At 64.0% G+C, this 109,555-nt stretch carries 112 protein-coding genes and 1 tRNA gene; 70 read left to right on the top strand and 43 right to left on the bottom strand.

Features of this window, described 5'->3' with window-relative positions:
* Window positions 1–191: 191 nt before the first annotated feature.
* From asd to AC1DDG_RS11015, 11 genes are all read right to left on the bottom strand, one after another.
* The gene (asd, locus tag AC1DDG_RS11065) at window positions 192–1,322 is read right to left on the bottom strand and encodes an aspartate-semialdehyde dehydrogenase (protein WP_230117527.1); all 1,131 of its coding nucleotides are present in this window, start codon (window positions 1,320–1,322) and stop codon (window positions 192–194) included.
* 76 nt (window positions 1,323–1,398) lie between these two features.
* A complete protein-coding gene (locus AC1DDG_RS11060; protein ID WP_476876097.1) occupies window positions 1,399–1,758 on the bottom strand; it encodes a hypothetical protein in 360 nt (119 codons plus the stop codon).
* 34 nt (window positions 1,759–1,792) lie between these two features.
* Window positions 1,793–2,440, bottom strand: coding sequence for a hypothetical protein (locus tag AC1DDG_RS11055; RefSeq protein WP_476876096.1), 648 nt, complete (start codon window positions 2,438–2,440; stop codon window positions 1,793–1,795).
* A 9-nt stretch (window positions 2,441–2,449) separates the two neighbouring features.
* Window positions 2,450–3,535 carry a WXG100 family type VII secretion target gene (locus AC1DDG_RS11050; RefSeq protein ID WP_476876095.1) on the bottom strand — a complete coding sequence of 362 codons (1,086 nt, stop codon included), beginning with the start codon at window positions 3,533–3,535 and terminating at the stop codon, window positions 2,450–2,452.
* Window positions 3,536–3,690: 155 nt separating this feature from the next.
* A complete protein-coding gene (locus tag AC1DDG_RS11045) occupies window positions 3,691–3,909 on the bottom strand; it encodes an NF038396 family protein (RefSeq protein WP_476876100.1) in 219 nt (72 codons plus the stop codon).
* Between the two features lie 10 nt (window positions 3,910–3,919).
* A complete protein-coding gene (locus AC1DDG_RS11040) occupies window positions 3,920–4,504 on the bottom strand; it encodes a dihydrofolate reductase (protein WP_476876094.1) in 585 nt (194 codons plus the stop codon).
* Window positions 4,501–5,304 (bottom strand): thymidylate synthase, encoded by an 804-nt coding sequence (locus AC1DDG_RS11035; RefSeq protein ID WP_476876093.1) that lies wholly within the window; start codon window positions 5,302–5,304, stop codon window positions 4,501–4,503. The genes AC1DDG_RS11040 and AC1DDG_RS11035 overlap by 4 nt, the downstream gene beginning before the upstream one ends.
* A gap of 66 nt (window positions 5,305–5,370) precedes the next feature.
* Window positions 5,371–6,339, bottom strand: coding sequence for an NUDIX hydrolase (locus tag AC1DDG_RS11030; protein WP_476876092.1), 969 nt, complete (start codon window positions 6,337–6,339; stop codon window positions 5,371–5,373).
* Window positions 6,340–6,348: 9 nt separating this feature from the next.
* Window positions 6,349–8,598: an RNA degradosome polyphosphate kinase gene (locus AC1DDG_RS11025; protein WP_476876091.1), complete on the bottom strand. Its 2,250-nt coding sequence runs from the start codon at window positions 8,596–8,598 to the stop codon at window positions 6,349–6,351.
* Between the two features lie 105 nt (window positions 8,599–8,703).
* Complete coding sequence (mshD, locus tag AC1DDG_RS11020) at window positions 8,704–9,675, bottom strand: mycothiol synthase (protein WP_476876090.1); 972 nt, start codon at window positions 9,673–9,675, stop codon at window positions 8,704–8,706.
* Between the two features lie 241 nt (window positions 9,676–9,916).
* The gene (locus AC1DDG_RS11015; protein ID WP_230117535.1) at window positions 9,917–10,615 is read right to left on the bottom strand and encodes a winged helix-turn-helix transcriptional regulator; all 699 of its coding nucleotides are present in this window, start codon (window positions 10,613–10,615) and stop codon (window positions 9,917–9,919) included.
* A gap of 321 nt (window positions 10,616–10,936) precedes the next feature.
* Here AC1DDG_RS11015 and AC1DDG_RS11010 point away from each other — a divergent pair, with 321 nt between their 5' ends.
* The 6 genes from AC1DDG_RS11010 (at window position 10,937) to AC1DDG_RS10985 (ending at window position 16,525) form a co-directional block, all read left to right on the top strand.
* Window positions 10,937–11,716 (top strand): permease, encoded by a 780-nt coding sequence (locus tag AC1DDG_RS11010; RefSeq protein WP_476876089.1) that lies wholly within the window; start codon window positions 10,937–10,939, stop codon window positions 11,714–11,716.
* A 170-nt stretch (window positions 11,717–11,886) separates the two neighbouring features.
* Window positions 11,887–12,519: a nitrobindin family protein gene (locus tag AC1DDG_RS11005; RefSeq protein WP_230117536.1), complete on the top strand. Its 633-nt coding sequence runs from the start codon at window positions 11,887–11,889 to the stop codon at window positions 12,517–12,519.
* Between the two features lie 121 nt (window positions 12,520–12,640).
* Window positions 12,641–13,363, top strand: a complete 723-nt coding sequence (locus AC1DDG_RS11000) for a flavodoxin family protein (RefSeq protein ID WP_476876088.1) — start codon at window positions 12,641–12,643, stop codon at window positions 13,361–13,363.
* Between the two features lie 73 nt (window positions 13,364–13,436).
* Window positions 13,437–14,522, top strand: a complete 1,086-nt coding sequence (gene ygfZ, locus AC1DDG_RS10995) for a CAF17-like 4Fe-4S cluster assembly/insertion protein YgfZ (RefSeq protein ID WP_476876087.1) — start codon at window positions 13,437–13,439, stop codon at window positions 14,520–14,522.
* Window positions 14,519–14,944, top strand: a complete 426-nt coding sequence (locus AC1DDG_RS10990) for an ankyrin repeat domain-containing protein (protein WP_476876086.1) — start codon at window positions 14,519–14,521, stop codon at window positions 14,942–14,944. The genes ygfZ and AC1DDG_RS10990 overlap by 4 nt, the downstream gene beginning before the upstream one ends.
* A 66-nt stretch (window positions 14,945–15,010) precedes the next feature.
* Window positions 15,011–16,525, top strand: a complete 1,515-nt coding sequence (locus AC1DDG_RS10985; RefSeq protein WP_230117540.1) for a DHA2 family efflux MFS transporter permease subunit — start codon at window positions 15,011–15,013, stop codon at window positions 16,523–16,525.
* Between the two features lie 107 nt (window positions 16,526–16,632).
* Here the strand turns inward: AC1DDG_RS10985 and AC1DDG_RS10980 are convergent, their stop codons facing one another.
* The 5 genes from AC1DDG_RS10980 to AC1DDG_RS10960 form a co-directional block, all read right to left on the bottom strand.
* The gene (locus AC1DDG_RS10980; RefSeq protein ID WP_230117541.1) at window positions 16,633–17,349 is read right to left on the bottom strand and encodes a GNAT family N-acetyltransferase; all 717 of its coding nucleotides are present in this window, start codon (window positions 17,347–17,349) and stop codon (window positions 16,633–16,635) included.
* Window positions 17,350–17,520: 171 nt separating this feature from the next.
* The gene (locus AC1DDG_RS10975) at window positions 17,521–18,546 is read right to left on the bottom strand and encodes an ATP-dependent 6-phosphofructokinase (protein WP_476876085.1); all 1,026 of its coding nucleotides are present in this window, start codon (window positions 18,544–18,546) and stop codon (window positions 17,521–17,523) included.
* 248 nt (window positions 18,547–18,794) lie between these two features.
* Window positions 18,795–19,049 (bottom strand): PspC domain-containing protein, encoded by a 255-nt coding sequence (locus AC1DDG_RS10970; RefSeq protein ID WP_230118087.1) that lies wholly within the window; start codon window positions 19,047–19,049, stop codon window positions 18,795–18,797.
* 3 nt (window positions 19,050–19,052) lie between these two features.
* Window positions 19,053–19,391 carry a hypothetical protein gene (locus AC1DDG_RS10965; protein WP_476876084.1) on the bottom strand — a complete coding sequence of 113 codons (339 nt, stop codon included), beginning with the start codon at window positions 19,389–19,391 and terminating at the stop codon, window positions 19,053–19,055.
* Between the two features lies 1 nt (window position 19,392).
* The gene (locus tag AC1DDG_RS10960; RefSeq protein ID WP_476876083.1) at window positions 19,393–20,982 is read right to left on the bottom strand and encodes a PspC domain-containing protein; all 1,590 of its coding nucleotides are present in this window, start codon (window positions 20,980–20,982) and stop codon (window positions 19,393–19,395) included.
* A 125-nt stretch (window positions 20,983–21,107) separates the two neighbouring features.
* On the opposite strand from AC1DDG_RS10960, the gene AC1DDG_RS10955 reads away from it, so the two are divergent.
* The gene (locus tag AC1DDG_RS10955) at window positions 21,108–22,619 is read left to right on the top strand and encodes a PspC domain-containing protein (RefSeq protein ID WP_476876082.1); all 1,512 of its coding nucleotides are present in this window, start codon (window positions 21,108–21,110) and stop codon (window positions 22,617–22,619) included.
* The gene (locus tag AC1DDG_RS10950; RefSeq protein ID WP_230118091.1) at window positions 22,616–23,305 is read left to right on the top strand and encodes a LuxR C-terminal-related transcriptional regulator; all 690 of its coding nucleotides are present in this window, start codon (window positions 22,616–22,618) and stop codon (window positions 23,303–23,305) included. Before AC1DDG_RS10955 ends, AC1DDG_RS10950 begins: the two co-directional genes overlap by 4 nt.
* A gap of 230 nt (window positions 23,306–23,535) precedes the next feature.
* Here AC1DDG_RS10950 and AC1DDG_RS10945 read toward each other — a convergent pair whose 3' ends face one another.
* Window positions 23,536–24,753, bottom strand: a complete 1,218-nt coding sequence (locus AC1DDG_RS10945) for a pyridoxal phosphate-dependent aminotransferase (RefSeq protein WP_476876081.1) — start codon at window positions 24,751–24,753, stop codon at window positions 23,536–23,538.
* 294 nt (window positions 24,754–25,047) lie between these two features.
* On the opposite strand from AC1DDG_RS10945, the gene AC1DDG_RS10940 reads away from it, so the two are divergent.
* The 9 genes from AC1DDG_RS10940 (at window position 25,048) to rplL (ending at window position 31,723) form a co-directional block, all read left to right on the top strand.
* Window positions 25,048–25,120 (top strand) — tRNA-Trp (locus AC1DDG_RS10940).
* Window positions 25,121–25,201: 81 nt separating this feature from the next.
* Window positions 25,202–25,486 (top strand): preprotein translocase subunit SecE, encoded by a 285-nt coding sequence (gene secE, locus AC1DDG_RS10935; protein WP_230118093.1) that lies wholly within the window; start codon window positions 25,202–25,204, stop codon window positions 25,484–25,486.
* A gap of 114 nt (window positions 25,487–25,600) precedes the next feature.
* Entirely contained in the window at window positions 25,601–26,467 is an 867-nt protein-coding gene (nusG, locus tag AC1DDG_RS10930) for a transcription termination/antitermination protein NusG (RefSeq protein ID WP_476876080.1), read from the top strand.
* Window positions 26,468–26,598: 131 nt separating this feature from the next.
* Window positions 26,599–27,030 carry a 50S ribosomal protein L11 gene (rplK, locus tag AC1DDG_RS10925; RefSeq protein WP_003803853.1) on the top strand — a complete coding sequence of 144 codons (432 nt, stop codon included), beginning with the start codon at window positions 26,599–26,601 and terminating at the stop codon, window positions 27,028–27,030.
* Window positions 27,031–27,206: 176 nt separating this feature from the next.
* The gene (rplA, locus tag AC1DDG_RS10920; protein ID WP_230118095.1) at window positions 27,207–27,914 is read left to right on the top strand and encodes a 50S ribosomal protein L1; all 708 of its coding nucleotides are present in this window, start codon (window positions 27,207–27,209) and stop codon (window positions 27,912–27,914) included.
* Window positions 27,915–28,058: 144 nt separating this feature from the next.
* Window positions 28,059–29,150, top strand: a complete 1,092-nt coding sequence (locus AC1DDG_RS10915; protein ID WP_476876079.1) for a GNAT family N-acetyltransferase — start codon at window positions 28,059–28,061, stop codon at window positions 29,148–29,150.
* An 89-nt stretch (window positions 29,151–29,239) separates the two neighbouring features.
* The gene (locus AC1DDG_RS10910) at window positions 29,240–30,355 is read left to right on the top strand and encodes a GNAT family N-acetyltransferase (RefSeq protein WP_476876078.1); all 1,116 of its coding nucleotides are present in this window, start codon (window positions 29,240–29,242) and stop codon (window positions 30,353–30,355) included.
* A 324-nt stretch (window positions 30,356–30,679) separates the two neighbouring features.
* Window positions 30,680–31,270, top strand: coding sequence for a 50S ribosomal protein L10 (gene rplJ / locus AC1DDG_RS10905; RefSeq protein ID WP_476876077.1), 591 nt, complete (start codon window positions 30,680–30,682; stop codon window positions 31,268–31,270).
* Window positions 31,271–31,348: 78 nt separating this feature from the next.
* Window positions 31,349–31,723 (top strand): 50S ribosomal protein L7/L12, encoded by a 375-nt coding sequence (rplL, locus tag AC1DDG_RS10900; RefSeq protein ID WP_230118099.1) that lies wholly within the window; start codon window positions 31,349–31,351, stop codon window positions 31,721–31,723.
* 73 nt (window positions 31,724–31,796) lie between these two features.
* On the opposite strand, the gene AC1DDG_RS10895 is transcribed toward rplL, so the two are convergent.
* Window positions 31,797–32,294, bottom strand: coding sequence for an aminoacyl-tRNA deacylase (locus AC1DDG_RS10895; RefSeq protein WP_476876076.1), 498 nt, complete (start codon window positions 32,292–32,294; stop codon window positions 31,797–31,799).
* Window positions 32,294–33,493, bottom strand: coding sequence for an acetyl-CoA C-acetyltransferase (locus AC1DDG_RS10890; RefSeq protein ID WP_476876075.1), 1,200 nt, complete (start codon window positions 33,491–33,493; stop codon window positions 32,294–32,296). Before AC1DDG_RS10890 ends, AC1DDG_RS10895 begins: the two co-directional genes overlap by 1 nt.
* A 408-nt stretch (window positions 33,494–33,901) precedes the next feature.
* Here AC1DDG_RS10890 and rpoB point away from each other — a divergent pair, with 408 nt between their 5' ends.
* From rpoB to AC1DDG_RS10850, 8 genes are all read left to right on the top strand, one after another.
* The gene (gene rpoB / locus AC1DDG_RS10885) at window positions 33,902–37,408 is read left to right on the top strand and encodes a DNA-directed RNA polymerase subunit beta (RefSeq protein ID WP_230118102.1); all 3,507 of its coding nucleotides are present in this window, start codon (window positions 33,902–33,904) and stop codon (window positions 37,406–37,408) included.
* A 102-nt stretch (window positions 37,409–37,510) separates the two neighbouring features.
* A complete protein-coding gene (locus AC1DDG_RS10880) occupies window positions 37,511–41,410 on the top strand; it encodes a DNA-directed RNA polymerase subunit beta' (protein WP_230118103.1) in 3,900 nt (1,299 codons plus the stop codon).
* A gap of 417 nt (window positions 41,411–41,827) precedes the next feature.
* On the top strand, window positions 41,828–42,202 hold the full coding sequence (gene rpsL, locus AC1DDG_RS10875; RefSeq protein ID WP_018773658.1) for a 30S ribosomal protein S12: 375 nt from the start codon (window positions 41,828–41,830) through the stop codon (window positions 42,200–42,202).
* A 1-nt stretch (window position 42,203) separates the two neighbouring features.
* On the top strand, window positions 42,204–42,674 hold the full coding sequence (gene rpsG, locus AC1DDG_RS10870; protein WP_026531948.1) for a 30S ribosomal protein S7: 471 nt from the start codon (window positions 42,204–42,206) through the stop codon (window positions 42,672–42,674).
* A 69-nt stretch (window positions 42,675–42,743) separates the two neighbouring features.
* Window positions 42,744–44,858 carry an elongation factor G gene (gene fusA / locus AC1DDG_RS10865; RefSeq protein ID WP_230118104.1) on the top strand — a complete coding sequence of 705 codons (2,115 nt, stop codon included), beginning with the start codon at window positions 42,744–42,746 and terminating at the stop codon, window positions 44,856–44,858.
* A 246-nt stretch (window positions 44,859–45,104) separates the two neighbouring features.
* The gene (gene tuf / locus AC1DDG_RS10860) at window positions 45,105–46,295 is read left to right on the top strand and encodes an elongation factor Tu (RefSeq protein WP_108600234.1); all 1,191 of its coding nucleotides are present in this window, start codon (window positions 45,105–45,107) and stop codon (window positions 46,293–46,295) included.
* Window positions 46,296–46,806: 511 nt separating this feature from the next.
* The gene (locus AC1DDG_RS10855) at window positions 46,807–50,691 is read left to right on the top strand and encodes a hypothetical protein (RefSeq protein ID WP_476876074.1); all 3,885 of its coding nucleotides are present in this window, start codon (window positions 46,807–46,809) and stop codon (window positions 50,689–50,691) included.
* Between the two features lie 64 nt (window positions 50,692–50,755).
* A complete protein-coding gene (locus tag AC1DDG_RS10850; RefSeq protein ID WP_476876073.1) occupies window positions 50,756–50,881 on the top strand; it encodes a hypothetical protein in 126 nt (41 codons plus the stop codon).
* Window positions 50,882–50,895: 14 nt separating this feature from the next.
* Here the strand turns inward: AC1DDG_RS10850 and AC1DDG_RS10845 are convergent, their stop codons facing one another.
* Complete coding sequence (locus AC1DDG_RS10845) at window positions 50,896–52,344, bottom strand: GH1 family beta-glucosidase (protein WP_476876072.1); 1,449 nt, start codon at window positions 52,342–52,344, stop codon at window positions 50,896–50,898.
* A 418-nt stretch (window positions 52,345–52,762) separates the two neighbouring features.
* Here AC1DDG_RS10845 and rpsJ point away from each other — a divergent pair, with 418 nt between their 5' ends.
* The 33 genes from rpsJ (at window position 52,763) to AC1DDG_RS10680 (ending at window position 72,739) form a co-directional block, all read left to right on the top strand.
* Window positions 52,763–53,071, top strand: coding sequence for a 30S ribosomal protein S10 (gene rpsJ, locus AC1DDG_RS10840; RefSeq protein WP_038464699.1), 309 nt, complete (start codon window positions 52,763–52,765; stop codon window positions 53,069–53,071).
* A gap of 17 nt (window positions 53,072–53,088) precedes the next feature.
* Window positions 53,089–53,739, top strand: coding sequence for a 50S ribosomal protein L3 (rplC, locus tag AC1DDG_RS10835; protein ID WP_056626643.1), 651 nt, complete (start codon window positions 53,089–53,091; stop codon window positions 53,737–53,739).
* A 4-nt stretch (window positions 53,740–53,743) separates the two neighbouring features.
* On the top strand, window positions 53,744–54,364 hold the full coding sequence (gene rplD / locus AC1DDG_RS10830) for a 50S ribosomal protein L4 (RefSeq protein WP_230118107.1): 621 nt from the start codon (window positions 53,744–53,746) through the stop codon (window positions 54,362–54,364).
* The gene (gene rplW / locus AC1DDG_RS10825; protein WP_230118108.1) at window positions 54,361–54,666 is read left to right on the top strand and encodes a 50S ribosomal protein L23; all 306 of its coding nucleotides are present in this window, start codon (window positions 54,361–54,363) and stop codon (window positions 54,664–54,666) included. The genes rplD and rplW overlap by 4 nt, the downstream gene beginning before the upstream one ends.
* A gap of 29 nt (window positions 54,667–54,695) precedes the next feature.
* Complete coding sequence (gene rplB, locus AC1DDG_RS10820; RefSeq protein WP_078027238.1) at window positions 54,696–55,535, top strand: 50S ribosomal protein L2; 840 nt, start codon at window positions 54,696–54,698, stop codon at window positions 55,533–55,535.
* A gap of 12 nt (window positions 55,536–55,547) precedes the next feature.
* On the top strand, window positions 55,548–55,829 hold the full coding sequence (rpsS, locus tag AC1DDG_RS10815; RefSeq protein WP_011692805.1) for a 30S ribosomal protein S19: 282 nt from the start codon (window positions 55,548–55,550) through the stop codon (window positions 55,827–55,829).
* Window positions 55,830–55,867: 38 nt separating this feature from the next.
* Entirely contained in the window at window positions 55,868–56,233 is a 366-nt protein-coding gene (rplV, locus tag AC1DDG_RS10810) for a 50S ribosomal protein L22 (RefSeq protein WP_003803798.1), read from the top strand.
* Window positions 56,234–57,079: a 30S ribosomal protein S3 gene (gene rpsC, locus AC1DDG_RS10805; RefSeq protein ID WP_230118109.1), complete on the top strand. Its 846-nt coding sequence runs from the start codon at window positions 56,234–56,236 to the stop codon at window positions 57,077–57,079.
* Entirely contained in the window at window positions 57,080–57,496 is a 417-nt protein-coding gene (gene rplP, locus AC1DDG_RS10800) for a 50S ribosomal protein L16 (RefSeq protein WP_013601829.1), read from the top strand.
* A gap of 2 nt (window positions 57,497–57,498) precedes the next feature.
* Window positions 57,499–57,828 (top strand): 50S ribosomal protein L29, encoded by a 330-nt coding sequence (rpmC, locus tag AC1DDG_RS10795; RefSeq protein ID WP_290369733.1) that lies wholly within the window; start codon window positions 57,499–57,501, stop codon window positions 57,826–57,828.
* Window positions 57,825–58,133 (top strand): 30S ribosomal protein S17, encoded by a 309-nt coding sequence (gene rpsQ, locus AC1DDG_RS10790; protein WP_230118110.1) that lies wholly within the window; start codon window positions 57,825–57,827, stop codon window positions 58,131–58,133. The genes rpmC and rpsQ overlap by 4 nt, the downstream gene beginning before the upstream one ends.
* A 434-nt stretch (window positions 58,134–58,567) precedes the next feature.
* Window positions 58,568–58,936, top strand: coding sequence for a 50S ribosomal protein L14 (rplN, locus tag AC1DDG_RS10785; protein WP_024366126.1), 369 nt, complete (start codon window positions 58,568–58,570; stop codon window positions 58,934–58,936).
* A 3-nt stretch (window positions 58,937–58,939) separates the two neighbouring features.
* Complete coding sequence (rplX, locus tag AC1DDG_RS10780; RefSeq protein ID WP_476876071.1) at window positions 58,940–59,299, top strand: 50S ribosomal protein L24; 360 nt, start codon at window positions 58,940–58,942, stop codon at window positions 59,297–59,299.
* On the top strand, window positions 59,299–59,880 hold the full coding sequence (gene rplE, locus AC1DDG_RS10775; protein ID WP_230118112.1) for a 50S ribosomal protein L5: 582 nt from the start codon (window positions 59,299–59,301) through the stop codon (window positions 59,878–59,880). The genes rplX and rplE overlap by 1 nt, the downstream gene beginning before the upstream one ends.
* An 82-nt stretch (window positions 59,881–59,962) precedes the next feature.
* A complete protein-coding gene (gene rpsH / locus AC1DDG_RS10770) occupies window positions 59,963–60,361 on the top strand; it encodes a 30S ribosomal protein S8 (RefSeq protein WP_230118113.1) in 399 nt (132 codons plus the stop codon).
* 18 nt (window positions 60,362–60,379) lie between these two features.
* Entirely contained in the window at window positions 60,380–60,916 is a 537-nt protein-coding gene (gene rplF / locus AC1DDG_RS10765) for a 50S ribosomal protein L6 (protein ID WP_230118114.1), read from the top strand.
* A gap of 2 nt (window positions 60,917–60,918) precedes the next feature.
* Window positions 60,919–61,302, top strand: coding sequence for a 50S ribosomal protein L18 (gene rplR, locus AC1DDG_RS10760; protein ID WP_011692796.1), 384 nt, complete (start codon window positions 60,919–60,921; stop codon window positions 61,300–61,302).
* Window positions 61,299–62,027, top strand: coding sequence for a 30S ribosomal protein S5 (rpsE, locus tag AC1DDG_RS10755; RefSeq protein WP_214968822.1), 729 nt, complete (start codon window positions 61,299–61,301; stop codon window positions 62,025–62,027). The genes rplR and rpsE overlap by 4 nt, the downstream gene beginning before the upstream one ends.
* Before the next feature lie 3 nt (window positions 62,028–62,030).
* Entirely contained in the window at window positions 62,031–62,237 is a 207-nt protein-coding gene (gene rpmD / locus AC1DDG_RS10750) for a 50S ribosomal protein L30 (RefSeq protein ID WP_056626615.1), read from the top strand.
* Complete coding sequence (rplO, locus tag AC1DDG_RS10745) at window positions 62,238–62,735, top strand: 50S ribosomal protein L15 (protein WP_230118115.1); 498 nt, start codon at window positions 62,238–62,240, stop codon at window positions 62,733–62,735.
* Between the two features lie 196 nt (window positions 62,736–62,931).
* Complete coding sequence (secY, locus tag AC1DDG_RS10740; protein WP_476876070.1) at window positions 62,932–64,242, top strand: preprotein translocase subunit SecY; 1,311 nt, start codon at window positions 62,932–62,934, stop codon at window positions 64,240–64,242.
* Window positions 64,243–64,247: 5 nt separating this feature from the next.
* Window positions 64,248–64,817, top strand: a complete 570-nt coding sequence (locus AC1DDG_RS10735) for an adenylate kinase (RefSeq protein ID WP_230118152.1) — start codon at window positions 64,248–64,250, stop codon at window positions 64,815–64,817.
* A gap of 124 nt (window positions 64,818–64,941) precedes the next feature.
* Window positions 64,942–65,769 (top strand): type I methionyl aminopeptidase, encoded by an 828-nt coding sequence (gene map / locus AC1DDG_RS10730; protein WP_476876069.1) that lies wholly within the window; start codon window positions 64,942–64,944, stop codon window positions 65,767–65,769.
* 140 nt (window positions 65,770–65,909) lie between these two features.
* A complete protein-coding gene (locus AC1DDG_RS10725; RefSeq protein WP_476876068.1) occupies window positions 65,910–66,887 on the top strand; it encodes a P1 family peptidase in 978 nt (325 codons plus the stop codon).
* Window positions 66,888–67,057: 170 nt separating this feature from the next.
* Window positions 67,058–67,279 (top strand): translation initiation factor IF-1, encoded by a 222-nt coding sequence (gene infA / locus AC1DDG_RS10720; protein WP_011775571.1) that lies wholly within the window; start codon window positions 67,058–67,060, stop codon window positions 67,277–67,279.
* A gap of 70 nt (window positions 67,280–67,349) precedes the next feature.
* Window positions 67,350–67,463: a 50S ribosomal protein L36 gene (rpmJ, locus tag AC1DDG_RS10715; protein ID WP_009358722.1), complete on the top strand. Its 114-nt coding sequence runs from the start codon at window positions 67,350–67,352 to the stop codon at window positions 67,461–67,463.
* A 183-nt stretch (window positions 67,464–67,646) separates the two neighbouring features.
* Window positions 67,647–68,021: a 30S ribosomal protein S13 gene (rpsM, locus tag AC1DDG_RS10710; RefSeq protein WP_230118119.1), complete on the top strand. Its 375-nt coding sequence runs from the start codon at window positions 67,647–67,649 to the stop codon at window positions 68,019–68,021.
* Between the two features lie 52 nt (window positions 68,022–68,073).
* Complete coding sequence (gene rpsK, locus AC1DDG_RS10705; RefSeq protein ID WP_011692779.1) at window positions 68,074–68,475, top strand: 30S ribosomal protein S11; 402 nt, start codon at window positions 68,074–68,076, stop codon at window positions 68,473–68,475.
* Window positions 68,476–68,606: 131 nt separating this feature from the next.
* Entirely contained in the window at window positions 68,607–69,617 is a 1,011-nt protein-coding gene (locus AC1DDG_RS10700; protein WP_230118120.1) for a DNA-directed RNA polymerase subunit alpha, read from the top strand.
* A gap of 77 nt (window positions 69,618–69,694) precedes the next feature.
* Window positions 69,695–70,300, top strand: coding sequence for a 50S ribosomal protein L17 (gene rplQ / locus AC1DDG_RS10695; protein WP_230118121.1), 606 nt, complete (start codon window positions 69,695–69,697; stop codon window positions 70,298–70,300).
* 31 nt (window positions 70,301–70,331) lie between these two features.
* Window positions 70,332–71,222: a tRNA pseudouridine(38-40) synthase TruA gene (gene truA / locus AC1DDG_RS10690; RefSeq protein WP_230118122.1), complete on the top strand. Its 891-nt coding sequence runs from the start codon at window positions 70,332–70,334 to the stop codon at window positions 71,220–71,222.
* Between the two features lie 105 nt (window positions 71,223–71,327).
* On the top strand, window positions 71,328–72,158 hold the full coding sequence (locus AC1DDG_RS10685) for a response regulator transcription factor (protein WP_476876067.1): 831 nt from the start codon (window positions 71,328–71,330) through the stop codon (window positions 72,156–72,158).
* Window positions 72,159–72,256: 98 nt separating this feature from the next.
* Window positions 72,257–72,739 (top strand): sensor histidine kinase, encoded by a 483-nt coding sequence (locus AC1DDG_RS10680; protein WP_230118124.1) that lies wholly within the window; start codon window positions 72,257–72,259, stop codon window positions 72,737–72,739.
* A 22-nt stretch (window positions 72,740–72,761) separates the two neighbouring features.
* Here AC1DDG_RS10680 and AC1DDG_RS10675 read toward each other — a convergent pair whose 3' ends face one another.
* On the bottom strand, window positions 72,762–74,417 hold the full coding sequence (locus AC1DDG_RS10675; protein WP_476876099.1) for a sensor histidine kinase: 1,656 nt from the start codon (window positions 74,415–74,417) through the stop codon (window positions 72,762–72,764).
* Between the two features lie 262 nt (window positions 74,418–74,679).
* Between AC1DDG_RS10675 and AC1DDG_RS10670 the strand changes: the two genes are divergently transcribed.
* Window positions 74,680–75,483, top strand: coding sequence for a response regulator transcription factor (locus AC1DDG_RS10670; protein WP_476876066.1), 804 nt, complete (start codon window positions 74,680–74,682; stop codon window positions 75,481–75,483).
* 54 nt (window positions 75,484–75,537) lie between these two features.
* Here the strand turns inward: AC1DDG_RS10670 and AC1DDG_RS10665 are convergent, their stop codons facing one another.
* The 19 genes from AC1DDG_RS10665 to AC1DDG_RS10575 all read right to left on the bottom strand — a co-directional run bounded on the left by AC1DDG_RS10665 (window position 75,538) and on the right by AC1DDG_RS10575 (window position 91,696).
* Window positions 75,538–75,993, bottom strand: a complete 456-nt coding sequence (locus AC1DDG_RS10665) for an Hpt domain-containing protein (RefSeq protein WP_476876065.1) — start codon at window positions 75,991–75,993, stop codon at window positions 75,538–75,540.
* 106 nt (window positions 75,994–76,099) lie between these two features.
* Complete coding sequence (locus AC1DDG_RS10660; RefSeq protein ID WP_476876064.1) at window positions 76,100–76,984, bottom strand: type II secretion system F family protein; 885 nt, start codon at window positions 76,982–76,984, stop codon at window positions 76,100–76,102.
* A gap of 7 nt (window positions 76,985–76,991) precedes the next feature.
* Window positions 76,992–77,924, bottom strand: a complete 933-nt coding sequence (locus AC1DDG_RS10655; RefSeq protein WP_476876063.1) for a type II secretion system F family protein — start codon at window positions 77,922–77,924, stop codon at window positions 76,992–76,994.
* A 5-nt stretch (window positions 77,925–77,929) separates the two neighbouring features.
* Window positions 77,930–79,525: a CpaF family protein gene (locus AC1DDG_RS10650; protein WP_476876062.1), complete on the bottom strand. Its 1,596-nt coding sequence runs from the start codon at window positions 79,523–79,525 to the stop codon at window positions 77,930–77,932.
* The gene (locus AC1DDG_RS10645) at window positions 79,526–80,719 is read right to left on the bottom strand and encodes a CpaE/TadZ family protein (protein WP_476876061.1); all 1,194 of its coding nucleotides are present in this window, start codon (window positions 80,717–80,719) and stop codon (window positions 79,526–79,528) included.
* Window positions 80,716–81,441: a Flp pilus assembly protein CpaB gene (cpaB, locus tag AC1DDG_RS10640; protein WP_476876060.1), complete on the bottom strand. Its 726-nt coding sequence runs from the start codon at window positions 81,439–81,441 to the stop codon at window positions 80,716–80,718. Before cpaB (AC1DDG_RS10640) ends, AC1DDG_RS10645 begins: the two co-directional genes overlap by 4 nt.
* Window positions 81,442–81,499: 58 nt before the next feature.
* Entirely contained in the window at window positions 81,500–82,474 is a 975-nt protein-coding gene (locus tag AC1DDG_RS10635) for a pilus assembly protein TadG-related protein (protein ID WP_476876059.1), read from the bottom strand.
* Window positions 82,462–82,836 carry a TadE/TadG family type IV pilus assembly protein gene (locus AC1DDG_RS10630; RefSeq protein WP_476876058.1) on the bottom strand — a complete coding sequence of 125 codons (375 nt, stop codon included), beginning with the start codon at window positions 82,834–82,836 and terminating at the stop codon, window positions 82,462–82,464. The genes AC1DDG_RS10635 and AC1DDG_RS10630 overlap by 13 nt, the downstream gene beginning before the upstream one ends.
* 79 nt (window positions 82,837–82,915) lie before the next feature.
* Entirely contained in the window at window positions 82,916–83,167 is a 252-nt protein-coding gene (locus AC1DDG_RS10625; protein WP_476876057.1) for a Flp family type IVb pilin, read from the bottom strand.
* Between the two features lie 67 nt (window positions 83,168–83,234).
* Window positions 83,235–83,453 carry a Flp family type IVb pilin gene (locus AC1DDG_RS10620; protein WP_476876056.1) on the bottom strand — a complete coding sequence of 73 codons (219 nt, stop codon included), beginning with the start codon at window positions 83,451–83,453 and terminating at the stop codon, window positions 83,235–83,237.
* A 314-nt stretch (window positions 83,454–83,767) separates the two neighbouring features.
* A complete protein-coding gene (locus AC1DDG_RS10615; protein ID WP_476876055.1) occupies window positions 83,768–84,646 on the bottom strand; it encodes a type II secretion system F family protein in 879 nt (292 codons plus the stop codon).
* A gap of 16 nt (window positions 84,647–84,662) precedes the next feature.
* Window positions 84,663–85,607, bottom strand: a complete 945-nt coding sequence (locus AC1DDG_RS10610; RefSeq protein ID WP_476876054.1) for a type II secretion system F family protein — start codon at window positions 85,605–85,607, stop codon at window positions 84,663–84,665.
* Window positions 85,608–85,609: 2 nt separating this feature from the next.
* Window positions 85,610–87,106: a CpaF family protein gene (locus tag AC1DDG_RS10605; protein ID WP_476876053.1), complete on the bottom strand. Its 1,497-nt coding sequence runs from the start codon at window positions 87,104–87,106 to the stop codon at window positions 85,610–85,612.
* Window positions 87,103–88,308, bottom strand: coding sequence for a CpaE/TadZ family protein (locus AC1DDG_RS10600; RefSeq protein ID WP_476876052.1), 1,206 nt, complete (start codon window positions 88,306–88,308; stop codon window positions 87,103–87,105). The genes AC1DDG_RS10605 and AC1DDG_RS10600 overlap by 4 nt, the downstream gene beginning before the upstream one ends.
* Window positions 88,305–89,069: a Flp pilus assembly protein CpaB gene (cpaB, locus tag AC1DDG_RS10595; RefSeq protein ID WP_476876051.1), complete on the bottom strand. Its 765-nt coding sequence runs from the start codon at window positions 89,067–89,069 to the stop codon at window positions 88,305–88,307. Before cpaB (AC1DDG_RS10595) ends, AC1DDG_RS10600 begins: the two co-directional genes overlap by 4 nt.
* 19 nt (window positions 89,070–89,088) lie before the next feature.
* Window positions 89,089–90,090, bottom strand: coding sequence for a pilus assembly protein TadG-related protein (locus AC1DDG_RS10590; RefSeq protein WP_476876050.1), 1,002 nt, complete (start codon window positions 90,088–90,090; stop codon window positions 89,089–89,091).
* Window positions 90,078–90,467 carry a TadE/TadG family type IV pilus assembly protein gene (locus tag AC1DDG_RS10585; RefSeq protein WP_476876049.1) on the bottom strand — a complete coding sequence of 130 codons (390 nt, stop codon included), beginning with the start codon at window positions 90,465–90,467 and terminating at the stop codon, window positions 90,078–90,080. The genes AC1DDG_RS10590 and AC1DDG_RS10585 overlap by 13 nt, the downstream gene beginning before the upstream one ends.
* A gap of 93 nt (window positions 90,468–90,560) precedes the next feature.
* Window positions 90,561–90,767: a Flp family type IVb pilin gene (locus tag AC1DDG_RS10580; protein ID WP_476876048.1), complete on the bottom strand. Its 207-nt coding sequence runs from the start codon at window positions 90,765–90,767 to the stop codon at window positions 90,561–90,563.
* 272 nt (window positions 90,768–91,039) lie between these two features.
* A complete protein-coding gene (locus tag AC1DDG_RS10575; protein WP_476876098.1) occupies window positions 91,040–91,696 on the bottom strand; it encodes a prepilin peptidase in 657 nt (218 codons plus the stop codon).
* 315 nt (window positions 91,697–92,011) lie between these two features.
* On the opposite strand from AC1DDG_RS10575, the gene rplM reads away from it, so the two are divergent.
* The 3 genes from rplM to glmM all read left to right on the top strand — a co-directional run bounded on the left by rplM (window position 92,012) and on the right by glmM (window position 94,568).
* On the top strand, window positions 92,012–92,455 hold the full coding sequence (gene rplM, locus AC1DDG_RS10570) for a 50S ribosomal protein L13 (RefSeq protein ID WP_015937805.1): 444 nt from the start codon (window positions 92,012–92,014) through the stop codon (window positions 92,453–92,455).
* A 38-nt stretch (window positions 92,456–92,493) separates the two neighbouring features.
* Complete coding sequence (gene rpsI, locus AC1DDG_RS10565) at window positions 92,494–93,000, top strand: 30S ribosomal protein S9 (protein ID WP_230118142.1); 507 nt, start codon at window positions 92,494–92,496, stop codon at window positions 92,998–93,000.
* A gap of 194 nt (window positions 93,001–93,194) precedes the next feature.
* Window positions 93,195–94,568 carry a phosphoglucosamine mutase gene (glmM, locus tag AC1DDG_RS10560; RefSeq protein WP_476876047.1) on the top strand — a complete coding sequence of 458 codons (1,374 nt, stop codon included), beginning with the start codon at window positions 93,195–93,197 and terminating at the stop codon, window positions 94,566–94,568.
* Window positions 94,569–94,662: 94 nt separating this feature from the next.
* On the opposite strand, the gene mscL is transcribed toward glmM, so the two are convergent.
* The 3 genes from mscL to coaA form a co-directional block, all read right to left on the bottom strand.
* Window positions 94,663–95,058, bottom strand: coding sequence for a large conductance mechanosensitive channel protein MscL (gene mscL, locus AC1DDG_RS10555; protein ID WP_230118144.1), 396 nt, complete (start codon window positions 95,056–95,058; stop codon window positions 94,663–94,665).
* Between the two features lie 63 nt (window positions 95,059–95,121).
* Window positions 95,122–96,120, bottom strand: a complete 999-nt coding sequence (locus AC1DDG_RS10550; RefSeq protein ID WP_476876046.1) for a M15 family metallopeptidase — start codon at window positions 96,118–96,120, stop codon at window positions 95,122–95,124.
* Window positions 96,121–96,125: 5 nt separating this feature from the next.
* Entirely contained in the window at window positions 96,126–97,091 is a 966-nt protein-coding gene (coaA, locus tag AC1DDG_RS10545) for a type I pantothenate kinase (protein WP_230118145.1), read from the bottom strand.
* Window positions 97,092–97,271: 180 nt separating this feature from the next.
* Between coaA and glmS the strand changes: the two genes are divergently transcribed.
* The 8 genes from glmS to AC1DDG_RS10505 all read left to right on the top strand — a co-directional run.
* Entirely contained in the window at window positions 97,272–99,164 is a 1,893-nt protein-coding gene (gene glmS, locus AC1DDG_RS10540) for a glutamine--fructose-6-phosphate transaminase (isomerizing) (RefSeq protein ID WP_476876045.1), read from the top strand.
* 4 nt (window positions 99,165–99,168) lie between these two features.
* Window positions 99,169–99,516, top strand: a complete 348-nt coding sequence (locus AC1DDG_RS10535; protein ID WP_018776647.1) for a holo-ACP synthase — start codon at window positions 99,169–99,171, stop codon at window positions 99,514–99,516.
* Between the two features lie 20 nt (window positions 99,517–99,536).
* Complete coding sequence (locus tag AC1DDG_RS10530) at window positions 99,537–101,108, top strand: NAD(P)H-hydrate epimerase (RefSeq protein WP_476876044.1); 1,572 nt, start codon at window positions 99,537–99,539, stop codon at window positions 101,106–101,108.
* Window positions 101,109–101,180: 72 nt separating this feature from the next.
* On the top strand, window positions 101,181–103,703 hold the full coding sequence (glgX, locus tag AC1DDG_RS10525) for a glycogen debranching protein GlgX (protein ID WP_476876043.1): 2,523 nt from the start codon (window positions 101,181–101,183) through the stop codon (window positions 103,701–103,703).
* Window positions 103,700–106,033 carry a malto-oligosyltrehalose synthase gene (gene treY / locus AC1DDG_RS10520; protein WP_476876042.1) on the top strand — a complete coding sequence of 778 codons (2,334 nt, stop codon included), beginning with the start codon at window positions 103,700–103,702 and terminating at the stop codon, window positions 106,031–106,033. Before glgX ends, treY begins: the two co-directional genes overlap by 4 nt.
* Window positions 106,030–107,838: a malto-oligosyltrehalose trehalohydrolase gene (treZ, locus tag AC1DDG_RS10515; protein WP_476876041.1), complete on the top strand. Its 1,809-nt coding sequence runs from the start codon at window positions 106,030–106,032 to the stop codon at window positions 107,836–107,838. The genes treY and treZ overlap by 4 nt, the downstream gene beginning before the upstream one ends.
* Before the next feature lie 103 nt (window positions 107,839–107,941).
* Entirely contained in the window at window positions 107,942–108,982 is a 1,041-nt protein-coding gene (mgrA, locus tag AC1DDG_RS10510; protein ID WP_476876040.1) for an L-glyceraldehyde 3-phosphate reductase, read from the top strand.
* Window positions 108,983–109,148: 166 nt separating this feature from the next.
* On the top strand, window positions 109,149–109,555 hold a 407-nt coding region (locus tag AC1DDG_RS10505; protein WP_476876039.1), incomplete at its 3' end, for an inositol-3-phosphate synthase.

Here is a 109,555-nt window from a genome sequence, read left to right as displayed (position 1 = left end):
CCAGCAGCGCCAAGAAACACTCGATGCCTGCTACGCCCGCAACCCAAACAGATACCGACACAAGCCCACCGCCCCGGGATCACCACTCACTGCCGGCATCAACAACAAAGAAACCACCCCGCTGTCACAAACAGCTTGATAAATACCGGAGCGGGGCCGTTCGTGCGGGGCAGGGCCGCCTGCGGGGGTGGCTAAAGAGTCCCGGTGGCGATGTTCAGCATGCGCCGCAGGGGCTCAGCCGCACCCCAGAGAAGCTGGTCGCCCACGGTGAAGGCGCTGATGTACTGCGGCCCCATCTCGAGCTTGCGGATGCGGCCCACGGGAATGTCCAGCGTGCCCGAGGCTGCCACCGGAGTGAGCTCAGCCATCGAGGCTTCCTTGCTGTTGGGCACAACCTTCGCCCACTCGTTGTCCTCGTCAAGCAGCTTCTCGATCTCGGCGACGGACAGGTCTTCGCGCAGCTTGAGCGTGAGCGCCTGCGAGTGGGAGCGCATGGCGCCGATCCGGATGCACAGTCCGTCCATAATGACGTGGTTCTCGTCGGAAGTACCGAGGATCTTGTTGGTCTCCACCCCGGCCTTCCACTCTTCCTTCGACTGGCCGTTGCCCAGGTCCGCGTCAATCCAGGGGATCAGGGACCCAGCCAGCGGCACCCCGAACTGTGTGGCGTCTACGCCGGTGCGCTGGTGGGCCAGCACCTTGCGGTCGATGTCCAGAATGGCCGACGCCGGGTCGTTAAGTTCCGTGCTGACCTCGGCATTGAGCGTGCCGAACTGGCTGAGCAGCTCGCGCATGTGCCGGGCGCCACCACCGGACGCCGCCTGGTAGGTCATGGACGTGCCCCACTCGACGAGGCCGTTCTTGAACAGTCCGCCAAGGCCCATAAGCATGCAGGACACGGTGCAGTTGCCGCCGATGAAGTCCTTGGTGCCGTTGACGAGGCCCTTGTCGATGACGTCGCGGTTGATGGGGTCCAGCACGATGATCGAGTCGTCGTTCATGCGCAGGGTGGACGCGGCGTCGATCCACAGGCCATCCCAGCCGCGGCTGCGCAGCTCGCCGTGGACCTGCTTGGTGTAGTCCCCGCCCTGGGCGGTGACGATAATCGGCAGCTTGGCCAGCGTCTCGACGTCGAACGCGTCCTCGAGCTTGCCTGCCCCTTCAGCGAAGGAGGGGGCGGCACCTCCCGCGTTCGAGGTGGAAAAAAACACCGGGTTGATGGTGGCGAAGTCGCCCTCATCCTGCATGCGCTGCATCAGGACGGAACCGACCATGCCACGCCAACCGACAAGTCCAACGGACGGAGTAGCTGCTGTAGTCATTCGTTCAGTTTAGACTTCGGAACCGGCACGGCGCAGTCGGTTACGTCACTCCCTGCCCGCGATCGGAATGGCGACGTTACGCAACCGGCCGGGCAAGATTGCGGGCCTTGCGAAGTTTCTCTGCCCGTCGCTCCTTGAAATAGCTGGCCCAAGCGAAAGTGAAGGGAAAGAGGCAGGCGGGAAAGACCCACCATATTTCGCCAAGAATGTGCCACGAACCCTGGATGGCGATCTGGACGACGCCGTAAATGAGGCCTCCCAGGCAGGCAGTGAGGAGGATGGCGAGGAAGAGCAGGCCGCCGGAGCTGTTCACGGGCTTGACCAAGCCGCCGCCGTCGTCTTTGCGAACACCGTATTCGGCTGGCGTGTAGCCCACCATCTCGCCATTCTCCGCCCTGCGGTAGATCAGCTGGCCGTCTGATGGGCTGGACGGCACGTAGCCCGGTTCCTGGGGTACTCCCTCACTTCGCCTAGCCACGGGCATCTTCAATCGCTGCCAGAAGCCCGGCGTCGTCCAGGCCCGGGGATTCGGCGACCTCGTCCTTGTCGAAGTCCGGGATGCCGGTAGTCCAGGTCTCACCTTCACGCCGGATCAGCAGGTGCCGTTCGGCGTCGAGCGTCTTGAAAACGAGGTAGGCGGAACCGCCGTCGTTCTGCTCGACATGCCGGCGGACGACACGAAGCGTCGCCTCTGCGGAGGTAATGGCGGGATCCTGGGCGAAAACGAACCAGGTCCCCAGCAGCCGGGGTTGAAGCATCAGCGCCACCCCGGGTGCCTCCAGCAGCACCACGTTGTCCATGGCATCGCCGGTCAGAAGCGAGATCTCGGTCCACGTGGTCGCCTTGCCGAGGGCGGTAGCCACAGCCGCCGCGACGCCGGTCACTCCCAGGTCACCGTCCTCATCCACGGTGGCCAGATCCCGCGCCATCAGCGAGGATGCCCCGGCCGTGGACAGCGTCACATCGTCCACCACCTCCTCGGCGCGGAAAACGCTGACGGAACGGTCCCTGGCCGGCCCCTCAAACACGTTGAGCAGGTAGGCAAACTCGCCCACGCCGAACCCGATGACGTCGATGCCGAGCCTGGGCTCCTGCTGGGTTTCGTCCTGAACACTCATATTCGTCTCCTAGTCGCCGATTCCGAAGAACTTGCCTACGGACTTGCCCGCGTCCACAACCGAATCCTTCGTGTCGCTGACGAACTTTCCGGGATCCTTCACCGCGTTGACGATCCCCTCGCCAACATTCTTGCCCACGCTGCTGATGGTGTCCCAATTCTCGTAGACGGCGATTCCGACGCTGGCGACCTGGCAGACGGTTCCTGCCGGAGGTGGCAAAAAGCAGCCGACGCCGAGGGCAGTCTTTCCGGCCCCCACAAGGCCTCCCTTGATGTCGCCGTCCGAAAAGCTCTTGACGGAGTCGTAGGCACTGAAGCCGACGCCCGCCCAGCCCAGCGTGCGCGCGACGCCGGACTTGCCGAGCCACTCGAGCTTGGTGCCCGCGCCGAGCCAGGGCTTTTCCGCGAACACCCCTTCGAACCTGCCCAGCGGGCCGACGTACTTGTTCAGGTTCTTCAGAGAAGCAATGTCGGTGGCCTTATCGATCAGGCCGATGCCGCGGTTGGCAGCCGAAGATCCCTTAAGCAGATCATCCAGGGCTGGATTGCCAAGCAGTCTGTGAGCGGCAAAGCCGGGGCCGCCGATCCGGTGGTTGCCTTGGAGGAAGGATTTGATGAACTCTGCGCGCTGATTCTTCAAAACCCAGCCGTACTGTCCGGCGTGCTTGGCCAGGGTGAGCGGGGCCTTGATGAACTTTTGGATGGTCATGCCCGCCTTCAGCATCCCAAATCCGCCGAGCAGCACCCCGCCAACGGAGAACCGGCCCCCACCGCCTGCCGGGCCACCCAGAGGGCCCGGACCGCCCAAGGTACCGGGGCCGCCGGCGTTGCTGGCCTTCTCCTGCTCGTTGGCGTTTTCGAGCAGTTTCTTGGATTCTTCCTTCAGTGCGCGGGCTGTCTTCTGGATGAGGGCCCGGTGGCTGCCGTTCCAGTCCGAGCGGAACTGCGTCGCGTCGTTGCCCTTCCACGAAGGGTTGTTGTTGATCTGGTTGGTCAGCTGCGAAGACTGCTGCAACAGGTTGTCGGACACCGTTCCGAACTGCTGTGCGAGCGTGCGCAGCTGCGCAACGTCCGAGCCCCACAAGTTGCCTGCCACTGTGGCATCATCCCCCAAAATCTGAACGTTCTGCGTCTGAATGGTTGCTGCCGAGTCCTGCCAACACTGTAATGGCGGTGTGCCGTCGCCGCGATGGGCAGCGCTCCCCATCGCCGGTCGCCGTCGGCGGCCCAGAGCCGACGGTGGTCCCGGAGCTACTGGGGGTCGGTCTCCTCGAGGAGGGCACTCTTGCGGGCGCGCAGGGCAAAGAAGGCGCCGAAGGCAAATACCTGGGTCACGACAACCAGGACGATGATGCCCGCGATCTTGTTGCCGCCAAGGATCATGGTCAGCCCAACGATCGCGGACAGCAGGGCGAGCAGCGGCAGCAGCATGTAGCCGAGCACGAACAGGGTTTCGGGTTTTCTGAGCATCTGCATTTGCCTAACCTTCCGTCCGGTTCCACTGAGTGAACCGGTAGCGGGTGCCGTTGGCCGCGGTCAGCCAGCCTTCGCTGGGTACTGAGTCTTCCGGAACCCACGCCGCGTTGAGTTCGGGGGCGTGCGTGTCGCCGTCGGCCTCCACATCAATGGTGGTGACTACGGCAATATTGGCGATCTCCGTGGACTGCTCGAAGATCTCGCCGCCGCCCACAATCCAGACCGCCTCGAAGCCGGGTGCAAACTGCGACTCGAGGAGGGCATCGTCAAGGGACTTGACGACGACGGCGCCCTCCGCCTCGGGCGTGCGGGCCCAGTCTTCCTGCCGGGTAATGACGATATTGGTCCGGTTGGGGAGGGGGCGGTACTTCTCCGGGAAGGACAGCCAGGTCTTGCGGCCCATAATGACGGGATGTCCGCTGGTCACCTTGGTGAAGTGCTTCAGGTCTTCGGGCAGGTGCCACGGCATATCGCCGGCGTTGCCGATCACACCGGCTGTAGTTTGTGCCCAAACCAGCCCGATCCCGGTCATGTTTGCCGCGATGTTCTCGCTGAAGGTCTGGGGATTTATGGTCTCTTCGGCACTCATACTGCGATCGGCGCCTTGATTGTGGGGTGGTGGCGGTAACCCACCACTTCAAAGTCGTCCAGCGTGTAATCGAAGATCGAGGCCGGCTTGCGCGTGATTTTCAGCTGCGGATACTCGTAGGGCTCCCGCTCCAGCTGTTTCAGGACTTGGTCCATGTGGTTTTCGTAGATGTGGACGTCGCCGCCGGTCCAGACGAATTCGCCGGGCTCCAGGCCGGTCTGCTGGGCCAGCATGCAGGTCAACAGCGCATAGGAGGCGATGTTGAACGGGACACCCAGGAACATGTCCGCCGACCGCTGGTACAGCTGGCACGACAGCTTGCCGTCGGCAACGTAGAACTGGAAGAACGCGTGGCAGGGCGGCAGCGCCATGTCCTTCAGCTCGGCCACGTTCCAGGCCGACACGATGTGCCGGCGGGAATCCGGGTTGACCTTCAGGTTTTCGACGAGCTCCGTGATCTGGTCGATGTGGCCGCCGTCGGGAGTGGGCCAGCTGCGCCACTGGACGCCGTAGACCGGGCCGAGTTCGCCGTCGGCGTCAGCCCATTCGTTCCAGATGGTCACGCCCTGGTCCTGCATCCACTTCACGTTGGTGTCGCCGCGCAGGAACCACAGCAGCTCAACGGCGACGGACTTGAAGTGCACGCGCTTTGTGGTGATGAGCGGGAAGCCCTCGCCCAGGTCAAAGCGGATTTGGCGTCCGAAGACGCTGCTGGTGCCGGTACCCGTGCGGTCGGATTTATGCGTGCCGTTGGCCATGACATCGCGCAGAAGGTCTTCATAGGGCGTTGGGATGTTCACGCGTCCAGTCTAGTGGGAACGGCTTGGGGTTGCGGGGAGACCCCCGGGGGGCACGGCCAGCAGCTTTCAGTCGTCGAACGGCTTGAACTGCTCCACGGCCACGATCTTGCTCTTGCTGCTGTGCGCCACGTGGCAGATGATCATTTCCCCCGGGGCGAGGTACGGGTCGGCCACCGGAAGCACGCCCTTCAGCCTGGTGTTCATGTAGACACCCAGCTGGCTCAGGACGGTAGGCAGTGCGGGCCGGTGGGTGCACAGCACTACGGCGCGCTGCTTGTCGAACAGCGACTCAATCGTGGCGGCCGTCTTCTTGGGATTGCGCGCGTGCCGGTGCTCTGTCAGCGCATCCACCAGCTTCACTTTTGCGTCCGTGGCCTTGGCGTACGGGGCGATCGTGGCGACGCAGCGCTGCCAGGGGCTGCTGACCACCCGAAGGGGCTTCCAGGCGTGGAGCAGCCTCCGCACGGCCTGGGCCTGGCGCACGCCGGTGGCTGCCAGCGGCCGCTCGCCTTCGGCCTTCGTCCACGACGACCTAGGCTTCGCCTTGGCATGGCGCACGATCACCAGGGGCCAGGTGTGCAGTTCCATCCGGGCATGGGCCGCCGCCAGGTACTCGAGCGGCCCGATGTCGGAGGGGTTGGACAGCAGTGAAGCAGCCTTCTCCGGGGTGCACCACATCACGCTGTCCACCTCCTTGCCGTCAGGACGCAGCGGAGCGCCATTCACTTCCACGGCCCAGTAGTGCACAACCTTAAGCCCGCTGGCCACGTGGTAGTGGATGGGCGGCAGCGGAATCCCCAGCGGTGCCTGGAGCCCGATCTCTTCCTCCACCTCGCGGACGGCGCACTCGGGGACCGTTTCGCCGGCGTCGAGCTTGCCTTTCGGCCAGGACCAGTCGTCGTACCGGGGCCGGTGGATCAGCAGGACTTCCAGCTGGTCCTTCCTGACGCGCCACGGCAAGGCGCCAGCCGCCGTGACGGCAACCGGCTCGCCCGGGTGATCGGTCTGGTCGGCTATCGGTGAATCGCTCTTCAAACCCGTTTCCTACCGCCGGGCAGTTGCGCGCTGGCGGGAGCGGGAAGCCAGGAGCCAGGACTGGACGTCGTCAAGTTCCCTGCCGTCCTCGTCAAGGTGATGGCGGTTCCAGATTCCCTGATTGTCGAGGTGCCAGCTTGCTGTTTCAGGGTCCATGTACCGGCGGAGCATGTCCAGGACGTACGTGGTGTCCTCGCCTCCGGACAGCTGGACCAGGGCCTCAACCCGGCGGTCCAGGTTGCGGTGCATCATGTCGGCCGATCCGATGTACACCACGGGGTCGCCGCCGTTGGCGAAGGCGAACACCCGTGAATGCTCCAGGAAGCGGCCCAGGACGGAACGGACTGTGATGTTCTCGCTGAGGCCCGGAACTCCCGGCCGGAGCGAGCAGATGCCGCGCACGATGACGTCTACCGGAACACCCGCCTGGGAAGCCCGGTAGAGGGAATCGATGATGGACTCGTCCACGATGGAGTTCACCTTGATCTGCACACGCGCCGGAATGCCGGCACGGGCGTTGCGGATTTCGGTCTCGATCCTGTCGATCAGTCCGGAGCGCACCGAGCGCGGTGCGACCAGGAGCCGCTTGAAAGTGGATTTCGGGGCGTAGCCGGAGAGCTGGTTGAAGAGCTTGGAGAGGTCCTCGCCCACCTGCTCGTTGGCGGTGAGAAGACCAAGGTCCTCGTAGTAACGGGCTGTGCGGGGGTGGTAGTTGCCTGTTCCGATGTGGCAGTAACGGCGCAGTCCGTCGACTTCCTGGCGCACCACGAGGGACAGCTTGCAGTGCGTCTTTAGCCCGACGATCCCGTACACCACATGGACTCCGGCCTGCTCAAGCTTGCGCGCCCAGGAGATGTTGGCCTGCTCGTCAAAACGGGCCTTGATTTCCACGAGCGCGAGTACCTGCTTGCCGGCCTCGGCAGCGTCGATGAGCGCGTCAACGATGGGGGAGTCGCCCGACGTGCGGTACAGGGTCTGCTTGATGGCCTGGACCTTCGGATCGGCGGCCGCCTGTTCGAGGAACGCCTGGACCGACGTGGAGAAGGAATCGTAGGGGTGGTGCAGCAGGATGTCCCGGCGGCGCATCGCGGCGAAGACGTTGGCGGCCTTGGACGTTTCGGATTCGTTCAGGTACCGGGACGTGTGGGGCACGTGCTTGGGATAGTGCAGGTCGGCGCGGTCAATGCCGGCAATGACCGAGAGCCCGCGGAGGTCCAGCGGGGCAGGAACCGAGTAGACCTCGGATTCCTCCACGCCCAGCTCCCGGATCAGGAGCGCGCGGATGTTGGGGTTGATGTCGTTGGTGACCTCGAGGCGGACAGGAGGGCCGAACCGGCGGCGCAGGAGTTCCTTCTCGAGCGCCTGCAGGAGGTTCTCGGCGTCGTCTTCCTCCACCTCCACGTCTTCGTTGCGTGTCACGCGGAAGGTGTGGTGTTCCAGGACTTCCATGCCGGCGAAGAGCCGGTCCAGGTGGACCGCAATGACTTCTTCGAGGGCGATGAACCGGGCAACCCGTCCCGGCACGGACCCTGCGCGCGGACCGTCGATGGAAATCAGGCGCGGCAGCTGGTCCGGCACCTTGACACGCGCAAAGAGCTCCTTGTCGCTGACGGGGTTCCGGACCACCACGGCCAGGTTCAGCGAGAGCCCGGAAATATAGGGGAAGGGGTGGGCCGGGTCCACAGCAAGCGGGGTGAGAATGGGGAAGACCTTTTCCGCGAACATGACGCTGAGGCGGTTCTTGGCCTCGTCGTCGAGTTCTTCCCAGTGCATGAGGTGGATTTGTTCATATGCCAGTGCGGGGCGGATCTGTTCGGCGTAGACCTGCGCGTGCCGCTGCTGGAGAGTGTGGGCCGCCTCGCCGATCTGCTCAAGGACCTGGACCGGGCTCAGTCCCGCGGGGGAGGGGACCGCCAGGCCGGTGGCGATCCGGCGCTTCAGGCCGGCCACGCGGACCATGAAGAACTCATCGAGGTTGGAAGCGAAGATCGACAGGAAGCTGACGCGCTCAAGGAGGTGGAGGTTGGGGTCTTCGGCGAGCTCAAGGACCCGGGCGTTGAAGGCCAGCCAGCTCAGCTCACGGTCCAGGAACCGGTCCGGGCTGATTTCGCCCTCGGGCTCCAGGATGGCGGCAAACTCCGGAATGTCGATCCGGTCCTGGGTGGCGCGGGACGCAGGCACCTCGGAGGAGCCGAAACGGGCGCGCACCGGGGCCGCCTTGATTTCGGTAGTCGCTGATCCGGCGGATTCCGGTTGCATGCTCTCTCCTTGATGCTGGCGGGATTTAGCTTCAACCTTACAAGCATTCGCCCGTGCGGGACCCGCAGATTTCAGCGGGACCGGACAGTGCGTCGAATGACTGGACTAACGTCCGTCCAGCGGCCCGTACATCACATCGACGTCCCACCGGGTGAAGCCCAGCCCGCGGTACAGCGAGACTGCCGGGGAGTTGTCCGCATCCGTGTACAACATGACCGCGTGCAGTCCCTGCTGCTGGAGGTGCCTGATGCCGGCGACTGTCAGGGCCTTGCCCAGGCCCATGCCCTGGGCGGCCGGCGTCACGCCCACGACGTACACCTCGCCGATGGCCGGATGGTCGCCATGCCGCGGATGGACCTTGGTCCAGTGGAAGCCAAGCAGCTGCCCGTCCCCGTCTTCGGCCAGCAGGAAGCCGGCGGGGTCGAACCACGGCTCCGCCATCCGGGCCTCAAGGTCCGCCCGTGTCATGGAGCCCTGTTCCGGGTGGTGCGCGAAGGCCTCGCGGTTGGCCGCCAGCCAGGCGTCCTCATCCCTGCCCGGCACAAAGGCGCGGAGCACCACGCCGTCCGGAAGACCGACGTCGGGCAGTTCAGCCGCGGCGGTCATGAGCCGCATCTTCCACAGTTCCCGGACGCGGCCGTAGCCGTAGCGGGCCGCCAGGTCCGCGGCAGCCTCGTGGTTGCCGTGGGACCAGGCCTTCAGCCCGCCGAATCCGCGTTCAGACTTCAGCGTGCCAACCAGCCGGTCAGCCACGCCCTGGTTCCGGTAGCTGGGGTGGACGGCGATCTCCAGGACTCCCGTGCCGTCCGCTTCTTCGACCACCACAGCGAAACCCGCCAGGTCCTGGGCGGTGGCAGGATCGGAGTCCTCGTCCGGGGAGTACAGCGCCAGCGTCAGCAGCGAGTGGGGCCCGGTGTCCGCGGCGCGCAGCGTCACCAGGGTCTGTTCCGAAATGGAGGGGTTGCCGTCCGATTCCTCGGCGGCTGACAGCAGGGGCTTGATGTCCCGCAGCAGCTGTGCGTCCACGCCGCCTCTGATGACGGTGACAGGCCAGATCTCCGGATGCGCAGGACTCATGCTGTAAGGCTATACGCAGCGGCCGCCGGGCTGCCCGATTTGTGGCCGGCCGGGGTGGCCCCGTATAGTCGTTATCTCATTCAGCTTCCTGAAGCAGAATGTGAGGGGGATCCACCACTGGGGTGGCCTCGATACGTTCGACCCGTATGTCCTCCACTAAAGCAAATAAGCAACGCAAACGGCCCGGACTCGAAAGAGTCCGGGCCGTTTGCGTTGCATGGTTTCTTGACGCCGGAGCCCGTCAGGCCTCGGTGAGCTCGTCCTCCTGCTGGCGCACCAGGGTGAGCCGGTACCCCACGTTGCGGACGGTGCTGATCAGGTTTTCGTGGTCGGCGCCCAGTTTGGCGCGCAGGCGCCTGACGTGCACGTCCACGGTCCGGGTGCCGCCGTAGTAGTCGTAGCCCCATACCTCGGTGAGCAGCTGCTGGCGGGTGAACACCCGGCCGGGGTGTTGCGCCAGGTACTTCAGGAGCTCGAATTCCTTGAAGGTCAGGTTTAGTGCCGCGCCGTTGACCCGCGCGGTATAGCTGGCTTCATCGATGACGACGCCGGCGGCCCGGATCTCGGAGGGCAGGTCTTCCTTCTCCGGGACGGCCCGCGCCACGGAGAGCCGGATCCTGGCTTCCACCTCGGCAGGGCCGGCGGAGTCAAGAACGATGTCATCGACTGCCCACGCCGAGGATACGGCGGCCATGCCGCCTTCTGTCAGGATCAGCACCAGCGGTGCGCTGAGGCCTGTTGCCTTCAGGAGCTGGGTCAGCGACCGGGCCCCCACGAGGTCCTTGCGCGCATCCAGCAGCACAATGTCGCAGGGATCCGTTTCGAGCAGGGCAGTGGGCTCTGCGGGCAGGATGTGCACCCGGTGGTTCAACAGCTCCAAGGCAGGCAGAATGTCCACCGATGATCCGGTGCTGTTGGTCAGTAACAGGATGTGCGACATTGTTCCTCCAAGGGGCCGTCCGCGCATCATTGGGCGACTGAACCGGGCTTTCACCGGCCGGTACTGTGCTGGCTGCAACGGGCGGAGCCTCCGGCGAGCCGGCGTCTCCGGTTCCCGCAGCGGGAAGCGTAGCTGAGCTTTGAGTATACCTAACGGCCCCCAGACAGGCACTGATCCTGGCCTGCAGCGTGCCTCATTTGCGACATATGGCAGTCACATAGGGCAGGATTGAAACCGTCAGGGCGTCAGCCCTGCCCTTCAACGGCACAGCCAGGATGAGGACGCAGCGAAGTTGAGTTCAGAGTCAGAGATGAGTACGCCATGGCCACGCCGGAAGTGAGCGCTGCGGCGCACACCGGGTCCGCCGTGAAGTCGTGGAGCATCGGAGTCATTGGCCTGGCCGGCCTGGCCACCATCATCGCCAGCGTCTACCGGACACCGGATGTCCTCCTCGCCGTCGGGGTCGTGGTTGCGCTGGCCGTGGGCGTCGGCTGGCCGCACTACCTGGGGATACCGGCCAAAAAGACCCTCGCGGCGGTGATCGGCCTGCCAGGTGCCGGCTCCGCGGTGGCGGCGGCCACCGTTTCCGCCCCGGGCTACCTCAACTGGACGCCGGGTTTCATCGCACTGGGGGTCACCTCCGTGTTCGTGGTCCAGCTGATTCGCGGAACGGGGCAGGCGCAGCGGCTCGAGTCGATCCTGGGCTGCTGCGTGGGCGTCATTCTGTCCTGCATGGGCGCAGGCTGGATCGCCGGAGCGAGGTTCAACGGGGTCAGGGAAATGCTGCTCGTCGCCGGCGTCAGCGCCGCCGTCGCGCTGCTGGCGGGCCTCCTCCGCTGGCCGGACAGGATCGTCGCGCCGCTGGGAATCGTTCTGGCCGGTCTCGCGGGCCCGCTGGCCGGACTGGTGTTCTCCGACATCGCTGTCCTGCCCGCCGCGGTGTTCGGGGTTGTGGTCGGTGCGGTGCTCGTCAGCTTCCGGCGGCTCGTGACACTGCGGGGGACGCCGCTGAACTTCCCGGCGGCCCTGGGCATGGGCCTGGCGCCCGTCACGGCGGTCGGATCCCTTGCCTACTTCATAGACAAACTACTCATCTTCTAACGCGTTAGGATGGCACCATGTCCGTACTTGCATATGAAATTTTCTTCCTTGTCCTGCTCGGCGTAGCGAGCCTGTCCATGGCCTGGTTTGCCGGTTTTGTGGTCTACCGCCTGTTCAAGGGCCAGAAGTAGAACCGCTTCCCCTGTTAGCAGCTTCCAGAGGTAACAACCGTGCCTATTGAGATTCCAACAGACCTGACACCCGAACTGGTTCCGCTGTCCTGGCTCATTGGTGAGTGGGAGGGCCATGGACGGCTTGGTTCCGGCGACGAAGGCTCTGAGCACTTTGTGCAACGCGTTTCGTTCACCCACAACGGCCTGCCGTACCTGCAGTACCGTGCGGAGAGCTGGCTGACCGATGAAGACGGCACCAAGCTCCGGCCCCTCACGGTCGAGACCGGATTTTGGGCCCTTGAGCGCAAACAACTGGACGCCGACGGCGGTCCCGGCCTTGTCCCTGCGGACATCGTGCCGGCGCTTAAGAGTGCCGACGAAGTCGAGGCACTGCGGAACAAGGACGGCGGATTCGACATTTCCGTCTCCATCGCTCATCCGGGCGGGATTTCCGAGCTGTACTACGGGCAGATCAAGGGCCCGCAGATCCAGTTGAGCACCGACATGGTGATGCGGGGCAGCCACTCCAAGGACTACAGCGCGGCCACGCGGATCTTCGGTCTTGTTGACGGGAACCTCCTGTGGCGCTGGGATGTCGCCACCGGCGGCGCTTCCCCGGCAGCCGGCACTTCGGAGCCGGGCAACGGACTGGAAGCCCACGCCTCGGCGTTCCTGAAAAAGGTTTCCTGACGGCTCCCCGGCCGGGCGCCTGACAGCCCGGCGATCCGCTCTGTTCCGCCGCCCGCTCCCGTGGGCTACGTTGGTCTGAGGTCCCGAGTTCCTCTGCCCGACGCAACCAAGGGAGCACCACATGGCTGAAGCTGAAGTCCCGACGATCTACAGCGACCTCAAGGCGGTTTTCTTCAACGGCACCCTCAAACGCTCGCCCCAAACGAGCAACACGGAGGGCCTGATCCGGATCAGCCGGCTGATCATGGAAAAGCTGGGGGTGTCGACGCGGCTCATCCGTACCGTGGACCACGACATTGCGAGCGGTGTATACCCGGATATGCGCGAGTATGGCTGGGAGACCGATGAATGGCCGGAGCTGTATCCGGCTGTCCAGGAGGCCGATATCGTGGTAGTCGCCGGGCCCATCTGGCTGGGGGACAACTCCTCCCAGACCAAGAAACTCATCGAGCGGCTCTATGCGCATTCGGGGCAGCTCAATGAAAAGGGCCAGTGGGCCTTCTACCCCAAGGTGGGCGGGTGCCTGATCACGGGCAACGAAGACGGCATCAAACACTGCTCCATGAACGTCCTTTACAGCCTCCAGCACATCGGGTTCACCATTCCTCCGCAGGCCGACGCCGGCTGGATCGGCCCCGTGGGCCCCGGGCCCAGCTACCTCGACGAAGGGTCCGGGGGGCCGGAGAGTGATTTTACTAACAGAAACACCACCTTCATGACGTGGAACCTCCTTCATCTGGCCAGGATGCTCAAGGATTCCGGCGGAATTCCCGCCTACGGCAACCTTCCGGAAGAATGGAAGGCCGGATCGAAGTACGGTTTCGAAAATCCGGAGTACCGCTGACGGCGGGTGCCGGACCCGCAGCCCGGTCCTGCAAGACCGGAATACCCGCCGAGCCAAGGACGTTCCCTTTCATATGACTATCAAGAGCCCTCTGTTGTCGCGCCCTGGAGCCGTCGAAGCGGGCGGTGCCGATTCCGGCGTCGCGTCCCACTACGGTGAGCCGCTGCGTGAGCAGCGCGCCCTCGCAACCGGCACCGCCGTCGTCGATCTTTCCCACCGCGGCGTGGTGACCGTTACCGGCCCCGACCGCCTGAGCTGGCTCAACACGCTTTCCTCCCAGCAGGTCACCAATCTCCAGCCCGGTGAATCAAGCGAGCTGCTGCTCCTGAGCGTCCAGGGGCGCATCGAATTCGATGCCCGGGTGGTGGACGACGGCGGCAGCACCTGGCTGATCGTCGAGGCAGCCGAAGCCGTCCCGCTGGCGGAGTGGCTGAACAAGATGAAGTTCATGCTGCGGGTCGAAATTGCGGACGTCTCGGACGACTGGGCCGTGCTGGGATCCACCCGGGCCGTGCCGGAGTGGTCCGCCCTGAAGGTGTGGCAGGACCCTTGGCCGCACGTCAGTGCCGGCGGATACGCCTATTCCGTGGTGGGCGAGGATGCCCATCCCGGCGCCGAGCGCCCGTGGTTCGAATACCTGGTTCCGGCGGCGGAGCTCGAGGCAACGCTGGGGGACCGGCCCCTGGCAGGGGTGTCGGCGGCCGAGGCCCTGCGGATCGCCGCCTGGCGCCCCCGGCTGGGCGCCGAAACCGACGACAAGACGATTCCGCACGAGCTGGATCTGCTCCGGACCGCCGTCCATCTGGCGAAGGGCTGCTACAAGGGCCAGGAGACCATTGCCCGCGTGCACAACCTGGGCCACCCGCCGCGCCGGCTCGTGTTCCTCCAGCTCGACGGCTCCCAGCACACCATGCCGGCGGCCGGAAGTCCCGTGCTGCTGGGGGAGCGCAAGGTGGGAACCGCCACGTCCGTGGCGCAGCACTACGAGATGGGCCCCATTGCGCTGGCGGTCATCAAGCGTTCGGTCGCTCCGGATGAAATACTGACTGTCATGGACGGTGAAGAGCCGTACACAGCCGCGCAGGAAGTGATCGTGGCTCCCGACGCCGGGCAGGTCATTGGCCGGCAGACCGGATTCCTGAGGGGGACCCACAAATGACAGACCCGACCGCCCCGGGGGCACCGGGGACCGCGCCGTCGCCGGAGCCGGATGAGGAGACGCTCGCGTTGGCGCACTCGCTCTTCGACGCCGCACGCAACGGGGAGACCGACACGCTCCGGTGCTACCTCAACGCCGGCGCTCCGGCCACCCTGACCAACGCCGCAGGGGATTCGCTGCTGATGCTCGCGGCTTACCACGGCCACGCCGAGACAGTTCAGCTGATCCTCTACCATGGCGGCGATGCCAACGGTGCCAACGACCGCGGGCAGACCCCGCTCGCCGGCGCCGTCTTCAAGGGCTACACCGATGTGGCCAGGGTCCTGCTTGACGCGGGAGCCGACCCCGATGCCGGAACCCCCTCGGCCCGTGCGGCCGCCGAGATGTTCGCCCGGAAAGACATTCAGGCGTTGCTGGCATAGGGCCGGCACCGACTCAAATACACCGCCGGCACACCCACCAGCCGTCTGCAACTGAAGGAATCTTTTTTGGAAAACGTAAGCAGGCCGTGGCCGGCCCTCTGGTCGCTCGTCATCGGGTTCTTCATGATCCTGATCGACACCACGATCGTCTCCGTGGCGAACCCGAGCATCATGGCCGGGCTGGACACGGACATCAATGCCGTCATCTGGGTCACGAGCGCCTACCTCTTGGCGTATGCGGTCCCGCTCCTGATCACCGGGAGGCTCGGTGACAGGTTCGGCCCCAAGCGGCTCTACCTGTCGGGCCTGGTCGTCTTCACCCTGGCCTCGCTCTGGTGCGGGCTCTCCGGCAACGTCCAGATGCTGATCGCGGCGCGCGTTCTCCAGGGCCTGGGCGCAGCGCTGATGACGCCGCAGACCATGGCCGTGATCACGCGCATTTTCCCGCCGGACCGGCGCGGCGCGGCCATGGGGCTGTGGGGCGCCACTGCCGGCGTGGCCACGCTGGTGGGCCCGATCCTCGGCGGCGTGCTGGTGGACTGGCTTGGCTGGGAGTGGATCTTCTTCATCAATGTCCCCATCGGGATCGTTGGCTTCATCCTCGCCTGGCGCCTGGTGCCGTCGCTCACCACCCACCCGCACAAGTTCGACATCCCCGGCGTGGTGCTGAGCGCCGTCGGGCTTTTCCTCCTCGTCTTCGGTCTTCAGGAAGGCGAGACCTACGACTGGGGCACCATCACCGGTCCCGTAACGGTGTGGGGCCTGATCATCAGCGGCATCGTGGTGCTGGTGCTGTTCGTCGTCTGGCAGGCCGTTAATAAGGGCGAGCCGCTGCTGCCGCTGGGTCTCTTCAAAGACCGCAATTTCTCGCTTGCCAACATCGGGATCACCACAGTGGGCTTCACCGTCACCGCCTTCGGCCTGCCGCTGATCTTCTACTACCAGATGGTGCGCGGCATGACGCCGACGCAGTCCGCCCTCATGATGGTTCCGATGGCGCTGATTTCCGGCGGGCTGGCCCCCGTGGTGGGCAGGATCATCGACCGCGTAAACCCGAAATACATCACCTCCGCCGGGCTGGTGCTCATGGCCGTGGCCCTGTTCTGGAACTCGGCGCTGATGCATCCCGACACCCCGGTGTGGCTGTTCCTGCTGCCGAGCGCCGTGCTCGGCTTCGCGAACGCCGGCATCTGGGCTCCGCTGAGTTCAACGGCCACCCGCAACCTGCCGCCGCGGCAGGCGGGCGCCGGCGCCGGCGTGTACAACACCACGCGTCAGATCGGCGCCGTCCTCGGCAGCGCCGCCATTGCCGTGCTGATGCAGGCCAGGCTTGCGGCGGAACTTCCTGCCGCCGGCGCGCCCGGCGGGTCCGGCGGCGAGTCGGCGAGCTTCGGCGGCAAGTTGCCGGAAGCCCTCCATGAGGGATTTTCGACGGCGATGGGCCAGTCCATCATGCTGCCCGCGGCCGTGATCGTGCTCGGCGCAGCGGTGGCTCTCTTCTTCGCCCGGCCGAAGCCGGTGCAGGGCTGGGCGGGTCAGCAGGCCGCGACGCCTGAGAGCGCGGACGCGAAGACGCTGTAAGCCTGCCGTGCCGCCGGGGCCCTTTGTGCCCGCCGGGACCTTTTGGTCCGGCGGTGCCGTTGTGCCCGGTGGCGCGGCTTGTGCGGGCGTGTGTAGTGCGGGCGTGCTCAGCCCAGCAGCACGCTGGTCTGGATGCCGCCGGTGGAGAAGCCCAGGCTGCGTGCTGTGGCCAGGGAGCCCTTGTTGCTGACGTCCGAGCGCCACTGCAGCGTCAGCCCGGAGGCGAGGGCCTCGTGCGCGGCGATCGAAGCCGCCAGCGACCCCAGGCCTCGGCGCCGCCATTCGGGAGCCACGAGAACGCCCATGTGGGCCAGGATTCCTTCCCATTCCGAGTACGCACCGCAGGCCACAGGCACCTTGCGGCCGTCCTCGTCGTGGATGATGGTGTAGCGGTTTTCCAGGTCCGAGAGCCCTACCTCGTTGACGTCGTCCGGGGGGCAGAGGCCCTCCAGCTCGATCGCCTCCGGGTTGCCGTGTGAGACGGTCAGTTCCTCGGAGGGCTGCAGCAGCGGCAGGTCATCGGCGAAGAACAGCGCTGCGGAGCCCTGTCCGTGCCCGCCGTGGTGGCGCGTGATGGTCAGCAGGGTGACGTGCTGTGCCATTTCCTCATCGGAGATTCCGACGGCGGCATCCAGCGCCCACTGCGGCCCCACCAGCACGGAGCTGCCGAAAAGTCGGACGAACTCCACCGACCGGGCAGAATCCTCAACCCTTGTGATGCGTTCGCCGGTTTCAAGGGCCGTGGCAAAAGCGCCGTCGTCGAGCCCCAAACGGCGCGCCCAGGCCAGCTGGATGATGGCGGCGGAGTGGGGCTCAAGACTCATGCCTCCAGCCTACCGACCCCGGCCCGCCCCCAAGCCCGGCGCGAACGGACAGTTAAGCCCCCGCCGAAAAGCGCGAACGGACAGAGGAGGCCCTGAATCGCCAAGGATCCAGGGCCTCAAGTGTTCGTTCGCGCCCGGCTTCGGCAGCGTGAGGGCCGGGCGTCGGGGCGGTTAGCCGAAGAGGACCGCGGCTTCGTCGTAGCGGTGCTGGGGGACGGTCTTGAGCTTGCCGAGGGCCGCTTCGAAGCCCACGTGGTCAATGTCCGTGCCGTTCAGCGAGACCATGGTGCCCCAGCGGCCTTCGACCACCGAGTCGATGGCGGCCATACCCAGGCGGGTGGCCAGCACACGGTCGAAGGCCGAGGGCACGCCGCCGCGCTGGATGTGGCCGAGGATGGTGGCGCGGGTCTCGATGCCGGTCCGGGCTTCGATCTCGGGCGCGAGCTGGTCGGCGATGCCGCCGAGCCGGGGCCGGCCGAAGGTGTCCAGGCCGCGTTCGGAGTGCGGGGATTCCATGTGGCCCGGAACGAAGCCTTCGGCGACGACCACGAGCGGTGCGCGGCCGCGGTCGTGGGCCTCGTTCACCCATTCGACGATCTGCTCGATGCTGACCTTTTGTTCCGGAATGAGGATGGCGTGTGCACCGGCGGCCATGCCGGCGTGAAGTGCGATCCAGCCGACATGGCGGCCCATGACTTCGGCGATCATGCAGCGGTGGTGCGACTCGCCGGTGGTGCGCAGTCGGTCGATGGCCTCGGTGGCGATCTGGACGGCGGTGTCGAAGCCGAAGGTGTAGTCCGTGGCGTCGAGGTCGTTGTCCACCGTCTTGGGGACGCCGACGATTTTGAGTCCGGCGTCCGTGAGGCGCTTGGCGGCCGCGAGAGTGCCTTCGCCGCCGATGGCGATGATGGCGTCAATGCCGAGCCGGTCCATGTGGGCTTTGATGACGTCCGGACCGCCGCCGTTCTCGAACGGGTTGGTGCGGGACGTGCCCAGGATGGTGCCGCCCTGCTTGGCAATGCCTCGGACCAGTGTGCGGGGAATGGGAATGATGTCTCCCTCGACCACTCCGCGCCAGCCATCCAGGAACCCCACGAATTCGTGGCCGTGGATGGCAATGCCCTTCAGGACAGCGCCGCGGATCACGGCATTCAGTCCGGGGCAGTCTCCGCCGCTGGTGAGGATTCCAATTTTCATTATCTAGGCTCAAATCCTGGTTCGAAGGGTATACAGGCAGAGCGCCACGCTGAGCTCACAAGAGAGTCTAGTGGCCAGTGTGGGGAAGGACACAAACGGTTACATGGGGCCCCGGTCCGGCACCGTGCCGGCGTGGGAAAGGCGGCAACCGGCCGGCCCGAATGAGCGTCTTGCGCAGGTGTGCCCCTGCTCCGGAGAGCAGGGGCACATGAACCCGTTAGTGCTGCTGGCGGTTATCCGCCGCCCGGTCAGTAGCGGTTGCCGCGCTTCGCGAGGAAGGACTCAAGGGCAATGCCGTTGTTCTGGTCCGGAAGGACCAGCCACGCGGCGAGGTAGAAGACTACGGCCGGCCCCGGCAGGAGGCAGAAGAGGAGGAAACCGATCCGGACGAACGCGACATCCACGTTCAGCTTTTCGGCAATCCCACCGCAGACTCCGCCGAGCCAGCGCTGCGGACCACGCTTCAGGCCGAGGCCCCTGACAATGCTGTAGAACTTTTCCATGGTTCAAGACTTCCCGGTTGTGGGGCTGTTGTCACGTCGGCGGGCCGAGAGCAGTCCGCCGATCACCAATGCGGCGCCGGCGCCGATCATGAGGCCGATCAGTACGTAAGTCCCGTTCAGGGCCACGATCCCCAGTTGGGAGATGATGATGAGGACGGCCAGTGCGAGGACCACGAGACCCCAGACGATGGTACCGACGCGGGACGATGCAGGAGCAGGCTCGCCATTGTCCGTTACGGGCCGCCGCGGAAAACCGGAGGCTTCCGGCGCCCGGGACGTTTCAGGCCCCGGGGAGATTTCCGGCCGCCGCGGCGTTTCCGGTGATGGGTCAAAGTTGCTCATGTCAGTTTCCTTCCTGGATGGTGACGTTGCTGACGGTTCCGTCGATCTGCAGGATCAGCCGGGCGCCGGGCTTGTCCGTGTTGTAGCTGCTCTGGCGGGACGTGATGCCGCTGCGGCTGGCGGAGCCCTCGTTCAGGTTGCCCAGCGTCATGTCAGCCCTGACGTCCACCGGCACGGTGCTGGGGATGACGACCGTGACGTTGCTGGCAGTCACATCCATGGGGATGAGGACGTCGGCGGGCAGCGGTGCGGTCAGGCTCAGCCCGGTCAGGTCAACAGTTCCCTTGCCCCCGGTGATCTGGAAGCCCTCGCGGGCCTGTTGGATGCTGGTGGGGTTCCAGTCCGCGTCCTGGAAGCGGAAGCGGTCACCGTTCGGCACCGCGTTGAAGATGCCGCCAATGATCAGTGCGACCACCGCGAAGAAGCCGAGGATGCCCGAGGTCCTGCCGCGGAGGCCCGCCAGCAGGATGCCTAGGCCCAGGACGGCGGCGCCGCTTGCCCAGACCACAGCGTTGGCGGAATTGCCCAGCTCAATCACGTTGCCGGCATCGAGCGCCTTGAGGGTGCCGCCCACCAGCAGGGCCAGGCCCGCGGTGATGGCGACCGCAGGGGCGCCGGGTCCGCCCGGCTTCGATTTCGGTGCCGGAACGGGGGCAGGCACCGGAGCCGCTCCGCGGGGCGGAACGCTGCCGTAGCCGCCGCCGTACGGGGCGGGAATGCGCGCCGGCCCGGCCCCGCCGTACGGCGGGTTGGGTGAGTACGGCAGGTTGGGGTCCGACGTCGGACCGGTCCCGTACGGCGTTGGGTCCGCCGGCGTGCCGGCTGCGAAGGTGGCCGTGGCGCCAGATGCCGGGCCGCCGGTCGGGGCGGCGTATCTGTAAGCGGGCTGGCTGCCCGCCGGAGTGGTGTTCATGGCTGTTCCGATGCGATTTTTGTTGCGCTGGGTGAGGAAGTAAACAAGGTAGATGAGGCCGCCAATCCAGAACAGTGTCCAGAAGAAGCCGAAGCCGTCGTGCCCCCAGCCCCAGAAGCCGCCGCCCATTCCCGTGAGGCCGAGGACGGTGGTGATCAGCGCGCCTGTCATGCCGCTGGTCCAGCGGCCGGCACCGGCCTCCTGGGTATGGATCCGTCCGTCCGGCTCCGGGAGGAGTGCCCAGCCGACGCCGTAGAGCAAGACGCCGATGCCGGCGAACAGGGTGAGGACGATGAAGATGCCGCGGACGATAAGCGGATCGATGCCCATCCGCTCGGCGATGCCGCTCGAAACGCCGCCGATCCAGCGGTCGCGTCCGCGATGGATGCCGTGGCTGCGGATCCAGTCGAAGAAGTTCTGTTGCTGCGGCGGCCGGCCGTAGCCGGTTCCGAAGGCAGGGGCGCCTGGCGCGCCGTGGCCGCCCGGCAGATCATGGGAGTTGTGGAGCGGCGGAGGGAGCAGCGGCTCGGTCTGTGGCTCGGGAGTGGCCGCGGTCGGCGGCTCCTCCGGACGGTCTGCCTGGGGCTCGGGCTGCTGTTCTTCCCGCGAGCTGGGCTGGTCGTCGGACGTGTTGGCGGGCTGTTGCCCTTCAGAGGGATTGGGGTTCTGCGAGTTCATACTTCGATACTGCCGTCCGGAGGGTCTCCGGCTCTATTGGGGAGTACCCTGAGTGGCCCCTGACTTACCCCTGGTCCAGGCCTGAAAGCGGTCTCCGAAACCCTGATCCGTGTTTGGATTGATGCATGACCACCGCTCCTGTCCGCCCGCCACTGGTCCGCAGCAGCGACCGTATGATCGCCGGAGTCTGTGCGGGCCTCGCCGCGCACCTGGGCTGGCCGGTGCGCATGGTGCGGATCGGCATGGCAGTGGCCGCCCTTGCCGGCGGTGCGGGCTTCGCGTTCTATGCCTGGCTCTGGATCATGGTTCCCACCGCGGACGAAGCCGCCCGGCGGAACGCCAGGCGGCCGGCGTCGCCCATCGCCCCCGCGGTGAGCACCCCGCCGGCGGGCTCCCCGCACGAGCCGGGGTCCGCCGTCGACCCGCCGTTTTCCGCTGGAACGTACCCGCCCGCCTACCCGCTCAGGGGCTACGGGCCGGGCTCCCTTTCGCCGGGCGTTTACGCCCCTGCTGCCGGTCCCGCTCCGTCCGCAATGTACGACGCCGGGACCCCCTTCCAGCCTCCGGCAGCTGGCGCCGTTCCCGGCACCGTCGGCGCGGGCACCGCTGGTCCGGTCAGCGGTGTCCCGGGGACCGGAGCCTGGTTCCGCGTCCGCAGCATGCGCTATGGCAAGGAGATCCTGCTCGGTTCCGGGCTGCTGCTCGTGGCCGGGATCCTGGTCGCCCGGCTGCTCGGTGCGGAGGTCCCGCTGGGTACCCTGATCCCGGCCGCTGCCATCCTGGGCGGTGCCGCCATTGCCTGGATGCAGCTCGATGAAACGCGCCGCGCCGGCCTGGTGGACAAAACCAAGGCGGACCAGGCCGGCGGGTGGGCACGACTCGCCGCCGGGCTGGCGCTCGTGGTGGCCGGGGTGCTCGTGATGGTGTCCGGTTCCGGCTCCTGGGAGCAGACCTGGCTGGCGCTGCTGGCGTCGGTGGCGGTGCTCGGCGGCGTGGCGCTGGTGCTCCTTCCCTGGGGCCTGAAGTTCTGGCGCGACCTCGAGACCGAACGGGCCGGCCGCGTACGCGAGACCGAGAGGGCGGAGATCGCCGCCCATCTCCATGACTCGGTGCTGCAGACCCTTGCCCTGATCCAGCGGCGCGCAGCCAACGAGAACGATGTGGTGCGGCTGGCCCGGGCGCAGGAGCGCGAACTGCGCGGCTGGCTCTTCAAGGACCCGGCCAAGGACGCTGGCCAGCTCTCGGACCGGATCAAGGCGGCCGCCGCCGAGGTCGAGGACGGACTCGGCAACGCGGTCGACGTCGTGAGCGTGGGAGACACGGCCATGACCGACCGGCACGAGGCGCTCGTCCAGGCCAGCCGCGAGGCCATGCTGAACGCTTCCCGCCACGGCGGCGGGCCCGTCTCCGTGTACCTTGAGGTGTCCGGCGGCGGAGTGGACGTTTTCATCAAGGACCGCGGCTCCGGATTCGATCTTCGCGGCGTTCCGGAAGACAGGCTCGGCGTCCGGGAATCCATCATCGGCCGCATGAAGCGCCACGGAGGAACCGCCGAGATTATCAGCAGTCCGGACGGCACGGAGGTGCGGCTCAAGCTGCCTGCCGCCGTCGCGGAGAACGGGGAAGGGAAGCCATGAGCACTCCGGCATTGGACGGAACAGCAGCAGGAAACCAGCGGGAAACGGTCAGGGTGGTGATCGTTGACGACCACGCCATCTTCCGTTCGGGCCTCAAGGCTGACCTCGATCCGAGGGTAACGGTCGTGGGGGAGGCCGGCACGGTGGAGCAGGCCATCGAGGTGATTGCCCGGACCAGGCCCGGGGTGGTGCTGCTCGATGTGCACCTGCCCGGCGGTCTGGGCGGAGGAGGGCGGGAGGTCATCGCCGGCTCGGCTGCGTTGCTGGGCACAACCAAGTTCCTGGCACTCAGCGTGTCGGACGCCGCCGAAGATGTGGTGGCCGTGATCCGCGCCGGGGCCCGAGGCTACGTGACCAAGACGATTTCCGGCGCCGAGATCACTGACGCGGTCTTCCGTGTTGCGGGCGGCGACGCCGTGTTTTCGCCGCGGCTCGCAGGGTTCGTTCTGGACGCGTTCGGCACTGCCCCTGCCGACATCGCCGACGACGAACTGGACAGGCTCTCAGCCCGGGAACTCGAAGTCATGAGGCTTATTGCGCGCGGCTACAGCTACAAGGAAGTGGCCAAGGAGCTGTTCATCTCCATCAAGACCGTGGAAACGCACGTGTCGGCGGTCCTGCGGAAGCTGCAGCTCTCCAGCCGCCACGAGCTGACCAAATGGGCCGCGGAACGCCGGCTCCTCTAGCCAACCCCAACGCTCTCTCACTTCCTGTCGCTTGAACCCGGACGCTCTCTCACTTCCTGTCGCTTGAACCGGGACGCCCTCTCACCAGGTGAGAGAGCGTCCGGGGTTTTCCTGCAGGAGGTGAGAGAGCGTCCGGGTTTTTCCTGCGGAAGGTGAGAGAGCGTCCGGGGTTTTCCCGCAGGAGGTGAGAGAGCGTCCGGGTTTTTCCTGCGGGAGGTGAGAGAGCGTGCCTACTTGGCCTTGCCCAGGAAATCCTGCAGCCGGCCCACGCCGGTGGCGAGGTCGTCGTCGCCCAGGGCGTAGGACAGCCGCAGGTAGCCCGACGGGCCGAAAGCCTCGCCCGGAACCACGGCAACTTCCACCTCGTCCAGAATCATCGCCGCCAGTTCGGCGGACGTTCCGGGACGAATCGGACCGTTCGCCGTCGGGAATTCCTTCCCGAGCAGACCGCGGACGTCGGCGTAGACGTAAAAGGCGCCCTTCGGCGTCGGGCATTCAACGCCCTCAATGGCATTGAGCCCGGCGACGATAGCCTTGCGGCGGCGGTCGAAGGCCACCTTCATCTCGTCGACGGCGGTCAGCGGGCCGGAAACCGCGGCAAGGGCTGCCACCTGCGGGATGTTGGACACGTTGGACGTGGCATGGGACTGGAGGTTCGTGGCGGCCTTGATGACATCGGCCGGCCCGATCATCCAGCCCACACGCCAGCCGGTCATCGCGTAAGTCTTGGCCACGCCGTTGAGGATCACCACTTTGTCGCCGAGCTCCGGAACGGCCGTGGCGATCGAGGTGAACGGGACGCCGTCGTACGTCAGGTGCTCGTAGATCTCATCGGTGACTACCCACAGGCCCTTGGCCGCGGCCCACTGCCCGATTTCCGCGACCTGTTCGGGGGAGTAGACGGAGCCTGTCGGGTTGGACGGCGACACGAAGAGCAGGATCTTGGTGCGGTCGGTGACGGCCGCCTCCAGCTGCTCCACAGTCACCAGGTAGTCCTGCTCGGGTCCGGCGAAGACCTCGACGGGCACGCCGCCGGCCAGCCGGATCGCTTCCGGGTAGGTGGTCCAGAACGGGGTGGGCACAATCACTTCGTCGCCCGGGTCAACCAGTGTGGCGAACGTGTTGTAGACGGCCTGCTTGCCGCCGTTGGTAACCAGCACCTGGGAAGGGTCCACTTTGTAGCCGGAGTCGCGGAACGTCTTCTCGGCGATGGCTTTCTTCAGCTCCGGCAGGCCCCCGGCGGGGGAGTAGCGGTGGTACTTCGGCTGGCTGGCGGCCTCGATGGCTGCCTTGACGATGTAGTCCGGGGTGGGGAAGTCCGGCTCGCCCGCACCGAAACCGATCACTGGCCGGCCGGCTGCTTTCAGCGCCTTGGCCTTGGCGTCGACAGCCAGGGTGGCAGATTCGGCAATGGCGGAAATGCGTTTGGAAACGCGGGCGGCAGACATGGCGGGTCCGTTCTTCGCTTGCAGCTGGGTAGCTGAATGGTGGAATTCGACGGAATCTACTCTATGCTGTTCACCGGATCGTTCGAGGTGGGACGCGGCAATGTGACTGCAGCCTGGTCAGGTTTTGCACAGCTACCAAGACGGTCCGAAATGAGGCTGGTTCGACGTACGCGAAGTTGTTGCGTAGACTAGTTCTCCGGTGTTGAAAACACGATGATGACGTGCGCCTCAGGGAAGTCTGGGTCAAGCATGGCCTCGATCAGTTTTCAACCCACAGGATCAGTTTTGATCCATAGGGTAGTGGCGCAATTGGTAGCGCAGCGGTCTCCAAAACCGCAGGTTGCAGGTTCGAGTCCTGTCTGCCCTGCGCAAGCTGTCCCGGTGAAAACCCGGGGCAAGCGCAGCAACCATGGTTCAGTTCAGAGCCGGGTAATCCGACATTGCGAGGATGAGTGAGGACCAGGTGACCGAAACAGCTGCAAGCAGCTCCAAGGGCCGCCCCGCCAAGAAAGCCGCCAAGGCAGGCTTCTTCGCTCGAATTGCACTCTTCGTCCGCCAGGTCATCGGCGAGCTGAAGAAGGTCGTCGCACCCACCCGCAAGGAACTGATCAACTACACGCTCGTGGTGCTGGTATTCGTGGTCATCATGATGGTCATCGTCACCGTGCTGGACCTGGGCTTCGGGACCGCGGTGGGCTGGGTCTTCGGCGGTACAGGCGCCAAGGACCGCTAAGGCGATAGGTCCGCAGACTGCGCGGGCTCCTCCGATTATCGGAGGGAGCTGCGGAGTGTGCGGAATTGAGCCATTTAAATAGGCATGTTAAGCAATGAGGAAGCAGGAGACCAAGTGTCTGAGCAGGAGCTCGAGGTAACTGAGGCTGAGTTGGATGGCCCCGCGGACAGCACGGCTGACGCCGCGGCTGAAGCCGTTGAAGGGTCTGAGGCTGATTCTGCTGCACCCGATTCCGAAGGCGACGCCGATGAGGCAGAGGCCGAAACTGACGTAGTCGACGAAGCAGACGCTGAAGACGACGCATCCGAAGACGACGCCGACGCATCCGAAGGCGATGACGAAGACGCAGACGCCCTGGCAGCTGCCGCAGCCAAGGCCGACGTCGACCCCGCAGAAGAGTTCAAGGGCAAACTGCGCCGCCAGGAGGGTGACTGGTATGTCATCCACTCCTACGCAGGTTACGAAAACCGCGTCAAGGCCAACCTTGAGACCCGCATCCAGACCCTGGACATGGAAGATTACATCTTCGAAATCCAGGTTCCCATGGAAGAAGTCGTTGAGATCAAGAACGCTCAGCGCAAGGTCATCAACCGCGTCCGGATCCCCGGCTACGTTCTCGTCCGCATGGACCTGACGGATGCCTCGTGGGGCGCCGTCCGCCACACCCCGGGCGTCACCGGCTTCGTGGGCAACGCCCACAACCCAGTGCCGCTGCGCCTCGACGAGGTCTTCTCCATGCTCGCTCCGGTCTTCGAGGAAGAGCAAGCCGAGAAGGGCAAGCCCGTCAAGCACGCCGCCGCCCCGGTGGACGTCGACTTCGAGGTTGGCGAATCGGTCATCGTCAAGGAAGGTCCCTTCGAGACCCTCCCCGCCACGATCTCCGAGATCAAGATTGATTCCCAGACCCTCGTGGTGCTGGTTTCCATCTTCGAGCGCGAAACACCGGTCACTCTGGCGTTCAACCAGGTCACCAAGATCTAGCAATACCCACAGAATTCGCTCCGGGGCTGCCCGCTTAGCAGCCACGAAGCGGCCGACCGCCTCGCCATGGCGGTCAACCACCTGAGGCACGCTCCTGTGTCCCAGGACGCATTTGAGAGAAGGACCCTACATTGGCTCCCAAGAAGAAGGTCACCGGCCTCATCAAGCTGCAGATCCAGGCAGGTGCCGCTAACCCGGCTCCGCCGATCGGTCCTGCGCTTGGCCAGCACGGTGTCAACATCATGGAATTCTGCAAGGCGTACAACGCTGCGACGGAAGCCCAGCGCGGCAACGTTATTCCTGTTGAAATCACGGTCTACGAGGACCGCTCGTTCACGTTCATCACCAAGACCCCGCCGGCTGCAGAGCTCATCAAAAAGGCTGCAGGCGTCGCCAAGGGTTCCGCTACCCCGCACACCGTCAAGGTTGCCAAGCTGACCCAGGCCCAGGTCAACGAGATCGCTTCCACCAAGATGGAAGACCTCAACGCCACGAGCCTCGAAGGCGCAGCGAAGATCATCGCCGGCACCGCCCGCTCCATGGGTATCACCGTCGAGGGTTAATTCCCTCACCGCTGAAGCGGCGCGGCTTCGGGAAACCGACGACGACGCCGGACAGCACCGCCGGGAAACCGGCACCACTGAAACATTGAAATGTTGGAGATCCACGCCGGATCAGCCAACTGTGGCAGGGCCCAGCGCGGTCCGCAGACCACAACTGCACAAGGAGAATAAGCAGCATGGCAAAGCGCAGCAAAGCATATGAGGCAGCCGCCGCCAAGATCGACGCGGAGAAGTTCTACGCGCCGTTCGAGGCAGTGACGCTCGCCAAGGACACCAACCCGTCCAAGTTCGACGCCACCGTTGAGGTCGCCTTCCGTCTGGGCGTTGACCCCCGTAAGGCTGACCAGATGGTCCGCGGCACCGTCAACCTGCCCCACGGCACCGGCAAGACTGCCCGCGTTCTCGTCTTCGCCACGGGCGACAAGGCCGAAGCAGCCATCGCTGCAGGCGCCGACTTCGTTGGTTCCGATGACCTGATCGAAAAGATCGCCGGCGGCTGGACCGACTTCGACGCAGCCGTTGCCACCCCTGACCTCATGGGCAAGGTTGGCCGCCTCGGTAAGGTCCTGGGTCCGCGTAACCTGATGCCGAACCCGAAGACCGGCACCGTGACCGCTGACGTCACCAAGGCTGTCAACGACATCAAGGGCGGCAAGATCGACTTCCGCGTCGACAAGCACTCCAACCTGCACTTCATCATCGGCAAGGTTTCGTTCGACGTCATCAAGCTGGCCGAGAACTACGCAGCCGCTCTCGAAGAGGTGCTTCGTCTGAAGCCGTCCGCTTCAAAGGGCCGCTACATCCAGAAGGCTACGGTTGCCACGACCTTCGGTCCCGGCATCTCCGTAGACCCGAACGTCACCAAGGTGCTGACCGAGGTCTAATCCTCGCGAACCACCCGCCGGTCATCCGGCAGGCAACAAAGGACCGCCCGGCATTGCGCCGGGCGGTCCTTTGTTTTGCGGCCGCCATCTGCCGGCCCTTGCCGGCCTCTGGAGCGCACAAGGCTGTGCGGCTAGGCTGATGCCGTGACGACGCCGGCTTACCGCATAGAACCTCTGGTCCTGCCTTCCTTCATCGATTCCCCGGATGCCTCCGACTTTCTGGAGTTCAGCGATCTCAGTGACGCGCTGGTGCTGGAAACCTGGGGGAACCTTGACCGTGCCACCCCGCGGGAGGCCCGCCTCGAGGCGTGGCGCGACGATGACTATAAGCAGCTCCGGATCTTCTTCGTCCGTCTGGACGGGCGCATGGTCGCCAAATCCTGGATCAGATTGCCGCTGCAGGAGAACCTCCAGGACGCGATGGTGAGGGTGGACGTCCTGAACGAATTCACCGGAAGGGGAATCGGGCAGGCGCTGCTGCGGCATGGCGAGGAGCTGGCCGCCAGCCACGGCCGTAGCACCCTGCAGAGTTTTACGGAACACGCGGCGGGCTTTGATCCGAACGGGCCCGGCGTCCTGAAGCCGGGAACAGGCACGGGAGGGGTCCCCGCTGACTCGCGAGCGGCCAGGTTCGCCGCGGCCGGCGGCTACACGCTGGAGCAGGTCACCCGGTTCAGCGCACTGGACATGCCGGTAGCGGATGGCACTCTCGACGCCCTGGACAGGGAGGCAAGCTCCATTGCCGGGGGCAGCTACGAACTCCTTAGTTGGACCGACCGCTGCCCTGACGAATATGTTGACCAGCTAGCAGTGCTCATGTCCCGGATGAGCACTGACAGCCCGGCCGGCGCCCTCCACTACGATGCCGAAGTGTGGGACGCCAAACGCGTCCGGCACGTTGAGGATGAGTGGCAGCAGACCGGCCAGGAGGCCCTGTTTGCCGTGGCGCGGCACAAGTCGAGCGGTGAGCTGGCCGCTTACTCGGTCCTGCAGTATTCCGGGTCAAAACCCTGGGTCGCGGAGCAGGATGACACCCTGGTCATCAAGGCACACCGTGGAAACCGGCTGGGCATGCTCGTGAAAATACTGAATCTTCGGCGGATGGTGGCGGAGCATCCCTCGGTTGAACGGATCCTCACGTTCAACGCCGCGGAGAACGACCACATGCTCGCGATCAACGTCGCCCTGGGCTTCCGCCCGGCGGGGTACGACGGCGAGTGGCAGCGCCGCCGCTAACCGTCATATGCTGGCGACGGATACTCCGCGTGGACTCAAGCCCGTAGCCTGACAGGGTGAGTGGCAGAACGGCTGGGAAGATGCCCCCTATGGCAAGTGAAGTGCAGATCGAGCAGTTGTTCATTCCGGAGTCCATCGACGCGCCCGACGCGGTGGACTTTCTGGCCGCAGTGGAAGTGGGCCGCAAGGTCCGGATGCAGACGTGGGGGAGCGATGACCTCGCATACGCCCCGCTTGAGAAGCTCCTCGAACTGGACGATCCCTATGAGCGCCAGGTCATCCTGGTGGCCAAGGTGGACGGCAGGATCGTGGGTACCGTGGACATCGCACTGCCCCTCACCGACAATCTTGACCTGGCGGAGTTCACGCTGGACATCCTGCCCGAATACCAGCGTCAGGGCGTAGGCCGGCAGCTGTTGGATGCCGCGGAACGGTTCGCCCGCGACGAGGGTAGGTCCATGATCCTGATCGACACCAACCATCCCGGGTCTTCGCTCCATGAGTTCGAATCCGAGCAGCTGGTGCCCGGATCCGGGCAGGGCTTCGTGCCGCTGGGCAGCCGGGAAGTGGAGTTCGCCCGGCGCACCGGCTACACGCTGCAGCACATCGAACAGTTCAGCTCCTGCGCCCTGCCGCTCGACACCAAGCTCGTGGCGGAACTCGAAGCCGAGGCGGAAGAAGCAAACAACGGCCGCTACCGGCTGCACCACTGGACCGACCGGTGCCCGGAGCGGTGGCTGGAATCCGTGGCTGCCCTTGAGAACCAGGCTGGCGGGGATGCCCTGCCCGCCGGCGGAAGCGAGGAGGACGGCATGGTGTTCGATGCCCGCATCCTGCGGGAAGCGGAGGACGTGACCATAGCGCAGGGGCGGCGCACGGTGGTGACCGCCGTCGAGCACGTTGCCTCTGAAACCCTGGTGGGGCTGACCACCATCAGCGTCCTGGCGCAGCGCCAGGATGTCGTCTTCCAGGACGACACGGTGGTGCTGCAGGAGCACCGCGGCAACAAGCTGGGGCTGCTGATCAAGGTGGCCAACATGGAGCGGCTGACGGAGCAGTTCCCCGATGCACGCGTGATCTACACCTGGAACGCCCCGGAAAACCGGTACCTCCTGACCGTAAACCGCCAGTTGGGATTTACGACGGCGGGTGTCACCGGAATCTGGCAGAAGGAACTGCCGGATATGGGGCCCAGTACCAGTTGACCTGTGCCGGCTGGATGCCATCAGCTGGACGCCGATTTGGCGGTCCGGCACGGCGTCCCGTAAGCTTGAAGGACCAAAGACCGTCGGTTGTTGGAAATCCACTCTTTCGAGCTCAGCTCAACTCTGTAGTTGTGTGCGGAGGAGCCAGTGGGTTTCCGGACGAAGGACCCTGAACATAGGGCGGCCAGCGCAGGTGAACGAAGCAAAGCTCCGCGGTTCTGAACTGCGTTGAGCCAAGCCCCGTGCATCTGCGCGGGGCGTTTTTAGTTTTAGCTCACCTGAGCGGGGACCCGGAATACCGGCACTATCCCCGGAAGGAGGGTTATGGCAACGCCTACCAAGGTTTCAGCAGTAGCTGAGATCACTAACGATTTCAAGGAATCGAACGCCGCTGTCCTGACCGAATACCGTGGGCTCACCGTTGCACAGCTCAAGCAGCTGCGTGTTTCTCTCGGCCAGGACACCAAGTTCTCGGTCGTCAAGAACACCCTGACCGCCATTGCAGCCAAGGAAGCTGGTGTCGAAGCATTCGACGGCCAGCTCGCCGGCCCCACTGCAATCGCGTTCATCAAGGGTGACGCAGTTGCAGCTGCCAAGAGCCTGACGGATTTTGCCAAGACCAACAAGCAGCTGGTTATCAAGACCGGTTACTTCGAGGGCAAGGCACTGAACGCCAGCGAAGTTGCTGCCCTGGCAGCACTCGAGTCCCGCGAGCTGCAGCTCGCCAAGGTTGCAGGCATCCTCAAGGCTCCTGCTGCCGCTGCTGCACGCATCATTGACGCCCTGCGCCTCAAGCTTGAAGAAGAGAACGGTACTCCGGCTGAAGCCGAAGCGCCCGCCGCTGAAGAAGCCCCGGCCGCAGAAGCAGCAGAGACCGAAGCTCCGGCCGAAGCCGCAGCCCCCGAAGAGAACTAACTCTCTTTCAAACCAGACTCCGGTGTGAAGGCAAAGGCCCAGGCCGCCAAGCACCACCTATAGGAAGGACGCCACACCATGGCGAAGCTCAGCAACGAAGAGCTCATTGAAGCTTTCAAGGAACTGACCATCATCGAGCTCTCCGAGTTCGTCAAGCTCTTCGAAGAGACCTTCGAAGTTACGGCTGCTGCTGTCGCCGTTGCTGGCCCCGCTGCCGGCGCTGCTGAAGAAGCCGAAGAGAAGACCGAATTCGACGTCGTTCTCGAAGCTGCTGGCGACAAGAAGATCGCAGTGATCAAGGAAGTCCGCGCCATCACCTCCCTCGGCCTCAAGGAAGCCAAGGACCTGGTTGACAGCGCTCCGAAGGCTGTTCTCGAAGGCGTTACGAAGGAAGCTGCAGAGAAGGCTATTGCTCAGCTCGAAGAAGCCGGCGCACGCGTTACCCTCAAGTAACACACGCTTTGCTCTTGGAAGCCCCGTCCACTCCGGTGGGCGGGGTTTCCTGTGTTTTAAACCACAGCTGCGTCTAATTGGGGTCGCTGATATCAGCCACCACCGCGCCGAGCGCCGCTGTCAGGGCGTCGGCGTCCACGAAGGCGCTGTAGCCGTGCTGGCCCGCGCCCATGGAGATGCGACGGCCGGCAATGGTCTGGTCTGCATACACGGGCCAGGCCGTGGTGCTGCCCAGCGGGGTGATGGTCCCGCGTTCGTAGCCGGTGGCCTCCAGGGCCACGTCCGCTGCGGGCATGGAGAGCTTGTTCACTCCCACCAGGCTCCGGAGCTTGGGCCAGGAGATCTGGCGGTCGCCCGGAATGAGGGCGAACAGGAAGCTGCCGTCCTTGTGCTTCACAACGAGGGACTTCACAATATCGGCCGGCGTGATGCCGAGGATCTGCGCAGCCTCCTCGAGGCTGTGCGCCGCAAGCCGCTCCACGAGTTCGACGTCGAGGCCGCGGGCGGCGGCGTCGGCAAGGAAGCGCTCCCTGCCGGCGCCGTCCGCGCCTCCGGCCGATAGGGCCTTCATCAGTCCCGGTACAGCAGGAGGGCTTCGCCCTGCCCGCCGCCGCCGCACAGGGAGACCGCAGCCTTGCCCTGGCCGCGCCGTTTCAGTTCATGTGCCGCGTGCAGCGCCAGCCGGGCGCCGGAGGCGCCAATCGGATGGCCGACGGCGATGGCGCCGCCGTGGATGTTGCACTGCTCCAGCGGGTAGTCCAGGTCCTTGAGCGACTGCACGGCCACAGAACCGAAAGCCTCATTGATTTCAATGAAGTCCAGATCGGCAGTGGTCCAGCCCGCCCGGTCCAGGGCATTCCGGATCGCGTTGGAGGGCTGGGAGTGGAGTGAGTTGTCCGGGCCGGCCACCTGTCCGGGCCTGCCGACAACCGCCAGGAATTCCAGCCCGTTCTCCTCGGCAAACTTGCGGGACGTCAGCACCAGGGCCGAGGCGCCGTCGGACAGGGGAGAGGAGTTGCCGGCCGTGATGGTCCCGTCCGTGACGAACGCGGCGCGAAGCCCTGCCAGCGATTCGACGGACGTGTCCGGACGGATCCCTTCGTCCGTGGCCACGACCACCGGATCGCCCTTGCGCTGCTTGACGCTGATCGGTGCGATTTCGCCGTCGAAGACCCCGTTCTTGGCGGCGATGGCCGCGCGCTGGTGAGACTGGGCCGCCACGTTGTCCTGCGACGCCCGGTCGATGCCCAGGACCAGGTTCTTGGTCTCGGTGGAGAGTCCCATGGACTGCCCGTCGAAGGCGTCCGTCAGGCCGTCGTGCGCGGCCACGTCGAGCGCCTGGACAGCGCCGTACGCCCAGCCCTGGCGCGAGCCCGGAAGAACATGCGGTGCCCGGGTCATGGATTCCTGGCCACCCGCGACAACGACGGCGGCATCGCCGCTGCGGATCATCCTCGCCGCGTCGATCACGGCGGTCAGCCCGGAGAGGCAGACTTTGTTGATGGTCACCGTAGGGACGTTCCAGCCGATGCCGGCGCCGATCGCGCTCTGCCGGGCCGGGTTCTGGCCGGCCCCGGCCTGGAGCACCTGGCCCATGATGACCGCGTCCACCTGGTCGGCGCGAAGCCCGCTGGCTGCGATGGCCGCCTTGATGGCGTGCGCGCCGAGTTCGACGGCGGTGAAGCTCGCCAGCTGTCCGTTGAGACGGCCCTGCGGCGTCCGGGCGCCGGACAGGATGACAACGTCATTGTTGTCTGCGGAGTTGGTCATGGTTATCTCTTCCGATCTGAATGATGTAGGCCTAGGCTATCGTGAGCCCCGTCACCTATCCACTCCAACGCTGCGGCGGGTGCCGGAATTCCACCGCGGCACTGTGCCGTGCCAACTAGGTGCCTACGGCAACGGTGCTTGCAATAAGCTTCGAAGTGGGGTAGACACGCGTTAAGTTTTGCCGTATCGTAGATATTTGCGTCTTCCCTGTTTACCTTCAGCCTTCATATAGCGGTGGGCTTCTCCTGGCAGCTGCTCCATCAATGTGCCGTATACAACGTCACCAGCATGGGCAGACCAGGTCCCGGGTCATATAGCGGAACCGGATGGTAGCACTGCGGAGTCACTCTGCAGGGTACATAGCGGGGGAGATCTGAAAACGCCTGAAGGTCTGTGGAAGGATCCCTCTTGGTCGCCTCGAGCACCTCTAATAACGAAACCGCTAATACGGCAAGCACCGATGGTGCCACTCGCCGGCTCTCATTCGCAAAGATTCACGAACCTCTTGACGTTCCGAATCTCCTTGCCCTGCAGACGGACAGCTTCGACTGGCTGGTCGGAAACGAACGCTGGCAGGCGCGCGTAGCGAAGGCCGTCGAAGAAGGCGACCTCAGCGTCGCCACCACCTCCGGTCTTTCCGACATCTTCGAAGAGATCTCCCCGATTGAGGATTTCCAGGGCACCATGTCCCTGAGCTTCTCCGATCCGGAGTTCGCTGATCCGAAGTACACCATGGCTGAATGCAAGGACCGGGACGCAACGTACTCGGCACCGCTGTACGTCAAGGCCGAATTCATGAACAACAACACGGGCGAAATCAAGCAGCAGACCGTGTTCATGGGTGACTTCCCGCTGATGACCGAGAAGGGCACCTTCGTCGTCAACGGCACCGAACGCGTCGTCGTCTCCCAGCTGGTCCGTTCACCGGGCGCCTACTTCGAGCGCACCGCTGACAAGACCAGCGACAAGGACATCTTCACCGCAAAGATCATCCCGTCCCGCGGTGCATGGTTCGAGCTTGAGATCGACAAGCGCGACCAGGTCGGCGTGCGCCTCGACCGCAAGCGCAAGCAGTCCGTCACTGTGCTGCTGAAGGCCCTCGGCTGGACCGAAGGCCAGATCCTCGAGGAGTTCGGTCAGTACGACTCCATGCGCGCCACGCTGGAGAAGGACGCCACCGAAACCCGCGAAGACGCCCTGCTGGACATCTACCGCAAGCTGCGACCGGGCGAGCCGCCCACCGTCGAGGCTGCCCAGTCCCTGCTGGACAACCTGTACTTCAACTCCAAGCGCTACGATCTGGCCAAGGTTGGCCGTTACAAGATCAACCGCAAGCTCGGCATCGACCGCTCCCTTGGCGACAAGGAAGCTTCGGTCCTTCACGTTGAAGACATCGTCGCCATGATCAAGTTCCTGGTTGCGCTGCACGCCGGTGAGAAGACCCTCACGGGCAAGCGCGATGGCCAGGACCACGAGCTGCGCGTCGAGATCGACGACATCGACCACTTCGGCAACCGCCGCATCCGCGCCGTTGGCGAGCTCATCGAGAACCAGGTCCGCACCGGCCTGTCCCGCATGGAGCGCGTCGTCCGCGAGCGTATGACCACGCAGGACGTCGAAGCGATCACGCCGCAGACCCTGATCAACATCCGCCCGGTTGTGGCAGCGATCAAGGAGTTCTTCGGAACGTCCCAGCTGTCGCAGTTCATGGACCAGAACAACCCGCTCTCGGGTCTCACCCACAAGCGCCGTCTGTCTGCGCTTGGCCCCGGTGGTCTGTCCCGTGACCGTGCAGGCATGGAAGTCCGAGACGTTCACCCGTCCCACTACGGACGTATGTGCCCCATCGAAACCCCTGAAGGCCCGAACATTGGTCTCATCGGTTCGCTGGCTTCCTACGGCCGCATCAACCCGTTCGGTTTCATCGAGACTCCTTACCGTCTCGTCGCCGAAGGCGTCGTGTCCGACGAGGTCCAGTACCTGACGGCCGACGACGAAGCAGAGGTCCTGATCGCACAGGCCAACGCTCCGCTGGACGAGAACAAGAAGTTCGCCGAAGAGACCGTCCTGGTCCGCGCCCGTGGTGGTGGAGGCGAGCCTGTGCTGGTTCCCGCCGGCGAGGTCGAGTTCATGGACGTTTCCCCGCGCCAGATGGTGTCCGTGGCTACGGCCCTGATCCCGTTCCTCGAGCATGACGATGCTAACCGCGCACTCATGGGTGCCAACATGCAGCGCCAGGCCGTGCCGCTGGTCCGTTCCGAGGCGCCGTTCGTCGGTACCGGCATGGAGCGCGCCGCTGCAGTCGACGCCGGCGACGTCACCATCGCGAAAAAGGCCGGCGTGGTCACCGAGGTGTCCGCCGAGCTCGTCATCATGCTCAACGACGACGGTACGGAAACCAACTACCGCATCAACAAGTTCGCCCGCTCCAACCAGGGCAACTGCTACAACAACCGCGTTCTGGTGAGCGAAGGCCAGCGCCTGGAGGTCGGCGGCATCATCGCTGACGGCCCGGCAACGGACCAGGGTGAACTGGCCCTCGGTAAGAACCTGCTCGTGGCATTCATGTCATGGGAAGGCCACAACTTCGAGGACGCCATCATCCTCTCGCAGCGCATTGTTGCCGAGGACGTTCTTTCCTCCATCCACATCGAGGAGCACGAGATCGATGCCCGCGACACCAAGCTTGGTGCCGAGGAAATCACCCGTGACATCCCCAACGTATCCGAGGAAGTCCTGGCGGGCCTGGACGAGCGCGGCATCATCCACATCGGTGCAGAGGTTGAAGCCGGCGACATCCTGGTCGGAAAGGTCACCCCGAAGGGTGAAACCGAGCTGACCCCGGAGGAGCGCCTGCTGCGCGCCATCTTCGGCGAGAAGTCCCGCGAAGTCCGCGATACTTCCCTGAAGGTGCCCCACGGCGAGTCCGGCACCGTCATCGGCGTCCGCGTCTTCGACCGCGACAACGACGACGAGCTGCCCCCGGGCGTGAACCAGCTGGTCCGCGTCTACGTGGCCGCCAAGCGCAAGATCACCGACGGCGACAAGCTCGCCGGCCGCCACGGCAACAAGGGTGTTATCTCCAAGATCCTCCCGATCGAGGACATGCCCTTCCTTGCCGACGGTACCCCCGTTGATATCGTCCTGAACCCGCTGGGTGTCCCGGGCCGTATGAACGTCGGCCAGGTGCTGGAAACGCACCTCGGCTGGGTTGCCAAGACCGGCTGGAAGATCGAAGGCGAGCCCGAGTGGGCCAAGCAGCTGCCGAACCTGCCGCGCGAGAGTGGCCAGACCACTGTTGCAACGCCGGTCTTCGACGGTGCCCGCGAAGAGGAAATCACGGGCCTGCTGGACTCCACCAACGTGACCCGCGACGGTGAGCGCCTGATCAACTCCTCGGGCAAGACCCGCCTGTTTGACGGCCGCTCCGGCGAGCCGTTCCCGGATCCGATCTCGGTCGGCTACATGTACATCCTGAAGCTCCACCACCTGGTGGACGACAAGATCCACGCGCGCTCCACCGGCCCGTACTCCATGATCACGCAGCAGCCGCTGGGTGGTAAGGCACAGTTCGGTGGCCAGCGCTTCGGTGAAATGGAAGTGTGGGCGCTCGAAGCTTACGGCGCCGCCTACACGCTCCAGGAGCTCCTCACGATCAAGTCGGATGATATCCACGGTCGTGTCAAGGTCTACGAAGCCATCGTCAAGGGCGAGAACATCCCGGAGCCGGGCGTTCCTGAGTCCTTCAAGGTCTTGATCAAGGAAATGCAGTCGCTGTGCCTGAACGTGGAAGTCCTTTCCACGGACGGAACCACGATTGAAATGCGTGACTCTGATGACGCAGTCTTCACGGCTGCGGAAGAACTGGGCATCGATCTGTCTCGTGCAGAGCCCAGTTCCGTAGAAGAGGTTTAGGTGAGGTCCGACGGCGGGTGACCACCCGCCGTCGGCTCCTCCCTCCCTTTTCCCGTAACCCAAGACTTCAGAATTTAGAGAACAAGAGAGAACAGGGACCATATGTCCAGCGAATCCTCCTTCGGCCTCATGCAGATCGGCCTCGCCACCGCGGAAGACATCCGTGGCTGGTCGTACGGCGAGGTTAAGAAGCCGGAAACCATTAACTACCGCACGCTCAAGCCCGAGAAGGACGGCCTCTTCTGCGAGAAGATCTTCGGCCCGTCCCGTGACTGGGAATGCTACTGCGGCAAGTACAAGCGCGTGCGCTTCAAGGGCATCATCTGTGAGCGGTGTGGCGTTGAGGTCACCCGTGCCAAGGTGCGCCGTGAGCGCATGGGCCACATCGAACTGGCTGCGCCCGTAACCCACATCTGGTACTTCAAGGGCGTTCCCTCCCGTCTGGGCTACCTCCTTGACCTGGCACCGAAGGACCTCGAAAAGGTCATCTACTTCGCTGCCTACATGATCACGAGCGTCGACGCCGACAGCCGCCACGAAGAACTGCCCAACCTGCAGGTTGAGCACGACATCGAGAAGAAGCAGCTGATCGACAACCGTGACTCCGACATCGCCACGATCGCCCGCGACCTCGAGAACGAGCTTGCCCGTCTCGAAGGCGAAGGCGCCAAGGCTGCCGACAAGAAGAAGGCCCGCGACTCCGCCGACCGCCAGATGGCGAACGTGCGCAAGCGTGCCGACGCCGAGATCGAGCGCCTCGAGCAGGTCTGGGACCGCTTCAAGAACCTGAAGGTCGCTGACCTCGAAGGCGACGAAGGCCTCTACCGCGAGCTGCGCGACCGCTACGGCATGTACTTCGAAGGCTCCATGGGTGCCGAAGCCATCAAGAAGCGTCTTGAGAACTTCGACATGCAGGCCGAGTCTGACCAGCTGCGCGACATCATCGCCAACGGCAAGGGCCAGCGCAAGACCCGTGCCCTTAAGCGCCTGAAGGTTGTCAACGCGTTCCTGACCACCAACAACAGCCCCCTCGGCATGGTGTTGGACGCTGTCCCGGTGATCCCGCCGGAACTGCGCCCGATGGTCCAGCTGGACGGTGGCCGCTTCGCGACCTCCGACCTCAACGACCTCTACCGCCGCGTGATCAACCGCAACAACCGTCTCAAGCGACTGCTTGACCTGGGCGCTCCGGAGATCATCGTCAACAACGAGAAGCGCATGCTTCAGGAAGCCGTTGACAGCCTCTTCGACAACGGCCGCCGCGGCCGTCCGGTCACCGGACCGGGCAACCGTCCGCTGAAGTCCCTGAGCGACATGCTCAAGGGCAAGCAGGGACGTTTCCGCCAGAACCTCCTTGGCAAGCGCGTTGACTACTCGGGCCGTTCGGTCATCGTCGTCGGCCCGCAGCTGAAGCTGCACCAGTGTGGTCTGCCCAAGCAGATGGCCCTGGAGCTCTTCAAGCCGTTCGTGATGAAGCGCCTGGTTGACCTCAACCACGCGCAGAACATCAAGTCGGCCAAGCGCATGGTGGAGCGTTACCGTCCGCAGGTCTGGGACGTCCTCGAAGAGATCATCACCGAACACCCGGTGCTGCTGAACCGTGCACCTACCCTGCACCGCCTCGGCATCCAGGCGTTCGAGCCGCAGCTCGTTGAAGGCAAGGCCATCCAGCTTCACCCGCTGGTCTGTGGCGCCTTCAACGCCGACTTCGACGGCGACCAGATGGCAGTCCACCTGCCGTTGAGCCCCGAAGCGCAGGCTGAGGCACGCATCCTGATGCTCTCCTCGAACAACATCCTGAAGCCGTCCGACGGCCGTCCGGTCACCCTGCCTTCGCAGGATATGATCATCGGCCTCTACCACCTGACCACCAAGCGTGTCGGTTCAGCTGGCGAAGGCCGGATCTTCGCTTCGGTGTCGGAAGCCATCATGGCCTACGACCTGCACGAGCTGCACCTGAACTCCAAGGTCAAAATCCGGCTTGAGGGCTTTGTCCCTTACGCCGGCTGGGAAGCTCCGGAAGACTGGGAGCAGGGTCAGACCGCGCTGGTTGAGACTTCGCTCGGCCAGGTTCTCTTCAACGAGACGCTGCCCGAGGACTACCCGTGGGTTGAGGACGTTGCAGACAAGGGCGAACTGTCCCGGATCGTCAACGACCTTGCCGAGCGTTACCCGAAGGTGGTCACAGCCGCAACGCTGGACAACCTGAAGGATGCCGGATTCTACTGGGCAACCCGTTCAGGCGTGACCGTGGCTATCTCCGACATTGAGGTACCCAAGGACAAGCCGGTGATCCTCGCCGGATACGAGACCATGGCTGCCAAGATCCAGGGCCAGTACGACAAGGGCCTGATCGACGACGACGAGCGTCGCCAGGAACTGATCGAGATCTGGAACAAGGCGACCAACGAGATTGCCCAGGCAATGCGCGACAGCCTGTCGCCGATGAACACCATCAACCGCATGGTGTCCTCCGGTGCACGTGGTAACTGGATGCAGGTCCGTCAGATCGCGGGTATCCGTGGCCTGGTGGCCAACCCGAAGGGTGAAATCATCCCGCGTCCGATCAAGTCCTCGTACCGCGAGGGCCTGTCGGTGCTGGAGTACTTCATCGCCACGCACGGTGCCCGTAAGGGTCTGGCTGACACCGCCCTGCGTACCGCCAACTCGGGTTACCTGACCCGTCGTCTGGTGGACGTTTCGCAGGACGTCATCGTCCGCGAAGAGGACTGCGGGACCGAGCGCGGCCTCGTGACCCCGATCGCCGTCGTCGATGCCAACGGTGAACTCGTCCTTGACGAGAACGTCGAGAACAGCGCCTACGCCCGTACGCTGGCCGTGGACGTCGTTGACTCCAAGGGCAACATCCTGGCAGCCGGCGGCACCGACTGCGGTGACGTCGTGATCGCCGAGCTGTTCGCAGCCGGCATCACCGAGGTCAAGGTCCGCTCTGTACTCACCTGTGAGTCCAGCGTCGGCACCTGCGCGCTGTGCTACGGCCGTTCGCTGGCCACGGGCAAGACCGTCGACATCGGCGAGGCTGTTGGCATCATCGCCGCGCAGTCCATCGGTGAGCCGGGCACCCAGCTGACCATGCGTACGTTCCACACCGGTGGTGCTGTTTCCGCCAGCGGTGGAGACGACATCACCCAGGGTCTGCCCCGTATCCAGGAGCTCTTCGAAGCCCGTACTCCGAAGGGTGTGGCGCCGATTGCGGAAGCAGCCGGACGCATCACCATCGAAGAGTCCGAGCGCCAGATGCGTCTGGTCATCACTCCGGACGACGGTTCCGAAGAGATCGCGTACCCGGTACTGCGCCGTTCACGTCTCCTGATCGAAGACGGCCAGCACGTCACGGTGGGCCAGAAGCTCATCAACGGTCCGGTCGACCCGAAGCAGGTCCTGCGCATCATGGGCCCGCGTGCCGCACAGAAGTTCCTCGTGGACGAAGTGCAGGGCGTGTACCGCAGCCAGGGCATCGGCATCCACGACAAGCACGTGGAGGTCATCGTCCGCCAGATGCTGCGCCGCGTCACGGTCATCGAATCCGGCGAATCGGACCTGCTCCCCGGTGAGCTGGCCGAGCGCAGCCGCTTCGAGGATGCCAACCGCCGCGTTGTGTCCGAGGGCAAGACTCCGGCTTCCGGACGTCCTGAGCTCATGGGCATCACCAAGGCCTCCCTGGCCACCGAGTCCTGGCTGTCCGCAGCTTCCTTCCAGGAGACCACCCGCGTCCTGACGCAGGCGGCCATGGAAGGCAAGAGCGATCCGCTGCTCGGCCTCAAGGAGAACGTCATCATCGGTAAGCTGATCCCGGCCGGCACGGGTCTCCCGCGCTACACCGAGGTCACGGTGGAACCGACTGAAGAAGCAAAGGCCAACCTGTTCACCGGCCCCAGCGCGTTCAGCGACTTCTCCTACGACACCCTGGGCGGCGACGGAGCTCCCGAGTTCCACGCCATCCCGCTGGATGACTACGACCTCGGCAACGACTTCCGGTAGCCGTTCCTGACAACGCGGGGTCACTTACGGCCCAATCCGCACCGTGGATTGGGCTCAGAGTGACTCCGCGTTGTTGTTTAAGGGCAGGGATCCCCGCCGATTAAGGCCTGGCGGGAGTCCGTGTTAGACTTGTGACCAATTGTTATTGTGGCAGTGGATGAGTGCGCCGGTACAGCCGAAAGGCCGGACCAGAGCGACGTTTCCGGTTTGCAGGGTTCTTGTGCAACGTATGCCACATTTTTGCATGCCTAGGGGACTTTTGAAGACGAAAGTCACGTCATTCCCCATGGGTGCGATCCGACTATTAAAGGCTTCGCCTCAGCTGCTCTGGAGACTTCTTCAAAGCTCGGGCGGCGGGGCAAAGCAACAGGAGAGCGGCTGTCAGAGGCCGCTCCGGATAAAACGGAGAACACGAAAGTGCCTACGATTAACCAGCTGGTCCGCAAGGGCCGCACGCCGAAGGTCAAAAAGACCAAGGCTCCCGCGCTTAACGGCAGCCCGATGCGCCGCGGTGTCTGCACCCGCGTGTACACCACCACCCCGAAGAAGCCGAACTCGGCTCTGCGTAAGGTTGCACGTGTGCGCCTTAACGGTGGCATTGAAGTAACCGCCTACATCCCCGGTGTAGGCCACAACCTCCAGGAGCACTCCATTGTGCTCGTTCGTGGTGGTCGTGTGAAGGACCTTCCCGGTGTCCGCTACAAGATCGTCCGCGGCGCCCTCGATACCCAGGGTGTCAAGAACCGTAAGCAGGCCCGCAGCCGCTACGGCGCAAAGATGGAGAAGAAGTAATATGCCTCGCAAGGGTCCGGCCCCCAAGCGGCCGCTCGTATTAGATCCCGTTTACGGCTCCCCGCTGGTCACTCAGCTGATCAACAAGGTCCTGGTTGACGGCAAGAAGTCCACCGCAGAGCGCATCGTCTACGGTGCCCTCGAAGGTGCACGCGCCAAGTCCGGTGGCGACCCCGTTGCCGCCCTCAAGAAGGCCATGGACAACGTCAAGCCTTCCCTCGAGGTCCGCTCCCGCCGTGTCGGTGGCGCAACCTACCAGGTTCCGGTTGAGGTCAAGCCGGGCCGCTCCACCGCCCTCGCCCTCCGCTGGCTGGTCGGCTACTCGAAGGCCCGCCGCGAAAAGACGATGACCGAGCGTCTCCAGAACGAAATCCTGGATGCCTCCAATGGTCTCGGTGCCGCTGTGAAGCGTCGCGAAGACACCCACAAGATGGCCGAGTCGAACAAGGCCTTCGCACACTACCGCTGGTAAAACTTCCCGTACGCCGCCGGCTCAGACGAGCCGGCGGCGAACGCGTAGTCCATCCGAAAGGGAGACACCGTGGCACAGGACGTGCTTACAGACCTTAGTAAGGTCCGCAACATCGGCATCATGGCTCACATTGATGCCGGCAAGACCACCACCACCGAGCGCATTCTGTTCTACACAGGTGTGAACCACAAGATCGGCGAAACGCACGACGGCGCGTCGACCACCGACTGGATGGAACAGGAAAAGGAACGCGGCATCACCATCACGTCTGCCGCCGTGACCTGCTTCTGGGAAAACAACCAGATCAACATCATTGACACCCCGGGCCACGTGGACTTCACCGTTGAGGTTGAGCGCTCCCTGCGCGTCCTCGACGGTGCAGTTGCCGTGTTCGACGGCAAGGAAGGCGTTGAGCCGCAGTCCGAGACCGTTTGGCGTCAGGCTGACAAGTACAACGTTCCGCGTATCTGCTTCGTCAACAAGATGGACAAGCTCGGTGCTGACTTCTACTTCACCGTAGACACGATCATCAGCCGTCTTGGCGCCAAGCCGCTGGTCATGCAGCTGCCCATCGGTGCAGAGAACGACTTCGTTGGCGTCGTCGACCTGCTCTACATGCGCGCACTCGTATGGCCCGGCGATGCCAAGGGCGATGTGACCATGGGCGCCAAGTACGAGGTCCAGGAGATCCCGGCTGACCTCAAGGAAAAGGCCGAGGAGTACCGCGCAGCGCTTGTCGAGGCCGTCGCCGAGTCCTCTGAAGAACTCATGGAAAAGTACCTCGAAGGTGAAGAAATCACCGTCGATGAGCTCAAGGCCGGCATCCGCAAGATGACGATCAACTCTGAGCTGTACCCGGTCTTCTGTGGTTCCGCCTTCAAGAACCGCGGCGTCCAGCCGATGCTTGATGCAGTGGTGGACTACCTGCCGAACCCGCTCGACGTCCCGCCGATGATCGGTCACGATCCTCGCGACGAAGAGAAGGAACTGACGCGCGCGCCGTCTTCCGAGGAGCCGTTCTCGGCTCTGGCCTTCAAGATTGCTGCCCACCCGTTCTTCGGTCAGCTCACCTTCATCCGCGTGTACTCCGGTCACGTCGAGGCAGGTGCCCAGGTGGTCAACTCCACCAAGGGCAAGAAGGAGCGCATCGGCAAGCTGTTCCAGATGCACGCCAACAAGGAAATGCCCGTCGAGGGCGCTACCGCGGGCCACATCTACGCAGCGATCGGGCTGAAGGACACCACCACGGGCGACACCCTGTGCGACTCCAGCAACCAGATCGTCCTCGAGTCCATGAGCTTCCCGGAGCCCGTGATCTCTGTGGCGATCGAGCCGAACACCAAGGGTGACCAGGAGAAGCTCTCCACGGCCATCCAGAAGCTCTCCGCTGAGGACCCGACCTTCCAGGTCTCCCTCAACGAAGACACCGGCCAGACCATCATCGCCGGCATGGGCGAGCTCCACCTGGACATCCTGGTGGACCGCATGCGCCGCGAGTTCAAGGTCGAGGCGAACGTTGGCAAGCCGCAGGTTGCTTACCGCGAAACCATCAAGCGTGGTGTAGAGCGTCACGACTACACGCACAAGAAGCAGACCGGTGGTTCGGGCCAGTTCGCGAAGATCCAGATCGCGATCGCGCCGTTGGACACGTCCGAAGGCGAGCTGTACGAGTTCGAGAACAAGGTCACTGGTGGCCGTATCCCGCGCGAGTACATCCCGTCCGTTGACGCCGGTATCCAGGATGCACTGAACGACGGCGTCCTGGCCGGCTACCCGGTTGTTGGCATCAAGGCGACGCTCATTGACGGCGCGTACCACGATGTTGACTCCTCGGAAATGGCGTTCAAGATCGCTGGCCGTATGGCTTTCAAGGAAGCTGCACGCAAGGCGAACCCCATCCTGCTCGAACCGCTGATGGATGTCGAGGTCCGCACCCCTGAGGAATACATGGGTGAAGTTATCGGTGACCTCAACTCCCGCCGTGGCCAGATGCAGTCCATGGAGGATGCCCAGGGCGTCAAGGTTATCCGTGCGCACGTCCCGCTGTCCGGCATGTTCGGCTACATCGGCGACCTGCGTTCAAAGACCCAGGGCCGCGCTGTGTACTCCATGACGTTCCACAGCTATGCGGAGGTCCCGAAGGCATTTGCCGACGAGATCATCCAGAAGAACCGCGGCGAATAGTCTTCCGACTGTCCTCGCGAGCAACTTGGGTGTGATTCCGGAAACGGAACCTCGCCCGGCGCAGACGGCCGGCCCCGGTCCTGATCGGATCCTGCCGTCTGCGCAAACAGGCTCTAGGCACTAGTATTAGTTCCTGAATCTGCAAATTTCACCAATCCAAAGCCCCCCAAGTAGACTTGCTGAAGTTTCTGCCGCGACAAGCGCGGTCGAAGGGTAAGTCATTTGAAAACGTTCTAGGAGGAACCTGTGGCAAAGGCAAAGTTCGAGCGGACTAAGCCGCACGTTAACATCGGTACCATTGGTCACGTTGACCACGGTAAGACGACGTTGACGGCCGCCATTTCCAAGGTGCTGTACGACAAGTACCCGACTCTCAACGAGCAGCGCGACTTCGCGTCTATTGACTCTGCTCCCGAAGAGCGTCAGCGCGGCATTACCATCAACATTTCCCACGTTGAGTACCAGACCGAGAAGCGCCACTACGCACACGTAGACGCTCCGGGTCACGCTGACTACATCAAGAACATGATCACCGGTGCTGCACAGATGGACGGTGCAATCCTCGTGGTTGCCGCCACTGACGGCCCGATGGCTCAGACCCGCGAGCACGTTCTGCTCGCCCGCCAGGTTGGTGTTCCCTACCTGCTGGTCGCGCTGAACAAGTCCGACATGGTCGATGACGAAGAGCTCCTCGACCTCGTCGAAATGGAAGTTCGTGAGCTGCTTTCGGCTCAGGGCTTCGATGGCGATGAGGCTCCGGTTGTTCGCGTTTCCGGGCTGAAGGCACTCGAAGGCGACCCGGTTTGGGTTAAGTCCGTCGAGGACCTCATGGAAGCTGTCGACAACTCCGTTCCGGACCCGGTACGTGACCGTGACAAGCCGTTCCTGATGCCGATCGAAGACGTCTTCACCATCACCGGCCGTGGCACCGTTGTAACGGGCCGCGCCGAGCGTGGAACCCTCGCCATCAACTCCGAGGTCGAGATCGTCGGTATCCGCCCGGTCCAGAAGACCACGGTTACCGGTATCGAGATGTTCCACAAGCAGCTCGACGAAGCATGGGCCGGCGAGAACTGTGGCCTCCTGCTCCGCGGTCTGAAGCGCGATGACGTAGAGCGTGGCCAGGTTGTCGTCAAGCCGGGTTCCATCACCCCGCACACCGACTTCGAGGCTAACGTCTACATCCTCTCCAAGGACGAAGGCGGACGTCACAACCCGTTCTACTCCAACTACCGCCCGCAGTTCTACTTCCGCACCACGGACGTAACCGGCGTTATCACCCTGCCGGAAGGCACGGAAATGGTTATGCCTGGCGACAACACTGAGATGACCGTTGCGCTCATCCAGCCCATCGCCATGGAAGAGGGCCTCGGCTTCGCTATCCGCGAAGGCGGCCGCACCGTTGGTTCGGGACGCGTCACCAAGATCATCAAGTAGTCCTTGCTGATCATGGATCAGAGGGCCGGCTAACGGCCTGACGGATCTTCTAAACAGCCCCGCTGCTAGTGCAGCGGGGCTGTTTTTTGCTATCCTTTATCCATTCATTGGATTAATTGTCGTCGGCGCATTGCGCTGCCAGCAATGGTCGGAAGGCGGCGGCATGTGGACCTCTACTGACGAGGCGTACAGCGCCGGCTTTAGGGCCGGCCATCTCCAAGGATGGCTGGACGCTTTGGCCAATACCGCTGCAGCGACTGAACCGGTCCAAGCAGCGGGTGAACCGGCCGCGACTGAACCGGCAGCATTTGATCGGGCCGCGACTGAACCGGTACTGCGTGGGGCATCGGACCGGCCGGCCTCGCTCGCTGCGCCTCCGTCGCCCGCCAGCCAGCCGCGGCCGCCGGCAGCCGGGCCGGGGAGGCGGCTGGCTCCGTTGGGACCGGCAACCGCTCCGGTGTACGCTTCCGTCCCTCCCCGTGTGGAGGCAGAACTCCGTGCGGAGCGGGACATGGCGCGGGCCAAACGTGAGCGGCAGAACATCAATGTCACGCTCTACGTCGCCAGTTTGCTCCTGATCGCGGCCGGTGCGCTCTTTGTCGGCACGGGGCTTCCCGTATCACTTCGGTTTGCGGGCGTGTGCACCATCACCGCGCTGTTTTATGCTGCGGGACTGATGCTCCATGCGAGGGCGCCGCGGCTGAGGCCTGCCGCCGTTGCCTTCTCGGGCACCGGGCTGGCACTGATTCCCGTGACAGGTCTCGCCATGTACAGCCTTGCCCTCAACAATGCTCCGCTTGCCTGGCTGGTTACATCGGCCGCCGGCACCGCAGCATACGTCGTGGCGGCCGTCCGGCTCGAGAGCCGGGTCCTCGTCTATCTTTCACTGAGCTTCGTTGCGTCCACTGCCTGGTCCGGGGTATCCGTCCTGGGTGGGGCGCTGATCGGGTACTTCACTGCACTGATTGGGGTGGCGGTTTTCTTCACCGTCCTGGCCATACTGAAGCCACGATGGCTGCCGCCCCTGTACGTCAGGCCGCTTGCCCAGTTGCATCCGTTCATCGTTCCCGCTGTGGCGGTGGCTGCCACGTTGGTTCCGCTGATGCTCGGACGCGTTGACTACGCCCGGATCATGGCGATGTGCGGATGCTATTTCGCGGTGACGTCCGTGGCCCCCGGGGCGCAGTTCCGGACGCTCCAGTTTCTGGCTGCCCGGGCAAGCCTGACGGTGGCGGCGTCAGTGGTCGTCTGGAACCTGAGCGGCCGGGGGAGTGCCGCCCTTGCCGCGGCGGCTGTGCTGCTGGCCATCCAGGCTCTTGTGTCGGTCGTGGGTAATGGGCCTCCGGACCAGGAACGCACAGCGGGCCGGCTGGGAGCTTGGCGCCTCCCGTCCCCGCTCCTTGGCGTCCTGCACCACCGCCGGTGGAGGCTGGACGTCCTCGTTACCTTTGCCCTGGAACTGCTGCTGACGGTGGCCTACGCCGTGGCGGAGCGGTTCGACTTCCTGGCCGGGCCGCCGGTGGGTGCGGATGGCAGCCCGCTGTGGGCACTCGCGCTGCTGGCGCTGCTGACGGGCGCGGTGCTTGCGGCCAGGCACCGCCAAGCGGCCGAGTGGGCCCCGGTTGCTGCGCTCGGCATGGCCATACTGCTCGCGGACTGGCTCGGGGCGTGGACGCTGGTGGGACTGCTCGTTGCCGGAGCCGCCTTCTGGGCCGTGCGCTCCCGCCCCGGCACGGAGCCGCTGCGCCTGCACTTTGTCCTCGCAGCGCGCATCACCCTCACGGTTGCGGTGCCTGTCCTGACGGCGGCAGTCGTCGGCGAGAACGACGCACGCTTCCGGGCCGCAGCCCTGGCGCTGTGCCTAGTCCTGGTCATTCAGCAGCTGGCAACAGCTGCGATGATCCGCCTCCACGTGCCAGCGCGGACGCCGCAGATCAGCTTGGCCGTGTTCACCGTCGTGGGCGTGGGAACCATGGCTGCGCTGGTGCTCGGCGAACCCGAGCCGTTCCTCTATCCGGCGACAGAACACTTTGGCGGCATCGCCATCGGTGCCCAGCTCATGGCATCGCTGGCCGCCGGCCTGATGCTGTTTCGCCGATACGGGGAGGAGCCCTGGCGGCCGTCCATCGCGGAAGCCGCTCCGTTGGCCGTCTCAATTGTTGCCGTGCCGCTTGCCTTCGGCGCAGTATCGCTCACGCTGGGAAACTCCGCGCTGCTGACCGTTACGGGCTACCTGGCAGTGACGGCCGTCCGCGCCGGCAGGAAAGGCTCCAGCATGGCATCCGCGGGAACGCCAACGCAGGGACGGTACTACTCGTGGTTCAGCCGCGCCGCCGCGACCTCTCTGGTGCTGACAGTGTTCCATCAGATTCTGCGGGACAACGGCCCCATCCTCGTGGGCGGCGAGGCGCTGGCCCCGGCCACTGTCCTCGCCGTCGCACTGTCCCTCCAGCTCGCAATACCCCTGCGGGCGGCAGCCCGCGGCAGGGTACAAGACAGCCAGTTGGCAGACGCTGCCGTGCTTCTGGCGCTGCAGTCGGCCGCGATCGTATCAGCGGCGGCCACGGTCTTCGCGTTGGAAACCCCGTCGTGGCAGGCCACGTTCGCACCGCTGCTCCTGGCCGGGGGAGCCGCAGCCGCCGGCTACGTGCTGCGGACGCACCGGTGGTCTGCGGTGTTCGCTCCGGCAGCGTTGGCCCTGCTGCTGGTGCTGCGCGGGGCAAGTCTTCCCGACGTCGAAATCCTGCTGGGTGTCTTCGCGGTCTTCAGCGCAGCCATGGTGGCTGCCGTGGAGGACCGCACATCAAAGGGCGCGTACTTCGCGGCCGCCCGCATCCTTGCTGCAGCGCTGGCAGTGGTGCTCAGTCATGACGTTTCGGCCTCACCCACCGTTGTTGCTGTGACCTTCGCGCTCGTGTTCGCGGCGCAGCACGTGATCCGCTGGCTCATGCGGCACCGCCTTACGGAGGTTCCCTTCCAGCAGGCAGCCGTCTGGATCACGCTGGCCAGCCAGACGATTCTTCCGGTCGCGTACGTAGCGCAACCATTCCGGGCGGGATTGATTGCGGACGACGGCGGCCGCTGGGTAGTGCTGTTGTCCCTGCTTCTGCTGCTGGTCTCCGCTGTCGCTGCCGGCCGGTTGTTTGCAGCCCGGGGGGCTGCCTACCTGGCTGTGTATGCGGCGCTGTTCGCGGTGGTTGCGATGGGGCCGCTTCTGCCCTTCGGGCAACTTTTTGCGGCCACTGCTTTCCTGGCAGCCCCCTTGCTGGGTCATGCAGGCGTCGCGCTGGCGCTGCTGGGGCTGTCCCTGGCCGCCACGGCAGGCGGAACACTCTTCCGTCACAGGAACGGCGGGGGCGTTGACCACTGGCTGTGGCTGGCGGCAGCCGGCTCCTTCGGCACCGCGTCAGCCATGCTGGCACCTCCGTCCGGGGACTGGATTGCCGGTGCGGCGGTGCTGGGTCTTTCGGCGGCGTGCTTTGCGGCGTCGCATGTGGAGCGCATGCCCGGGTTCTACCCGCCGGCGGTCCTGGCTGCGCTGGCAGGGGCCACGATGACGGCGGACGGAACCCTCGGGGACGTTCCGGGGCCTTGGGGCTTCTACCTCCCGTGGCTGGCAGGGTGCGCAACAGCGGCCGCGGCGCTCTACGTTGCCGGAAAGATTCGCGGACACCGGCCGCACGGCCGGGAGCCGCTGGCCGAAGGATCGCGCGTCGCGGCCAGTCCTGGCGGCGACGTTCGCTTTCTTGCACTGGTCGGGGCTGCCGTCCTGGGCCTCGCCGTGGCGGGACTTGTGGGGCTGCTGTACAGCGAGACGTCGTGGGCGGGAGCAGCGCTGGTGACCATGACCGCCGTCGTGATTTGGCTGGAGGTGCCGGCTGCGGTGCGACGTCCGGCAGCAGAACTCGGGTCCTTGGCCGTGACGGCCGCCGTCCAGCGCGCGGCGCTCTTCGCCGCTCCCTCCCAGAAGAACACGGGCTGGCTGGACGGGATGTTACCTGGCTCCTCCTGGCCGGATCCATTCTGGACGGTCCAGTGGTACGTTGTCCTCGCCTCGGTGCTTGGCGTGCTGCGGTATAGGGCGGGCCAGCCCGGCGCCGGCAGGCTGTATCTAGGCCTTGCCGCAGCTCTGGCCTCGATGAGCGGCCTCCTGGTGATCTTCGGCGGCAATGGTGCCCAGCAACTCTGGGTGCTGGCGTTCTTTGCAGCGGTGCTGGTGGTGGGGCTGGGGTACAGCGAACGGATGCTCGTCTGGTGGGGTGCAGCGGGGGTTGGGCTGTGCATCATGTGGGCGATACGCCAGTACACCTACGTGCTGCTGGCGCTGATCGCCGTCGGCCTCATCGCGCTCGCCCTCCGGAAGCTCAGCCGCAGCAAGCCTGCCGGGACCGACTGACGGACGGACTGGCTGACTGCGTGATGTGCCCTGCTATCGTTGCTGAAAAGAGAGGTGGCACATCATGGGATGGCTTATTTTCCTGATCGTGGCTGTAATCGTTGTTGCCGGTGTGTTCTGGGCCAAGAAGCATTTCCGCAACGAGATTGACCGCGCAAAGCGCATCAACCGCGCCAACAAGAACCAGTAACCCGCGGCGGTTCCTCAGGCGAGCGCCCTCCGCGCCCGGCTGAGCGCCTGAAGCCAGTAGAAGGACTTCTTGGGGGTGCGCTTGAGCGTGTCAAAGTCTACGTGGACCAGGCCGAAACGCTGGGAGTACCCGGCCGCCCACTCGAAGTTGTCCATCAGGGTCCAGACGTAATAGCCCAGCAGTTCCACATCGTGTGCAATACCGCCGGGGGCGGTGGAAACCATGGCCTGGTGCAGATGGTGGGCCAGATAGTCGATGCGCCTGGTATCCGCGATGGGACCAGTGACGTGCTCCGGCTCCGGGAAGCTTGCACCGCTTTCTGTGATGTACAGCGGCGGCAGCGCAGCCCCGTACCGGTCTTTGAGTTCACGCAGCAGGATTCCCAGATGCTCGGGCGCAACCGGCCAGCCGAAGCCCGTGGTGTCGTATTCCGGGAAGGCCGCCAGATGGAACGGCATGCGGGCCATGGCGTCCGCGGTTCCGGCCGGGGTGTCTGCGGAACCCTGCCCGGTGGCAACCTTCACGGGGTAGTAGTAGTTCACCCCGTAGAAGTCGAGAGGCTGGCTGATGAGGCGGAGGTCGTCGTCGGACGCTTTGGTCAGGGATCTGAACCAGGGCTTGGCTGCGGCCGGAGGTTTCGGGTAGCGGCCCAGGAGGATGGGGTCGGCGTAAACCCTGTTGAGGACCAGGTCAAACACCCTCGCCAGCAGCCGGTCGGTCAGTTTCCGCGACGCCGGGCGCACGGGCGAATGCAGGTTGGTGACACCGATGCCACCGGCGACACCCGCCGCCCGGAGCGCCTGGACGGCAAGCCCGTGGCCCAGCAGTTGGTTGTGAACGGAGGGCAAGGCGTCCAACAGCAGATCCCGGCCGGGCGCGTGAACGCCCAGGGCATAGCCGTTCAGGGTCACGGACACAGGCTCGTTCAGTGTGACCCACTGCGCCACGCGGTCGCCGAGCCGTCCGCCGGCGGCCGCGGCATATTCCGCGAAGTGCTCCGCCGTGGCACGGTTCATCCAGCCGCCGCTGTGTTCGAGGGGGAGCGGAGTATCCCAGTGGTAGAGGGTGGCCATGGGGGAGATGCCGGCGGCCAGCAGCTGGTCGATCAGCCTGTCGTAAAAATCCAGGCCGTGCGAATTGATGGCGCCCCGCCCGTCGGGCTGGATCCGCGGCCAGGAAAGGGAGAAGCGGTAGGAGTCGATGCCCAGTTCCCGCATGAGGGCCACGTCTTCGGGCGCGCGGTTGTAATGGTCGCAGGCCACTGCAGGGGAGTGCCCGTCAACGATGTTCCCGGGTTTTTCGGCGAAAGCGTCCCAGCCGGACGGTCCTCGGCCGTCGGCGGCCAGGGAGCCCTCGATCTGAAACGCTGCTGCAGCCACCCCCAGGGTGAAACCGGGTCTGAGCCGCCCCGCGAGATCCTGAACCGAAGCGGTGTTTACGGCGTCAGCATTCTGCACGGCCATTCACCTATCATCCATTCGAAGATTGCCGAAGGCAATGACCGCCTGGGGAGGCCGTCACCCGCACCGAGGATGTCCGCACGCGGGCCTGACAAGGCCTGATTCGCATCCGGCAGCAAAATCCGGCATACTAGATGAGTTGTTCAAGCGCTTCTTCGCGTCCCGATCCGGATAATGCCGGGTGACAGGGTCCAGGTCGAAGTCCAAACATAACCCACTCCCCATGGAACTGCGGGCTCGCACGCTTCGAAGGTGCGACACGCCCGACCGCGGGGGTCGGTTACGTCGGCAGGTTGAGGAACCCGGATTTATCCGGATTCAGTTTGTGCGGCGGGTGGTAGTTCAGACTTCAAATGCTTCGGCAGCCACATACAACAGGTAAGTAAACAGAGCAGCATTTACTGAAAGAGAGTCAGGCGACATGGCGGGACAAAAAATCCGCATCCGGCTGAAGTCATACGACCACGAGGTCATTGACGTTTCAGCACGGAAGATCGTTGAGACGGTCACGCGCGCAGGCGCAACGGTAGTGGGCCCCGTGCCGCTGCCGACGGAGAAGAACATTTACTGCGTAATCCGCTCTCCCCACAAGTACAAGGACAGCCGCGAGCACTTTGAAATGCGCACGCACAAGCGTCTGATCGACATCATCGACCCCACGCCCAAGGCTGTTGACTCGCTTATGCGTCTCGACCTGCCGGCCGACGTGAACATCGAAATCAAGCTGTAGGGAGGTGCTGAGAGACTATGACCGCAACCCGTAACGTAAAGGGCCTGCTGGGCACGAAGCTCGGCATGACCCAGGTCTGGGACGAGAACAACAAGCTCATCCCCGTCACTGTTGTCCAGGCTGACTCGAACGTCATCACCCAGCTGCGTAACGCAGAGACTGATGGCTACGTCGCCGTTCAGATCGGCTACGGCCAGATCGATCCCCGCAAGGTCACCAAGCCGCTGGCTGGTCACTTTGAAAAGGCAGGCGTCACGCCTCGCCGCCACGTCGTCGAACTGCGCACTGCAGATGCTGACTCTTACGAGCTGGGCCAGGAGCTCTCTGTAGAGCTCTTCGAAGCCGGCCAGAAGATCGACGTTATCGGCACCACCAAGGGTAAGGGCTTCGCCGGTGTTATGAAGCGTCACGGCTTCCACGGCGTTGGAGCTTCCCACGGTGCCCACAAGAACCACCGTAAGCCCGGTTCAATCGGTGGCGCATCCACCCCGAGCCGCGTCTTCAAGGGCATGAAAATGGCCGGCCGCATGGGCGCCGTTCGTCACACCACGCTGAACCTCACTGTTCACGCGGTTGACGTCGAGAAGTCGCTGCTCCTGATCAAGGGTGCCGTCCCCGGCGCCCGCGGCCAGGTCGTACTCGTACGCACCGCCGTGAAGGGAGCCTAGTTCAATGACTAGCACTGTCAAGGTTGACCTGCCCGCAGAGATCTTCGACGTACAGACCAACGTGCCGCTGCTGCACCAGGTCGTCGTTGCACAGCTCGCTGCTGCTCGCCAGGGTACCCACAAGACCAAGACCCGCGCCGAAGTTTCCGGTGCAGGCCGCAAGCCGTTCAAGCAGAAGGGTACCGGCCGCGCCCGTCAGGGTTCCATCCGTGCTCCTCACATGACCGGCGGTGGCGTTGTCCACGGTCCGACTCCTCGCGACTACAGCCAGCGCACCCCCAAGAAGATGATTGCTGCTGCACTTCGCGGCGCACTGTCTGACCGCGCCCGTAACGGACGCATCCACGTCATTGCTGACCTGGTCGCCGGCTCCACGCCGTCCTCCAAGGAAGCACTGGCAACGCTGCGCGGCGTCTCCGAGCGCAAGAACCTGCTCGTTGTCATTGAGCGCGCCAACGATGTTGCTGCACTGTCCGTGCGCAACCTCGAGGAAGTTCACGTTCTGTACGCAGACCAGCTGAACACCTACGACGTTCTCGTTTCTGACGACGTAGTCTTCACCAAGGCTGCCTATGAAGCATTCGTTGCTGACAAGGCTGCAAAGAACGAGGAGGATGCCAAGTGAGCGCAGCCACCATCAAAGACCCGCGCGACGTCGTGCTTGCACCCGTTGTTTCGGAAAAGAGCTACGGCCTGATCGATGAGGGCAAGTACACCTTCCTGGTGGACCCCCGCTCGAACAAGACCGAGATCAAGCTGGCCGTGGAGAAAATTTTCTCCGTCAAGGTCGAATCGATCAACACCATCAACCGTGCCGGTAAGCGCAAGCGCACCAAATTCGGATGGGGTATCCGCAAGAACACCAAGCGTGCGATTGTCACCCTCAAAGAAGGCACTATCGACATCTTCGGCGGTCCGCTCGCGTAGCGGAGACCACTTTAACGAGGAAATAAATTATGGGAATCCGTAAATACAAGCCGACTACCCCGGGCCGTCGCGGCTCGAGCGTAGCTGACTTCACCGAAATCACGCGGTCGACGCCGGAAAAGTCGTTGGTACGTCCGCTGCCCAAAAAGGGCGGCCGTAACAACTCCGGCAAGATCACAACCCGTCACAAGGGTGGTGGACACAAGCGCCAGTACCGTCTGATCGACTTCCGTCGCCACGACAAGGACGGCGTCAACGCCCGCGTTGCCGAAATCGAGTACGATCCGAACCGCACGGCTCGCATCGCCCTCCTGCACTACGTTGATGGCACCAAGCGTTACATCATCGCCCCGAACAAGCTCTCCCAGGGTGACTTCGTAGAGGCCGGTGCCGACGCTGATATCAAGCCCGGCAACAACCTGCCCCTGCGCAACATCCCTGTGGGTACCGTTATCCACGCAGTTGAACTGCGCCCGGGTGGCGGCGCCAAGATGGCACGTTCCGCTGGAGCTTCTGTTCAGCTCGTCGCCAAGGAAGGCCGTTTCGCCCAGCTGCGTCTGCCTTCCGGTGAAATCCGCAACGTTGATGTGCGCTGCCGCGCAACCATCGGCGAGGTCGGCAACGCCGAACAGTCGAACATCAACTGGGGCAAGGCCGGCCGTATGCGCTGGAAGGGCGTCCGCCCGACCGTCCGTGGTGTCGCCATGAACCCGGTTGACCACCCGCACGGTGGTGGCGAGGGTAAGACGTCCGGTGGACGTCACCCCGTCAACCCGAACGGTAAGCGTGAGGGCCGCACCCGCCGCCCGAACAAAGAGAGCGACAAGCTTATTGTGCGTCGTCGTCGTACTGGCAAGAACAAGCGATAGGAGCCTGGACACATGCCACGCAGCCTGAAAAAAGGTCCTTTCGTTGACCAGCACCTCTTTGTGAAGGTGGACAGGGAAAACGAAAAGGGCACCAAGAACGTCATCAAGACCTGGTCCCGCCGCTCGATGATCATCCCCGACATGCTCGGGCACACGATCGCCGTGCACGACGGACGCAAGCACATTCCGGTGTTTGTCACCGAGTCGATGGTCGGGCACAAGCTCGGCGAATTCGCTCCCACGCGGACATTCCGCGGCCATGTCAAGGACGACCGTAAGGGCAAGCGCCGCTAGGCGCCTGCACTTACGTCAAAGACGAGAGAAGGAAAGCAATGGAAGCCAAGGCAATTGCGCGTCACATCCGCGTAACGCCTATGAAGGCCCGGCGCGTCGTCAACCTTGTTCGTGGTAAGCAAGCGAACGAGGCTCTGGCAATTCTGAAGTTTGCCCCCCAGGCAGCTTCAGAGCCGGTATTCAAGGTAGTTCAGTCGGCAATCTCGAACGCCCGGGTCCTCGCGGACCGCGACGGTGTTGCGTTTGACGAAGGTGACCTCATCATCAGCGAAGCGTTTGTTGATGAAGGCCCGACCATGAAGCGGTTCCAGCCGCGTGCTCAGGGTCGTGCATTTCAGATCAAGAAGCGCACGAGCCACATCACCGTGGTAGTCGCTACCCCGGAGAAAGAGGAGGCTCGCTAAGTGGGACAGAAAGTTAACCCGCACGGGTTCCGACTCGGCATCACCACCGATCACGTATCGCACTGGTTTGCTGACAGCACCAAGGCTGGCCAGCGGTACAAGGACTTCGTTCGCGAAGACATCCGTATCCGCCAGCTCATGTCCACGGGCATGGAGCGCGCCGGTATCGCCAAGGTCGAAATCGAGCGCACCCGCGACCGTGTCCGCGTGGATATCCACACGGCACGTCCGGGCATCGTTATCGGCCGCCGCGGCGCAGAAGCAGACCGCATCCGCGGCGAGCTCGAAAAGCTCACCGGCAAGCAGGTCCAGCTGAACATCCTCGAGGTCAAGAACCCCGAGATGGAAGCCCAGCTTGTTGCCCAGGGCGTTGCTGAGCAGCTGACTTCCCGTGTGGCTTTCCGCCGTGCGATGAAGAAGGCCATGCAGTCCGCACAGCGTGCCGGTGCCAAGGGTATCCGTATCGCTTGCTCCGGCCGTCTGGGTGGCGCAGAAATGTCCCGCTCGGAGTTCTACCGCGAAGGCCGTGTGCCCCTGCACACCCTCCGCGCGAACATCGACTACGGCTTCTACGAAGCCAAGACCACCTTCGGCCGCATCGGCGTGAAGGTCTGGATCTACAAGGGTGACGTCACGTCCAAGGAACTGGCTCAGCAGGCAGCTGCTGCTCCGTCCCGTGGACGCGGTGCCAGCGACCGTCCGGGCCGCCCGGGTGGCGCTGACCGTGGTGACCGCCGCCGTCGTACCGACCGTCCGGCAGCCGAAGCAGCTCCTGCTGCTGCAGCTCCGGCAGCCGATGCCGCTTCTGCCGCACCGGCACAGGCAGCAGAAGGAGGACAGGCTTAAATGCTTATCCCACGTCGAGTCAAGCACCGTAAGCAGCACCACCCGGGTCGTTCCGGCGCTGCTACGGGCGGCACCAAGGTCTCCTTCGGTGAGTACGGCATCCAGGCCCTGAGCCCGGCTTACGTAACGAACCGTCAGATCGAGTCTGCCCGTATTGCGATGACCCGCCACATCAAGCGTGGCGGTAAGGTCTGGATCAACATCTACCCGGACCGTCCCCTGACGAAGAAGCCGGCCGAAACCCGCATGGGTTCCGGTAAGGGTTCTCCGGAATGGTGGGTCGCAAACGTCAAGCCGGGCCGGGTTCTCTTTGAGATCTCCGGTGTCGAAGAATCGGTTGCTCGCGAGGCACTGCGCCTGGCAATCCACAAGCTCCCGTTGAAGGCACGCATTCTGCGTCGCGAAGGTGGTGAATAGAAATGGCAGTAGGATCCAAGGAACTTGCATCCGCACAGCTGGACGGTTTCGACAACGAGCGTCTCGTTGAAGAACTCCGTAAGGCTAAGGAAGAGCTGTTCAACCTGCGTTTCCAGTCCGCCACCGGTCAGCTGGAGAACCACGGTCGTCTGCGCGCGGTAAAGAAGGACATCGCACGCATCTACACCGTTCTCCGTGAACGCGAGCTGGGCATTCGTGCCGAGGTTGCCGCGCCTGTTGCGGAAGCCAAGGAAGAAAAGAAGTCCAAGAAGTCCGCAGCGAAGAAGGCCGAAACGCCGGCCGAAGCTGAGACTGAGGAGGACGCCAAGTGAGTGAAAAGGACGAGAACGTGACGGAAACTGTTTCCGCTGCAGCTACGGCTGCTGAGCGCGGTGACCGTAAGACGAAGCGCGGCTACGTGGTCTCGGACAAGATGGAAAAGACCATCGTTGTCCAGGTTGAAGACCGCGTGAAGCACGCCCTTTACGGCAAGGTCATCCGCCGCACCTCGAAGATCAAGGCTCACGACGAAGAGAACACCGCCGGCATCGGCGACCTCGTTCTCCTCGCCGAGACCCGCCCGCTGTCCGCTAGCAAGCGGTGGCGGCTGGTTGAGATCCTCGAAAAGGCCAAGTAACACCTGCAGCTCTCGCCGTAACCGGTGAGGTTTGTCCGGAAACCCCCGTTCCCTTTGGGAGCGGGGGTTTTCCGCGTTTTGGCTGGCGGCAGGCACCGGCCGCCGCCGTCGTCGGTTTAACGGAACCGGCTTAACGGGAGGGCAGCTGCTGTGATATGGGGCTGGGCCCGAAATGTGCTAAGATTTTGAGTTTGTATGGCGCCTTCTGTGCGCCGTCATCAAACCTCGTAAACAATCGTGCCACGGCATAGTGCCCCCTTGCGCTTGGACTGCGTCCGAATCCGCTTGGGAAGCAAATGTTTTTGGCACGGGCGTTTAGGCCTGGTCTGGCAAAATCCAGGCAGGTCAAGAGACACCCCGATCAACCGTTCCGCAAGGCTCATTCCGTAGGAAGATTTTCGGTCTGAGAACCGGCGCGACGCAAGGAGTAAATAGTGATTCAGCAGGAGTCGCGACTCAAGGTCGCCGACAACACGGGTGCTAAGGAAATCCTTACCATTCGCGTTCTCGGTGGATCTGGCCGTCGCTACGCAGGCATTGGCGACGTTATCGTCGCTACCGTCAAGGACGCAATTCCGGGCGGCAACGTAAAGAAGGGCGACGTCGTCAAGGCTGTCATCGTCCGTACCAAGAAGGAACGCCGCCGTGCGGATGGTTCCTATATCAAGTTTGACGAGAACGCGGCCGTGATTCTGAAGGCTGACGGTGACCCTCGCGGTACCCGCATCTTCGGACCGGTTGGTCGTGAACTTCGCGACAAGAAGTTCATGAAGATCGTTTCTCTGGCTCCGGAGGTGCTCTAGTCCATGACTAAGATCAAAAAGGGTGACCTGGTTCAGGTCATCACTGGCGCCAAGGCTGAGCGCGGCGGCGACCGTGGCAAGCAGGGCAAGGTTCTGCGCGTATTCCCGGAGACCAACCGCGTGTTGGTTGAAGGCATTAACCGCGTAACCAAGCACACCAAGGTCGGTCAGTCGCAGCGCGGCACCAAGACCGGTGGCATCGAGGTCGTAGAAGCTTCGGTCCACATCTCCAACGTGGCTCTGGTTGACCCGTCCACCAAGAAGCCCACTCGCGTAGGTTTCCGCACCGAGACCGTTGAGCGCAATGGCGTGAAGCGTGAAGTGCGCGTACGCGTGGCAAAGAGCTCAGGGAAGGACATCTAATGACTGAGACTCTCGAGACTCCGGCAAGCAAGATCGTTCCTCGTCTGAAGACCAAGTACGCCGATTCCATCAAGAGCACGCTTCTTGAGGAATTCAAGTACGAGAACGTTAACCAGGTTCCCCGTCTGGTCAAGGTTGTTGTGAACATGGGTGTTGGAGATGCCGCCAAGGACTCCAAGCTGATCGACGGCGCTGTCCGCGACCTCACCCTGATCACCGGCCAGAAGCCGCAGGTAACCAAGGCCCGCAAGTCGATCGCACAGTTCAAGCTGCGCGAAGGCATGCCCATCGGTGCACACGCAACCCTGCGTGGCGACCGCATGTGGGAATTCGTGGATCGTCTGGTCACGCTGGCTCTGCCGCGTATCCGTGACTTCCGCGGCCTCAGCGGCAAGCAGTTTGATGGCAACGGCAACTACACCTTCGGTCTGACCGAACAGGTTATGTTCCACGAGATCGACCAGGATTCCATCGACCGCGTTCGCGGTATGGACATCACGGTTGTGACCACTGCCAAGACCGACGACGAAGGCCGCGCGCTGCTCAAGGCGCTTGGTTTCCCGTTCAAAACCGAAGCTTAATTAGCTACGTAAAAGGTCCGGCTGCACTGATCCTGAGGGATCAGCGCGAAGGAAACCGTTACGAGGAAGGGCAAGAGCCCAAATGACAATGACAGATCCTGTCGCAGACATGCTTACGCGTCTGCGCAATGCAAACTCGGCGTACCACGAATCCGTGACTATGCCGTACAGCAAGCTCAAGGCACGCGTTGCTGACATCCTGAAGGCCGAAGGTTACATCGCCTCCTGGAAAGAAGAAGACGCTGAAGTCGGCAAGAAGCTGACCATCGAGCTCAAGTTCGGTCCGAACCGCGAGCGTTCAATCGCCGGTGTTCGTCGTATTTCCAAGCCGGGACTGCGCGTTTACGCAAAGTCCACCAACCTGCCGCACGTGCTCGGTGGCCTGGGTGTCGCAATCCTGTCCACCTCTTCCGGCCTCTTGACTGACAAGCAGGCCGGCAAGAAGGGCGTGGGCGGCGAAGTCCTCGCTTACGTCTGGTAACGGGAAAGGAAGAGAATAATGTCACGTATTGGACGTCTCCCCATCACCGTTCCTGCCGGCGTTGAGGTCAAGGTTGACGGCTCTGTCGTCAGCGTCAAGGGTTCCAAAGGCGAGCTGAGCCACACTGTGGCCAGCCCGATCGAGGTCTCCCTGGTCGAAAGCACCCTGACTGTCGCCCGCCCGAACGACGAGCGCGCCTCCCGTTCACTGCACGGCCTGACCCGCACCCTGATCGCCAACATGATCCAGGGTGTCACCGCAGGCTACGAGAAGAAGCTTGAGATTGTCGGTACCGGTTACCGCGTCCAGGCAAAGGGTTCTGACCTGGAGTTCGCTCTGGGCTACAGCCACCCGGTTAACGTCTCGGCACCGAACGGCATCACCTTTGCAGTTGAGACCCCGACCAAGCTCTCTGTTTCAGGTATCAACAAGCAGCAGGTCGGCGAGGTTGCTGCCAACATTCGCAAGCTGCGGAAGCCGGACCCCTATAAGGGCAAGGGCATTCGCTACGCCGGCGAAGTCATCCGCCGCAAGGTCGGAAAGGCTGGTAAGTAACCATGGCCATCGCAATTAATAAGAAGCGTACGAACAAGAGCAAGTCTGCTTCACGCAGCCGCCGCCAGCTTCGTATCCGCAAGCGCATCTCCGGAACGGCTGTGCGTCCTCGCCTGGTCGTCAACCGCTCCGCACGCCACGTATTCGTCCAGGTTGTCGATGACACCAAGGGCCTGACCGTAGCGAGCGCGTCCACACTTGAAGCCGACCTTCGTGCATTCGACGGTGACAAGACTGCCAAGGCCAAGCGCGTTGGCGAGCTCGTAGCCGAGCGTGCCAAGGCTGCCGGAATCGAAGCTGTTGTCTTCGACCGCGGTGGTAACAAGTACCACGGCCGGATCGCCGCCGTCGCTGACGGTGCACGTGAAGGTGGGCTGTCACTGTGACGGAAGCAAACAAGGAAAAGGACACTGTGTCTGCAGATCAGAAGGCACCTGTTGCCGTAGCTGCTGAGGCCACTGAGACCACTGCCCCCGCAGCTGCCGATGACCGCCGTGGTGGCGCTCGTCGTGGCGAGCGTGGCGACCGTGGCCAGGGCCGCGGCGACCGTGGTGGCCGTGGCGGCCGCGACGGTGGCCGCGAAGCCGAGAAGAGCCAGTTCGTAGAGCGCGTTGTTACCATCAACCGTGTTTCCAAGGTCGTCAAGGGTGGTCGTCGCTTCAGCTTCACCGCACTGGTCGTCGTCGGTGACGGTAACGGTATGGTCGGCGTTGGCTACGGCAAGGCGAAGGAAGTTCCTGCCGCAATCGCGAAGGGCGTAGAAGAGGCCAAGAAGTCCTTCTTCCGCGTTCCCCGCATCGGCAGCACCATCCCGCACCGCGTTCAGGGTGAGGCCGCCGCAGGCGTCGTCATGCTGCGTCCGGCTTCCGCCGGTACCGGTGTTATCGCCGGTGGCCCGGTCCGTGCAGTACTGGAGTGCGTGGGCATCCACGACATCCTCTCCAAGTCGCTCGGTTCCTCCAACGCCATCAACATCGTTCACGCGACCGTTGATGCCCTGAAGCGCCTCGAAGAGCCGGCAGCAGTGGCAGCACGCCGCGGCCTCCCGCTCGATGAGATCGCTCCGCCGGCAATGGTGAAGGCGCTCATGAACCAGAAGGCAGGTGTCTGAGTCATGGCTAAGAACCTGATTCCGTCCGACGCCCAGTTGGAGATCACTCAGATCAAGTCCGCCATTGGCGGCAAGCAGAACCAGCGCGACACCCTGCGGTCCCTCGGCCTGAAGCGGATCGGACACACTGTTGTCCGCACCGCCGACGCCGTGACCGTTGGAATGCTCAACACGGTTCCGCACCTGGTAAAGGTAGAGGAGGCGAAATAAATGGCCGAGAAGAACACTGCCGAGAAGGCACAAAGCGACGCATCTGCTGACAAGCAGAACGCGCTGAAGGTTCACCACCTGCGTCCCGCTCCGGGTGCCAAGACCGCCAAGACCCGTGTTGGTCGTGGTGAAGGTTCCAAGGGTAAGACCGCCGGTCGCGGTACCAAGGGTACGAAGGCCCGCTACCAGATCAAGGCTGGCTTTGCCGGCGGCCAGCTGCCGCTGCACATGCGCCTGCCGAAGCTGCGCGGCTTCAAGAACCCGTTCCGGGTTGAGTTCCAGGTTGTAAACCTGGACAAGCTCAACGAGCTGTTCCCGGAAGGTGGCGCTGTCACCGTGGAGAACCTGGTTGCAAAGGGTGCCGTTCGCAAGAACCAGCCCGTGAAGGTGCTTGGCACCGGCGACATCACCGTCAAGGTCGACGTCACCGTCCACGCCTTCTCAGCCAGTGCCGCTGAAAAGATCGCCGCAGCAGGCGGAAGCACCACCGCTCTCTAGGAGAATTTTCTCCAGGAGCAGTGGGCTGATGCCCGTTGCGCAAACTCCCGGTACGCGGGGCCGAGGCCCCCGTGCCGGGAGTTTTTTCATATCTGCAGGTCTTCCGGATTGTTCGCATAGCGCAAACAACCGTTAGACTCGGTTGTTGGGTTTATTGACCTGCATCACAAGACTTATTAACTACTGAGGAGGACGCTTGCTTAGCGCATTCGGCCGGGCTTTTCGAACGCCTGATCTGCGTCGCAAGTTGTTGTTCACGCTGGGAATCATCACAATCTTCCGCTTGGGAGCCTTCATCCCCTCGCCTGGTGTGAGCTACCAGAATGTCCAGCAATGCTTGTCGAACGGGCAGACCCAGGGCGGGATCTACCAGCTCGTCAATCTTTTCAGCGGCGGTGCATTGCTGCAGGTCTCCATCTTCGCTTTGGGAATCATGCCGTACATTACGGCCAGCATCATAGTGCAGCTGCTTCGGGTGGTCATTCCCCGTTTCCAGCAGCTGTACGAAGAGGGCGCCTCGGGGCAGTCAAAGCTGACGCAGTACACGCGTTATCTGACCATCGCCCTTGGCCTGCTGAACGCAACCACCTTGGTGTCCCTGGCGCGTTCCGGTCAGTTGCTGCCCGGTTGCGCGCTGCCCATCATCCCGGACAGCAGCGTCATCACCACGATCCTGATCATCATCACGCTGACCGCCGGCACCGGCCTCATCATGTGGATGGGCGAGCTCGTGACCGAAAAGGGCGTGGGCAACGGTATGTCCCTGTTGATCTTCACCGCCATCGCTGCCGGCTTCCCCACGTCGCTGGGTGCCATCTGGACGGCACAGGGCCCGGGGACGTTCTTCCTGGTCCTCGTCATCGGTCTGCTGACGGTTGCGCTCGTAGTGTTCGTTGAGCAGTCCCAGCGCCGCATCCCGGTGCAGTACGCCAAGCGGATGATCGGACGCCGGACTGTGGGCGGCACCAGCACCTACATTCCCATCAAGGTCAATATGGCCGGCGTTATCCCGGTGATCTTTGCCTCGTCCATGCTCTACCTGCCGGCGTTGATTTCACAGTTCAACCAGCCCAAGGCCGGGGAGCAGTTGCAGCCGTGGGTTGAGTGGATCAACAACAACCTGACCCGTGGGGACCACCCCATCTACATGGCGCTCTACTTCGCCATGATTGTTTTCTTTACATACTTCTATGTCGCGATCACCTTCAACCCTGAAGAGGTCTCGGACAACATGAAGAAATACGGCGGCTTCATTCCGGGTATCCGTGCCGGCAAGCCGACCGCGGATTACCTGCAGTACGTCCTGTCGCGGATCACGCTGCCCGGCGCCTTTTACCTTGGCTTCGTGGCACTGATCCCGCTGGTGGCGCTCGTGCTGATCAACGCAAGCCAGAACTTCCCGTTCGGTGGCACCTCGATCCTGATCATGGTGGGCGTTGGCTTGGAAACCGTCAAGCAAATTGACGCGCAGCTACAGCAGCGTCACTACGAAGGGCTATTGCGATGACCAGAATGTTGATTATCGGACCACCGGGTTCCGGCAAGGGTACTCAGGCGGAACGCATCTCGGAGCGCCTCGGCGTCGTTGCGATCTCCACTGGCGACATCTTCCGGGCGAACGTCAAGGGTGAGACGCCGCTCGGCGTCGAGGCCAAGAAGTACATGGACGCGGGTGACTTCGTACCGGACAGCGTGACCAACAAAATGGTCCGTGACCGCCTCAGCGAATCCGACGTCGAAGACGGCTTCCTGCTGGACGGCTACCCGCGCACCACGGCCCAGGTTGACTACCTGGACGAGATCCTGGCCAATGGTGACCAGAAGCTCGACGTCGTCCTGCAGCTGACCGCTGACGACGAGGAACTCGTTGCACGCCTCCTCGGCCGTGCCAAGGAAACCGGCCGCAGCGACGACAACGAAGCCGTCATCCGCCACCGCCTGGATCTCTACCACGAGCAGACCGAGGCCGTTGTGGCCAAGTACGCCGAGCGCGCCATCCTCACCCAGGTGGACGGCATCGGCGGCATTGACGAAGTCACCGACCGCGTCATGCAGGCCATCAAAGAGGCTCAGACAGCCTGATTCAGTAACAACCCTACGAGGCTCCTCCCGGTTTATTGGGAGGGGCCTCCGGCATTTAGCCCGTACACGGCTAGCGCGCCCGGCATTTCGGCCGGGGGCGGCACCATTGAGAGGAAAACCGCAGATGGCATTCGGCCAGCCCCGGATTGAGTACAAGACCAACGCCCAGATGCGCACCATGCACGAGGCCGGGCTCGTCCTGAGCCGCGCCCTGGACGCTGCCGTGGCCGCGGCCGCACCGGGAGTCACCACGAAGCAGCTCGACGAGGTGTTCGCCGCCGTGCTCCTCGAGGCAGGGGCGAAGTCCAACTTCCTGGGCTACCATGGCTTCCCCGCCACGATCTGCACCTCGGTGAACGAGGAAGTCGTCCACGGCATCCCGGGGTCCAGGGTCCTGCAGGACGGCGACATCATCTCGATCGACGGCGGCGCAATCGTGGACGGCTGGCATTCGGATTCCGCCCGCACGGTCATTGTCGGCACGGTTGACCCCGAGGACCAGCGGCTCTCGGACGTCACCCAGGCCGCCATGTGGCGGGGGATTGCCGCGCTGGCCACCGGCAAGTTCGTCGGCGACGTCGGCTGCGCCGTGGACGACTACGTCTCCTCCGTGCCGGGCAAGCCGCTGGGCATCCTCGAGGACTACGTGGGGCACGGCATCGGCTCCGAGATGCACATGGCCCCGGACGTGCTCAACTACCGCACCAGCCACCGCGGCCCGAAGATCCGGCCCGGGCTGTGCCTCGCCATTGAACCCATGCTGGTGCGCGGCAGCATCGAAACGGCCGTCCTGGACGATGACTGGACAGTGGTCACCACCGACGGCAGACGTTCCTGCCAGTGGGAGCACTCCGTGGCCGTCCATGAGAAGGGCATCTGGGTACTTTCGGCGCCCGACGGCGGCGCGGCCCAGCTGGCGCCGCTCGGCGTGGTCCCCGTTCCGATCCCCTGACGACTCGCCTTTAGCTTCACGATGCGCAAGATCCCTGTCGACACCGGAATTTCAGTGTCGACCGGGATTTTGCGCGTCACGGGGAATTCCCGGCGTCGGCGCGTCAGGTCCGGGGAGTGTCAGGGGGCAGAATGGTGCCCATGGGAGCGATCACCGATGTGCCTGGCCTGCGGGTCGGGCACCAGCAGAAGTCCGACGGCGGCTGGCTGAGCGGCGTCACGGTGGTCCTGCCGCCGCCGGGAACCGTGGGGTCGGTGGATGTCCGCGGGGGAGGCCCCGGCACCCACGAGACCGATGCGCTGGACCCCACCACCCTGGTCTCCACAGTTGATGCGGTGGTTCTAACCGGCGGGAGCGCCTATGGACTGGTCACCGCCCACGGCGCCCAGCGCTGGTGCGAGGAACAGGGCCGCGGTTTTCCCGTAACCGGGGGAGTGGTCCCGATCGTCCCGGCGGCGGCCATCTTCGACCTCGGCCGCGGCGGCGACTTCTCTGCCCGCCCCGACGCGGACATGGGTTACGCTGCCGCTGCCGCAGCCGGTGTCAAAACGGACGGGCACGACGTCGAACGCGGCAACGTGGGAGCCGGCGCCGGAGCCGTCATAGGACGGGGCAAGTTCAAAGGCGGAGTAGGGACAGCCTCAGTCACGTTGGAGAACGGCGTAGTAGTAGGAGCCCTGGCAGTAGTCAACGCGCTGGGCTTACCGTTCACCACGCAAGTTGAGCCTGCCGAAACCGAGGCCGGTGATTTCGACAAGCTCAATCAGCGGCAGCAGTTGAACACCACGCTCGTCGTCGTCGCCACGAACGCCGCCCTCGATGTGGCCGAGTGCAAGCGCACCGCATCGGCTGCTCACGCTGGACTCGCCCGGGCGCTGAACCCGAGCCACACCCTGGCGGACGGGGACACCGTGTTCTGCCTGGCGACCGGCGAGGCCACCCTGGACCGGAGTACGGAAGCTGCCCGGCAGGTGAGTCTCATTACCCTGCAGAGCGCGGCAGCCGACGTCGTGCGCTTGGCGATCCTGGACGGGATCAGCAGCGCGGAGGCCGTGACAACCGCTGCCGGCTCTTTTGAGGTGTACAGATTTGATGCGTCCGGCGGCGATGTGCGCTAACATGGCTGGATTTAACATTCCGGACCAAATGCCGTAATGTTGCTTGTTGGTTGTCTGCCCTGCCACGCCCATTTGCGGCCGGAGGGTGACGATCAATCACATCAAAAAACGTCCGCAGTCATGCCCGGTGCAACCCGGAGGGCTGAGGCAAACAACAGTTAGCGGAGGATATGGCCAAGAAGGACGGGGTCATAGAGATCGAGGGCGTAGTGACTGAGGCGCTGCCCAACGCGATGTTTCGTGTTGAGCTCACCAACAAGCACGTCGTTCTGGCACACATCTCTGGAAAAATGCGTCAGCACTACATCAGGATTCTCCCTGAGGACCGGGTAGTGGTGGAGCTGAGCCCTTACGACCTGACACGTGGTCGTATCGTCTACCGCTACAAGTAAACGCTGGGCGGCCAGAGCAACTGCCGAAGGCCGGTCCATCGGACCAACTGCTATCACGCAAAGGAACGCCATGAAGGTCAAGCCGAGCGTCAAGCAGATCTGCGAAAAGTGCAAAGTGATCCGCCGTAATGGCCGGGTCATGGTGATCTGCGAGAACCCGCGCCACAAGCAGCGCCAGGGCTAATTCCCTTTTCGGGAATCCCTGGGTTGCTAACCCACGCAAGTAAATAAAAGGCAGCACAAGCTGATCTGGAACATTTAGCTCGAAAGAGTCCGGACAGCTAACCCCCGGTCGGAGGCTGGGGCCGCACTGAAAGTGCGGGTGTACTGCCTACGACCTCCGGTTTATTCAAGGAGCACTGCCACTATGGCTCGTCTCGCTGGCGTAGACATTCCCCGCGAAAAGCGGCTGGAAATTGCGCTTACTTACATCTACGGCGTGGGCAAGACCCGTGCACACGAAACCCTGGCTGCCACCGGCATCAGCGCTGACGTCCGCGTAAAGGACCTCAGCGACGCCGACCTGGTCCAGCTGCGTGACTACATTGAAGGCAACTACAAGGTTGAGGGTGACCTTCGCCGCGAAGTGGCCGCAGATATCCGCCGCAAGGTGGAAATCGGCAGCTACGAAGGTATTCGCCACCGTAAGGGCCTGCCAGTGCGCGGACAGCGTACGAAGACGAACGCACGTACCCGTAAGGGTCCGAAGCGCACCGTTGCAGGCAAGAAGAAGGCTCGTTAATCCCTGAGGGATTAGCGGATCTTTCCCCCGATAACTTTCTGTAGGAGAAAAAATGCCCCCGAAGACTCGTGGCGCGGTTCGCAAGCCGCGTAAGAAGGACAAGAAGAATATCGCGCTTGGCCAGGCGCACATCAAGAGCACCTTTAACAACACCATCGTTTCCATCACGGATCCGAACGGTGCTGTCATCTCCTGGGCTTCCGCCGGTGAGGTTGGATTCAAGGGCTCACGTAAGTCCACCCCGTTCGCTGCACAGATGGCTGCCGAAGCTGCTGCCAAGCGTGCACAGGAGCACGGCCTGAAGAAGGTTGACGTGTTCGTCAAGGGACCGGGATCCGGACGCGAGACCGCCATCCGTTCGCTGCAGGCCGCTGGCCTCGAGGTTGGCTCCATCCAGGACGTCACCCCCGCCGCGCACAACGGCTGCCGTCCGCCGAAGCGCCGCCGCGTCTAAGGCCTTTCCGCCGCAAAAGCTTGCCCGGACCCTTGCCGGGTCCGGGCAAGCCCAGCGCGTTAAGTCTTCAGACCGATTTTCCACCACCTGTGTTGCGTCATATAGCGGATGCTCGCCGAAAGGAAACCTAAGTGCTCATTGCACAGCGCCCCACCCTCTCCGAAGAGGTCGTCACCGATAACCGCTCCCGTTTCATCATTGAACCGCTGGAGCCGGGCTTCGGTTACACTCTCGGAAACTCCCTCCGCCGTACCCTGCTCTCGTCCATCCCCGGTGCCTCTGTAACGAGCATCCGGATCGATGGCGTGCTGCACGAGTTCACCACGGTTCCGGGTGTCAAGGAAGATGTCACCGAGATCATCCTGAACATCAAGAACCTGTCTGTGTCCTCCGAGCACGACGAGCCGGTTGTTGCTTACCTGCGCAAGCAGGGCCCCGGAGTCGTCACCGCCGCGGACATCGCTCCGCCGGCCGGCGTCGAATTCCACAACCCGGATCTGCACATCGCCACGCTGAACTCGAAGGGCAAGTTCGAACTCGAACTGACCATCGAGCGCGGCCGCGGCTACGTTTCGGCAGCTCAGAACAAGTCCGGCGACGCAGAGATCGGCCGTATCCCGGTCGACTCCATCTACTCGCCGGTGCTGAAGGTTACTTTCCGCGTGGAAGCCACCCGTGTTGAGCAGCGCACCGACTTCGACAAGCTCATTGTCGACGTCGAGACCAAGCAGGCCATCGCTCCCCGCGATGCGGTTGCTTCGGCAGGTACCACCCTGGTGGAACTGTTCGGTCTGGCCCGCGAGCTCAACACCGCAGCTGAAGGTATCGAGATTGGCCCGTCGCCGACGGATGCTGCCCTGGCAGCAGACATGGCTCTGCCGATCGAGGACCTGGACCTCACGGTCCGTTCCTACAACTGCCTCAAGCGTGAGGGCATCCACACCGTGGGTGAACTCGTTGCCCGCTCCGAGGCTGACCTGATGGACATCCGTAACTTCGGTGCGAAGTCCATTGATGAGGTCAAGGCAAAGCTGGTTGAACTGGGACTGTCCCTCAAGGACTCGCCTCCCGGCTTCGACCTCGCCGCCCGCGCCGCAGCCATCGAAGAGGACGACGCCGCGTTCAGCGACGACGAGCTCTAACAAGCAGATCTTGGCCGGCGGGCTGGATGCACCGCGTTGTGCGCAGCCCACCGGCTTCCATATGAGGAGAAACAACTATGCCTACCCCCACTAAGGGTCCGCGCCTCGGAGGCGGCCCGGCTCACGAGCGTCTCATGCTCGCGAACCTGGCAGCAGCACTGTTCGAGCACAAGCGGATCACCACCACGGTGACCAAGGCCAAGCGCCTGAAGCCGTACGCAGAGCGCCTGGTCACCTTCGCCAAGCGCGGCGACCTCGCTTCCCGACGTCGTGTACTCGGCCTGATCAGCAACAAGGGCGTCGTCCACGAGCTGTTCACCGACATTGCACAGGCAGTGGAGAACCGCGATGGCGGCTACACCCGCATCACCAAGATCGGCAACCGCAAGGGCGACAACGCCCCCATGGCTGTCATCGAGCTGGTCCTTGAGCCGGTTTCCGCCAAGCAGGCCGTTGTAGCCGAGGCTACTTCCGCTGCCCAGCGCGACGCCGACAAGAAGGAAGCCGCTGCTGCCGCCCCGGCTGCCGAGGAAGCTCCCGAGGCCGAGGTCGTTGAGACCGAAGCTGCAGAGGCTCCCGAAGCTGAGGTCGTCGAGACCGAAGCCGCTGCCGAAGAGGCTCCGGCCGCTGAGGAAGCTCCGGCTGAGGAAGCTGCTGACGAGTCCGCAAAGGACGCGAAGTAATTCGCTGATTCCTTCGCATAGACTTAAGTCTATGAACGACCAAAAACCCGCTGCCCCCGTTTTGGGGGGCGGCGGGTTTTTGCGTGTCCGGCTTGATTTGGCGTACGACGGCGGCCCGTTCAGCGGGTGGGCACTGCAGCCCGGTCTCCGCACAGTTCAGGGGACCTTGGAAGAGGCCCTGGAACTGCTCATCCGCCGTCCCATCCGGGTCACCGTTGCGGGCCGTACGGATGCCGGCGTCCACGCCCGTGACCAGGTGGTGCACCTCGACCTGACGGAAACCGAGTGGCTCGGACTGAACCGCGGCGCGGAACTGGATCCCGCCGTCGCACTTTTGCGCCGGCTGCGGGGCGCCCTCAGCCACGGGCTCGGGGACCTGACCGGCGCCATCGTGGTGCATCAGGTATCCATCGCTCCGGAGGGCTTCGACGCCCGCTTCTCGGCGCTGTGGCGCCGCTACAGCTACCGCATCGCGGACGGGCAGGCGCTGTGGGATCCGCTGGGACGGTATGACACGCTGTGGCACAAATCCCCGCTGGATGTCGACCTCCTGAACGAGGGCTCATCGAAGCTGCTGGGCCTGCAGAACTTCCTTTCCTACTGCAAGCCGCGCGAGGGATCCACCACCATCCGCGAACTGCAGCGCTTTGAGTTTGCCCGCGGCGAGGACGGCGTCATTGTCGCCACTGTCCAGGCCGACGCGTTCTGCCACAACATGGTGCGTGCGCTGGTGGGGTCGGCGCTGTACGTGGGCGAGGGGCTGGAACCGCCGGGATGGCTGCATGAACGGCTGCTGGCCAGGAAGCGCGATGCCCGTTCGGTGCTGGCGGCACCGCATCCGCTCGTGCTGGAGGAAGTGGCCTACCCGTCTGACGACGAGTTGCTGGCCCGGGCCGAGCTGACGCGGGCACTGCGGGAGTAAGTCCCAACGTTAACGCCGTTCTGAGGGTGGCGCATCACTTTCATCCACGCAGCTAGTAGGCTGAACCGCAGTCTTTAGTCATGCGGTCCTTACAGGGGGTAAGGGATGAATGATCGTCGCGTTGTTGTCGTTATCGAACAGGATGAGGAAGTCCGGGCCCTGTTGCGGTCCACCCTTGGTGATGCCGGTTTCGAGGTGCACTGCGCCGAAAGCGGAGAGTCCGGGCTTGAGCTGGTGCGGGCCAAGCAGCCCGACACCGTCACTCTGGATGTGGTCCTGCCGGACATGGACGGCTACGAGGTGGCGCGGCGCATCCGCGAATTCAGCCACACGTACCTGCTGATAGTCAGCGGCCGCAGCGACCTTGCAGCTACGGTGATGGGCTTCGATGCCGGGGCGGATGACTACATGGTCAAGCCGATCCGTCCGCGGGAACTCCGGGTCCGGGTGGACGGCATGCTGCGGCGGCCGCGCCGTTTGGTGCCTGTTCCTCCGGTGTTGGCGGAGGCCGCGTTGACGGCGCCGGAGACGGCGGTGCCCGCGGCGGCGGGGCCGGCGGCAGTTGCTGCGCACGGGCCGGCCGCAGAGTCAGCGGCCGCCGCCTCACGCATTGAACACAAGGGCCTGCAGATAGACAGCGCCACGCGCGCCGCCAGTATCCGCGGCAGGTCTCTGGAGCTCACCCGGACCGAGTTCGACCTGCTCCGAATTTTGCTGGAGCGCGGCACGGGAGTGGTGAGCAAGGCCGAGCTGGCCGGTCTCTTGGGTCTTGTTCAGCAGGACCTGGCGCAACGGGAAGTTGGGCCGTCCGGGGCCTATGACGCCGGCCGCATCATCGAAGCGCACATCGGCAACCTGCGGCGGAAGCTGGGGGACGATGCCAGGTCACCGAAGTGGCTCAAGACCGTGCGCGGCGCCGGCTACACGCTGGCCTGACCGGCCCGGGTTCTACCCGCAGAGTTGGCCCCTGCAAACGGGGGAGTAGCTGGGAGAAGCCTAAGAAAATGCCAAGGGCGCAGGCGCACGGTAGAGGCATGAAATCACTATCAAGCGACGAGGTTGTCGCAGTCCGAGGCGTTCTTACTGATACGCATCCGGTCGATTTCTATGCGCTTGGCGTCGCGGGGGCGATTGACCGATTGACCCTTCCGTTGCGCGAACGTGGAGTCGTGGTGCACCTGGAAACACCGCACCACGGCATGGAAGTCGATCGTAAGTCCGCGACGCTGCTGTACCGGGCGGCGCAGGAGCTCTTGAGCAATGTCCACAAATTTGCCGGAGCATCAGCTGTTACCGTTCGGCTGGGGTGTGTGAGCCATCCAGCGGCCGGCCACGAGGTTCAGCTTAAAGTGTCCGACAATGGAGCTGGTTTCGATATTGAAGCAGCCACCCACGGCAGGCATTCGGGGATGGGGCTTCGGCTCATGCGCCTCGTCCTGGAAACGGTGGGCGGTCACGTGACCATCGACTCGTCCACCGCGGGAACGTGTGTGACTGTCACCCTGCCGCTGGATTAGCCGACTAGACCCTCCAGCCTGACTAAAGGACCGGTGCGTCTTCGGCCGGGAGCGTCATGGTGAATGTGGTCCCTGCTCCGGGCTTGCTGACGCAGGTGATGTCCCCGCCGTGCCGCTCCACGATGGTCTTGGTGATCGAGAGGCCGAGTCCAACGCCGGGGATCGCAGCCTTCCTGGCCGACTGGGTCCGGAAGAACCGGGTGAAAATCCGTGACGATTCCTCTTCGCTGATGCCCATCCCCGTGTCCTGCACCTTGAGCTGCACCCAGGAGTCGCTGCTCCGGGCACTCACGGTGACGGCTCCGCCGTCGGGAGAGTATTTGATGGCGTTGGACACCAGGTTGTCGAGGGCCTGTGATATCCGCAGAGGATCCGCGTAGGCCCACAGCGGCACCGGGACGTCGGCGCTGAGGGAGACGTTGGAGGCATCCGCCTGTGCCTGTGCGGAGCCGATGGTGGTCTCGATGAGGCCCGCAAGGTCCGTCCGCCGGGGATGGACCGCGAGCACTGTTGAGGCGGAGACAAGCAGCTCCGACACGAGCGAAAGGAGCCGCTCGGCATTGCGCTGCACCACTTCGAGGCGCTGCACCGCGGCGGGTGACAAGCCGTCCGCGTCGCCCAGCACCAGGTCTACGTTGCCAAGGACGGACATGAGCGGGCTGCGGAATTCGTGGGACACGTTGGAGATCAGCTCTTCCTTGGCGGAGAGCGCCTCCACGAGCCCAGTGACATCGCTGTAAACGATGACCGCCCCGCTGAACCCGCCGTCGTCGTTCTTGATGATCCGGGCCGCGGTGGAAACCGCACGCTGTGCCGTTCCCTCGCCGAGCCACACCAGGTAGTTTGCGAACGTCTCGCCGGCCGCCGCCCGGCGGATGGGCCGTTTGTCCACCGCGAGTGGTGTGACCCTGTCCTGGCCGAACATGACCTGCTGCGCTTCCAGCGGCACCTCCACGGCGCCGGCGGGAGCGGCAGCCTGTCGGAACGCTTTCTGCTGGTCGTTGACCAGCACTTTCTGGCCGTCGGCGTCGATGGCCACAATGCCGACGTCGATAGTGTCCAGAACCGTTTTGAGCAGCCGCTCGCGGTTTCTGCTTTCGATGAGCAGTTCGCGCAGTTCGGCGTCCTTCTTTTCCAGACGCTGGCGCTGGACCCGGACATTGGCGCTGGCAAACCGGATAGCCAGGGATACGGCCAGCATCATGAGCGGCAACAGAATGGCGCCGGCGATTTCCGAAGGTGAAATGTTGGGAAACTTTTGAATCAGCGAGGGCAGGCTGATGAGCAGGGGCCCAAAGAAACTGATGAAAATCGTGGTGCGCGCGAACGATCCCGACGCTGATAACCAGATCACGGGGAATATGGCCAGCACACCAAGGCCGGCCACCGCCGGAACTGCACCGTTGCGGGCAAGGCCGATGACCACGAGGTCAAGAATGGGAATGACGAGGTAGGCATTGGCCGGAAGCCGTTCCCAGGGAATCAGGAAACAGGAAAAGAAGAGGAGCCCCATCATCACGATGGAGGCAATAAAGACGGCATTCGCTATCAGCGTTGGCCAGACGGCCGGGGCCGCAACAGCGAGCGCGGCGAGAATGAGTGTTACCGGGAGCTGGCAGAGGGCCACCCGGACCCGCGGCCCGAGGCGCCTGAAGAATCGGTCCGTGTCACGGACCATCACGTGCTCACCCAACGCGGCCGTACCCCCTGTTCAGCTTTTCGGCGTTCCGGAACAGCGCCTGCATAAACCATGACATGAAGCCAATTATGCACGGCGGTTCTTCCGCAATTGGAGGGCGGGCCCTCGCTTCGTGGTTTGGATCAAAACATATCGCGAATTTCGGGTGTGTGGGCCTAATCACGGGGTAGCGTGGGTAATCTGGTAATGCTTCCCGCATTGCGCTGGGCGTTGCGGTGTTTTATCGGATATGGGGATAGTCGTGGGCGATTTAGGTGTGGCCGTGGTGATCGAAGATGATGACGACGTCCGCAATCTTCTTGACGCGGTCCTGCAGCAGGCTGGCTTTGAGGTGCATTCTGCAGCAACTGGCCGCGACGGCGTGGACGTTGCCAGGCATCGTCAGGCGAATGTGATCACACTCGACGTCGGTCTCCCGGACATCGACGGCTTCGAGGTGCTGCGCAGGATCCGGCAGTTCAGTGACGCCTACGTGGTGATGCTGACCGGCCGCAACGAGGAACTGGACACCATTAGCGCACTCCAGGGCGGCGCGGACGATTACATCGTCAAGCCCTTCCGGCCCCGTGAGCTGCGTGCACGGATTTCCGCCATGATGCGCCGGCCCCGGCAGGGTGTAGTTGGGGAGTCGGAGGACGCGCCGGCCGCTGTGCTTTCGGACACTGGCGCCGCTGGCGGCACTGGTGCTGCCGTGGGGAGCGTGCGCCGCGGCAAGGTGCTTCAGCACAACGGCCTGGCGCTCGATACCGAAACGCGGACAGTGGATCTTCGCGGCACGCCTTTGGGGCTGACCCGGAGCGAATTCGATCTTCTCCAGGAGCTGCTGAAGGGGACCGGGGCTGTCCGTACGCGCGCTGATCTTGTCCGGGTGGTCCGTGGGGAGTACTACGGTGAGGACACTTACATCAGCGAGGCCGATGAACGGGCTGTTGAAGTCCATATCGGAAATTTGCGCCGCAAGCTTCATGAGGATCCGCAGGACCCCCGGTGGCTGGTCACCGTACGCGGAGTGGGCTACAGGCTGGCGCCGAAGAAGGTTGAGTAGTTCCGCTTGTGGGCATGGATGTGGCGGGTGGCGCCGGAGCCAGCTGCGTCGCAGTTACTGTTCAGGCCGAAGGTAGCCGAGCTTAAGCCCGCTGACCGTGTCTTCACCGGTTTTCGTGACGATCGGCAAAAGCCGCTGCACCGCTGAGAGGTCGGCGCTCCTGATGCAGCGCTCCATTTCCGCGGCCAGGCAGGCGAGTCGCGAGCCGCCCACCATGAATGCTGAATTCTTCAGGCTGAGGACTGCGTCCATTGCCAGTTCAGCATCGTTGTCCTCGATCGATCGGGTTAGGTAGCCAATCCGTTTGTCCCAGATGCTGACGTAATCTCTGACGAAACCATGGGCTACACCGGTGCCCCCAAGTTCCTCCTCCAGCTCGTGAAGGACGGTCAAATCCAAGAGCGGGACGCCGGCAGAGCCTTCCGGGGCGCCTTCCACAGGGGCCCCGGAGGCGGGCAGGCAGGCGCCGTTGGCGCCGCCGTTGCCTGTGCTGGACCCTGAACTGGACATGCGTTAAGGCTACTTTCTGACCTTGTGAAAAACCTGATCAACCTTGGATCCTGTGGAAACCCTGCGGGTTCCTTGTGGTGAGTGGAACACATCCGGAATCTCGACTCTACTGGGCGCTGAAGGTTTCGATGGCGTTGATGACTGCAGGGCCCAAGATGGCAATAAAGAGGACCGGAAAGATGAAGAAGAGCAGTGGGAAAAGGATCATCACGGGAAGTTTCATGGCCTTCTCTTCGGCCCGCTGCCTGCGCTTTACGCGCATGACCTTCGCCTGTACCCGGAGGACTCTGCTGATGGCGATGCCGTATGTATCCGCCTGCACCACGGCCTGAACGAAGCTCCTCAGCTCCGGGATGTTCGTGCGATCGGCAAGGGCGAGGTAGGACTCGCGGCGGCTGCGGCCCACCTGCATATCCTGAAGGGTGCGCACCAGCTCCTCGGCCAGGGGGCCCTTGCCGTTGTCACCGGCACGGGCCATTGCTCCTTCGAAGCCGAGGCCGGCTTCTACGGAAATGAGCATCTGATCCAGGGTATTGGCGAGCTCCAGTTGCATGGCCTTCTGGCGCTCCTGGCCCTTGCTGTAGAGCATCAGGTCGGGAACGAAGTAGCCCAGGAACAGGACAAACATACCCACGAGCTTCATGATCGGCGTCGCGCCGATGGAACTGATGTACAGCCCCAGCAATCCACCGACGAGACCCAGAGCAGGTTTAGCGGCAAGAACGCGACCCAGGGGCATATTCGCCGGACGCCCGGCGAGGGAAAGGAGACGGTCCAGCTTTTGGACGTAGGCAGGGGGGGTGAGGCGGTAGCCGACTTTCTCGATGAAGCCGGTGCTCGACTTCTTCTCGACCTCGACGCGTTGGCTGCCCCTTGAAAGGATTTCCCTGGCTGTAGCCTGTCCCTGGCGGTCGGCTGACAACAGGGACCACGCAAGGTAGCCGAGCGGCAGGCAAATCAGGAGGATGGCAAGAATAATCAAGGGATGCATGGCCACCTCAGAACTTCAGGTCGATGATCTTGCGCATCCAGAGCCCACCCACGGTCATGAGGATGATGGAGGCAACGATCAAGATCCAGCCCAGCGGGTTGGTGAACATTTTGTTCATATACCCCGGGTTAGCCAGCATCAGCATGATGACGATGCCGACGGGCAGCGCCATGAGGATGTAGGCGGAGAACTTGCCTTCCGCGGCCAAGGCCTTGATGTGGCCTTTGATCTCATTGCGCTCGCGGATGGTTTCATTCACCTGGTCCAGGACTTCGGCCAGGTTTCCGCCTACCTCGCGGTTAATCTGGATAGCCTGGGAGATCCAGACGAAGTCCTCGTTCTTCATCCTTTCGGCCGTGTCGTTGAGGGACAGTAGCAGGTCCCTGCCAAGACTCGTTTCCGAAATGACGCGGCGCATTTCTTCAGAGATGGGTGCCTGCGATTCATTGGCGGCGGCATCGATGGCGCGAAGAATACTGTGGCCGGCGCGGAGGCTTCCGGACAGCAGTTGCAGGGTATCGCCCAGCTGGTCATCGAATTTTGCCCGTCTTTTACCTGCCAGGAAGCTCAGAACGACGCGCCCGACGAAAGGCGTTGCAATGACTAGAAGGATGGCCAAAACGGGGCCGCCGACAACGAGACCCATGAGAGCGCCCACAAAGGCACCGATGATTACCAAGAGCAGGAAGTCGGCCTGACTCAGCCGCAGGCCTGCGTTCTCGAGGGCTTCCCGGTTGAAAAAGCGGACGTTCCGCTTGGTTAGTAGAACATCAATCGTTTGCACCGCCGAACCGGCGAAACGCGTCAGCTGGGAGTCCGGCTCGGTCCGGTGCGGGCGACGGCGGTCCAGCGGCACGGTCGGCGTCCGGGGGATAAGCAGAGTCGCTCCTGCCAGGGCGACGGAGGCGACCACAAGGATGATTCCGATTGTCAGGACCATGACCGTTAGTTCTTTCCGCTGGGGGCTAGGGGTGCTCCGAAGACACCTGCCGAAACGTGAATTCCCAGATCCTCAAAGCGGTCGATGAACCGAGGGCGGATGCCGGTGGGGACGGGGCTACCCAGGAAGCGGCCGTGCTGGTCAACACCTGCCGAGTAGTCGAACACGAATGCATCCTGGAGGGTGACGATGTCGCCCTCCATCCCTTGGACCTCGGTGACGTGCGTGATGCGCCGCGTACCGTCGCGGAGACGGGAAATTTGGATGATGAGATTCACCGCCGAGGCAATTTGTTCGCGGATGGCTCGCAGGGGCAGGTCCATGCCAGCCATGAGGACCAACGTTTCCAATCGTGCCACGGCGTCGCGCGGCGAGTTGGAGTGGACCGTGGAGAGCGAGCCGTCGTGGCCGGTGTTCATAGCCTGGAGCATGTCCAGCGATTCCCCGCCGCGGACCTCGCCCACCACGATACGGTCTGGCCGCATGCGGAGCGAGTTCCGGAGGAGTTCGCGGATGGTGACTTCGCCCTTGCCTTCGGTGTTGGGGGGACGGCTTTCCAGCCGCACCACGTGCTCCTGCTGGATCTGGAGTTCCACAGCGTCCTCGATGGTGACGATGCGCTCGTCGGACGGAAGGAAGGAGGACAGGACATTAAGCAGCGTGGTCTTGCCGGTGCCGGTACCCCCGGAGACGATGATGTTCAGCTTCGCCTTGACGCAGGCGTTGAGCAGTTCGGCCATTTCTGGAGTCAGCGTGCCGAAATCTATGAGGTTCCGGACGGTGAGGGGCACCTTGCTAAATTTACGGATGGTCAGCGAAGAGCCGCCCACGGCGAGCGGAGGAATCACGGCGTTGACGCGGGAGCCGTCTTCCAGACGCGCGTCAACCAGCGGCGACGATTCATCGATGCGCCGGCCCACCTTGGAAACGATGCGTTCAATGACTTTGCGCAGGTGGTCCTCCGAGCTGAATCTGGATTCGGTCAGCGTCAACTGGCCCTTGCGCTCGACGTAAATTTGGTCCATCCGGTTCACCATGATTTCGGTGACCGCCGGATCGTCAAGGAGCCGTTGTAGGGGCCCGTAGCCGAGAACATCGTCGGCCACGTCTGCGACCAGACGGGAACGCTCGTCCGCAGTGAGTGGAACCTGCTCAGCGTCAATGATGCGGATGAGCTCCTCCCGGGCTGCGCTCCGGAGGTCATGCTCGGTGATGGTTGAGTCGTTGAACCGGGTGCCCATTCTTTCGAACAGGGCAGTCGCCGCGCGCTGTTTGAGGGCAGCGAACACGTCAACAGGCTGCTGGGGCTTAGTCTTGAGGATCTCCCTCTGGACCGCCGATTTGGGCGGCACGGATTTGGCATTTGCTGCTACAGGATGTGCAGCTCCGGGTAGCGGCGACTCACGGTTCACCGAAGGAGCCTGAGCCGGACCGGGCATCTGCGCTGTGGGGGTGCTTATTGCCGACCTCGGCCGAAGTGCCGTCTGCACGGGCGCCGCGGTCGAAGGGGGCGCCGCCGCGACCGAGGCGGCGGCCATTGCCGGGGGAGCCGCAAGGTGCGACTTCTCCTGTGCTGCCTGGATGCGCTCGGATAGCTTCACCTAGACCACTACCCGGCGGTGAGCTTTTCGCTGCATCTTGGTGCGCGAAGCCGGACTGAAACGGTCCACGAGGTGGTTGAGACCCTTGACAGCAGGATCCTTCCTGGTTTCCTGCAGGACAGGAATGCCACGGTTGGTAGAGAAGGCCACAGCGCGGGAGCGGGGGACGCTAACATCCACGGGGGCGCCAATCGTCGATTCGATATCTTGCACCGAGAGGCCGCACTTGGCATCGGCCATATTGAGGACCACGTGCCTGCCTTCCGGCAGGATCTCAAGCTGCCGGAGGATGTCCAGCCCGGACCGGAGGCCGCGAACGCTGGGGATATCCATTGCGCTCACCCAGACCACATCAGTGCAGGCCTCCATCGCGGCAAGCCCTATCTCCGGCAACCCTGGAGCGGTGTCCACCACCACGTACTGGAACTCCTCCGCCAACTGCTCCAGCAGCCGGGTAACTTGTTCGGGCGTGATGTAGTCAGCCTCCACGGGACTGACGGGGGCACAGAGGGCGTAGATGCTAGCGGGGTGGACGGTGAGAAACGCCTTCAGCACCAGGGTGTCTTGGCTGGCCGCGGGTGAGACAGCGTCAGTGACGGTGTGTTCCGGATCGAGGTAGAGGCCTGAGGCGACGTCACCAAACTGCAGGTCAAGGTCAACGATTACCACGCTCATCGGCGCAACCTTTCCCAGGCCGACGGCGAGATTAGTCGCGATGGTGGTCTTGCCAACCCCTCCCTTGGGGGAGAACACGCCGATGACAGTGCCCTTGTTGCTTTCTGTGTGCTTGGGCTGTTGCGGCCGGTGGCGGCTCGCGAAGGACTGGCAGGCGCGCTCAAGCAGCACCCGTATTTGCGCGGGATCGGCGGACGGGCTCAGGATGTCCCGGACGCCCACCCGCATTGCCTGCAGGATGAACGATGGGTCGGGCTCGCTGACCAGGAGGACGGTCAAGTCCGGGACCTGGACGTCGAGCACCATCGCGAGCCGAAGGGCATCGTCGGTGGGCACGTCCGGGCCCAGGATGAGTACCTCGGGTTGCTCCTGGTTCAACTGGGCGAAAAGGTCATAGGGGCCTGCGGGAAGGACGTTCGTGAAGAACGTCTGTACGTCGCCGGGAAGACCGCCCGCCACAGCCTGTCGCAGGCGGCTGTCAAAGTCCGCATTCGGTGTGATCAGGACGAAGCGGCTCATTTGTAAACCTCACTCCGTGTAAAGATGCGGGGTCCGCTGTCCTTGGCATCGAGTGGTTCCTTGCTGAGCCACATCTTGCCGTACTCGGCTGCGAAGACGATCTTGGCCGCGTCCACGTCATTTACGGCTACAGTCAGCATGAGCGACCCGGTGGGAAGGATTGTGTCCTGGGGATTCCCCCCGGTCGTGTCCGTACCGGCTGTGGGCGTGGGCGTAGCCTGTGCCGTGGCCGCCGGCTCCGGTGCGCGCTGTACAGCTGTGACAAGGGCCTTGCGAACTGTCAGCTTGGTAGTTTCCTTGTCGGGTTTGTTTTCCACACCGCCGGCGTCCAACGAGACGAAGACACCCACGTGGTCCCCGGCAACTAGCCGACCGCCAATAACTCGGTCGGGCTCAAGCTGGAAGGAGACCTCCTCCAGTCCGGCAGGGATCTTGACGGTGCCCTGAACTTTAAGCTCACCGGGGGCGACGAGACGTTCTGCCACTAACTGTTCGCCCGGCACCAAGTCAACGGCTGCTACCTTGCCATTTGATTTGTCCAATGACTTCAGCGCTGTTCCGGCCACCGCGGTGCCAGGTAGTTGTTCGGTGACCAAGGAAGCGCCCATGGCTTCCACCGAGGTACCCGCCGGGATAGCAGTCTTGACGACAAGGACTTCCACCGGTTCAAGCGACTCGACAGCCCGCTGGTCGGCGCCTTGTGCGTATGAGACGACCAGCATGGCGCCGACAATTGCGAGAACTACCGCGGCCGCTCCTGCCAACAACCGAGACTTCACGTTAGGGTGCTCCAATGGTGAGACGCACCACGGCTGTGCCGTAGTCTGGTGAATTGCCGAGTTCGAGGGCTTGAGAGAGGGATACAAACTTCAAAAAGTAGCCCCGGATTGCTTTGTTGGGTACGCTACCGCCGCCAGTAGTCCAGCTGTTGCTGGCAAAGTGGTAGCCGGTGACGTGAAAAGCCGCGAAGCCCTTCACGTAGTACTTGCCACTCGAGCCGTTGCCCGTGGCCACATCGTACAGAGGCAACAGGACCGTCTGATCGTTCATTGCCGCGAGATCGGATGCGCTGCAAACGCCCGGCGCGCTCGCGCCCGTGTCGCTGGTGAACCAGATTCCGGGATCGCTGGACTGCCCCGCTGAAACCCTGACGTTGCATTTCGCATCCGAATCATCAATGATCCAGCCAAATCCACCTGGGATTGTGCCACAGCCGGACCCCATGTCGATTACCTGTTCACTGGCTGTGTTTGAGCCGGCAGCCAGATTCAATTTGCATACGGCAATAGCCAGCGGGATTGCGACTATTCCTTTGGATGGTGTGCCCCATTCGACGCGTGACTCGGCCGTGACCTCAGCGCTGGGGATGCCGATCACGCGGGCAAAAAAGGTCGAGACAATGTTCGGGTCGCTGCCGACTTCCTTTGCGCCGGCAGTGACCGTCACCTTGCGGTTTGTTTTGTCCAGAGTAATCGACTTGACGTTGCTGAGTCCGTCAACGGCGTTCTTATTGGCCAGGTCGGCAGCCAGTGGCGAAGTCGTTGAGCATTCAGCGTCATTGAGGTCCTTTGCGCACTTTTGAGCCATCATAAAGGCCGCGGCGTCAGAACCGTTTTGAAGCTGGGAACGTTCGGAATACAGCCCTGCGACATCGATGGCGATGGCCGCGAACCCGAGTAGCGCGACCAAAAGGATGGCGACGATCACGCTGATGGCGCCGCGTTCGTGCTCACGCAAATCCGCTAACCGCCGCACAGCATGGTTCCTTTGCCTGTCATCGGGAAGGGGCCAGCGATGCCGGTCATGGTGCTCAGTGTGTAGCTGATGGTCACGGTCATCTGGGAGCCGACCGCACAGCTTGGCATACTGAACGTGATGTTTCCGTCCCCCAAAGCCGGGTTGATGGGTGCCGCCGCGGTCTTGGCCGCGTTCCGTGCATCGCCCTGGCTGTTGTTGATCGCCATGACGCGGACACCTTCCCGGGCGGCGTTTGTCAGGGAAGCCTGCACGTTGTAAGCGCGTCCGAATTCCATGATGCCGAGTAATAGCATGACCAAGACTGGCGCAAGAAGCGCAAACTCAACAGCCACGGCGCCGCGTTCGGATGCATTGGCCACGGAACTTCCTTTATGCGCGAGGACGAAAAGCGTTCCTGGCGGTGACCTGAACCAAGTCACCGTCAGGAACCTGAAGAAACTACTTGCTGCAGGCTTCGGCGACAGCTGCCGTGCCGGCGGTCGCGTCGGCCGCCTTAGCAGCCGTGTAGGTTCCGCCCTTGACGCTGCAGGCAACGCTGCTGAAAGTCGTCGTCAAGTTCCCGCCGATAAGCCCGACGGCAACGATAATGACGACGGCGATGAGGGCAACCATGATGCCGTACTCAACGGCGGTGGCGCCCTTCTCTTCGCGGCGGACACCGGCCGCGGTTCTTGAGAAGAAAGCAAGCATTTAATTACTCCTGAACTCGTGAAGGTAAGCTGGCCCTGTATGGGAAGACTGCGCTGCAGTTCAAGAGCTACTTGGAGCAGACAGGCGGGGTAGCAGCGGACATCGTGCCGCCCTTGACGCTACAAGCAACGCTGTTGAACGTAGTCGTCAGGTTTCCGCCGATAAGTCCGACGGCGACGATGATCACGACGGCGATGAGGGCAACCATGATGCCGTATTCAACGGCCGTGGCGCCTTTCTCTTCGCGGCGGACACGGGCTGCGGTGTTTGAGAAGAAAGCAAGCATTTGATACTCCTGAGCGAGTGATGGGGAAGCTGGCCCTGCACCAGCTCTATAAGAAAGTTAGCAACGCAAATCACGTCGGGATACGGATCTTGCAGCTTCCTGTGGCAAGCCTTTCCAAGTTGCGCGATTCCTGCGATCACTGCGCTGATCCTGCGGCTACCATGCGCATTCAATGCGCTCTGATCGAGGATTCCCGCGCAAAAAAGGACCCCCTCGGTGCTGGGATCCGAGGGGGTCCGCTCTTGGGGATCCACCGCCCAATGAACTGTGCGCGGTGTATCAGTTGGCAGCCGTGTTGCTGCCCAGAGGACGAACTAGCTGGTGAACATGTCGACAATGCTCATAACGGTCGGCCCCAGTACCACGATGAAAAGCGTGGGCAGGATGAAGAAGATCAGCGGGAAGAGCATCTTGACCGGCATCTTCATGGCGTGTTCCTCCGCCCGCTGCTTCCGCTTGATACGCATGTCCTGTGCCTGCGTCTTCAGCACTCCGGCAATGGCCACACCGTATGCGTCCGCCTGGACCACTGCCCGGATGAAGCTTCGGACATCAGGCACATCCACCCTTTCAGCCAGAGCGAGGTAGGCCTCCTTGCGGGAACGGCCCACCTGGATGTCCTGAAGCGTACGGATCAGTTCCTCAGCCAGAGGACCGCTCCCGTTGGTGCCGGCCCGTCCCATGGCCGCCTCGAACCCGAGCCCGGCCTGGACGGAGATCAGCATCTGGTCCAGCGACTTGGGCAGCTCCAGCCGGACGGCCTCCCGCCGCTTTTGCGCACGGCTCCTCACCAGCAGATCAGGCGTGAAGTAGCTGAGCGCGGCGACACCCACCATGATGAGGAACCGCTGAGCCGATGGCTCTCCGGCGAAGTACAAGTAACCTGCGACTGCACCGGCTAAGGCCAGTAGCGGCTTGACCATGATGATCCGAGCCAGCGGCCAGTCCTTGGGCCGCCCCGCACCAGCAAGCTGCTTGTCCAGCCAAGCGACATAGCCTTTCGGCGTGATGCGCTGGCTCACCAGCATCAGTTTGTCGTTGGCTGAGAGGGCCGGGCCTTTCGCCTTGGACGTCTGGCCGAGGTTCGCCCGGATGTTCCGCAGGCCGGCCCGGTCGCCGGTGAAGACGAACCACGTCATGACTGTCAGCGGGGCTATCACAGCCAGAATCGCGGCATAAGCAAGAGGCTGCAAGCTGATCACCTTCTTTCTAGAACTTCGGCTTGATGATGCGGCTGAGCCAGAAGCCGCCTGCTGACAGAAGCACCACTGCCGCCGCGATCATGAGGTAACCGGGCAGCGTGCTTGTAAAGACTCGGGAATACCGTTCGTTGAACAGCGTGAGGCCAATGAACATCACGATCGGAAGAGCCATGAGGACAATCGCCGACATCCGGCCCTCTGCACTAAGAGCACGAATCTGACCCCGCACCTGGGTCCGGTCACGAACAGTATCGCCGAGGTGATCCAGTACTTCTGCCAAGTCGCCGCCCACTTCGCGGTGGATCTCGATTGCCTGTGAGATCGAGAGGAAGTCCTCGCTTCGAGTCCGCCTGGCGACGTCGGCCAGCGACTCGCCCAGATCCCGGCCGATCCGCGTTTCGTTGATGATCCGGCTCAGCTCCTCGGCCATCGGCGGCTGGCTTTCCTGCGCTGCCGCGTCGACTGCCCTCAGGAGGCTGTGCCCGGCGCGGAGGCCTCCGGAGAACATCTGCAGCGTGTCCGGTACCTGCTGGTCGAATTTTGCCCGGCGGCGCGAGGAAAGGACGTTCAACAGCAGGTGGAGTCCGAGAGGAGTCAGCAGCGCCAGCAGAACGGTGGCAAAAAGGCCACCCAAAAAGAAACCGAAGACCGCGGCCATCAGGGTGAAGATCCCGCCAATCAAAAGGTAATCTCCAGGCTCCTTCTTGAGCCCGCATTCGTCCAGCCGGTCGCGGGTCAATAGACCTGGACCGCGTCTTTTCACGCCCTTGTTCAACGCCCCGACTGCGTGCCCGATCAGGCTCGCCAGGATGGACTGCTGGGCCGGGGAGTCGGGCCGGCGCCTGGACAGCGGGAGAGCCGACTTGGGCCTGAGCACCACCCCATAGATAAGGAACATGGCGAGATACAGGAGAAACAGAGCCGCCACGAAGATGCCGGTTTCGCCAGCCATCGTCACCGCCCCCTTGGCTGCAAGGCGCCGGACAAGGCGGGCGATGTACCGAACACAGCAGGAGATACCTCTATGCCGAGTTCCGCGAAGCGGTCCGTGAACCGTGGACGCACACCGGTCGGGACGGGCTTTCCGAGGAACCGTCCGTTGGCGTCGACCCCGGCCGCATAGTCGAAGACGAAGGCGTCCTGAAGCGTAACGACGTCCCCTTCCATGCCCTGGACCTCGGTGATGTGGGTGACCCGCCGGGAGCCGTCGCGCAGCCTCGAAATGTGCACGATCAGGTTGACCGCCGAGGCAACCTGCTCGCGCACCGCCCTCAGCGGAATATCCATGCCTGCCATGAGGACCAGGGTCTCGAGCCTGGCGATGGCGTCCCGGGGGGAGTTCGCGTGGACAGTGGAAATCGAGCCGTCGTGGCCGGTGTTCATGGCCTGGAGCATGTCCAGGCATTCGCCGCCACGCACCTCACCCACCACTATCCGGTCCGGACGCATGCGCAGTGAGTTCCGCACCAGGTCCCGAATGGAGACCTCGCCCCTGCCCTCGATATTCTGGGGGCGGCTCTCGAGGCGCACCACGTGGTCCTGCTGCAGCTGCAGCTCGACGGCATCCTCGATGGTCACGATCCTGTCGTCAGCGGGGATGAAGGAGGAGAGCACGTTGAGCAGGGTGGTCTTGCCCGTTCCGGTGCCGCCCGAGACGATGATGTTCATCCGGGCGAGCACGCAGGCCTGCAGGAGTTCAGCCATCTCCGGCGAGAGGCTTCCAAGGGAAACGAGGTTCTGAACCGTCAGCGGATCCCGGCCGAACTTGCGGATGGTGAGTGCCGGCCCGTTGACTGCGAGCGGCGGGATGATGGCGTTGACGCGGGAGCCGTCAGCGAGCCGGGCGTCAACCAGGGGCGAGGACTCGTCAATGCGCCTTCCCACCTTGGAGACGATGCGTTCGATCACCCTGCGCAGCGCGTCATCCGAACTGAATTTTGTGTCAGTGACGAAGAGGCGGCCCTGTCGTTCAACGTAGACCTGGTCGAAACGGTTCACCATGATCTCCGTGATGGACGGATCATCCAGGAACCGCTGGATTGGCCCGTGGCCCAGAACATCGTCGATGATCTCCCGGATGAGCCGCTGCCGCTCGGCCGTTGAGAGCGGCACTTGCTCCTCGTCCACCACGATCTTCAGTTCGTCCCGAACGAACTGGTGCAGGTCGTCGTCTGCCAGCGACGAATCTGTGAGCCGCGACCCCAGTCGCTCAAAAAGGGCCTGCGTGGCTCTTTCCTTCAGGGCATTCAGTGCTTCGCTGGCGACCGAAACGGGCGGCGGGAGCTCCAGCGCCGCCTCCGCACTGGCCGCTGCCTCGGCGGTTTGGGCGTCATGCTTCCGCCCGAGAGTGGCGGGTGACTTCGGCTGGAAGACGTCGCCTGGCGGTTTGGTGGTGTCTGGCTCAGCCTTGGCCTCCCCAAGGAGGAGCTGGAACCGGTCTGAGAGGCTCACTGTACTACCGCCCTTCTGTGCAGCTTCTTATGAGGTCGTTCTTCCCAATTCGGCTTGAAGCGCTCCACCAGTTGGCGGAGGCCTTTCGCCGCGGGGTCGCGGTTCCCGTCCTGCAGGACGGGAACGCCTTTGTTCGTCGAATAGGGCATGGACTTGGAGCGGGGAAGTGCCACGTCCACCGGGGCGCCGATGGTCGCTTCGATGTCCTGAAGCGTGAGGCCGGCCCGCCTGTCGGCCATGTTGAGCACCACGTGGCGCTGCTCGGGGACCAGGTTAAGTTCGGTCAGGATCTTGAAGCCCGTCCGGAGGCCGCGGATGCTCGGGATGTCCATGCCGCAGATCCAGACGGCGTCCGTCGCCTGTTCCAGGGTCGCGAGCACGTGCTCACCCAAGCCCGGAGCCGTATCCACCACCACGTAGTGAAACTCCTCTCGCAGCTGGATGAGAAGCCGGGTGACGTGTTCACCGGTGATCCTGTCCATCTCCACAGGGTTCCGCGGCGCGCAAAGGGCGTAGATGCCGGCCGGATGGACTGTCAGGTACGTCTTAAGGACCATGGAATCCTGGCTGGCGGCGCCCACCACGGCATCCGTAATCGTGTGTTCCGGATCCAGCATCAGGCCGCTGGCCACATCACCAAACTGGAGGTCCAGATCCACGATCACCACGGTCATCGGGGCGGACTTGCCAAGCCCGACGGCGAGATTGGTCGCCACCGTGGTCTTGCCGACCCCGCCTTTGGGCGACATGACGGCAATGATCCTGCCGCCGGCACCGTGATCGGCGTGCTCGGACGTACCGGGACCCAGACCCCGACGGCGGCCCGCGGCCGCAAGCGCAGCACGCTCCAGCATGACGCGGATCGAGTCCGGATCCGCGGCCGGGTCGAGGAGGTCCCTCACCCCGGATCGCATGGCCTGCAGGACCACTTCCTTCGTTTCCGGCACCACCAGGACCACGCTGATCTCCGGATACTGGAGGTCCATGACCGACGCCAGCTTCAGGGACCCGTCGATTGGCAACCCGGGGCCAAGTATCAACACTTCGGGCGGTTCGCCGGCGAGCTGGCGGAGGAAATCATGGGGGCTCTCCGGCAGGTAGTCCGCTTGGAAGACATGGAGCGAACCGTGCATGCCGGCCACTGCCAGCTGCATTCGTCTTTCGAAGTCGGTGTTGGGGGTGATGAGGACGAAGCGGCTCATCGGAACAACCTGGCCCTGTTCACGACGCCCGACGTGCCCTCGACCGCGCCCACCGGTTCTTTGGATAGATAAACCTTGCCGAACTCTGTGGCGAAGATGATCCGCTGCGCGTCAGCGGCGTTGCGCGCCACCGTGATCAGGTAGGTGTCATCGGACGTCGCCTTCTTGGATGCAAGCGCCCCTTTTGTGGAACCATCCTCAGAAGTGGCCTCCTGGGTCTTCGCCGCGCTGCCGTTGCTGAACTGGGCAGCGGTCACCAGGACCCTCTGGAAGGTCAGCTGAGTCTCCCCGGAACTGGAGGCGGGGTCAGCAACCGAAAGGAAGATTCCAACGGAGTCGCCGGCGGCCACCGTGCCGCCGACCACGCGTTCGATGGGGAGCTTCAGGGTGATTTCCTGAAGCCCTTGCGGCACTGCCACCCTGGAGGGACCGAGGAGGGTGGAGGCGTCGACCATCCGCGATGACAGCAGTTGCTCCCCGGGAACCAGCGCCACGGCAGTGACCCGCTGCCCGACGTCGGACAGGTCCGTTACGGCACCCGAGGCAACGGCCGACTTCGGAACGTCCTTCTTGACGACGGCGCCCGCTACCTTATCGATGCCAGTGCCGGCGGCAACAGCCTCGTCGACGACGTAGACTGACTCCGTTTCCGTCTGGGCCATGGCCCTTTTGTCCGCATTCTGAACGTATGAGACCAGCAGTACCGTACCGATGATGGCTACAAGCAGCGCGGCGATGCCTCCCAGCATTCGAGTTTTCACTTTCAGTCCCCTCTAATCATCATTTGATGAGTTTTACAATTGAATTCTGAAAATACGGTCCCTGCTCGGACGACCTGAGGGACCAAGGAATAAACTCGACGTATCGGCCGCAAATACCGCGATCGGTTCCCTTTTTGAAAAGCAGGGTGCAGACGGGGTCCGCCCTAAGTCCCGTGAGATTGTCTGGATCCTTGACAAAGGACCAACCATGGATTTGAACCTTGGCGTAACCGGAAAGATGAAACTTGCCGTGACTCCCGTTATCCTGCCCATCATCGAAAATTGGGAAAAATGCATAGGCGAATTGATTCTTGGAAAAATCAATCTGCCCACGCCAGGAATCGAGGGTAGGGCCGCAGCTGGTCGGTGTCTTGCTGTTGCCCGGGTTGGAACCGACCCAGCCGGCGGCGTCGGCCGCCACGTCGCAGGCGCCAGTTTCATCGAGCCAACCGAAGCCGCCCGGAATGTGATGCCCGGAAGGGCTGCCGACGCAGGGGCTCTTGCCATGTTCCTTCATCAGGACTGTTACGCCGGGTGGCGCGTACACGACTCCGATCTGGCATTGGTCGAAAACCAGAGGGAAGGCACCCGCAGCGGCGTCTACAGACCAGGTGGCAGTGGCCTTGGCGCCGACTGTTATTGCTGGAGGATCGGGGAGGGCGCTCGCAAAGAGATTCGTGAGGAAACTCTTGCTGCCGTTTCGGGTGCTTGTGGTGACTGTCACCTGGCCGGGCACCGAGGTCGCGTCCACGGTGGCGTCGCTGTGCGCGTCATTCGAATTGGCATCCGCCAGCGGCCCGGCCAGGGCGTCGTCGCAAGAACCTTCCGCGCAGCTATCTGCCACGGCTAATGCCCCCGCGTCTGCTCCATTCTGCAGCTGGGCGCGTTCGGCGTAGATCTGGCCGACGTCGACGGCCAGCGCCCCGACCCCGATCAGGACCAGCATCATGACGGCAACCAAAACGCCTATTGCGCCGCGCTCGTTGTCGTTGTCGTTGGGAGAGTTCGTCAGCCGCCGCATCGCATTGCTCCTAGCCCGCTCACCGTGACGCTGACGCCGAAGATTCCGGTGAGGGTTGCGGCCTGGTAGGTGATGCCCACAGTCACGTTGTCGCCGGCGGTGCAGGCGGCCGGCGTGAACGAGTACTGAAAGGCGCCGGTGTTCAACCCCGGCGCTCCGGCCGCGGCGGCGAGTTCCGCCTCGCCCTGATTGTCTTGGATAGCCATGGTGCGGGCCGCTTCGCGGGCCGCCTGGGTCACCGAAATCTGCAGATTGTAGGCGTAGGAAAACTCAACGATGCCGGCGACCAGGGCTAAGAGAATTGGCGCGACGAGGGCGAACTCTACGGCCGCCGCTCCGCGGTCCCGCCGGGCGGTTCTGGATCTGCTGCGTTTCACTGGAACCCCCGCGAATAGTTACAGCTGGAAAAGAAGGTGTGCCGCGTCCGGCGTTGGCGAACGCGGCACACCCATTGGTTCGCACGTCGCAGGCTAGTTGGCCCAGCCCGTAACGGTGGTGCCGAGGTCGGTGAACCACGTATTGAGTGCGCCGCCGAAAGCCGTAACTCCGCCGATGACAGCGAATGCGATAAAAGCAATGAGCAGCGAATACTCGGTTGCGGTGGCGCCCTTTTCTGATGACAGTCGGTCCTTGACTCCCGAAACGAAAGCAAGCACCGAGACCATGAGTGTAGTCATTGTGATTTCCTTAAATTCGATGGAATAATTCACCGAATTCCAGCGTCCCCCATATGCCGCGAAGGGCTGGTTCTTCGATAGCTAAAGAATTCCACCGCGGCAGAAATGCAACAATGCGTAGCCATACCCGACTTTTGAGGGGGGACACTTAGTGGGCCCCTCAAATAGGTACTCACACAGAAAACTCCAAGGTCCGGTAATCACTTGGATTCATAAGCCTGGCTTGGCTTTGTTCTCGGAAAACCACTAAGAGGGGCACTGTCGGTAATGAGTCAGGAGGCGAACAAGACCATCCCCAGGGCGGCCGCCAGCATGGAGGGCCCAAAGGCCACCTCGGATGATTTTTCGGCGCGCTTCAGCGAAATCAAGACGACGGAGAAAATCCCGCCCAGCACGAAGCCCAGGGCTCCGCCGTAGAACAGCTGGCTCCAGCCCAAGTAGCCCAGGTAGAGGCCCACCGGGGCAGCAAGCTTCACATCGCCCATTCCTATGCCGCTGGGCGAGACAATCGCCAAAATCAGGAACACGACGAACAGGATGGCGGCGCCGGCGGCCGCACGAAGCAGTTCGGCCCAGCCTGAAGTGGCCGTGCTGCTCACAGTGAGCAGTGCCAGGCCGGAAATGAGCAGGGACAAAACGAGGGGGTTGGGCAGCAGGTGGTGGGCCAGATCAATCCGGGCCAGCTGCACCGCGAGTACCCCCAGCACCAGGAACGCCGGCAGTGACCAGTCCATCCCGAACCGCAGAGCGAAAGCGGCGCTGAGAACGCAGGTGAGGGCCGCCGTCGTAATTCTTGTCCTTATGCGCGGGAGCCCGCCGAGGCGGGGGAGCAGGCGTGCGATCAGCAGCTCAATCAGTATGCACAGGAGAGTTCCAAGCAAGCCGGCGGCAAGCACAAGCAGTGGTCCGGCGCCGGCGGCACCACTCATAATGGACACAGAGACTCCCTGGCTGGAACGGCCCGGCGCAGGCCAGGGCGCGTTGCACCCCGAGACCGGATACCCCATTTTGACCCCGGCGCCCGGTTCACGCTATTCTTGGTAGTCGTTGTGCGTGTCCTTTTCCGATGATGCGTGCCCGCTGAGAATCCGGTTGCAGGATAACTACTCCTCGGGCATATTCGGGACTCCTGGACCACTGGATTCATAGAGCCCTCACCTCTGTTCCGGTAGCGCATAGATAGTAGGTGCACCTTAGAGTGACGCCTAAAACAAGAACGCCAGAACAAGAACGAGGCAAACACCGTGCGTACGTACACCCCGAAGCCCGGCGATATCAACCGCCAGTGGCACGTCATTGACGCCACCGACGTTGTCCTTGGTCGTCTCGCCAGCCAGACCGCAATCCTGCTGCGCGGCAAGCACAAGGCCACCTTTGCGTCCCACATGGACATGGGCGATTTCGTCATCATCATCAACGCTGAAAAGGTAGCCCTCACCGGCGCCAAGCTGGAGCAGAAGCGCGCATACCGCCACTCCGGCTACCCGGGCGGCCTGACCTCCGTCAACTACGCGGAGCTGCTGGAATCCAACCCGGTCCGCGCCGTGGAGAAGGCCATCAAGGGCATGCTCCCGAAGAACTCCCTCGCTGCACAGCAGCTGGGCAAGCTGAAGGTGTACCGCGGTGCTGAGCACCCGCACGCCGCCCAGCAGCCCAAGACTTTCGAAATCACCCAGGTCGCCCAGTAGTCCTGGCCACCAACCAACTTATCTATACAAGGAGAACCGTGGCTCAGAACGAAGAGACCACCGAAGCCGTTGTGGCAGAGGAAAACCCGACCAGCTACACCTCGGAAAGCGGTCCTGCAGAAGCAGAAGCGCCGAAGAAGGAACGCCCGGCACTGACCGTCGCCGGCGCAGCAGTTGGCCGTCGCAAGGAAGCCGTCGCACGCGTTCGCATCGTGCCCGGCACCGGCAAGTGGATCATCAACGGCCGCGAACTGGCCAACTACTTCCCGAACAAGCTGCACCAGCAGGACGTCAACGAGCCCTTCAAGATCCTCGATCTTGACGGCGCCTACGACGTCATTGCCCGCATCCACGGTGGCGGCATTTCCGGCCAGGCCGGCGCCCTGCGCCTCGGCATCGCCCGTTCACTGAACGAGATCGACACCGAGAACAACCGCGCCACCCTGAAGAAGGCCGGTTACCTGCGCCGTGACGCCCGCGTCATCGAGCGTAAGAAGGCCGGTCTCAAGAAGGCCCGCAAGGCTCAGCAGTACTCCAAGCGCTAATCCCGCTTCCGAAGCGCTGCCGCTTCACAGAAGCCCGTCCCGCCGTTCGGCGGGGCGGGCTTCTGCCGTTAAGCCTTTATGACCTGGCGGGATGCCCTCTTGAGCAGGCCAAACGTCCCCGGACGCCCGGCGGTCCCCTTGCCGAGGGCCGCCCGAGGCAGGGGCGGGGACCTGCATCGTCTAAACTTGACCCGATGTCTACATTATTTGGAACAGACGGTGTCCGTGGCCTGGCGAACGGCCTGCTGACTGCCGAGCTCGCACTGCAGCTGGCCCAGGCCGCCGCCGTCGTGCTTGGCCATGAACGCACCAGCGAGGGTGCGCGGCCGCGCGCCGTGGTGGCGAGGGACCCCCGCGCCAGCGGTGAGTTCATTGCCGCGGCCGTGGAGGCAGGGCTTTCCAGCTCCGGAATCGACGTCTACGACGCCGGCGTACTTCCCACTCCCGCAGCCGCCTACCTCGTGGCGGACCTGAACGCGGACTTCGGCGTGATGATTTCCGCCTCGCACAACCCAGCGCCTGACAACGGGATCAAGTTCTTCGCCCGCGGCGGCCAGAAACTCCCCGACGAGGTGGAGGACGCCATCGAGGAACAGATGGGCAAGGAGCCCTTCCGGCCTGTCGGCGGCGAAGTGGGCCGCATCCAGCGCTTCTCCGACGCCGAGGACCGCTACATCGTGCACCTGCTGGGCACCCTTCCGCACAACCTCGACGGCCTGAAGGTGGTCCTGGACTGCGCCCACGGTGCCGCCAGCGGCTGTTCCCCTCAGGTGTTTAAGGATGCCGGAGCCGATGTTGTGGTCATCGGAGCCGAGCCGGACGGCCTGAACATCAACGAGGGCGTGGGCTCCACGCACCTGGGCCCGCTCAAGGCCGCGGTGGTGGCGCACGGAGCAGACCTGGGCATCGCCCATGACGGCGACGCCGACCGCTGCCTCGCCGTGGACCACGAGGGCAACGAGGTGGACGGCGACCAGATCATGGCCATCATCGCCATCGCGCTCAAGGCCGCCGGCAAGCTCACGGACAACGTCCTGGTTGCCACCGTGATGAGCAACCTCGGACTGAAGATCGCCCTGCGCAACGCCGGCATCGAGGTCCGCGAGACCGGGGTGGGCGACCGTTACGTCCTTGAGGAAATGCGCGACGGCGGTTTCAACCTCGGCGGCGAACAGTCCGGCCACGTGATCCTCGCCGACTACGCCACTACCGGCGACGGCGTCCTGACCGGCCTGCAGCTCGCAGCGCAGGTGGCCCTCACCGGCCGCCCGCTGAAAGAGCTCGCCACCGTCATGACCAAGCTACCGCAGGTCCTCATCAACGTGAAGGGCGTGGACCGCAGCCGGGTCAGCGGCGACGAAGCCCTCGCAGCCGCCGTCAAGCTGGCCGAAGCCGAGCTCGGCGACACCGGGCGTGTGCTGCTCCGCCCTTCCGGCACCGAACCCGTGGTCCGCGTCATGGTGGAAGCCGGCACCCAGGAGACCGCCCAGGTCATCGCCGAGCGACTGGCCCAGGTGGTCAAGCGCGAGCTGGCGCTGGATCCCGTCCCGACTGAGCTCGTCCGGTAGGGCAGCTCCCGCAGCACCGAGAATTAAGAAAGCGGTCCGCCTCCCTCTCGGGAGGCGGACCGCTTTTGTTTCCTTGGATTGCTCGCCGGGGCGATTACCGGGTGGGCTGTTTGCGCAGCTCGTCCCGGATTTCCTTCAGCAAAGCGATCTGGGGATCCTCGGCTGCTTCCTTCTTCACTTCCTGTCCAATGCCCAGCTTGCGGTTCCGGTGCTCGATCAGCCGGTTCATCGGCAGGATGATGACGAAGTAGATCGCGGCCGAAACCAGCAGGAAGTTGACCACAGCGGTAAGCAGGACGCCGATCCGGACGTCGCCGAAGGCCAGGAAATCATCAAAGTTGGGCTGTCCGACGAGCAGCGAGATCAGGGGCATCATGACGCTCTTGACCAGCGCGTCCACCACGGAGCTGAACGCTGCGCCGATGACCACGGCCACGGCCAGGTCAATGACATTGCCTTTGAGAATGAACTTTTTGAATCCGGTAAGCATGGGTCCAAACTATCGCACCGGCCGTCGCCGGCGGGCAGCGGTTACGGGGCCGGCGGGCAGCGGTTACGGGTAACCCGGTGCGGCTTCGAGCCCGAAGTACTCCTCGAGGGTGGCGATTCCGCGCTTCCGCATGTCGTTGGCCGCCTCGACGCCGACATATCTTAAGTGCCACGACTCGTAGTAGTACCCCGTAATCGGATGCAGCATCCACGGGTACCGCACCACGAAGCCGAACCGGTACGCGTTGGCCTTGGCCCACACAGCGGCCGGCTGTTCGGCGAAGCAGGGCTGGAAACTGCACGCGCCGCCGCCGTCGCCGATGTCGAACGCCCAGCCCGTCTGGTGCTCGGAATGCCCGGGCCGCGCCGAGGCGGTGTCGGCCGCGGCCTGCCCCCGCGCGCTGACGTAGCCGTTGTAGGTGGCTGTCTGCGTGGCGTAGGACCGGTAGCCGCTGGCCAGCGTCATGGTCACGCCGTCCGCCGCCGCTGCCGCGAACATCTTTTCCGCGGCGGCCGCCGTGGTGCGGTTCAGCAGCGCTGCCTCGCCGGAAACGGCAAGGGCAACGCTCGGCTGGACAAGATCCCGCGGAACAAAGTTGGCCGGCTTCAGCGGGCGCCGCTTGTTGACCACCACCCAGGGGCTGGTTGGGTCGGTCAGTGAGTGCTGCTTGGGCAGCCGGGAGGCGGCCGACGGCGGCGCCGGCGCTGCCGCGGGGGCGGTGGCTGCCGACGGCGGTGCTGACGCGGACGCAGCGGCTGAACCGCTGGAAGCAGCGGTGGCAGAGGGCGACGCGGTGGCGGAAGCCCGCGCCGAGGAGCTGCCGGCAGAAGCGCCGGGAGACCCGGACGCTGACGGGGGTGCCGGCGTCGTACTTCCCGTAGCGGAAGGTGCCGCGGCAGGACCTGCGGGTGTGCAGGCCGCCAGCGCGGACAGGCCGGCGCCGGCGAGGAGGAGTCGGGTGACAATGCGGCGGCCCGGCGCAGCCGCTTCAGGGGCCGCGGCTTCCTGTGTCCCCGCGTCCTGTGCCGCCTGGCCCGGCGTGGGGGAGCAGTCGTAGCACACCTGTGCTAGACCTTCCTCAGCAGCATGCGGCGGATGGAGTGGTCGGCTTCCTTGGTGAGCACTAGCTGGGCCCGTCCCCTCGTGGGCAGCACATTCTCTTCAAGGTTCGGCTCGTTGATCCGCTTCCAGATTTCGCGGGCCGTGGTCTCGGCCTCGGAATCGGAGAGGGTGGCGTAGCGGTGGAAGTATGACTCCGGCTGGGCGAACGCGGTGGAGCGCAGCTTCCGGAACCGGTCCACATACCATTCCTCGATGTAGGAGGTCTTGGCATCCACGTAGATGGAGAAGTCGAAGAAGTCGCTCAGTGCCAGTCCCTGCCGGCCGTCATGCCGGGGACGCGCGGGCGCCAGGACGTTCAGGCCTTCAACGATGAGGACGTCCGGGCGGCGGACCACCACTTCCTTGCCGGGCACGATGTCGTAGGTGACGTGTGAGTACCAGGGAGCCCGGACTTCCTCGGCGCCGCCCTTGATCTCACTCACGAAACGCAGCAGCGCCCTGCGGTCGTAGGACTCCGGAAAGCCCTTGCGCTCGAGCAGCTGGCGGCGCTTGAGTTCGGCGAGCGGGTACAGGAACCCGTCGGTGGTGATCAGCTCAACGTTGGGGGTGCCCGGCCAGCGCCGCAGCATTTCCCGGAGCACACGGGCGATGGTGGACTTGCCCACGGCCACCGAACCGGCGACACCAATGACGAACGGGGTCCGCTGGGTCTGCTCCCCCAGGAACGTTGTGGTGGCCGCGTGCAGCTGGCCTGCCGCCTCCACATACAGGTGCAACAGCCGGGACAGCGGCAGGTAGACCTCCCGGACCTCCTTCATGTCCAGGGGGTCACCGAGCCCACGAAGGCGCAGCACATCCTCTTCGTTAAGGGGCTGTTCCATCTGGGCTGCGAGCCGGGACCAGGTCTGCCGGTCCAGCTCCACGAACGGCGAGACACCCTCCCCGTTCGCTTCATTGCGTTGCGAAGTCACCCTAGAGATTCTGCCCTCCGCGACGCCGAGAGCGAAATGCGTCCGGACGTAAACTGCCTGATGACGGGCCGGTTGGGGCCGCCCGTGTGCTTTGTCGGCGGCCGTTTGGCGCCCTTCCGGCATGCTGCGGCGGAGGTTGTCCGACGTCCGGTCTCCCCAAAGCCGGTTAGGCTTATACCCATGTGTGGAATCGTGGGTTATGTAGGGCGTACGTCGGGCCGGGCTGATGCCGGGCACACTGCGCTGGATGTTGTTCTTGAGGGTCTGCGCCGCCTGGAGTACCGGGGCTATGACTCGGCGGGCGTCGCCGTGGTTGCCGGCGGGGAGATTTCCTCGCGGAAGAAGTCCGGGAAGCTGAGCAATCTGCTCGCTGAACTGGAGGCGCGGCCTCTGCCGGAGTCGATGACCGGGATCGGTCACACGCGCTGGGCCACGCACGGCGGCCCTACGGATCAGAACGCGCACCCGCACCTGTCTGATGGCGGGAAGCTGGCGCTGATCCACAACGGCATCATTGAAAACTTCGCGGAGCTCAAGCTTGAGCTCGTGGCCAAGGGTGTGGAGTTCGCTTCCGAGACCGACACCGAGGTGGCCGCGGCGCTGCTGGGCGACATCTTCCGCAACAAGCTCGGCGGCGACGTCTCCGACGGCGGCCTGACCAAGGCCATGGAGCTGGCCTGCCAGCGCCTCGATGGTGCGTTCACGCTGCTGGCAGTGCACGCGGACCAGCCCGAGGTGGTGGTCGCGGCCCGCCGCAACTCACCGCTCGTGGTTGGCCTGGGCGAGGGCGAGAACTTCCTGGGCTCGGACGTGTCCGGGTTCATCGACTACACCCGCCGGGCGGTGGAGCTCGGCCAGGACCAGATCGTGACGATCACCGCGGATTCCGTGGTGATCACCGACTTCTTCGGCGCGCCCGCGGAGGGCAAGGAATACCACGTGGACTGGGACCCGGAATCGGCGGAAAAGGGCGGCTTCCCGTCCTTCATGGAGAAGGAAATCCATGACCAGCCCGACGCCGTGGCCCAGACCCTGCTGGGACGGTCGGACATTCACGGGAAGCTGACGCTGGATGAGCTGCGGATCGACCCGGCGCTGCTCAAGAGCGTGGACAAGATCATCGTGCTGGCCTGCGGGACGTCCGCGTACGCCGGGCAGGTCGCGAAGTACGCGATCGAGCACTGGTGCCGGATCCCCACCGAGGTGGAGCTCTCCCATGAGTTCCGTTACCGCGACCCGATCGTGGACGCGAACACCCTGATCGTGTCGATCTCCCAGTCCGGGGAGACCATGGACACGCTGATGGCGGTCCGCTACGCGAAGGAACAGGGCGCGAAGACCCTGTCGATCTGCAACACCAACGGTTCCACGATCCCGCGTGAGTCTGACGCCGTGCTGTACACGCACGCCGGGCCGGAGATCGCGGTGGCGTCCACGAAGGCGTTCCTGGCTCAGATCACGGCCGCCTACCTGCTGGGCCTGTATTTGGCACAGCTGCGCGGGAACAAGTTCCAGGGCGAGATCAAGGACATCCTGGCCGACCTGGGCAAGATCCCGGCCAAGATCCAGCGGATCCTGGACAACGAGGGCCAGATCAAGGAACTCGGCCGGGCCATGGCGGACGCGAAGTCCGTGCTGTTCCTGGGCCGGCACGTCGGGTTCCCGGTGGCCATGGAAGGCGCCCTCAAGCTCAAGGAGCTCGCCTACATCCACGCCGAGGGTTTCGCCGCCGGTGAGCTCAAGCACGGCCCGATCGCGCTGATCGAGGAAGGTCAGCCGGTGTTCGTGGTGGTCCCGTCCCCGCGCGGGCGCGACTCGCTGCACTCCAAGGTGGTTTCAAACATCCAGGAAGTCCGGGCCCGCGGCGCGAAGACCATTGTCATCGCCGAGGAAGGCGACGAGGCCGTGAAGGCCTACGCCGAGCACGTCTTCTACATCCCGGAGACCCCCACCCTCCTGGCGCCCCTGCTGGCCACCGTGCCGCTGCAGATCTTCGCCCTCGAACTCGCCACGGCCAAGGGATACGACGTGGACCAGCCACGCAACCTGGCCAAGAGCGTCACCGTAGAGTAAGCCCATGATTGTTGGCATCGGCGTAGACGTCGTGGACATTGAGCGCTTCGGCCGTCAGCTGGAGCGCACCCCCGGGCTGCGCGACCGGCTGTTCGTTCCGGCCGAGCGCGAGCTGAACACCCGCTCCCTGGCTGCCAGGTTTGCCGCCAAGGAAGCCGTGGCCAAGGTCCTCGGGGCCCCGGCCGGCATGAACTGGCAGGACTGCTGGATCGGGCTGGACCAGAACGGCCCAACAATCCAGGTCAAGGGCACCGTGCTGGCCGTGGCGGAGGCTAAGGGCGTCAAGCGCTGGCACCTGTCCATGAGCCACGACGGCGGCATCGCCACTGCCACTGTCCTGGCCGAGGGCTGATACCGGACGGATTGGACTGAATGATCAGCGCCTATACCGGAACCCAGATACGAGAGGCTGAAAAGCCTTTACTGGATTCAGGAATGGGCGCTGTTCTCATGCAGCGGGCAGCCCACGGCCTTGCCAATGCGGTCATCGGGGAGCTGCGCTCCGGGGGCCGCCGGCTCTACGGTTCCAGCGTTGTGGTGTTGGCCGGCAAGGGGAACAACGGCGGCGACGGCCTTTTCGCGGCCGCGGGCCTTGCCGGACGGGGCATGCGGACGACGGCGGTCCTCGCCTCCGGCAGCGCCCATCCCGAAGCGCTGGCGGCCTTCGAGCGGGCCGGTGGCCGGGTCCGGCACCTGACCGACGCCAACCTCGGCGAGCTGGCAGCGGAAACCGGCAGGGCCGACGTCGTGATTGACGCCCTGCTGGGAACGGGCGCGCAGGGCGGGCTCCGCGGAGCCTCCGCCGGGCTCGTATCCCTGCTTGCCGCCGGTCCGCATGGCCTGGTGGTGGCCTGCGACGTGCCGAGCGGCGTGAACTCCGATACCGGGGAAGCGGCGGAACCGGTGCTCCCGGCCGATCTCACCGTCACGTTCGGCGGCGCCAAGGCCGGCCTGCTGGCGGACCCGGGCGCCGACTTTGCCGGGACTGTCCGAGTGATCCCGATCGGGATCGAGGAAGGGCTTCCCTGGCCGGCGCTGCGGCGCCTGGAAGCTTCCGATCTGGCCGCGCTCCTGCCCAAACCCGGTCGCCGCTCACACAAGTATTCCCGGGGCGTCCTCGGGGTGGTTGCCGGGTCCCCGGCGTATCCGGGCGCCGCCGTGCTCGCCTGCCGCGGGGCCCTCGCCGCCGGGGCCGGCATGGTCCGGTATGTCGGCCCGCCCGACGTCGCCGACCTCATCCGGCACACCTGCCCCGAGGTGGTGTGCAGCTCCGGGACCGTGGCCGAAACCCACGTCCAGGCGTGGCTCGTGGGTTCAGGCATGGACGGCTCGGATGACGAGCAGATGCAGCGGGTCCGTGACGCCGCGGATTCAGGCCTGCCTACCGTGGCGGACGCCGGAGCGCTGCCCGCACTGCCTGACGTCCTCGCGCCGCAGGTGGTGCTCACCCCGCACGCCGGCGAGCTGGCAACGCTGCTGACGCGCCTCGGAGCCGGCCTGGACCGCGCCGCCGTGGAGGCCTCGACGCTCGCAGCGGCCCGCCAGGCCGCAGGTCTCACCGAGGCCACCGTGCTGCTGAAAGGCGCCACAACGCTGGTGGCATCGCCGTACCAGGACTTCTACAGCCAGGCCGACGGTACGCCGTGGCTGGCAACGGCCGGCAGCGGCGACGTGCTGGCCGGGGTTATCGGTGCGCTGCTCGCCCAGGTGGGGTCCGACGTCGGCCGTTTCAGGGAACTTGGCATCGACCCGGACGAGCGGTGGGCGGCGATCGCCGCCATGGGAGCCAGCCTGCACGGCCGCGCCGGAGCCGCCGCATCGGACGGCGCGCCGCTGACCTCGGGGCGGATTGCCGACGCCCTCCCCGGAATCTGGGATAAAGTCAGCACGCTTAGTAATCAGCCGGCCGGTAATCGTAATAGTCACACCTACCGGCTACGGTAAGACCTAGTTCCCGGCGGTGACGCACGACATACCGGCCGGACACAAGTGTTGGACAACGTAATAGGAGCACGAATGGAAATCTGGCCCGGAACGGCGTACCCCCTTGGCGCCACCTTCGACGGAACCGGAACCAACTTCGCATTGTTCAGCGAAAGGGCAGAGAAAGTCGAGCTGTGCCTCTTCGAGGAGGACGGCACTGAAACCCGCGTAGAGGTCGGGGAAGTGGACGGGTATGTGTGGCACTGCTACCTGCCGCAGGTCCAGCCCGGCCAGAAATACGGCTTCCGCGTCCACGGCCCTTATGACCCGGACTCAGGCAACCGCTTCAACCCGAACAAGCTCCTCCTGGACCCGTACGCCAAGGCAGTGCACGGCCAGATCGATTGGGATCCCGCCCTGTTCTCGTACAACATGGGCGACCCCGACTCCCGCAATGACAAGGACTCGGCGCCCCACATGATGATGGGCGTGGTCATCAACCCGTTCTTCGACTGGGACGGCGACCACCTCCCGCGGATCCCGTACCACCAGTCCGTGATCTACGAAGCCCATGTCAAGGGCCTCACGCAGCTCCACCCCGAGATCCCCGAGGAGCAGCGCGGCACCTACGCCGGCGTGGCCCACCCCTCGGTCATCTCCCACCTGCAGAAGCTCGGCATCACCGCCATCGAGCTCATGCCGGTGCACCAGTTCGTCAACGACGGCATCCTTGAGGACAAGGGGCTGAACAACTACTGGGGCTACAACACCATCGGGTTCTTCGCCCCGCACAACAGTTACAGCTCCACCGGCGACACCGGCCAGCAGGTGCAGGACTTTAAGGCGATGGTCCGCTCGCTCCACCGCGCCGGCATCGAAGTCATCCTCGACGTGGTCTACAACCACACCGCAGAGGGCAACCACCTCGGGCCCACGCTGTCCTTCAAGGGCATCGACAACGCCGCCTATTACCGTCTGATGGACGGCGATGAAAAGCACTACATGGACTACACCGGCACCGGCAACTCGCTGAACGTCCGCCAGCCGCACTCCCTGCAGCTGCTCATGGACTCCCTGCGTTACTGGGTGACCGAGATGCACGTGGACGGGTTCCGCTTCGACCTCGCGTCCACGCTGGCCCGCGAGTTCTACGACGTCGACAAACTGTCCACCTTCTTCGAACTCATCCAGCAGGACCCCGTTGTCTCGCAGGTGAAGCTCATCGCGGAGCCGTGGGACGTCGGCCCCGGCGGCTACCAGGTGGGCAACTTCCCGCCGCAGTGGACGGAATGGAACGGAAAGTACCGCGACACCGTCCGTGACTTCTGGCGCGGCGAGCCAGCCACCTTGGGCGAATTCGCCTCGCGCATCACCGGATCCGCAGACCTCTACGAGCACTCCGGCCGCCGCCCCGTCGCCTCCATCAACTTCGTCACCGCCCACGACGGCTTCACCCTCGCGGACCTGGTCTCCTACAACGAGAAGCACAACGACGCCAACGGCGAAGGCAACAACGACGGCGAATCGCACAACCGGTCCTGGAACTGCGGAGCCGAAGGCCCCACGGAGGACGCGAAGGTGCTGGGACTGCGCGCCCGGCAGCAGCGGAACTTCATCGCCTCGCTGCTGCTCTCGCAGGGCGTGCCCATGCTCCTGCACGGCGACGAACTGGGCCGCACCCAGCGCGGAAACAACAACGGCTACTGCCAGGACTCCGAACTGACCTGGATCAACTGGGACAACGTGGACCAGCCGCTGATCGAGTTCACGGCCGCCGTAAACTCGCTGCGGGCCAAGCACCCCACGTTCAGGCGCAGCCGGTTCTTCGACGGCCGGCCCGTCCGGCGCGGTGAAGGCGAACGTCTGCCGGACATCGAATGGCTGGACCCGGACGGCAACACCATGCAGCCGGAGGACTGGGACAGCGGGTTCGGGCGGTCCGTAGGCGTTTTCCTCAACGGTGACGGCATCCAGGGCAAGGACAACCGCGGGCGCCGCATCACGGATGTCAACTTCGTGCTGTACTTCAACGCGCACGACGGCGACGTCGTGTTCAGACTCCCGTCGGATGAATACGCCCCGGCCTGGGACGTCATCATCGACACCGCCGGCGCGGGTGCCGATTCCGAACCCGTGCAGGCTGGCGGCAAGCTCAACGTCGCAGCGAAATCGCTCGTGGTGCTGCGTGCCCACAGCGCGCCGGAGGAGGAACCGGACCACTCGGTGGCCGCCTCCCTTGCGGCGCTGACGCAGACGGCGACGACCGAGACTGCGGCACTCACGGCACCCACCTTTCCGGAACCGAAGAAGACCAAGAAAGCCTGGGCCAATCCTGAAGAGACTCCGGATGAGAAGCCGGAAGAGACTCCTGTTGACGAGCCGGACGTGACTCCTGTTGAGGAGCCGGACGTAGCTCCTGTTGACGAGCCGGACGTGACTCCTGTTGAGGAGCCGGACGTAGCTCCTGTTGAGGAGCCGGCAGAGACTTCAGTTGAGGAGACTCCTGAACAGAAGCCGGCAGATCCTGAACAGGAGCCGGCGGAGGCTCCTGTACAGAAGCCGGCAACCAAGCGGAGCCGCAAGCCGGCGGGCAAGCAGGGCGGGACGCGCTCATGAGGACGCCCGTCTCCACCTACCGGCTGCAGATCCGGGAGGGGTTCACGCTGTTTGATGCCGCCGAAACGGTGCCTTACCTGAAGTCGCTCGGCGTGGACTGGGTCTACCTGTCGCCCATCCTGAAGGCGGAGAGCGGTTCCGACCACGGCTATGACGTCACGGATCCGTCCGTGGTGGATCCGGAGCGCGGCGGCCCGGAGGGGCTGGCGGCGGTTTCGAAGGCAGCGCGCGCAGCGGGCATGGGTGTCCTGATCGACATCGTGCCCAACCATGTGGGCGTGGCCTCGCCGGTGCAGAACCCCTGGTGGTGGTCGCTGCTCAAGGAGGGCCGCGGGTCCCGCTATGCCGAGGCGTTCGACGTCGACTGGGACCTGGCCGGGGGCCGAATCCGTATCCCCGTCTTGGGCAGCGATCACGATCTGGATCAGCTCGAGATCAAGGACGGCGAGCTGCGGTACTACGACCACCGCTTCCCGCTGGCCGAGGGCAGCTATGCCGAGGGCGACTCGCCGAGGGACGTCCATGGCCGGCAGCACTACGAACTCATCGGCTGGCGCCGTGCAGACAATGAGCTGAACTACCGCCGCTTCTTCGCGGTAAACACGCTGGCCGGCATTCGCGTCGAGGTGCCGTCCGTCTTTGACGAGGCACATGAGGAAGTGGTGCGCTGGTTCAACGAGGGTCTTGCGGACGGACTGCGGATCGACCACCCGGACGGCCTCGCCGATCCGGAGGGATACCTCGAACGGCTCCGCAAAGCCACCGGGGGAGCGTACCTGCTCATCGAAAAGATCCTTGAGCCGGGAGAGCAGCTGCCTGCCGGCTTCGAGTGCGAAGGCACCACCGGCTACGACGCCCTCGCCGACGTCGACCGGATCTTCGTCGATCCGCAGGGACGCGAAGCGCTGGACCGGCTCGACGCACAGCTGCGCGGCGGCGAAGCTGCGGACTACCAGGCCATGATCCGCGGCACCAAGCGCCGGATCACCGACGGCATCCTCCACTCGGAGATCCTGCGGCTCGCCAGGCTGGTGCCTGGCGACGCCGGAATCCCGCAGGAGGCGGCAGCGGATGCCATCGCAGAAATCATCGCGGCCTTCCCGGTTTACCGCACGTACCTGCCCGAGGGTGCGGAAGTCCTGAAGGAAGCCTGCGAGCTGGCAGCCCGGTGGCGCCCGGAGCTGGACCAGGCCATTGAGGTTCTGCATCCACTGCTGCTGGATACCGAACTGGAGCTCTCGCGCCGCTTCCAGCAGACCTCCGGAATGGTCATGGCCAAGGGCGTGGAGGACACCGCGTTCTTCCGGTACAACCGCTTGGGAACCCTCACGGAGGTGGGCGCCGACCCCACCGAGTTCGCGCTCGAACCGGAGGAGTTCCATGCCCGGATGGCCCGCCGCCAGGCCGAACTCCCGCTGTCGATGACCACGCTCAGCACCCACGACACCAAACGGAGCGAGGACACCCGGGCGCGGATCTCGGTCATCTCCGAGGTGGCGCCTGAATGGGAAAAGGCACTCGACAGGCTGCGTGCCCTGGCGCCGCTGCCCGACGGGCCGCTCTCCGTCCTGCTCTGGCAGGCCGTCGCCGGCGCGTGGCCCGCCGACCGGGAACGCCTCCAGTCGTACGCCCTCAAGGCCGCACGCGAAGCCGGGAACTCGACCAACTGGACCGATCCCGATCCGGCGTTCGAGGAGAAACTGGCGGCGGCCGTAGACTCCGTCTTCGACAATCCGGAGGTCCGCACGGAACTGGAAGCCCTCGTGGCGCTGCTGGAACCGTACGGGGCATCGAACTCACTCTCGGCAAAACTCGTGCAGCTGACTATGCCGGGGGTACCCGACGTGTATCAGGGAACCGAGTTCTGGGACCGTTCACTGACGGACCCCGATAACCGCCGCCCGTTCAGTTTCGAGGACCGCAAGCAGGCCCTGGAACAGCTGGATGCCGGATCCCGTCCGGAATCATTCCTCGACGAGCGGGCCAAGCTGCTGGTGACGTCCCGTGCCCTGCGGCTGCGCCGCGAACGGCCGGAGCTCTTCGCCGGTTACCGTCCGCTGCAGGCCAGCGGTCCAGCCACCTCCCACCTGCTGGCGTTCGGCCGCGGAGCCGGCGGGGCTGCAGGCCCGGGAGCACTCACCCTGGCAACCCGGCTTCCCTACGGACTGGAACAGTCGGGCGGCTGGCGGGACACCGCCGTCGAACTTGAAACGGCTATGAAGGACGAACTGACAGGTACCAGCTACGGACCGGGCCCGGCGGCGCTTTCGGAGGTCTTCCGGACCTACCCGGTGGCATTACTGGTTCCCGAGACAGGAGCAAAGCCATGACACAGACCAACGTTGCAGCACAGCCCCACCAAGCCGCCAAGCCCGTGCGGGGAGCAGAAAGGTTCGACGTCTGGGCGCCGGAGGCGGGCGCCGTCACGCTGCTGGCCGGAGGGGAGCGGTACCCGATGAGCCGCCGGCCCGGCAATGCGCCGGCGGACGAGGGCTGGTGGACAGCACCGGACGCACCGACCGGCGCCGACGTGGACTACGGGTACCTGCTCGATGGCGACGAAACGCCGCTGCCCGACCCCCGGACCCGCCGCCAGCCCGACGGCGTCCACGCCCTTTCCCGCACCTTCGACCCCGGTGCCCACAGCTGGCAGGACGCCGGGTGGCAGGGCCGGGAGCTCCAGGGTGCCGTGATCTACGAACTGCACCTGGGAACGTTCACGCCGGAAGGGACGCTCGAGGCCGCCGCAGGGAAGCTGGACTACCTCGCCGGGCTGGGCATCGACTTTGTGGAACTGCTGCCGGTGAATGCCTTCAATGGCACCCACAACTGGGGTTACGACGGCGTGCAGTGGTTCGCCGTCCACGAGGGCTACGGTGGACCGGCCGCCTACCAGCGGTTCGTGGACGCCGCCCACGCCGCGGGCATCGGCGTCATCCAGGACGTGGTCTACAACCACCTCGGCCCCAGCGGGAACTACCTGCCCAGATTCGGGCCGTACCTCAAGCACGGCGAGGGCAACACGTGGGGTGACTCGGTCAATCTGGACGGTCCGGGATCGGACCACGTGCGCAAGTACATTCTGGACAACCTCACCATGTGGCTGCGCGACTACCGGGTGGATGGCCTCCGCCTGGACGCCGTACACGCCCTCAAGGATGAGCGGGCCGTCCACATTCTGGAGGACTTCGGTGCGCTAGCCGACGAACTGTCGGCCGAGGCCGGGCGTCCGCTGACCCTCATCGCCGAATCCGACCTCAACAACCCGCGCCTGCTGTACCCCCGGGACGCTAACGGCTACGGGCTGGCCGGCCAGTGGAGCGATGACTTCCACCACGCCGTCCACGTCAACGTCAGCGGGGAAACCACCGGTTACTACAGCGACTTCGATTCGCTCGGGGCGCTGGCCAAGGTGCTGCAGGACGGTTTCTTCCACGACGGCAGCTACTCCAGCTTCCGGGAACGCCACCACGGCAGGCCCATCAACTTCAGCGCCGTCCTTCCGTCCGCGCTGGTGGTCTGCTCGCAGAACCATGACCAGATCGGCAACAGGGCCACCGGCGACCGGCTGTCCCAGACACTCCCATACGGCAGCCTTGCCCTGGCCGCGGTGCTGACCCTGACCGGGCCGTTCACGCCCATGCTGTTCATGGGCGAGGAGTACGGGGCTACCACGCCCTGGCAGTTCTTCACCTCCCATCCGGAGCCGGAGCTTGGCAAAGCCACGGCCGAGGGCCGGATCAAGGAGTTCGAACGCATGGGGTGGGACCCCGCCGTCGTGCCCGATCCGCAGGATCCGGAAACCTTCACCCGCTCCAAACTGAACTGGGCGGAAGCGTCAGACGGGGACCACGCCAGGCTGCTGGAGCTGTACCGCTCCCTGATTGCGCTGCGGCGCTCGAGTCCGGATCTCACCAAGTTGGGCTTCGAAGACACAGCAGTGGAGTTCGACGACGACGCCCGCTGGCTGCGGTACCGGCGCGGAGCGGCTCAGGTCCTGCTGAACTTCGGCGATCAGGCCGTCACCCTGGACCGGCCGGGAGCGAGCGTGCTGCTGGCCACCGATGATGCCGTCCGCGTCGACGGCGGCAAGGTGGAGCTGCCGGCGCTGAGCGCCGTCGTCCTTAGCGACTGACACAGGCGGCCTTGTTGTGTGCCGCCGGCTGATTCTGTCAGCCCGCGGCGTAACAACGGACTTGCGGGCTGTAGTCTGCGTCACAACTGGCAGGATGGATCGTATGACTTATTTGGCAGCGGACAACCGCTACGAAACCATGCCGTACCGCCGCGTCGGACGCAGCGGCCTGAAGCTTCCCGCCGTCTCGCTGGGGCTCTGGCACAACTTCGGTGACGACAAGCGCTTTGACGAGCAGCGGGCCATCCTGCGCCGTGCCTTCGACCTCGGCGTGAACCACTTCGACCTCGCCAACAACTACGGCCCGCCGGACGGATCGGCGGAAACCAACTTCGGCCGCCACCTGCAGGACGACTTCAAGCCCTACCGCGATGAGCTGGTCATCTCCACCAAGGCCGGCTACTACATGTGGCCCGGCCCCTACGGCGAGTGGGGCTCACGCAAATACCTGCTCTCCAGCCTGGACCAGTCGCTCCAGCGCATGGGCCTGGACTACGTGGACATCTTCTACAGCCACCGGCCGGACCCCGAGACGCCGATGGAAGAGACCATGGGCGCCCTGGACTACGCCGTACGCTCCGGCAAGGCCCTCTACGCGGGCATTTCCTCCTACACTCCGGAGCAGACGCTGGAGGCCGCGCGCATCCTGAAGGAGCTCGGCACCCCGCTGCTCATCCACCAGCCCAGCTACTCCATGCTGAACCGGTGGACCGAGGACGGCAGCCCCAACCTGTACGAGGCACTTGAGCAGGTGGGCGCGGGCTCCATCGCCTTCTCGCCGCTCGCCCAGGGCATGCTGACCGACCGCTATCTCCACGGCATACCGGCGGATTCCCGTGCGGCCAAGGACCGGTTCCTGTCCGAATCGGCCATTACCGAGGACAAGCTGGACCGGGTCCGCGGGCTGAACCGGATTGCTTCGGGCCGCGGCCAGACCCTGGCCCAGATGGCCATCGCCTGGATTCTCCGCGACCAGCCCAGGGGCACGCCGGTCACCTCGGCACTGGTCGGAGCGTCCAGCGTCAAGCAGCTCGAAGACAGCCTCTCGGCGATCAGCAACCTGGAGTTCAGCTCGGAGGAGCTCACCGCGATCGACGAGTTCGCCGTCGAGTCTGACATCAATCTCTGGGCGCAGAAGGTGTGACGCTCACGCAAATGTAATGAACTGCCCGGGGCCGGCGGGAACAAAGCCGGCCCCGGCGCAGTTGGTTAGACTGTTAGGGCGCCGCGTGGCGCTGTGTCCGTCAGCCGCCGTCGTACAACAGGGTACCGACGCGCAGGGCACTGAAGTTTGTTCTCAAAGGAGTTCCGTGTCTTCAAATCCGATTCGTGTTGCCATTGTCGGCGTGGGTAACTGCGCTGCTTCCCTGGTCCAGGGTGTCCACTACTACCGGGATGCCGACCCCCAGGCAACGATCCCGGGTCTGATGCATGTTGAGTTCGGCAAGTACCACGTCAACGACGTCCAGTTCGTAGCCGCTTTCGATGTTGACGGCAAAAAGGTCGGCGTTGACCTGGCCGATGCCATCCTGGCCAGCGAGAACAACACCATCAAGATCGCCGACGTTCCGCCGACCGGGGTGACCGTGCAGCGCGGCCACACCCTGGACGGCCTCGGCAAGTACTACCTCGAGACCATCGAGCAGTCCCCGGCCGAGCCGGTCGACGTGGTCCAGGCCCTCAAGGACGCCAAGGCTGACGTCATGGTCTGCTACCT

Source organism: Arthrobacter sp. 10L430 (assembly GCF_056395245.1).
The sequence above is the reverse complement of the archived record's forward strand: the minus strand, read 5'-3'. Positions and strand labels throughout refer to the sequence as shown.

Coding starts and splice junctions, on each gene's coding strand:
- asd (WP_230117527.1), bottom strand. CDS start 1,322: ATGACTACAGCAGCTACTCCGTCCGTTGGACTTGTCGGTTGGCGTGGC.
- AC1DDG_RS11055 (WP_476876096.1), bottom strand. CDS start 2,440: ATGAGTGTTCAGGACGAAACCCAGCAGGAGCCCAGGCTCGGCATCGAC.
- AC1DDG_RS11045 (WP_476876100.1), bottom strand. CDS start 3,909: ATGCTCAGAAAACCCGAAACCCTGTTCGTGCTCGGCTACATGCTGCTG.
- AC1DDG_RS11040 (WP_476876094.1), bottom strand. CDS start 4,504: ATGAGTGCCGAAGAGACCATAAATCCCCAGACCTTCAGCGAGAACATC.
- AC1DDG_RS11025 (WP_476876091.1), bottom strand. CDS start 8,598: ATGCAACCGGAATCCGCCGGATCAGCGACTACCGAAATCAAGGCGGCC.
- mshD (WP_476876090.1), bottom strand. CDS start 9,675: ATGAGTCCTGCGCATCCGGAGATCTGGCCTGTCACCGTCATCAGAGGC.
- AC1DDG_RS11015 (WP_230117535.1), bottom strand. CDS start 10,615: ATGTCGCACATCCTGTTACTGACCAACAGCACCGGATCATCGGTGGAC.
- AC1DDG_RS11010 (WP_476876089.1), top strand. CDS start 10,937: ATGGCCACGCCGGAAGTGAGCGCTGCGGCGCACACCGGGTCCGCCGTG.
- AC1DDG_RS11000 (WP_476876088.1), top strand. CDS start 12,641: ATGGCTGAAGCTGAAGTCCCGACGATCTACAGCGACCTCAAGGCGGTT.
- ygfZ (WP_476876087.1), top strand. CDS start 13,437: ATGACTATCAAGAGCCCTCTGTTGTCGCGCCCTGGAGCCGTCGAAGCG.
- AC1DDG_RS10990 (WP_476876086.1), top strand. CDS start 14,519: ATGACAGACCCGACCGCCCCGGGGGCACCGGGGACCGCGCCGTCGCCG.
- AC1DDG_RS10980 (WP_230117541.1), bottom strand. CDS start 17,349: ATGAGTCTTGAGCCCCACTCCGCCGCCATCATCCAGCTGGCCTGGGCG.
- AC1DDG_RS10975 (WP_476876085.1), bottom strand. CDS start 18,546: ATGAAAATTGGAATCCTCACCAGCGGCGGAGACTGCCCCGGACTGAAT.
- AC1DDG_RS10970 (WP_230118087.1), bottom strand. CDS start 19,049: ATGGAAAAGTTCTACAGCATTGTCAGGGGCCTCGGCCTGAAGCGTGGT.
- AC1DDG_RS10965 (WP_476876084.1), bottom strand. CDS start 19,391: ATGAGCAACTTTGACCCATCACCGGAAACGCCGCGGCGGCCGGAAATC.
- AC1DDG_RS10960 (WP_476876083.1), bottom strand. CDS start 20,982: ATGAACTCGCAGAACCCCAATCCCTCTGAAGGGCAACAGCCCGCCAAC.
- AC1DDG_RS10955 (WP_476876082.1), top strand. CDS start 21,108: ATGACCACCGCTCCTGTCCGCCCGCCACTGGTCCGCAGCAGCGACCGT.
- AC1DDG_RS10950 (WP_230118091.1), top strand. CDS start 22,616: ATGAGCACTCCGGCATTGGACGGAACAGCAGCAGGAAACCAGCGGGAA.
- AC1DDG_RS10945 (WP_476876081.1), bottom strand. CDS start 24,753: ATGTCTGCCGCCCGCGTTTCCAAACGCATTTCCGCCATTGCCGAATCT.
- secE (WP_230118093.1), top strand. CDS start 25,202: ATGAGTGAGGACCAGGTGACCGAAACAGCTGCAAGCAGCTCCAAGGGC.
- rplA (WP_230118095.1), top strand. CDS start 27,207: ATGGCAAAGCGCAGCAAAGCATATGAGGCAGCCGCCGCCAAGATCGAC.
- AC1DDG_RS10910 (WP_476876078.1), top strand. CDS start 29,240: ATGGCAAGTGAAGTGCAGATCGAGCAGTTGTTCATTCCGGAGTCCATC.
- rplJ (WP_476876077.1), top strand. CDS start 30,680: ATGGCAACGCCTACCAAGGTTTCAGCAGTAGCTGAGATCACTAACGAT.
- rplL (WP_230118099.1), top strand. CDS start 31,349: ATGGCGAAGCTCAGCAACGAAGAGCTCATTGAAGCTTTCAAGGAACTG.
- AC1DDG_RS10895 (WP_476876076.1), bottom strand. CDS start 32,294: ATGAAGGCCCTATCGGCCGGAGGCGCGGACGGCGCCGGCAGGGAGCGC.
- AC1DDG_RS10890 (WP_476876075.1), bottom strand. CDS start 33,493: ATGACCAACTCCGCAGACAACAATGACGTTGTCATCCTGTCCGGCGCC.
- AC1DDG_RS10880 (WP_230118103.1), top strand. CDS start 37,511: ATGTCCAGCGAATCCTCCTTCGGCCTCATGCAGATCGGCCTCGCCACC.
- rpsG (WP_026531948.1), top strand. CDS start 42,204: ATGCCTCGCAAGGGTCCGGCCCCCAAGCGGCCGCTCGTATTAGATCCC.
- AC1DDG_RS10855 (WP_476876074.1), top strand. CDS start 46,807: ATGGCGCGGGCCAAACGTGAGCGGCAGAACATCAATGTCACGCTCTAC.
- AC1DDG_RS10850 (WP_476876073.1), top strand. CDS start 50,756: ATGGGATGGCTTATTTTCCTGATCGTGGCTGTAATCGTTGTTGCCGGT.
- AC1DDG_RS10845 (WP_476876072.1), bottom strand. CDS start 52,344: ATGGCCGTGCAGAATGCTGACGCCGTAAACACCGCTTCGGTTCAGGAT.
- rpsJ (WP_038464699.1), top strand. CDS start 52,763: ATGGCGGGACAAAAAATCCGCATCCGGCTGAAGTCATACGACCACGAG.
- rplC (WP_056626643.1), top strand. CDS start 53,089: ATGACCGCAACCCGTAACGTAAAGGGCCTGCTGGGCACGAAGCTCGGC.
- rplD (WP_230118107.1), top strand. CDS start 53,744: ATGACTAGCACTGTCAAGGTTGACCTGCCCGCAGAGATCTTCGACGTA.
- rplB (WP_078027238.1), top strand. CDS start 54,696: ATGGGAATCCGTAAATACAAGCCGACTACCCCGGGCCGTCGCGGCTCG.
- rpsS (WP_011692805.1), top strand. CDS start 55,548: ATGCCACGCAGCCTGAAAAAAGGTCCTTTCGTTGACCAGCACCTCTTT.
- rplV (WP_003803798.1), top strand. CDS start 55,868: ATGGAAGCCAAGGCAATTGCGCGTCACATCCGCGTAACGCCTATGAAG.
- rplP (WP_013601829.1), top strand. CDS start 57,080: ATGCTTATCCCACGTCGAGTCAAGCACCGTAAGCAGCACCACCCGGGT.
- rpmC (WP_290369733.1), top strand. CDS start 57,499: ATGGCAGTAGGATCCAAGGAACTTGCATCCGCACAGCTGGACGGTTTC.
- rplX (WP_476876071.1), top strand. CDS start 58,940: ATGACTAAGATCAAAAAGGGTGACCTGGTTCAGGTCATCACTGGCGCC.
- rplE (WP_230118112.1), top strand. CDS start 59,299: ATGACTGAGACTCTCGAGACTCCGGCAAGCAAGATCGTTCCTCGTCTG.
- rpsH (WP_230118113.1), top strand. CDS start 59,963: ATGACAATGACAGATCCTGTCGCAGACATGCTTACGCGTCTGCGCAAT.
- rplF (WP_230118114.1), top strand. CDS start 60,380: ATGTCACGTATTGGACGTCTCCCCATCACCGTTCCTGCCGGCGTTGAG.
- rplR (WP_011692796.1), top strand. CDS start 60,919: ATGGCCATCGCAATTAATAAGAAGCGTACGAACAAGAGCAAGTCTGCT.
- rpmD (WP_056626615.1), top strand. CDS start 62,031: ATGGCTAAGAACCTGATTCCGTCCGACGCCCAGTTGGAGATCACTCAG.
- rplO (WP_230118115.1), top strand. CDS start 62,238: ATGGCCGAGAAGAACACTGCCGAGAAGGCACAAAGCGACGCATCTGCT.
- AC1DDG_RS10735 (WP_230118152.1), top strand. CDS start 64,248: ATGTTGATTATCGGACCACCGGGTTCCGGCAAGGGTACTCAGGCGGAA.
- map (WP_476876069.1), top strand. CDS start 64,942: ATGGCATTCGGCCAGCCCCGGATTGAGTACAAGACCAACGCCCAGATG.
- AC1DDG_RS10725 (WP_476876068.1), top strand. CDS start 65,910: ATGGGAGCGATCACCGATGTGCCTGGCCTGCGGGTCGGGCACCAGCAG.
- infA (WP_011775571.1), top strand. CDS start 67,058: ATGGCCAAGAAGGACGGGGTCATAGAGATCGAGGGCGTAGTGACTGAG.
- rpmJ (WP_009358722.1), top strand. CDS start 67,350: ATGAAGGTCAAGCCGAGCGTCAAGCAGATCTGCGAAAAGTGCAAAGTG.
- rpsM (WP_230118119.1), top strand. CDS start 67,647: ATGGCTCGTCTCGCTGGCGTAGACATTCCCCGCGAAAAGCGGCTGGAA.
- rpsK (WP_011692779.1), top strand. CDS start 68,074: ATGCCCCCGAAGACTCGTGGCGCGGTTCGCAAGCCGCGTAAGAAGGAC.
- rplQ (WP_230118121.1), top strand. CDS start 69,695: ATGCCTACCCCCACTAAGGGTCCGCGCCTCGGAGGCGGCCCGGCTCAC.
- truA (WP_230118122.1), top strand. CDS start 70,332: ATGAACGACCAAAAACCCGCTGCCCCCGTTTTGGGGGGCGGCGGGTTT.
- AC1DDG_RS10685 (WP_476876067.1), top strand. CDS start 71,328: ATGAATGATCGTCGCGTTGTTGTCGTTATCGAACAGGATGAGGAAGTC.
- AC1DDG_RS10680 (WP_230118124.1), top strand. CDS start 72,257: ATGAAATCACTATCAAGCGACGAGGTTGTCGCAGTCCGAGGCGTTCTT.
- AC1DDG_RS10675 (WP_476876099.1), bottom strand. CDS start 74,417: ATGGTCCGTGACACGGACCGATTCTTCAGGCGCCTCGGGCCGCGGGTC.
- AC1DDG_RS10665 (WP_476876065.1), bottom strand. CDS start 75,993: ATGTCCAGTTCAGGGTCCAGCACAGGCAACGGCGGCGCCAACGGCGCC.
- AC1DDG_RS10660 (WP_476876064.1), bottom strand. CDS start 76,984: ATGCATCCCTTGATTATTCTTGCCATCCTCCTGATTTGCCTGCCGCTC.
- AC1DDG_RS10655 (WP_476876063.1), bottom strand. CDS start 77,924: ATGGTCCTGACAATCGGAATCATCCTTGTGGTCGCCTCCGTCGCCCTG.
- AC1DDG_RS10645 (WP_476876061.1), bottom strand. CDS start 80,719: ATGAGCCGCTTCGTCCTGATCACACCGAATGCGGACTTTGACAGCCGC.
- cpaB (WP_476876060.1), bottom strand. CDS start 81,441: ATGCTGGTCGTCTCATACGCACAAGGCGCCGACCAGCGGGCTGTCGAG.
- AC1DDG_RS10625 (WP_476876057.1), bottom strand. CDS start 83,167: ATGCTTGCTTTCTTCTCAAGAACCGCGGCCGGTGTCCGCCGCGAAGAG.
- AC1DDG_RS10620 (WP_476876056.1), bottom strand. CDS start 83,453: ATGCTTGCTTTCTTCTCAAACACCGCAGCCCGTGTCCGCCGCGAAGAG.
- AC1DDG_RS10610 (WP_476876054.1), bottom strand. CDS start 85,607: ATGGCTGGCGAAACCGGCATCTTCGTGGCGGCTCTGTTTCTCCTGTAT.
- AC1DDG_RS10600 (WP_476876052.1), bottom strand. CDS start 88,308: ATGAGCCGCTTCGTCCTCATCACCCCCAACACCGACTTCGAAAGACGA.
- AC1DDG_RS10590 (WP_476876050.1), bottom strand. CDS start 90,090: ATGCGGCGGCTGACGAACTCTCCCAACGACAACGACAACGAGCGCGGC.
- AC1DDG_RS10580 (WP_476876048.1), bottom strand. CDS start 90,767: ATGACTACACTCATGGTCTCGGTGCTTGCTTTCGTTTCGGGAGTCAAG.
- AC1DDG_RS10575 (WP_476876098.1), bottom strand. CDS start 91,696: ATGAGTGGTGCCGCCGGCGCCGGACCACTGCTTGTGCTTGCCGCCGGC.
- glmM (WP_476876047.1), top strand. CDS start 93,195: ATGTCTACATTATTTGGAACAGACGGTGTCCGTGGCCTGGCGAACGGC.
- mscL (WP_230118144.1), bottom strand. CDS start 95,058: ATGCTTACCGGATTCAAAAAGTTCATTCTCAAAGGCAATGTCATTGAC.
- glmS (WP_476876045.1), top strand. CDS start 97,272: ATGTGTGGAATCGTGGGTTATGTAGGGCGTACGTCGGGCCGGGCTGAT.
- AC1DDG_RS10535 (WP_018776647.1), top strand. CDS start 99,169: ATGATTGTTGGCATCGGCGTAGACGTCGTGGACATTGAGCGCTTCGGC.
- AC1DDG_RS10530 (WP_476876044.1), top strand. CDS start 99,537: ATGATCAGCGCCTATACCGGAACCCAGATACGAGAGGCTGAAAAGCCT.
- glgX (WP_476876043.1), top strand. CDS start 101,181: ATGGAAATCTGGCCCGGAACGGCGTACCCCCTTGGCGCCACCTTCGAC.
- treY (WP_476876042.1), top strand. CDS start 103,700: ATGAGGACGCCCGTCTCCACCTACCGGCTGCAGATCCGGGAGGGGTTC.
- treZ (WP_476876041.1), top strand. CDS start 106,030: ATGACACAGACCAACGTTGCAGCACAGCCCCACCAAGCCGCCAAGCCC.
- mgrA (WP_476876040.1), top strand. CDS start 107,942: ATGACTTATTTGGCAGCGGACAACCGCTACGAAACCATGCCGTACCGC.